Here is a 99,166-nt window from a genome sequence, read left to right on the forward strand (position 1 = left end):
TCCCACCGAGACCCTCCAGTCCGGCGCGGGCTGGACGCCCGTGCTGCGCACCAGGGTCGACCCCGCACGGGCCGTGCCCGGCATCGTCGCCTGCCGCGCGGGCGCCGGCCGCCTGCGCTGACCCGTCTCCAGGACCGGCCGGGGCGGTCCGCACCGCGGCCCCGAACGGGCCCGCCCGCCCCGGCCGAACCCCTCACGCCCCACACCGTGAAGGAGCACCCGCGCATGTCCCAGCACCCCCTGTCCCGGCGAGCACTCCTCGCCGCGGGCACCGCCGCCGCCCTCGCGCCCCTGCCCGCCCACGCCGCATCCCGCACACCGTCCGGCTTCTTCGGCCGCCACGGCTCACCTGCCGCCCGCCTCACCGCCGGCACCCTCTACGTCGACCCGCACGGCCGCGGCGACTTCACCTCCGTCCAGGCCGCCGTCACCGCCGCCACCGGCAGCGGACGGACCCTGGTCCTGGCGCCCGGCACCTACCGCGAGACCGTCTTCGTCGACCCCGCCCGCGCCGGGATGACCTGGATCGGCGCCTCCGAGAACCCCCGGGACGTCGTGATCGTGTACGACAACGCGGCCGGCACCCCCAAGCCCGGCGGCGGCTCCCACGGCACCACCGGATCGGCCACCACGACCGTGCAGGCCGCGGACTTCACCGCCCGCTGGATCACCTTCGCCAACGACTGGCTGCGGGCCGACCACCCCGGCGTCACCGGCACCCAGGCCGTCGCGATCAAGGTGCAGGGCGACCGCGGCGCCTTCGCGCACTGCCGATTCCTCGGCCACCAGGACACGCTGTACGCCGACTCGATGTCCCTCGCCGCCTTCGCCCGCCAGTACTACACCCACTGCTACGTGGAGGGCGACGTCGACTTCGTGTTCGGCCGGGCCACGGCGGTCTACGAGCACTGCCACTTCCGGACCCTGAACCGGACGGACCTGTCCGCCGCGCCCTACGGCTTCGTCCTCGCGCCCTCCACCGCCGTCGCCAACCCGTGCGGCTACCTCGTCGTGCGCAGCCGGGTCACCAGCGAGGCGCCCGACGCCCACTACAAACTGGCCCGCCCCTGGGTGCCCGGCTCCGACCCCACCGCCCGGCCGATGCTCACCGTGCGCGAGACGTGGCTCGGCCCGGGCATCGACGCCGCCGTGCCCTACACCGACATGTCGAGCGCCTACCCGTGGCAGCGGCAGCGCTTCGCCGAGTACCGCAACACCGGGCCCGGCGCGCGCGTCGGCGACCCCGCCGAGCGACCCCAACTCGGTTACGAGGAGGCCCGGTCGGCGACGCGAGAGGCCTACCTGGGCGACTGGACACCGTGGGAGCGGTGCTGAGCCGGGCGTGAGCCGCGCACGAGGAAACGCCCCCCACCGATCGGCGTCGGCGGGGGGCGCTTCGCGCGGCGGACCCGAGGGGGGCTCGGATCCGGCGGGCCGGCCGGGGGGCCGGCCGACGGTTCAGGGGGTCACTCGTACGACAGGTCCGAGGCCGTGTAGCGGCAGTTCGTGCCGTCGGGGCCGGTGCCCAGCTCCTTCGGCTCGGCGCCGGTGCTGTTGCCCTGGAAACGGGTGCAGGGCTTGATCTTCCTGCCGCTGTCGCCGTGGATACGCACCTTGCGCAGGGCCGCCGTGTCGCCGAAGTTGGCGTTGATGCCGACGATCGACTTGCCCGGCGCGGTCACGTCCACATCGTTGATGATCACCTGGCGGTTCCGGTACTGCGTCGTGCAGTTGCCGCAGGTGCGCACCAGCTTGCCGAAGTCCGACACCTGGAACCTGGTCACCACCAGCTTTCCGGCGCCGTTGAACTGGAACACCTTGTCGCCGGCGTGCCGCGCGCCGCCGCCGTGGACCGTGTAGACGGCCGACGCCGACTTGCCCTTGAAGGTGGCGGCGTCCTCGCCGACGTCCTCCCACCAGACGTTCTGGAGGGTGCAACTGCCCAGGCAGTGCACGCCGTCGGCGGCCGGGGCGCCGAGGACGACGTTCTTCAGTACGGCGCCGTCCGCGAGCTGGAAGACGGGGTCCTGGCCCTCGTCCTGGCCGCTGCCGCCGAGCGCGCCACTGCCGTAGAAGCGCTGGTTCCTGCCGTCGTAGGTGCCCGACACCTTGACGGTGCTCGTCACGGCCTTCTTGCCGGTGGGGGTCGGCCAGGTGGAGGCGGCGCCGGCGGAGGACAGCAGCGTCGTGGTGACGATCGCCGTCGCGGTGATGCCGAGCGCGGCGCCGCCGCCGACGACCGCGCGCCGTCGGGTGACACGGCGGCGGTGACGGACACGCTGTTCGGGTCGTGCTGTCATACCCATTCCTTGCGTGGGGAGCGGTTCCTTGCGCCTGGTGGTCGCCGCCGCGGAGGAAAGGGTTGCCGTGTCCGGGGATCTTTTTCCGGCCCGTGCCGGGAGAGGGCTACGAATTCCCTTCGGCCGTGGCCGCGTTGTCGCCCTGGGGCGCGAAGTCCCCTGTCACGGACAGGTCCTGGGAGCCGGAGCGGGCCGTCGCCGTGTAGCGGTCGTCCCCGGCGTCCCGGCCGCCGCGTTCGTGGTCGTACTGCCCGGCGAACACCCACCGGCCCGGCGGGACGGTACGCCCCTGCTTCAGGGTCCAGGTGTAGACGAGGAATCCGCCGCGCTCCCCGACGGTCAGGGTGAAGTCCTCCTCCGGCAGCGAGCGCCAGGCGCCGGTGTCGGACACCCCGCCGGTCCGGGCGACCTCCAGCCGTACGGTGAGCGCCGAGAGCTGCCGCGTCGTCCGCAGGGTGACGTTGCTCTGCGCCCAGAACTCGTTGCTGTGCGGGTCCACCGAGCCGTCCGACCACAGCGGTCCGTCCTCGACGCCGGGGTCCGCGGGACCGGCGGGAGCGGAGGACGGCGGTGCGGTGGCCGGGGCGGTGTCCGACGGGGACGCACCGGGGGACGCGGGCGGCTCGGCGGTGTCGTCCGTACGGCCCGGTGTCGGGTCCGCGGGGAAGGCGGACGCGCCGCCGGTGACGTCCGGGGACGGCGAGGGCGTCGCCGACCCGGCGACCGGGCGCTGCGGCGGGGCCGCCTCCTCCCGCACGGCCGAGGCCACCGCGTAGCCGCCGGCCGCCAGTACGCCCGCGACCGCGGCGGTGGCGCCCGCCACCCGCAGCCAGCCGAACACCGGCTGCCGCCGCGCCCGGTGGTCCTTGTGGTCCTGCCCGGCCATCCCGCGCTCGACCCTGGCCAGGATGTGCGCGCGGTCCGGCTGATGCGCCCCGGCCGCCTCGCGCAGCCGGGCGCGCAGCTCCTCGTGCCCGTCCCGCGTCATCGGTTCCCACCTCCGGCCTCGCGCGCCATCGCCGCGTGCAGCTGCCGCGCCGCCCCCTGCGGGCCCAGCAGCCGTTGCAGTTCGGCCATTCCCTTCGAGGTCTGGCTCTTCACCGTACCCACCGACACCCCGAGGGCCAGCGCGGTGTCCTTCTCGGACAGGTCGAAGGCGTGCCGCAGCACCACGCAGGCGCGCTTGCGGAAAGGGAGTCTGCGCAGCGCGGCCTGGACGTCCAGGGCGCCCGCCACATCGGGGTTCTCGGTCCGCTCCTCGCGCTGCGACCAGAACAGCGCGACGCGCCGCCGCTCGCGCACGGCGCCACGGATCCGGGTGCGGGCCAGGTTCGCCACCACCCCGCGTGCGTACGCCACCGGACGGTCGGCCGCGCGCACCCGGTCCCAGCGGTGCCACAGCGCGAGCAGCGCGTCCGCGGCCAGATCGTCGGCCGCGTCGGGCTCACCGGTCAACAGATGTGCGAGGCGCGCGAGTTCGGCGTAGTGCCGCTCGAAGAAGGCATGGAACTCCACGGAGGCGGCGTCGTCGACGACTGTCCCCACGGGCGGTCTCTCCTCGCTGTGGCTCCCCGGTCCTCGAACAGCCGTACGCCGGGCCGGGTTCGGAACTGTATCAGCGGCATGTGCGGGGTCTCGAACACTGTATGGAGGGCCGAACTTGATTCCGTTACACGGGGAAAACCTGCAACGGGTTCAACGGGGGAACAATCCAGCCAGCATCCGCACAGCGATCACCAGCGAGGAGTGTCGCCATGTCCGAGACAGACAAGGTCACCGACCGGCCAACAGCCGTACCACCGACGGCGAACGGGGTCGACCGGTTCTTCCGGATATCCGAGCGGGGGTCGACTTTCGGCCGGGAGATACGCGGCGGTTTCGCCACGTTCTTCACGATGGCCTACATCCTCGTGCTGAACCCGATCATCCTGGGCAGCGCCGAGGACAAGTACGGCGAGGCCCTCGACCCGGTCCAACTCACCACCGCCACCGCGCTGGTGGCCGCCGTGATGACCGTGATCATGGGTGTGGCGGGCAACCTCCCGCTCGCGCTCGCCGCGGGTCTCGGCCTCAACGCCGTCGTCGCCTTCCAGATCGCCCCGCTGATGAGCTGGGACGACGCGATGGGCCTGATCGTCCTCGAAGGCCTGCTGATCTGCGCGCTGGTGGTCACCGGGCTGCGCGAGGCCGTCATGCACGCGATCCCGCAGCCGCTGAAGCAGGCCATCAGCGTCGGCATCGGCCTGTTCATCGCGTTCATCGGCTTCGTCGACGCCGGGTTCGTCAGCCGCATACCCGACGCCGCCGACACCACCGTGCCTGTCCAGCTCGGCGGCACCGGCACGCTCACCGGCTGGCCGGTCCTCGTCTTCTGTCTCGGGGTGCTGCTGACCGTCGCGCTGCTGGCCCGCAAGGTGAAGGGCGCGATCCTCATCAGCATCGTGACCATGACCCTGGTCGCCATCGCCGTCAACTCCCTGGCCGACGTGGAGAGCTGGGGCCTGACCACCCCCGAGTGGCCCGACGACGTCGTCGGCACCCCGGACTTCGGGCTGCTCGGTCAGTTCAGTCTCTTCGGCGCCTTCGGCGAGCCCGGCGTGGGTGTCATCACCGTCGTCCTGCTGGTCTTCACCCTGATCCTGTCCGACTTCTTCGACACCATGGGCACGGTCGTCGGCATCAGCGCCGAGGCGGGCCTGCTCGACGAGGACGGCAAGGTGCCCCACCTCGGCCGGGTGCTGCTCATCGACGGCGCCGCGGCGGTGGCGGGCGGCGCCGCCTCGTCCTCCTCGGCCACGTCCTACATCGAGTCCGCGGCCGGCGTGGGCGAGGGCTCCCGCACCGGCTTCTCCAACCTCGTCACCGGCGGCCTGTTCGCCCTCGCCCTGCTGTTCACCCCGCTGCTGACGATCGTCCCGCTCCAGGCCGCCGCGCCCGCCCTGGTCGCCGTCGGCTTCCTGATGATGACCCAGGTCAAGCACATCGACTGGGACCGGTACGAGATCGCCGTCCCGGCCTTCCTCACCATCGCCGTGATGCCCTTCACCTACTCCATCACCAACGGCATCGGCGCCGGCTTCGTCGCCTACGTCGTCATCAAGACGGCCCTCGGCAGGGCGAAGGAGGTCCACTGGCTGATGTGGGGCGCCTCGGCGCTGTTCCTGGTGTACTTCGCGATCGACCCGGTGCGACAGCTGCTGCTCTGACCCGGGTGCGGCTGATCAGTCGTCCAGCGCGGCCTCCATCACGGCCTTGGCGACCGGCGCGGCCAGTCCGTTGCCGCTGACCTCGGAGCGGGCCGCGTCGGACTGCTCCACCACGACCGCCACGGCGACCTGCTTCCCGGTCGTGTCCGACTTCCCGTACGACGTGAACCAGGCGTACGGCGTCTTGGAGTTGTTCTCGCCGCGCTGGGCGGTGCCGGTCTTGCCGCCGACCGTGGCCCCGGACACCCGCGCGTTCGTGCCCGTGCCCTCCTCCACGACCGTCTCCATGGCGGACCGCAGCTGCTCGGCCGTGGAGGAGGAGACGATCCGCTCGGTGGAGACGTTGTCGTCGTAGTCCTCCAGCACGTCGCCGTTGCTGTCGGTGATGCGCGAGACCATGTGCGGCGAGACCAGCTCACCGCCGTTGGCGATGGCCGCGGACACCATGGCGATCTGCAGCGGCGTCGCGGTGACGTCGAACTGGCCGATGCCGGACAGCGCGGTCTGCGCCTCGTCCATGTCCTTCGGGTACACGCTCGGGTACGCGCGCACCGGCACGTCCTGCTCGGTGTCGTTGAACCCGAACTTCTCCGCCATCGCCCGGACCTTGTCCTGCCCGAGGTCGACGGCCATCTTGCCGAAGACGTTGTTGCAGGAGTACTGCAGGGCCGTCCGGATCGAGGCGTCCTCGCAGGGCGCCGACGGGTTCTCGTTGGTGAGCGTGCGGTCGGACTGCTCCAGCTCGTACGGGTCGGGGCTGACGGTCCCCTCGTCGACCGAGGAGTACAGCCCGTCCTCCAGGGCCGCCGCGGCGACCACCAGCTTGAAGGTCGAGCCGGGCGGCAGCGGCTGGCGCAGCGCGCGGTTGGTCAGCGGCTTGTCCGAGTCCTTCTGGAGCTCCTGCCACGCCGAGGTGTCGCCGGTGGCCAGTGCGCCGGGGTCGTACGACGGTGTGGAGACGACCGCGAGGATCCTCCCGGTCTCCGGGTCGACGGCGACGGCGGCGCCCTTCTTGTCGCCGAGGGCCTCGTAGGCCGCCCTCTGCACGCCCGGGTCGACGGTCGTGATCACGTCGCCGGGGTCGGCGCGCCTGCCCGTGACCGTGTCCAGGACGTTGTTCAGCCGGGTGTCCGTGCCGTCCAGCAGGTCCTGGTAGACGCCCTCCAGCTGGGTGGCGCCGTAGACCTGCGAGCTGTAGCCGGTCACGGCCGCGTACAGCTCGCCGTCGGTGTACGTGCGCTTGTATCTGAGGTCGCCGCCCGTCGTGCGCGCCGAGCCGGTGACGGCCTCGCCGCCCACGACGATGTCGCCGAGCGGCTCGCTGTACAGCGCGATCGCGTTCCGCCGGTTGTCCTTGTCGTCTGCCAGCGCCCGGCCCTCGTAGAACTGCACCCAGGTCGCCCTGAACAGCAGGGCCAGCACCAGCAGCAGTGTGAAGACGGACGCCCGCCTGATCGTCTTGTTCATCCCGGTCACAAGACGAGCGAAGGCGGCCGGATCGTTCCCTTCCGGTACTTTTCTCATCCGGCACTCATGTACGGGGTCAGGGCGACCTCAGGAACCCCGCCTCGTACGCGGTCCGGGTACTCCCCGGTCAGGCCTCCAGGACCAGGACGACCTCGTCGATCTCCTCGCCCCGCGCGTTCGCGAACCCCCGCTCCCGCCCGGTGACCCGGAACCCGCACTTCTCCAGCACCCGCAGCGAACCGGCGTTGTCCGCCGCCGCGCGGGCGTGCAGCGGGCGCTCGCCGACCTCGGCCAGCAGCGCCGCCAGCGCGGCCGTGGCGATGCCGCGCCCCCAGTAGTAGCGGTCGATCCAGTACGTCACCTCGCGCTCGCCGGGCGCGCCGTACACCGCCGCGTGACCGACGACGTCCCCGTCGGCGAGCACGGTCCGGTTCACGATGCCGTCCGTGGCGCGGATCCGCGCCCAATGCGCGTCGAACGCGTCCCGGTCGGCGGGGTCGGCCGCGGTGAAGGCGGCCATCAGCAGCGACTCGGGATCGTTCGACTGCCGGAAGAACACGGGCAGATCGCTGTCGTGGACCGCGCGCAGTACGACGTCCATGGGTCAGAGCCTCCGGGTCGCGAGGGTCAGCCGGTCGCGGGCGTCGAACAGGGCGTCCTTCACCATCTGCTCGTGCGCGGGGGTCAGCCGGGCCACCGGGACCGAGCAGCTGATCGCGTCCCGGGCCGGCGTGCGGTACGGGATGGCCACGCCGAAACAGCGCAGGCCCAGGGTGTTCTCCTCGCGGTCGACCGCGTAACCCTGCTCGCGGACCTGGTGCAGCTCCTCGATGAGCTGCTCCCGGTCGGTGATGGTGTGCTCGGTGAGCGCGGGCAGCGTCTCCGGCAGCAGCTTGCGCACCTGCTCGTCGGAGAACGTGCTCAGCAGCGCCTTGCCGAGCGAGGTCGAGTGCGCGGGCAGCCGGCGGCCGACCCGGGTGAAGGGGCGCAGATAGTGCTGCGACTGCCGGGTGGCGAGGTAGACGACGTTCGTGCCGTCCAGACGGGCGAGGTGGATGGTCTCCGTGGTGTCGTCCGAGAGCCGGTCCAGGGTCGGCCGCGCCACCGCGACGACCTCGTCGCCGTCGATGTAGGAGGTGCCGACGAGCAGGGCCCGCACGCCGATGCCGTAGCGCGTGCCGGTGGCGTCCGTCTCGACCCAGCCGAGCTCCACCAGGGTGCGCAGCAACATGTACAGGCTGGACTTGGGGTAGCCGACGGCCTCCTGGACCGCCGCGAGGGAGTGCATGCCGGGGCGTCCGGCGAAGTACTCCAGCAGTTCGACCGTCCGTACCGCGGACTTGACCTGCGCTCCGCCCCCCGTCTCTCCAGCCGACATCGCCCTTGACCCCTTCGTTCGACGGGAAATAGTCTCCGAAAGCCTATTCATCATCAGAGACGGCGTTCAGTATATCGAACGCGCTGGTGGATGACCCAGATACATGTGGAGGGATCCGCGGTGGCAGCAGCACCAGTCTGGAGTGTCGACCCCCGAACCGGGAAGCAGCGGGAACAGGTTGCGGTGGAGGCCACGGCCCAGGAGGTGGACGCCGCCGTCCGCGCCGCGCACGAGGCCCGCGGCGCGCTGGCCGACCGCACGGTCCGCGCCGCGTTCCTGCGCTCCGCCGCCGAGCGGCTGGGGGCGACCGAGGACCTGCTCGTCGAGGCCGCCGACGCCGAGACCGCGCTCGGGCCGGTCCGGCTCACCGGCGAACTCGCCCGCACCCGCTACCAGCTGAGGGCCTTCGCCGACATCGTCGACGAGGGCGCCTTCCTCGACGTGGTCATCAACCACCCGGACGACACCGCCACCCCGCCGATCCCGGACCTGCGCCGCTACAAGGTGCCGCTCGGAGTCGTCGCCGTCTACTCCGCCTCCAACTTCCCCTTCGCCTTCTCCGTCCCCGGCGGCGACACCGCGAGCGCGTTCGCCGCGGGCTGCCCGGTCGTCGTCAAGGCGCACCCCGACCATCCCGCGCTGTCCGAGCTGGTGGCCAAGGTGCTGCGCACCGCCGCGGCCGAGCACGGCATCCCGGCGGGCGTGCTCGGGCTGGTGCACGGGTTCGAGGCCGGAGTCGAGCTGATCCGGCACCCGCTGGTCACCGCGGCGGGCTTCACCGGGTCGGTCCGCGGAGGCCGCGCGCTGTTCGACGCGGCGGCCGCCCGGCCGGTGCCGATCCCGTTCCACGGAGAGCTGGGCTCCCTCAACCCGGTCCTGGTCACCGAGGCCGCCGCCGCCGAACGCGCCGAGGCCATCGGCACCGGCCTGGCGGGATCCATGACGCTGGGCGTCGGGCAGTTCTGTGTGAAGCCCGGCCTGGTGCTCGTGCCGGGCGGGGCGGCCGGTGACCGGCTGGTGAAGTCCCTCACCGACGCCGTCAGCGACACCGGGGCGGGGGTTCTGCTGGACCACCGCATGCGGGACAACTTCGTCGCCGGGGTCGCCGAGCGGGCCGAACTGCCCGAGGTGGACTCACCCGTGACGCCGGGGGCGGCCGGGGAGCACACCGTGAGCCCCGGCTTCCTGACGGTCCCCGCCGCCCGGCTGGCGAGCGAGGGGGACCACGACCTGCTGCTGGAGGAGTGCTTCGGCCCGGTCACCGTCGTCGCGCGCTACGAGGACGAGGACGAGGCGACGGGCGTCCTGTCCCGGCTGCCGGGCAACCTCACGGCGACCGTGCATCTGTCCGCGGAGGAGGCCGCGGGGGAGGGGCGCGGGGCCGCGCTGCTCGCGGAGCTGACGCCGCTGGCGGGGCGGGTGCTGGTCAACGGGTGGCCCACGGGGGTCGCCGTGGCGGCGGCCCAGCACCATGGGGGGCCGTACCCGGCGACGACCTCCACGTCGACCTCCGTGGGCGGGACGGCCGTCGAGCGGTGGCTGCGGCCGGTGGTGTACCAGGGAGCGCCCGCCGCGCTGCTTCCCGCGGAGCTGCGGGACGAGAACCCTCTGGGGGTGGCGCGGAGGGTGGACGGGCGGTTGGAGCGGTAGCACTCCGTTGGGTTGTGGGGGTGCGGGGTTCGGGGTGCCGGGTTGCGGGGGTGTGCCGGGTGCGGGTGCGTCGTGGCTTGTCGCGCAGTTCCCCGCGCCCCTGAAAGCCCCGTTGTGGCTTGTCGCGCAGTTCCCCGCGCCCCTGAAAGCCCCGTTGTGGCTTGTCGCGCAGTTCCCCGCGCCCCTGCAAGCCCCGTTGTGGCTTGTCGCGCAGTTCCCCGCGCCCCTGAAAGCCCGCGCTCCTGCAAGCCCGCGCCCCTGAAAGCCCGCGCTCCTGACGGGCCTTGGGGCCCTGGAGGGCGCCGTGGAGAATTCGGTCATGGATTTTTCTCTTCCCGAACTGCCCTTTCCTCTGCGCACTTATGGACCCGACGGGCACTGGTCGTACGAGGACGAGGTGCTCACCGGGTGGGCCGGGCCCCGGCAGGACCGGTTCGTGCCGCCGACCGACGAGGGGCTGGACCCGGCGTCCGACGCGCCGCGGCTGCTCGGGGCGCCCGAGGGCGACTTCCAGCTGATCGCGCGGGTCACGGTGGGCTTCAACTCCGCCTTCGACGCCGGGGTGCTGTACGCGCATGTCGGGGACCGGGCGTGGGCCAAACTGTGCCTGGAGTACTCGCCGGACGTGCCCACCGTGTGCACGGTCGTCACCCGGGGGCACTCCGACGACGCCAACTCCTTCACTGTGAACGGCAGTTCGGTGTGGCTGCGGATCAGCCGGACCGGGCGGGCGTTCGCCTTCCACGCCTCCCGGGACGGCGAACGGTGGACCTTTGTGCGGCTGTTCACCCTGGGCGGGGAGAAGGAGACCGGCGCGGCGCTGGTCGGATTCCTCGCGCAGGCGCCGCTCGGAGAGGGTTGTGTGGTGACGTACGACCACATCGAGTTCCGGCCGTACTGGCCCGCTGATCTGCGGGACGGCAGCTGAGCGGGGAACCCGGGTGGCCGAAAGCGCGTCCTGAGGGGCGTGATCAGTGAGCGAGTGACCGGGAGCCGGGTGATCCGGACCGTCGTGCGTGCCGAGGCGGAGACGGTCGCCGCGCTGCACGCGCGGGCCCGGGCGACGTACTACCCGGACGGCATCCCGGACGACGGCACCGACTGGGCGGCGTCCTGGCGGGACGCGATCGGGCGGACCGACGGGCAGGTGCTGTGCGTCGTGGAGGCGGGGCGGATCGTCGGCCTCGCCTCCTTCCGGACCGTACCGGGCGTGCCCGCGGACACCGTTGACCTGCGCCAGTTCCACGTGGACCCGGGCCACTGGCGGTCCGGGATCGGCAGCGCCCTGCACACGGCCTGCCGGGAGCAGTGGCGCGCCGACGGGCGGCGGACGGCCGTCCTGCGGGTGCACACGCACAACCTCCGCGCCCAGGCCTTCTACGCCCGCCACGGCTGGACCCCCGACCCGGACCGGCCGCGCGCGCCGGACGACCACCACCTCGATCTGCGGCTGGACGTCTCGGCCGAGCGTCGCGCCCGGGGGAATGGAACCGGCTGATTGAAGGTTCACGTACGGGAGCGGAGACAGTCTCCGTATCCGTACGACCCGAAGGAAACCGAGACACATGCGCGTCGAGATCTGGAGCGACATCGCCTGCCCCTGGTGCTACGTGGGCAAGGCCCGCTTCGAGAAGGCGCTGGAGGCCTTCCCGCACCGCGACCAGGTCGAGGTCGTGCACCGCTCCTTCGAGCTCGACCCCAGCCGCGCCAAGGCCGACGCCGGCCCGGTGATCCCGATGCTGGCCGCGAAGTACGGCCTCAGCGAGGACCAGGCCCAGGCCGCCGAGGACAACGTCGGCGCGCAGGCCCGTGCCGAGGGCCTGGAGTACCGCACCCGCGGCCGTGACCACGGCAACACCTTCGACATGCACCGCCTGCTGCATCTCGCCAAGGAGCACGGCCGCCAGGACGACCTGGTGCAGATCCTCTACCGGGCCAACTTCGCCGAGGAGCGGTCCGTCTTCACGGAGGGCGACGAGCGGCTGGTGGAGCTCGCCGTCGAGGCCGGGCTGGACGCCGGCCTGGCCCGCAAGGTGCTCGCCGACCCGGCCGCCTACGCCGACGAGGTCCGCGCCGACGAGCGCGAGGCCGCCGAGCTCGGCGCGAACGGCGTGCCCTTCTTCGTCCTCGACCGCAAGTACGGCGTCTCCGGCGCCCAGCCCGCCGAGCTGTTCACCCAGGCGCTGACCCAGGCCTGGGGCGAGCGCTCCCCGCTCACCCTGATCCAGGACGACTCCGCCGAGGCCTGCGGGCCCGACGGATGCGCGGTGCCGCAGGCCTGACAGCAGCGGGCGGGAAACCCGCCGGTCCGGAAACCCGCCGGTCCGGAAACCCGCCGGTCCGGAAACCAACGGATTCGGAAATCAACGGGTTCGGAAATCAACGGGTTCGGAAAACCGCAGGTCAGGGCGCATCCATAAGCGTTGCTTCGCAGAACCACGCAAACAATCGCAATGGACCGACAGGTCTCCACGATCCACAGTGGTCCCATGGAGACCTTCGAGAGCCTCGTCCGTGCCGAGTTCGCCCCGGAGAACACCTACCTCAACACCGCGAGCAACGGCCTGCTGCCGGCCCGCACCGTCACCGCCCTGCACGACGCGGTGCGGATGCGGGCCGAGGGCCGGCCGCTGGGCCCGCTCTACGAGGACGTGGAGGCCGTGCGCGCGTCCTTCGCCCGGCTGGCCGCGGTTCCCGTCGAGCGCGTGGCGACCGGCGGCTCGGTCGCCGAGTACGGCGGGCTGATCGCCGCCGCGCTGCCCGCCGGGGCCGAGGTGCTCACCGCGGAGGCCGACTTCGCCTCCCTGGTCAACCCGTTCCACATGCGCGGCGACCTCAAGGTGCGGGCCGTGCCGCTGGAGCGGCTCGCCGAGTCCGTCCGCCCGGAGACCACGCTCGTCGCGGTCAGTGCCGCCCAGTCCGCCGACGGCCGTGTCGCCGACCTGGGCGCGGTGCGCGAGGCGGCCCTCGCGCACGGGGCCCGCACCTATGTCGACGCCTCCCAGTCCGTCGGCTGGCTGCCGCTGGACGCCGGTGCGCACGACTACGTCGCCGCCGTCGGCTTCAAGTGGCTCCTCGGGCCGCACGGGGCCGCGTTCTGCACCGTGCCGGAGGACTTCGGCGGACTCACCCCGCTGCTCGCCGGCTGGGTCGCCGGTGAACTGCCCTGGGAGAGCTGCTACGGACCCGTCACCGAACTCGCCCGCTCCGCCCGGCGGTTCGACGTCAGCCCCGGCCTGTTCAGCTACGCCGGACTGCGCGCCTCCCTCGAACTGATCGAGGAACTCGGCATCGACGCCGTCCACGCCCATGACCTGGCCCTGGCCGACCGTTTCCGGGCCGGCCTCACCGCCCTCGGCCACGAGCCGCTGCCCTCGCCCGGCTCGGCGATCGTCTCCGTCCCCGGCCTCGGCCACCGCCAGCCCGGCCTCGACACGGCGGGCCTCCAGCTCTCCGACCGCGCGGGCAATCTCCGGGCGTCCTTCCACCTCTACAACACCGAGGCGGACGTGGACCGCCTGCTGGACGCGCTGTCCTGACGACAGAAGAGGGGCCCCACCGCACCCGGCAGGGCCCCTCACTCCTCACTCCTCCAACGGTCACCGCACCGGCATGAAATCCCGCGCCCCTATGTACTCAGGCCGCCGTATCGGAGCTGCGAACGGCTCCACCGCCTTGTTCTCCACGCTGTTGAACACGATGAAGACGTTGCTGCGCGGGAAGGGCGTGATGTTGTCGCCCGAGCCGTGCATGGCGTTGCAGTCGAACCAGGTCGCCGAACCGGCCCGGCCCGTGAACAGCCGGATGCCGTACGCGCTCGCCATGGCGGTCAGCGCCTCGTCGGACGGGGTGCCCGCGTCCTGCATCTGGAGGGACTTCTTGTAGTTGTCCTCGGGCGTGGCCCCGGCGCAGCCGAGGAACGTCCGGTGCGAGCCGGGCATGATCATCAGCCCGCCGTTGGTGGCGTAGTTCTCGGTCAGGGCGATCGAGACCGAGACGGTCCGCATGTTCGGCAGGCCGTCCTCGGCGTGCCAGGTCTCGAAGTCGGAGTGCCAGTAGAAGCCGCTGGCCCCGAAGCCGGGCTTGACGTTGATCCGCGACTGGTGGACGTAGACGTCGGAGCCGAGGATCTGCCGGGCCCGGCCGACCACCCGCTCGTCGCGCACCAGCGACGCGAACACCTCGCTGATCCGGTGCACCTCGAAGACCGAGCGGATCTCCTTGGAGCGCGGCTCCACGATCGAGCGCGCGTCCGCGCGGATCGCCGGGTCGGCCACCAGGCGCTCCAGCTCGGCGTGGTAGACCCCGACCTCGTCGTCGCCGATGAGCTGTTCACAGGCCAGGAAGCCGTCGCGCTCGTAGGCCTGGAGCTCGGCCGCCGTGACGGGGCCGGTAGTGCCGGGGCTGCCCCACACGACGGGGTCCTGACGTGGGACGGACACCTCGGTGGTGCCGCGGGTGGGGTACAGGTCGGTGACGGTGGTCATGCGGTCACACCTCCTCGGGTTCGGTGAGCAGGGGGTAGACGCCGTTCTCGTCGTGGTCCTCCCGGCCGGTGACGGGCGGGTTGAACACGCAGATGCAGCGGAAGTCCTGAAGGACACGCAGCGAGTGCCGCTCGTGCCCGTCCAGCAGGTACATGGTCCCGGGAGTGATCGAGTACGCCGTCCCGGTCTCGTGGTCGGTGAGTTCGGCGGCGCCCTCCACGCACACGACGGCCTCGACGTGGTTCGCGTACCACATCGACGTCTCCGTCCCGGCGTAGAGCACGGTCTCGTGCAGGGAGAAGCCGACCCTCTCCTTGGCGAGGACGATGCGTTTGCTCTCCCAGGTCCCGGACGCGGCCTTCACATGGCGGTCGGTTCCCTCGATGTCCTTGAACGAACGGACGATCACGGTGGTGCGGTCCCTCCTGCGTCAGACGGTGATGGCGGGTGCGGTCTCCCGGACGGCGCGGGCGAGCACCCGCAGACCCTCGTCCAGTTCGTCCGGGGTGATGGTCAGCGCGGGCAGCAGCTTGACGACCTCGCTCTCGGGCCCCGAGGTCTCGATCAGCAGCCCCAGTTCGAAGGCACGCCGGGCGACCCGCTCGGCGCGCGACTTGTCGTGGAACTCCAGGCCCCACACCAGGCCCCGGCCGCGGTACTCGCGTACGTCGGCGAGGTTCTCCTCGGTGATCTCGACGAGGGCCTGCTCGACCTGCTCGCCGCGGGTGCGGGTCTGCTTCTCCATGGCGGCGCCGTCGGCCCAGTAGCTCTCCAGCGCCGCGGTGGCGGTGACGAAGGCCGGGTTGTTGCCGCGGAAGGTGCCGTTGTGCTCGCCCGGTTCCCACACGTCCAGCTCCGGCTTGAACAGGCACAGCGACATGGGCAGGCCGTAGCCGCTGATGGACTTGGACACCGTGACGATGTCCGGCACGATGCCGGCCTCCTCGAAGGAGAAGAAGGCGCCCGTACGGCCGCAGCCCATCTGGATGTCGTCGACGATCAGCAGCATGTCCTGCCGCTCGCACAGCTCGGCCAGCGCCCGCAGCCACTCCGGGCGGGCGGCGTTGATGCCGCCCTCGCCCTGCACGGTCTCCACGATCACGGCGGCGGGCTTGTTCAGCCCGGACCCCTGGTCCTCCAGCAGCCGCTCGAACCAGAGGAAGTCGGGGACCGTGCCGTCGAAGTAGTTGTCGAACGGCATCGGCGTGCCGTGCACCAGCGGGATGCCGGCGCCCGCGCGCTTGAAGGCGTTGCCGGTCACGGCGAGCGAGCCCAGCGACATCCCGTGGAAGGCGTTGGTGAACGACACGATCGCCTCGCGCCCCTTCACCTTGCGGGCCAGCTTCAGCGCCGCCTCCACGGCGTTGGTGCCGGTCGGGCCCGGGAACATCACCTTGTACGGCAGGTCCCGCGGCCGCAGCACCAGATCCTGGAAGGTCTGCAGGAACGCGCGTTTGGCGGTGGTGGACATGTCCAGGCCGTGGGTGACGCCGTCGCGCTCCAGATAGTCGAGCAGCGCCCGTTTCAGCACGGGGTTGTTGTGCCCGTAGTTCAGCGAGCCCGCTCCGGCGAAGAAGTCCAGGTACGCGTGGCCGTCCTCGTCGTACATACGGCTGCCGCGCGCGCGGTCGAAGACGGTGGGCCAGCCGCGGCAGTAGCTGCGCACCTCGGACTCGAGGGTCTCGAAGACGCTGAGGTCGGGCTGGGTGATGGTCACGGCGAATCGCTCCTCAATGCGGCGGAAGGGTCAACGGGACTGCGGTGCGGCCAACGGGCCGATGCGGTACAGGACTTCGGGGTCGTGCGGGCCGTCCGGGAACTGCTCCCGGCCGAACAGCACCTCTCTCTCGACCCGGGCGCCGTGCCGCTCGGCGAACGAGGCGAACAGCCGCTCGGAGGCGGTGTTGCCCGGGGTGATGGTGGTCTCGACGCACAGGACGGCCCGCTCCTCGGCGACCCGCCCGGCCAGTGCGTCGAGCAGGCGCCCGGCGAGGCCCCGGCCCCGGTGCCCGGCGTCGACGGCCACCTGCCACACGAGCAGGGTCCCCGGCCGGTCCGGCCGCAGGTACCCGGTCACGAAGCCCACGGGCTCCCCGTCCGCGTCCCGCGCCACCGCCGACGTGGCGGCGAAGTCACGGCACCACAGCAGATAGCTGTACGACGAGTTCAGATCGAGGTTCCCGGATTCCTTCGCGAGCCGCCAGAGAGCGGCTCCGTCGGAAATGTCCGGGCGGTCGACAATCAGGTCTGTCAGGTCTGCGGGTGCGGTGGTCATGCGGATTGAATTTAGCGAGGCAAATTGAAAATTGCATCGCCGTTTGCCCTTGGGTGGCGCGACAGTTCGTGTTATCACGCGGGCGCGAGGGTTGGGGTGTTTTGGGGCGATATCCGGCCTGTGAAAAGGCGCATAACGGACTCAGTGTGGAGCGTGTCACACCCGTCACATGTTCACGGAATCTTGGCGTTTACGCCAATCGAAAGCGGGCAGGAGAATATGGGCGGCTAGGCTCGACGGAATTCTTTTGTTTGTTTGGAATTCGACCGGAGGGGAATTCCCGAACATGTGCCGAGAATCCCGCGCACCGCCCCCTGCTCACCGGGCCGCGGCGTCCAGGGCCGCGAGGCTCCGGCGGGCGGTCTCCACCGAGGCGTCGGCCCCGTAGTGGTTGACCCGGATCATCTCCGCGGCCAGGGCGCCCCCGCCCGCCGCCAGCGGCACCTCCGGATCGGCCGCCAGCGCGCGGGCGACCAGTTCGGCGGCGTGGCGCCCGTCCGTCACCCGCAGGGTCGTCGCCACCGGCGCCGCGTCCCGGACCTCGTGCACATACGGCTGCAGGCCGACCGTGGCCGCACCCTCCCGCACGGCCAGCGCGGCCGCCCGGTGCCGGGCCGTCACCGAGTCCAGCCCCTCCGCCTCGATCCGCTCCAGGCACGCCTCCAGCGCGAGCATCTCCAGCTGGGCGGGCGCGTGCGGCAGGGCCTTGCGGCCGGCGTCGACCCAGCGCTCCTTCCAGTCCAGCAGGGAGAGATAGGAGCGGCGGGGTGCACGGGGGTTCTCCGCCATACGGGCCCAGGCCCGCTCGCTCACCGACACCGCCGACACGCCGGCCGGTCCGCCCATCGCCTTCTGCGCCCCGATCACACACAGATCGACACCCCACGCGTCCGGCAGCACCGGCTCGGCCCCCACGGAGGCGACCGCGTCCAGGTAGAACAGCGCGCCCTGCTCGCGCACGACCTCGCCGATCTCCGCGACGGGGTTGGTGTTGCCGGTCGCGGCCTCGGCGTGCACCAGCGACACGAAGTCGATCTCCGGGTGCCGGGCGAAGGCCTCCCGCACCTGCGCGGCGGTCACGGCCGTGTGGAAGGGGACCGCGAGGTCGATCACCGTGGCCCCGCAGTCCCGCAGCCAGCCGCCGAAGGTCTGCCCGTAGGGCCCGGTGATCACGTTCAGCGCGGTCGTGTCCGGCCCGGCCGTGCCCCGGATCGCGCCCTCCAGCGGCAGCAGTGCCTCGCCCTGCATGATCACGACGTCCTGGCGGGTGTCGAGCAGCCGTGCCACCCGGTCCTCGATCGAGGCGAAGCGGGTGGCGCTCAGCGGGGCGAGGTCCAGGAAGGGGTGGGTCACGGCGTTGCTCTTTTCGCTACTGCTTACGGGAACGGCCCCGCGGGAGCGGTCTCCCGGGATCGGCCGCAAGGGAGCCTAATCGTTGCCACAGGCTCTCATCCGTGCGCGCCGCGCCCTGTTCACCGTCGACTTCTTAGGCCGGACGGCTCTCTGGCCAACGGATTGATTTGAGGACCTCAAACGTCTCCTTATAATCGGAACGCACAGTTCCCCCCTAGGAGGTCCTCCCGTGAACACCGTCATCGGCCGCCGGGCCCGCGCCCTGGCCGCCATCACCGCGACGGCCGGGCTGGTCCTCGTGGCCGGCTGCTCCTCCGACGACGACGGCGGCAGCGGTACGAAGACCGCCGCCGGTGGCGTCGAACTCGTCAAGGCCGGTCAGCTCACCACCTGCACCCATCTGCCCTATCCGCCCTTCCAGTCGGAGATCGACGGCAAGGTGCAGGGCTTCGACGTCGCCCTGATCGACCTCGTCGCCGAGGACCTCGGTGTGCAGCAGGAGATCCTCGACACCCCGTTCGAGAACTTCAAGACCGGTGCCTTCCTCAACTCCGGGGAGTGCGACCTGGCCGCGGCCGGCATGACCATCACCGACGAGCGCAAGAAGAACGTCGACTTCTCCGACCCCTACTTCGACGCCACCCAGGCGGTCCTCGTCGACAAGGAGAGCGGCATCTCCTCCTTCGCCGACCTCGACGGCAAGAAGGTCGGCACCCAGGCGCAGACCACCGGTGAGGACTACGCCAAGTCCAAGGGCCTCGACCCGGTCTCCTTCGAGTCCTCCGACGCCGTCCTCAACGGCCTGCGCACCGGCCAGGTCGACGCCGTGATCATCGACTACCCCGTCGTCCAGGGCTGGCTGAAGGACAAGGCCAACGCCGACGCCTTCACGGTCGCCGAGCAGCTCAACACCGGTGAGCAGTACGGCTTCACCGTGAAGAAGGGCAACACCGAGCTCCAGGCGGCCGTCAACAAGGCGCTCGCGGACGCCAAGGCCGACGGCACGTACAAGAAGCTCTACGAGCAGTGGATCGGCCCCTACGAAGAGTCCGCCGCCTCCCCGGCCGCGTCCTGATGGCCGACACGGACGTACAGCTCCAGCCGAGGAAGAAGGGCCTCACCCGGCGGCAGAAGCAGCGGCTGTCACGCGGCACCCAGTACGTGGTGTTCGTGGCGGCCCTGCTGGCCGTCGGGTTCTCGGCCGACTGGGACCGGCTGAAGAACCAGTTCGCCCAAGGCGACATCGCCCGGGAGATGTTCCCGGACGTCATCACCACGGCCCTGAAGAACACGGTTCTCTATACGCTGTCCGGCTTCGCCGTCGGCATCGTCCTCGGTCTGGTCGTCGCGCTGATGCGGCTGTCGCCGGTGCGGCCCTACCGCTGGGTCGCCGGCGTCTACATCGAGATCTTCCGCGGGCTGCCCGCCCTGCTGATCTTCGTCTTCATCGGCGTGGCCGTGCCGCTGGCCTTCCCGGGCACGCAGATCCCCGGCGGGACGTACGGCAAGGTCGCGCTCGCGCTAGGCCTGGTGGCGGGCGCGTACATGGCGGAGACCTTCCGCGCGGGCATCCAGGCCGTGCCCAAGGGGCAGATGGAGGCGGCCCGTTCGCTGGGCTTCTCGCCCGCGCGTGCCATGGTCTCGATCATCCTGCCGCAGGCCTTCCGGATCATCCTGCCGCCGCTGACGAACGAACTGGTCCTGCTGTTCAAGGACTCCTCGCTCGTGCTGTTCCTCGGTGTCACGCTGGAGGAGCGCGAGCTGACCAAGTACGGCCGCGACCTCGCCAGCACCACCGCCAACTCCACACCGATCCTCGTCGCCGGCCTGTGCTACCTGCTGGTCACGATCCCGCTCGGTTTCGTCGTACGCCGTATGGAGGCGAAGGCCCAGGAGGCCGTCAAGTGAGCCGACCCGAGATCGAGATCCGCGGCCTGCACAAGTCCTTCGGCACCAACGAGGTGCTGCGCGGCATCGACCTGGAGATCGGCCAGGGCGAGGTCGTCTGTGTCATCGGCCCCTCCGGCTCCGGCAAGTCCACGCTGCTGCGCTGTGTGAACCTGCTGGAGGAGCCCGGCAAGGGGCAGGTGTTCGTCGGCGGCACCGAGGTCACCGACCCGGACGTCGACATCGACGCCGTACGCCGCCGCATCGGCATGGTCTTCCAGCAGTTCAACCTCTTCCCGCACCTCACCGTGACCGAGAACCTCACCCTGCCGCAGCGCCGGGTGCTGCGGCGCGGCAAGGCGGAGGCCGAGAAGGTCGCCGCCGAGAACCTGGAGCGGGTCGGCCTCGCCGAGAAGGCCGGCGCCTACCCGTCCTCCCTCTCCGGCGGCCAGCAGCAGCGCGTCGCCATCGCCCGCTCGCTGGCCATGGGCCCCGAGGTGATGCTCTTCGACGAGCCGACCTCGGCACTCGACCCGGAGCTGGTCGGGGACGTGCTCGCGGTCATGCGGATGCTCGCCGACGAGGGCATGACCATGATGGTCGTCACCCATGAGATGACCTTCGCCCGCGAGGTCGCCGACCGGGTGGTCTTCATGGACGGCGGCGTCGTCGTCGAGGACGGCCGGCCCGAGGAGGTCATCACCCGCCCGCGCCACGAACGCACCCGGCACTTCCTGTCCCGCCTCCTGGACCCGGCGATGGCCGACGTCGAGGAGGGGACGGGCGACCAGGTGGGCAAGGACGACTGAGGCCTCACTATCGTGCGGTGCATGAGCGAACGCGCGGTGCTGCACGTGAAGGGCCGGATCCTGGTCGGCCCCGAAGAGGTCCGGGACGAACTGTGGGTCGTCGACGGGCGGATCTCCTACGACCGTCCCGTCGACGCCCGTGACGTACGCACGGTCGAGGGCTGGGCGCTGCCCGGCCTGGTCGACGCGCACTGCCATGTCGGCCTGGACTCGCACGGCGCGATCCCGCAGGACATGGCCGAGAAGCAGGCGCTGACCGACCGCGAGGCCGGCACCCTGCTGATCCGCGACGCCGGCTCGCCCTCCGACACCCGCTGGATCGACGACCGCGAGGACCTGCCGAAGATCATCCGGGCGGGCCGGCACATCGCCCGCACGCGCCGCTACATCCGCAACTACGCCTGGGAGATCGAGCCCGAGGATCTCGTCGCCTACGTCGCCCAGGAGGCCCGGCGCGGCGACGGCTGGGTCAAGCTGGTCGGCGACTGGATCGACCGCGACCTCGGCGACCTCTCCGCCTGCTGGCCCCGCGAGGCCGTCGAGGCGGGCATCGCGGAGGCCCACCGCCTGGGCGCCCGTGTGACGGCCCATTGCTTCGCCGAGGACTCCCTGAGGGACCTGGTGGAGGCGGGCATCGACTGCGTCGAGCACGCCACCGGCCTGACCGACGACCTGATCCCCCTCTTCGCCTCCCACGGGGTCGCCATCGTCCCGACGCTGGTCAACATCGCGACCTTCCCGGCGCTCGCCGACGGCGGCGAGAGCCGGTTCCCGCGCTGGTCGGCCCATATGCGCCGACTGCACGAACGCCGCTACGACACGGTCCGCAACGCCTACGACGCCGGTATCCCCGTCTACGTCGGCACCGACGCCGGGGGCACCCTCCCGCACGGTCTCGTCGCGGCCGAGGTCGCCGAGCTGGTCACCGCAGGCCTCCCGCCGGTCGACGCCCTCGCCGCCACGACCTGGGCGGCCCGCGCCTGGCTGGGCCGCCCAGGACTCACCGAGGGCGCCCCGGCCGACCTCGTCGTCTACGACACGGACCCCCGCGCGGACGTCCGCGCCCTGGCGGCCCCGCGCCGCATCGTCCTGAACGGCCGGGTGACAGGCTGACCCGGGACCCTCACTCCGGGGCCGGCTGATCGTTACCGGCCCCGGCGGGCCCTCGTTGTGCACCCCCGTCCGCGCGCCGCCCCGTCGGCCTGCGGATTCGCCACCGGGGCGCGTGAGGGTGAGGGCGGGGAACATCCGTGCCGTGGAAATCGAAAACGAGAACGGAAACCCCACGATGGAGTGAAGTGACGGAGGATCGCTGCCCGTTCACTCTCAGTGCGTAATCCTTTCGGGGTCCCAAGCAGTCTCCTCTGGGGGTCCCACGAAGTGAACGGCACCAACGTCCGCCTGCCCGCACGCAGATTCGCCGCCGCCGCGGCGGCCACGGCCCTGATCGCGGGTCCCGCCGCGCTGGCCGCCGCGGGTCCCGCCCACGCGACCCCCGACCAGGGCCGCGCGAGCGCCGTCGTCCTGCGCACCGGGCTCGACGTGGCCCTGCTCGACAAGACCGTGAACGTCCCGCTCGCGGTCTCCCTCAACGAGGTCCAGGCCCCGCGGAGCGCCGAGAAGACCGCCCTGACCGCGCAGCTCGACGGCGTCGACGGGGGCAAGCCCTTCAGTGTGCTCAGCGCGCGGGTCGCCGAGGCCGAGGCCACGGTCACCGACGACAAGGCCGAGGCCAGTACCCGCCTCGCCCAGGCCAGGCTGCACGTCCCCGGCCTGCCGCTGCTCTCGGTGATCGAGGTCGAGGAGGTCACGTCCAGCGCGGTCTGCGAGACCGGCGAGGCACCGGCCGCCGAGGCGAACGTCCTCGGCGCGGTCACGGTCCTCGGCAAGAAGGTCACCCTCACGGCGGGCGGCACGACCGACGTCCAGGTGCCCGGCGTCGGCGAGGTCAGGCTCGACCTGTCCCAGCGCGAGACGACCTCCCGCACGGCCGCCGCCACCGCCCTCGAACTCAAGGTCTCCATCAACCCGCTGAAGCTCAACGTCGCCGACGTCGAGGGCGTCCTCACCCTCGCCGAAGCCACCTGCGAGACCCCGCCGACCGCACCGACCGTCCAGAGCCCGGCGCCCTCCCCGGTCACCGAGGTCGAGCCCCAGGGCGCCCCGGAGGAGGCCAACCTCGCGGAGACCGGCGGCAGTTCCACGATGCCCTACGTGGCGGGCGGCGCGGTGGCCCTGCTCGCCCTGGGCGGCGGAGCGGTGGCCCTGGCCCGCCGCCGAAGCTGACGCCGCAGCCGCGGCCGACGGTGGTGGGCGCATCCGAACCCGCCCACCACCCGCCCGGCCGGGTCAGCGGGAGCGCGGCGACGCCGCCCACGGTCCGCCTTGCAGCCGCAGCCGGCCCCGCCCGCCCGGTGCCTCGCCCGTCGGCACTGCCACCGCCCGTCCGCCTTGCAGCCGCAGCCGGCCCCGCCCGCCCGGTGCCTCGCCCGTCGGCACTGCCACCGCCCGTCCGGCTTGCCGCCGCGGCTGGACTCGCCCGGCTGGTGCCTTGCCTGTCGGCGGGCTGATTCGGGTGGTGGGTCTGCGGTGGTGGCGCTCGCGGTTCGGTTTGCCGCAGCGGCGGGCCGCGCCCGTCCGGTGTCTCGCCTGTCGGCGGACCGTCGGCGCCGCCACTGCCCGTTCGGCTTGCCGCCGTGGCTGGACCCGCCTGTCTGGTGCTTCGCCTGTCGGCGGACCGTCGGTGCTGCCATCGCCCGTTCGGCTTGCCGCCGCGGCCGGCCCCGCCCGTCCGGTGCCTCGCCTCGCGGCCTGCCGATTCGGGTGGTGGGTGTCCGGCGGCGCCGCCCTCGGCTCGGTTTGGCGCCGCAGCGCCTGGGCCCGCCCGTCTCGTGCCTCGCCTCTCCGACGACCGATTCGGGTGGTGGGTGGGCGTAGGTCGGGGGTCCAGGGGGCGGAGCCCCCTGGGGGTCAGGCGAGGGTGGCCCGGAGGGCTTCGAGGAACCCGTTGACCGTCGCCCGGTCCCGGACCGCGACGCGGAGCCAGTCCGCGTCCAGGCCGGGGAAGGTGTCCCCACGGCGTACCGCGTAGCCGAGCTGACGCAGACGCCCTCGGACCCGCGCCGCGTCAGGCAGCCGGACCAGCACGAAGGGCCCCTCGGCCGGGCCGGCCACCCGTACCCCCGCCCCGGCCAGCGCCTCCAGCCCGGCCACCAGATGCGCCCGGTCCGCGGCGGCACGGTGCGCCGCGTGAGCCGCCTCCGCGAGAGCCCGGGGCGCCACACACGCCTCCGCCGCCGCGAGCGCGGGCGACGACACCGGCCACAGCGGCTGCGCCCGCTCCAGCTCACCGACGACCTCCGGCGCGGCCAGCACATAGCCGACCCGCAGCCCCGCCAGCCCCCACGTCTTCGTCAGCGACCGCAGCACCACCAGCCCCGGCACATCGGTCCGCCCGGCGAGCGCCTCCCGCTCACCGGGCACCGCGTCCAGGAACGCCTCGTCGACCACCAGGGTCCGGCCCGGCCGGGCCAACGCGGCGATCGCCGCGGCGGGATGCAGCACCGACGTGGGATTCGTCGGATTCCCGATCACCACCAGGTCCGCGCCCTCCGGCACCAGCCCGGCATCCAGCCGGAACCCGTCGGCCTCCCGCAGCAGCACCCGGTCCACCGTGTGCCCGGCGTCCCGCAGCGCGGCCTCCGGCTCGGTGAACTGCGGATGCACCACCACCGGCTGCCGCACCTTCAGCGCCCGCGCCAGCAGCACGAACGCCTCCGCCGCACCGGCCGTGAGCAGCACCCGCTCCGGCGGGAGCCCGTGCCGCGCCGCGACCGCCGCCCGCGCCGCCCGCCCGTCCGGGTAGGCCGCGAGGCCGGCCAGCGACCCGGCGATCACCTCCCGCAGCCAGGCGGGCGGAGTGTCCGCACGGACGTTCACGGCCAGGTCCACCAGCCCGCGGCCGTCGTCACGGACCTCCGCGTCCCCGTGGTGGCGCAGATCGTGCCCGCCGCCGTCCTCAGTGGGCATGCGCGTGCCCACCGTGGTGGTGATGCCCGTGCCCGTGCGGGTGGTCGCCGTCGTCGTCCGGGTGGAAGTGCGGCTGCTGCGGCATCCCCACCTTGTCCTCGAAGCCCGGCAGCGCGATCCGGTACACGCACGAGTCGCAGTTCATCCGCAGATCGCCCTTCAGGGCCTCCCGGTACCGCTCCATCACCAGATCCAGCAGCTCCGGCTCGGGCCCGATGACATCCGCCGAACGCACCTCGGCCTCCGGATGCCCGGCGGCCCACGCCGACGTCTGCTCCCGCACCCGGTCCGGCAGGATGCCCGTGAACAGGAAGTACGGCAGCACGACGATCCGCCGCGCCCCCAGCCTCACGCAACGGTCCAGCCCGCTCGGCACGTCCGGCGCCGCCAGCGACACGAACGCCGTCTCCACGCCCGCGAACCCGCGCCCCTCCCACAGCAGCCGCGCCGCCTTGTGCACCTCGGCGTTGGCGTCCGGGTCGGTCGAGCCGCGCCCCACCAGCAGCACGGTCACCTCGGCCCGGTCCCAGTCGCCGAGCACCTCCGCCAGCCGCCGCTCCAGCACGTTCAGCAGCGACGGGTGCGGTCCGAGCGGACGGCCGTAGGTGTACGAGATCCCGGGGTGCCGCTCCTTCTCACGGGCCAGCGCCGCCGGGATGTCGCCCTTGGCGTGCCCGGCGGACACCAGCATCAGCGGAACCGCCGCGAACCGCCGGACACCCCGCTCGACCAGCTCGGTCACCGCCTCGCCCAGCGGCGGCGGGGACAGCTCGATGAAGCCGCCCGCGACGGGCAGTTCGGGGTGGCGGCGGCCCAGCTCCCGTACGAAGGCGCGGAAGGCCTCCGCTCCGGCTTCGTCCCGGGTGCCGTGACCGGCGATCAACAGGGCGGGCGGCGTGGTCACAAGGTCTCCTCAGACGGTGGAACGGGGTGGTACAGAAGGGCGTTGAGCGCGGCCGAGGCCACCGCCGAACCGCCCTTCTCGGACACGTTGCTGACAGCGGGCAGCCCGCTCTCGCGCAACGCGGCCTTGGACTCGACCGCGCCGACGAACCCGACGGGCAGTCCGACGACCAGGGCCGGGGCGGCGTCCAGCGTCAGCAGCTCCTCCAGCGCGGTCGGCGCGTTGCCGATCACCCAGAGGGCCCCCGGGCCGACCTGCTCGTAGGCCAGCCGGATCGCGTGCGCGGAACGGGTCAGCCCCGGGCCCGCCACGGCGTCCCTCAGCCGGCAGACGGTCTCCCGGCGCGTGATGCCCGCCGCGACCATCTCCACGTCCACGACGACCGGCGCCCCCGAGTGCAGCGCCGCGTGCGCCTTCGCCAGCTCGCCCTCGTCCATGACGAGATCGTCCGCGTACTCCAGGTCGGCGGCGGAGTGGATCACCCGCTCCGTCACCGCCCGGGTCAGCGGCGACAGGTGCGAGGTGTCCAGCCGGGCCCGCAGCCGACGGTAGGACTCCACCTCGATCGGGTGGACGACACGGTTCACTGGGGCTCCTCCTGCCAGCGGTAGCCGCGCGGCGTCACCATGCGCCCCGCGATGTTCCGGGTCGCCGTGTTGCCCACGGTCACGACCGTCATCATGTCGACGGTCGCCGGGTCGAGCTCACCGAGCGAGGTCACCCGGCTCGACTCGTCCGGCCGCGAGGCGTTGCGCACGACACCCACCGGCGTGGCCGGCGCGCGGTGCTCGGCGAGGATGCCGAGCGCCTTCGGCAGCTGCCAGTCACGGCCGCGCGAGCGCGGGTTGTAGAAGGTGACCACGATGTCCGCCTCGGCCGCCGCCCGCACCCGCCGCTCGATGACCTCCCACGGCGTGTGCAGATCGGACAGGCTGATCGACACATGGTCGTGGCCCAGCGGCGCGCCCAGGATCGCCCCCGCCGCGAGCGCCGCGGTCACCCCGGGCACCCCCACCACGTCGATGTCGTCGGAGGCCTCGGCGAGCGCCGGGGACGCCATCGCGTACACGCCCGCGTCACCGCTGCCGATCAGCGCGACCGCCTGGCCCCTGCGGGCCTCGGCGACCGCCGTGCGCGCCCGCTCCTCCTCGGCGCCGAGCCCCGACTCCAGCACCCGGGTGCCCGGCCGCAGCAGATCGCGGATCTGGTCGACGTACTGGTCGAGCCCCACCAGCACCGAGGCCCGCCGCAGCTCCGCCTTCGCGCGCGGCGTCAGCAGGTCACGGGCACCCGGCCCGAGCCCCACCACCGCGAGCCGCCCGCGCCCCGGCCGCCGTACGACCGCGCAGGTCGCCATCGCCGGACTTGCCGCGGACTTCCGCTTCGGCACGAGGAGTTCACCTCCGCCGATCAGCGCGGCGGCCTCCGCCACCGACGGCGTGCCCACGGCGGCCAGCGGCGCGTCGGACGGGTTGGGCACCGCCACACCCGCCAGCGCGTCCGCCGGGTACGTCACCAGCGGCACACCGAGCCGCTCGGCGGCCAGGACGATGCCCGCCTCCTCCGACTTGGCGTCCACGGTGGCCAGTTCGGCGACGCTGCGCGAGGACAGTCCCGCCTCGCGCAGGGTCTCCTCGACGAGCCCCAGAACCTCCGCCACCGGCGCGCCCTTCGACGCGCCCACCCCCACGACCAGCGTCGGCGGGCGCAACAGCACCTCCCCGGCCGCCGGTTCACCCGCCCGGTCGGTCACCCGCACCCGGTACGCGCCGGAGTCCGCGAGCGGCAGCGGCGGCAACGGCCAGGCCACCTCCGCCTCCAGCGCGACCGGCTCCCCGTCCAGCAGCGCCCGCGTCACCCCGGCGACATCGCCCTCGAAGGGCAGACCGAGCGTGTCCAGACCCGGGATGCCGACCGCGTCCGTCGCCGTGGTCACCACCGGCACGGCCGCCAGCGACTCGCCCACCTCACGCGCGAGCTCGTTCGCGCCGCCGCCGTGCCCGCCGAGCAGCGCCACCGCGAACCGGCCGCCCTCGTCGACACACACCACACCGGGGTCGCTCGCCTTGTCGCCCAGCAGGGGCGCCACCAGCCGGACGACCGCGCCCGTGGCCAGGAAGCACACCAGCTGCTCGCACTCCCCGAACGCCCGCCGTACGGCGTCGGCGACCGGACCGTCGTACACCCGCGTCCGCTCCGGCCACGCGGCGGCCAGCCGGTCACGCGCCGCCGCCCCCGCCGCGGTGGCGGAAATGAGGCCGATCACTGGGCTACTCCTTCTCTACGGGCCGCGGGACGTACGCCCCACAGCAGGAAAACGGGATTGGCCGCCGCCAGCCGGGTCACCTCGCCCGGCAACGGCGCCAGACGGGACGACTGCAACAGCACCCCGTCACAGCCGAAACCGGCACCGGTGAGCGCGGCGCGCACCGCCGGCACCCGGTCGAGCGCCGCCATGGCGACCACCACCGTGCGCCGCGCCCGGCGCGCGCACGCGGTCACGATCGCGGGCAGCTCACTGCCGCCACCGCCCACGAACACGGCGTCGGGATCGTCCAGATCGGACAGCACGGTCGGCGCGGCCCCGTGCACCACCTGCACATCGACGCCGTGCGCGGCCGCGTTCGCACGCACCCGCTCCACACCGTCCGGGGTCTTCTCCACCGCGGTCACCGCCGCCCCGAGCCGCGCGCACTCCACGGCCACCGACCCCGAGCCCGCGCCGACGTCCCACACCAGGTCGCCCGGGCGCGGCCCCAGCCGGGCGAGCGCCAGCGCCCGCACCTCGAACTTGGTGATCATCGAGTCACGGTGCTCGAACTCGCCCTCGTCCAGCGCCCATCCGGCGGGCGGCACCGGCAGCCCGGCATGGGCGCGCACCGGGCCGAGCGAGCGCCGCTCGTCCAGGCTCAGGACGACACTGACCGCCGGACCCCAGTCCCGGGCCGCCGCCTCCGCGGGCGTGACCCGCTCCAGCCGCTCCTCCGGCGAGCCCAGCGCGGTCGCCACCACCAGCACCCGGTCGTACGACCGCAGCGCCGCGCCCAGTTCGGCGGGCCCGGCCCCCGGCCCGGTCAGCACCGCCACCTTCGGGTACGCCCGGCACATCTGCACGGCCGTACGCGGATCGCGCCCGTGCGCGCTGACCACCACGGCGTCCTCCCACGGCAGCCCCGCCCGCGCGAACGCGGCCGCCACCGAGGACACCCCCGGCCGCACGTCCAGCGTCTCCCGCCCGAACCGCTCGGCCAGCGCCCGTACGATCCCGAAGAAGCCGGGGTCGCCCGAGGCCAGCACGACGACGGGACGGTCCTTCGCGACGTACTCCCCGATCGTGTCCAGGGCCGGAGCCAGCGCGCCCAGCACGACCTGCTCCACGGTCCCGGGCAGCCGTACCGCCTCCAGATGCCGCCGCCCGCCCACGACGAGCTCGGCCCCGGTCAGGACGTCCTCGGGGACCGGCGCCCCGGTGCCCGTACCGACCACCGTGATCATGTGGAGGCACCCCGCTCGCGCAGCGCCCTGCGGGCCTCCGGGTCCGCCTTGCGATAGCCGTGGAAGTGGCCCGGGTGGTACAGGTGCGAGCGCGTGCCGTGCGCGTCCAGCGCCGGGCCCACCAGGAACAGGGTGTGCTTCCAGAGCTTGTGCTCCTTCACGGTCTCCTCCAGCGTGCCGATCGTGCAGCGCGCGATCAGCTCCTCCGGCCAGGTCGCCTGGTAGGCGACGACGACCGGGGTGCTCGTCGGATAGCCGCCCTCCAGCAGCTCCCGCACCAGCTGCCCGCTGCGGGCCGCCGACAGGAAGATCGCCATCGTGGTGCCGTGCTTGGCGAACTCACGGACCTCCTCGCCCGGCGGCATCGGCGTCTTGCCGCCGCCCAGCCGGGTCAGCACCACCGACTGCGCCACCTCGGGGATGGTCAGCTCGCGCCCGGCCAGCGCGGCCACCGCCGAGAACGCGGACACGCCCGGCACGATCTCGGTGGCGATACCGATCTCCTCGCACCGGTCGAGCTGCTCCTGCGTACCACCCCACAGGGCGGGGTCGCCCGAGTGGATACGGGCCACACGCAGGCCCTCCCCACGGGCACGCCGGTACACGTCGACGACGTCCTCCAGCGACATCTGGGCGGAGTCCAGGATCTGCGCGTCCTCGCGCGCGTGCTCGAGGACCTCCGCCTGCACCAGGCTCGCGGCCCAGATCACGACGTCGGCCTCGGCGATGGCGCGCGCGGCCCGGAACGTCAGCAGATCGGCGGCGCCGGGGCCGGCACCGACGAAGGTCACCTTGCCGGTGGGGGCTTCGGCCATGGGAATCGGTCCTCTCCTACGGTCCTGCGGGTTCTACTGCGGTTGCTGGTGGCGGATGTGCGCCGGCGCCGGTCCATCCGATAGCAAGGGGCCATGGCGGTCCTTGTCGCGCTCGGCGCGTTCCTGATGACGCTGGCCGGCGGCTGGACGGCGGGCCGGGTCACCGACCGCCGTCACCTGGTTCTCGGCCTGGCCGGCGGCCTGATGCTGGGCGTGGTCGGCCTCGACCTGCTGCCCGAGTCCCTGCGGGCCGCGGGCGACGAGGTGTTCGGCGTACCCGCCGCCCTGCTGCTGTTCGTGGCGGGTTTCCTGTTCGCCCATTCGGTGGAACGTCTGCTGGCCACCCGCAAGGCCGCCCACGGCGGAGCCGAGGACGGACACCGCACGCCCGAGGTGGGCCTGACGGCCGCCGCCGCGATGGTGCTGCACAGCGCGATGGACGGCGTGGCGATCGGCGCCGCCTTCCAGATCGGCGGCGGCATGGGCGCGTCCGTCGCCCTGGCGGTCGTCGCCCACGACTTCGCGGACGGCTTCAACACCTTCACCCTGACGACCCTGTACGGCAACGACCGCCGCAGAGCCGTGGCGATGCTCTTCGCGGACGCGGCCGCCCCGGTCGTGGGCGCCGCCTGCGCCGCGTTCGTGAGCATCCCGGAACCGGTCCTCGGCGGCTATCTCGGCTTCTTCGGCGGCGCGCTGCTCTATCTCGCCGCCGCCGAGATCCTGCCCGAGGCGCACCACACCCACCCGGCCCGCTCGACACTGCTGTGCACGGTCGCGGGCGCGGGCTTCATCTGGGTGGTGGTGGGCCTCGCCGAGTGACACGGCGCCCGGAGGGCGGGATCTCACAGCTTGCCGCCCCGCCCGCCGTCCCGCCGCGGGGGCGCGATCAGCGTCGACAGATAGGGCAGCGGCTCGTCACCGAGCCCGGCCGCCGGACGGACCGTCTCCTCCGGCAGCCCCAGCGAAGCACCCCACACGGCGTCCTCCAGCCGACCGCTCTCCCGCAGCGCCTCGGCGACCTCGGCGGCCTGCCGCCCGAACTTGTACGCGACGACCGTGCCGGGCCCGGCCAGCGCCTCCTTCAGCACCCGCGACCCCGCGGTCACCGGCACCAGCGTCAGCGGCTCGGTGCCCTCGGTCAGCACCGCGCCGGAACGGGACGCGAGGTCCTGCATCGCGGTGATCCCGGGCACCGTCTCCACCACGACCCCGGGCACCAGCTCCCCGATGGTCTGCGCGAGATACGTGAACGTCGAGTACACGTTCGGATCTCCGATCGTGGCGAACGCGACCGTCCCGTGCTCCCGCAGCAACTCGGCCACCCTGCCGCCCGCCGCGTCCCACGCGGCCTCCCGGCGCGCACGGTCGCTGCGCTCGTTCAGCGCGAAGACGACCCGCACGACGTCGTCCGCGGGCACGTAGTGCAGCACGGTGGCCTCGGCCCGGCCCGGCTCGCCGCCGTCCTTGCCGTCGGGCGCGGCCATCACCGGCACGACGACCACATCGGCGGCCCGCAGCGCGTTGACCCCCTTGACCGTCACCAGCTCCGGGTCGCCCGGGCCCACCCCGACTCCGATCAGCCTGCTCATGACGTCCGGCACCTCTCGACGAACCGACGGGCGACACCGGGCTCGGCGGCCCAGTGCGTATGCAGATAACTCGCGTGCACACCTTGTTGTACGAAACCTTCGACGCGCCGCTCAGGGGCGCGCACCCCCCAGGCGGGAGCCGCCCCGGCGCCCGGCTCGACAACCGTGCGATGGAATTCGTGCCCCCGCATCCGCGTCCCGGCACCCGCCAGCACACTGTCCGACACGGCCACGGCGTCCCGGTAGCCCAGAGTGAGCCGTTCGCTCATCCGCGCCGTGGCGTCGAGCACCCCGCACATGGGCCGCCCGTCCAGCTCCCGGCACAGATACAGCAGCCCGGCACACTCGGCCGCCACCGGCGCCCCGCCGAGAGCGAGCTCGGCGACGGCCTTCCGCAACGGCTCGTTGGCCGACAGCTCGGCGGCGTACACCTCCGGAAACCCGCCCCCGATCACCAGCCCCCGAGTCCCCTCCGGAAGCCCCTCGTCCCGCAACGGATCGAACACGACGACCTCGGCCCCGGCGGCAGCGAGCAACTCGGAGTGCTCGGCATAGGAAAACGTGAACGCGGCCCCACCGGCGACGGCAACCCGTAGCCCGTCCGGCGCTTGAGGACGAGGCCGTCCAGGCCGAAGCGCGGGTCCGGGGGCGGCAGCCCCCGGGGTCGGGACGGGAAGGGGCGGCGGGGGCGACGAAACCACAGCCTCAGCCACGTCGAACGCCGCAGCCGACAACGCCCCGGCACCGCGCGCCAGTGCGAGAAGCCCGTCCAGGTCGCACGAGCCGGCGACCTGCGCACCCATCGCCGCCACCGCCTCCACGGCGGCAGCCCCCCGCTCGGCAACCGGCACCAGCCCCAGATGCCGCGACGGCGTATCCACCTGAGGCGCCCGCCGCAACACCCCGAACACCGGCACCCCGACCGACTCCAACGCCTCCCGCAGCAACACCTCGTGCCGCTCGGAGCCGACCTTGTTCAGGATCACCCCCGCGACCCGCACCTCCGGATCCCAGGTCGTGAACCCGTGCACCAGGGCCGCCACCGACCGCGACTGCGACGACGCGTCCACGACCAGCACCACCGGCGCCCGCAGCAGCTTCGAGACCTGCGCGGTGGAGGCGAGCTCCCCCTCCCCGGCGGCCCCGTCGAACAGCCCCATCACACCCTCGACGACGGCGATGTCACACCCACGCGACCCGTGCAGGAACAACGGGGCGATCAGCCCGGCCCCGCACAGATACGCGTCGAGATTCCGCCCCACACGCCCGGTCGCGAGCGCGTGGTACCCGGGGTCGATGTAGTCCGGCCCGACCTTGTGCGGGGACACGGCGAGCCCCCGCGCGGCGAACGCGGCCATCAGCCCCGTGGCGACGGTGGTCTTGCCGCTGCCCGAGGAGGGCGCGGCGACGACCAGCCGAGGGACGGAAGAAGTCACCACTCGATGCCCTTCTGGCCCTTCTGCCCGACATCCATCGGGTGCTTGACCTTGGACATGTCGGTGACGAGATCGGCGAACTCCACCAGCTTCTCCGGCGCGTTCCGCCCCGTGATCACCACATGCTGGGTGCCGGGCCGCTCGCGCAGCACGGAGACCACCTCGTCGGTGTCGATCCACCCCCAGTGCATCGGGTACGCGAACTCGTCCAGCACGTACAGCCGGTACGTCTCGGCGGCCAGGTCCCGCTTGACCTGCTCCCAGCCCTCCCGGGCCTTCTCCTCGTTGTCCATCTGCGCGTCGCGCTGGACCCAGGACCAGCCCTCGCCCATCTTGTGCCAGTCGACGGACCCGCCCTCGCCGGAGGCGCCCAGCACCCGCAGCGCGTTCTCCTCGCCGACCTTCCACTTCGCCGACTTGACGAACTGGAACACCCCGATCGGCCACCCCTGGTTCCAGGCACGCAGCGCGAGCCCGAAAGCGGCCGTCGACTTCCCCTTCCCGACCCCGGTGTGCACGACGACCAGCGGCCGGTTGCGCCGCTGCCGGGTCGTCAGACCGTCGTCGGGCACCACACTCGGCTGTCCCTGAGGCATTACGCGGCCCTCCTCTGTACGTCCTTCACCAGTCCGGCGATGCTGTCCGCCCGCAGCTCGTCCAGCGTCACGGCGGTCCCGCCCAGCTCACCCGCGAGCTTCCCGGCGAGCCCGAGGCGCACCGGCCCGGACTCGCAGTCCACGACGACCGAGGCCACCTCGTCGGCCGCGAACAGCCCGGCCGCCCTCGAGGCCAGCAGCAGCGGCTCCGGCCCGCCCGTGGCCCGGCCGTCGGTCACCACGACCACCAGCGCCCGCCGCGCCGCGTCCCGCAGCCGCTCCACCCGCAGCACCTCGTGCGCCTTCAGCAGCCCGGCCGCCAGCGGCGTACGCCCACCGGTCGGCAGCGACTCCAGCCGCGCGGCGGCCGCGTCCACGGACGAGGTCGGCGGCAGCGCCACCTCGGCGGCCGCACCCCGGAAGGTCACCAGCCCCACCTTGTCCCGCCGCTGATAGGCGTCGAGCAGCAGCGACAGCACGGCACCCTTGACGGCACCCATCCGCTGCCGGGCGGCCATCGACCCGGAGGCGTCGACCACGAACAGCACGAGGTTGCCCTCGCGCCCCTCCCGGACCGCCTGCCGCAGATCGTCCCGCCGCACCACCAGACCCGGCCCCGACCGCCCGCGCGCCCGCTGATGCGGAGCCGCCGCCTGCACGGTCGCCGCGAGATGCAGCTTCGTCAGCGTCCCGCGCGGCCGCCGCGCACCGGTCGTGCGCCCGTGCTCGGTCCGCGCCCGCGACCGCCGCCCGGCGGCACCCTGGCCGATCCCGGGCACGCTCAGCACCCTCGTCCGGAACGGCTCGGCGGCCCGTACGGGCGACTGCTCGCCGGCCCCCGAGGCCTGCGGCTCACCGCCCTCCCCGGCCTCGGGCCGCGCGGCGGTGTCCCCGCCCTGCGGCCCGGACTCCGGAGACGGCTGCCCGCCACCCCCGCCACCGGGACCGTCCGGATCGGGGTCCTCGTCAGGAGACTCGCCGGAGAACTCCTCCAGCGTCTCGTCGAGCTTGTCCTCGTCGAGTCCCGGCGCGTCGAACGGATTACGGCGCCGACGGTGAGGCAGCGCGAGCAGAGCCGCCTGCCGCACATCCTCCGCGAGCACGTCGGTACGCCCCGCCCACGCGGCCAGCGCGGTGGCAGTACGCGCCATCACGATGTCGGCCCGCATTCCGTCCACCTCGAACGCGGCGCAGGTCGCCGCGATCTGCCGCAGCGCCGCGTCGCCCAGCCGCACCTGCGGCAGCAACTCCCGCGCCGCGACGATCCGCTGCCGTACGGCGGCCTCCTCGCCGGCCCAGCGCGCCGCGAAACCGGCCGGGTCGTCGTCGTACGCCAGCCGCCGCCGGACGACCTCCACCCGCTGGTCGGGCTCGCGCGAGGCGGCGACCTCGACGGTGAGCCCGAAGCGGTCGAGCAGCTGCGGCCGCAGCTCGCCCTCCTCCGGATTCATCGTGCCGACCAGCAGGAAGCGTGCCGCGTGCCGTACGGAGACACCCTCGCGCTCGACGTACGAGGCGCCCATCGCGGCGGCGTCCAGCAGCAGATCGACCAGGTGGTCGTGCAGCAGGTTGACCTCGTCGACGTAGAGGATGCCGCGGTGGGCGTCGGCCAGCAGGCCCGGCTCGAAAGCCTTCACGCCCTCGGCGAGCGCCCGCTCGATGTCGAGCGCGCCGACGAGCCGGTCCTCGGAGGCGCCGACGGGCAGTTCGACCATGCGCGCGGGCCGCCCGGTGCCGTTGCCCGCCTCGTGCGGCCCGTCCGGGCAGCCGGGGTCGGGCTTCGCCGGATCGCACGAGAAGCGGCACCCGGCGACGACCGGCACCTCGGGCAGCAGCGCCGAAAGCGCCCTCACGGCCGTGCTCTTGGCCGTGCCCTTCTCGCCGCGCACCAGCACCCCGCCGACCGCGGGCGACACGGCGTTCAGCAGCAGCGCGAGGCGCAGATCGTCCTGGCCGACGACGGCCGTGAACGGAAAGGGGGTGGTCACTGGTCGCCCTCCAGGTCGCCTTCCAGCTCCAGGTACGTGGCCCGCAGCCGCTCCAGGGTGTCCGCGTCCGGCTCCGCCCACAGACCGCGCTCGGCGGCCTCCAGGAGCCGTTCGGTGATGCCGCGCAGCGCCCAGGGGTTGGACTGCTTCATGAAGTCCCGGTTCTCCGGGTCGAAGACGTACTCGGCGGAGAGCTTCTCGTACATCCAGTCGTCGACCACGCCCGCCGTCGCGTCGTACCCGAAGAGGTAGTCCACGGTCGCGGCCATCTCGAAGGCGCCCTTGTAGCCGTGCCTGCGCATGGCCGCCATCCAGCGCGGGTTGACCACCCGGGCCCGGAAGACGCGGTGTGTCTCCTCGCCCAGCGTGCGGGTCTTCACCTGGTCCGGGGTGGCGGAGTCACCGACGTACGCCTCGGGGTTCGCCCCCGTCAGATGCCGCACCATCGCGACCATGCCGCCGTGGTACTGGAAGTAGTCGTCCGCGTCGACGAGATCGTGCTCCCTCGTGTCGACGTTCTTCGCCGCCACCGCGATGCGCCGGAACGCCGTCTCCATGTCGCCGCGTGCCGCCTGCCCGTTCAGCCCGCGGCCGTACGCGTACCCGCCCCAGACCGCGTACACCTCGGCGAGGTCCGCGTCGGAGCGCCAGTTGCGGGCGTCGATCAGCGGCAGCAGACCCGCGCCGTAGGCACCCGGCTTGGAGCCGAAGATCCGGGCGGTCGCGCGGCGGCGGTCGCCGTGCTCGGCCGTGTCCTCGTCGGCGTGGCCCTTCACGAAGTTCGCGTCGGCCGGTTCGTCCAGCTCGGCCACCGCCCGCACCGCGTCGTCGAGCAGCCCGACCACGTGCGGGAACGCGTCCCGGAAGAAGCCGGAGATACGGACCGTGACGTCGATACGGGGCCGGCCCAGCTCGGCGAGCGGGACGATCTCGAAGCCCGTGACCCGCCGAGACGCGTCGTCCCACACCGGGCGGCAGCCCAGCAGCGCCAGGATCTCGGCGATGTCGTCGCCCTGGGTGCGCATCGCGGAGGTGCCCCAGACCGTCAGGCCGACGGACTTCGGGTACTCCCCGTTGTCGGCCAGGTACCGCTGCACCAGAGAGTCCGCCAGCGACTGCCCGACCTCCCAGCTCAGCCGCGAGGGGATGGCCTTGGGGTCGACGGAGTAGAAGTTGCGGCCGGTCGGCAGGACGTTGACCAGACCGCGCGTGGGGGAGCCGGACGGGCCCGCCGGGACGTAACCGCCGTCCAGGGCCTTCAGGATGTGGCTGATCTCGTCCGTGGTGCGGGCGAGGCGCGGCACGACCTCGGTGCTCGCGAACTCCAGCACCGCGACGGCGTCGGGGAGTTCGGTGCCGAGGACCTCGCGCACCAGCTCCGGGCCGGCCTCGACCGCCCAGTCCCGCGCCTCCATGCCCTCGGCGATCCGCCGGCACAGCTGCTCCAGCAGGTCGATCGCGTCGGACGCGGTCCGCGCGGGGCCCTGGACCAGGTCCGTCAGCTCCACCGGCACCTTCACCGGGGCGCCCGGCTCGGCCAGCAGCTCCTTCTCGACCAGCCCGAAGTGGGCGGCCAGCGAGGCCCGCAGACCCGGCAGCGCGTTCGCCCTGCCGCCCCACACCTGCGAGGCCCGCAGCACGGCGAGCACGAGGTTCACCCGTGCCTCGCCGACCGGACCGCCTCCCAGGATGTGCAGACCGTCGCGGATCTGGACGTCCTTGATCTCGCAGAGGTAGCCGTCGATGTGCATGACGAACTCGTCGAAGTCGTCCTCGTCCGGCTGCTCGTCGACATGCAGGTCGTGGTGCAGCTCGGCGGCCTTCACCAGCGTCCAGATCTGCGCCCGCACGGCCGGGGCCTTCGTCGGGTCGAGATCGCTGACCAGGGCGTACTCGTCGAGGAGCTGCTCCAGCTTGGCGAGGTCGCCGTAGGTGTCGGCGCGTGCCATCGGCGGTACGAGGTGGTCGACGACGGTGGCGTGCCCGCGCCGCTTGGCCTGGGTGCCCTCACCGGGGTCGTTGACGATGAAGGGGTAGATCAGCGGCAGGTCGCCGAGCACGGCGTCCGGGGCGCAGCCGCCGCTCAGGCCGAGGCCCTTGCCGGGCAGCCACTCCATCGTGCCGTGCTTGCCCATGTGCACGATGGCGTCGGCGCCGAAGCTGTTGTCCAGCCAGCGGTAGGCCGCCATGTAGTGGTGCGAGGGCGGCATGTCGGGGTCGTGGTAGATCGCGATCGGGTTCTCGCCGAAGCCGCGCGGCGGCTGGATCATCACGACGACGTTCCCGAACCGGAGCGAGGCCAGCACGATGTCGTCCCCGTCGACGTAGAGGCTGCCGGGCGGCTCGCCCCACGCCTCCAGCATGGCGTCCCGAAGCGACGGGTCCAGCTTCTCGAACCAGGCCCGGTAGTCCGCCAGTGGCACTCGCGCGGGCGCGGCGGCGAGCTGTTCCTCGGTGAGCCATTCGACGTCGTGGCCACCGGCGTTGATGAGCCGGTGGATCAGCTCGTCGCCCTGGTCGGGGTGTCCCTCGACGACGTATCCGGCGTCGCGCAGCGCGTCCAGCACCCGTACCGCCGACGCGGGCGTGTCCAGGCCGACGGCGTTGCCGACGCGCGAGTGCTTCGTCGGGTACGCGGTGAAGACCAGTGCGAGCTTCTTCTCGGCGTTCGGCTTGTGCTTCAGCTCCGCGTGCCGTACGGCGATCCCGGCGACGCGCGCGGCCCGCTCCGGGTCGGCGACGTACACCGGGACCTCGTCGGGGCCCTGCTCCTTGAAGGAGAAGGGGACGGTGATCAGACGCCCGTCGAACTCAGGGATGGCCACCTGCATCGCCGCGTCCATCGGGGAGAGCGCGGCGTCCGACTCGTCCCACGCGGCGTGCGAGGAGGTCAGGCAGAGCCCTTGCAGCACGGGCACGTCGAGGTCGGCGAGGGCGCCGATGTCCCAGGCCTCCTCGTCGCCGCCCGCGGAGGCCTGCGAGGCGTGCGTGCCGCCCGCGGCGAGGACGGTGGCGACGAGGGCGTCGGCCCGCGCGAGGATCTCGTACAGCTCCGGGTCCGCCCCGCGCAGCGAACCGCAGTACACGGGAAGGGCGTTGGCGCCCCGTGCCTCGATCGCGTCGCAGAGGGTGTCCACGAAGGCGGTGTTGCCGCTCAGTTCGTGGGCGCGGTAGAAGAGCACGCCGACGGTCGGGCGGCCCTCGGTGCGGGCACGCTCGCCGTGGACGCCGTACTCGGGCATCTTCCGCGGCGCGGCGAACCCTTCACCGGTCAGCAGCACGGTGTCGGAGAGGAAGCGGGCCAGTTCGGTCAGGTTCTCCGGGCCGCCCTCGACGAGGTACTTGAGGGCCTCGGCGACCACACCGGCCGGGACGCTCGACTCGGCCATCAGCTCCGCGTCCGGCACGGTCTCGCCGCCGAGGAGCACGGTGGGGATGCCGGAGGCCTTCAGCGCGGCGAGCCCGTCCTCCCAGGCCCGCTTGCCGCCGAGCAGCCGTACGACGGCGATCCGCGCGCCCTCGATCAGTCCCGGCAGTTCCTGTGCGACGTCGACGCGGGTCGGGTTGCCGATCCGGTAGGGCGCGCCCGAGGCGCGGGCCGCCAGCAGATCCGTGTCGGCGGTCGACAACAACAACACTGTGCTCATGCGGGCGCTCCCGGTGGAATGAAAGGCAGTCCTTGCGGCGCGCCGGACTCGATGAGCCGCCACAGCGCGTCCGTGTCCGCGTGCTGTTCGATGAGGTCGCCGAGCCGGTCGAGCTGCTCCTCGCGCAGCGCGGCGAAGGATGTGTCGGGTGCGGGGACGAAGCGGCGGCCCGCGGCGGTGGCGACCTCGCGCAGGAAGGCGCGCCGGAAGCCGTCCGACTCCAGGGAGCCGTGCCAGTGCGTGCCCCAGACCGGGCCCACCCGGCAGCCGTCGAGGCTGTGCCCTTCGTCATCGGAGATGAACGGTGCGCCGCCGTGGACCTCGGCCACCCCGTGATGGATCTCGTAGCCCTCGACCGGCTCGCCGAGGGCTTCCCCCACCGGCCGGGTGAGGGTCTTCTCGCGGGCGAACCGCACCCGCACGGGCAGGATGCCGAGGCCCTCGACGTGCCCCTCGCGGCTCTCGACGTCGTCCTCGATGTGCTCGCCGAGGATCTGGAAGCCACCGCAGACGCCGAGGACGGGCCGGCCCTCCGAGGCCCTTCTCACCAGGGCGTCCGCGAGCCCCCGTTCGCGCAGCCAGCGCAGTGCCTTGACCGTGCCCCGGGTGCCGGGGACGACGACCAGGTCGGCGTCGGCCAGTTCCTCGGGCCGGTCCACGAAGCGCACCACGACGCCGGGTTCGGCGGCGAGCGCGTCCACGTCCGTGAAGTTGGACATCAGCGGGATCGCGCACACGGCGACCCGCAGTACGTCCTCGCCGACGGGCGCGGCCACGTGCGACTCCCGGACGGCACCGCGCAGGGAGACCCGCAGGCCGTCCTCCTCGTCGATGCCGAGCCCGTGCCGGAACGGCAGTACGCCGTACGTCCGCCGCCCGGTGAGGCCGTGCAGCATGTCGAGGCCGGGCTCCAGCAGGGAGACGTCCCCGCGGAACTTGTTGACGAGGAACCCGGCGACCAGTGCCTGGTCCTCGGGCGAGAGCAGCGCCACCGTCCCGAAGAAGGAGGCGAAGACGCCGCCGCGGTCGATGTCGCCGACGACGAGGACGGGGAGGCGCGCGTTGCGTGCGATCCCCATGTTCACGATGTCGGTCCGGCGCAGGTTGATCTCGGCCGGACTGCCCGCCCCCTCACAGATCACCGCGTCATACGTGCCCCGCAACTCGGCCAGACAGTCCAGTACGGTGCCGAGCAACTGCTCCTGGCGGCCGCCGTGGTAGCCGCGGGCGCTGAGTTCGCCGACCGGCTTGCCCATCAGTACGACCTGGCTGCTGCGGTCGCCGCCGGGCTTGAGCAGCACCGGGTTCATCTGCACGGTCGGTTCGACCCGGCAGGCCTGCGCCTGCATGGCCTGCGCCCGGCCGATCTCGGCGCCCTCCCGTGTCACGAACGAGTTGAGGGACATGTTCTGCGCCTTGAACGGCGCCACTTTCACGCCCTGGCGCACCAGCCACCGGCAGATACCGGCGGTGACGACGCTCTTGCCCGCGTCGGAGGTGGTGCCCGCGACGAGGAGACCCCCGCTCATCTCTTCCGCCCCTTCACAACCAGGCGCGCGGCGACTCCCACGCCGAGCGCGAGCCAGCCGACCCGGCGGGAGAGCCGTACCGCCCGGTCGATGTCGGTCGCGGCGACGGCCCGTCCCGTCGCCCCGTTGAGCACGGGCCGGTGCTCGACCCGGCCGCCGTAGGACAGGGTTCCGCCGAGCCGTACGCCGAGGGCGCCCGCGAAGGACGCCTCCACGGGGCCGGCGTTGGGGCTCGGGTGCTTCGCCGCGTCGGCCCGCCAGGCGCGTACGGCACCGCGCGGGTCGGGTCCCGCGGCGGCGGCGAGCACGGCGGTGAGCCGTGCGCCGGGCCAGCCCGCGAGGTCGTCCAGCCGGGCGGAGGCCCAGCCGTAGCGCAGATGGCGCGGTGACCGGTGGCCGACCATCGCGTCGAGGGTGTTGACCGCGCGGAAGCCGAGGAGTCCCGGTACTCCGCCGAGGGCGCCCCACACCAGCGCGCCCACGACCGCGTCGGAGGTGTTCTCGGCGACCGACTCCACGACCGCGCGGGCGATCTGGTCGGCGTCCAGTGCCTGCGGGTCGCGGCCGCACAGATGGGGCAGCCGGGCGCGCGCGGCCGCGAGGTCGCCCTGTTCCAGGGCCCGGCCGACGGCCCGTGCCTCGCGGGCGAGCGAGGTGCCGCCGACGACGGCCCAGGTGGCGGCGGCGGTCAGCGCGAAGGAGGCGGTGGGGGAGGGGCGTGCGGCACGGGTGGCGGCGGCGCCCAGGGCGACCGTGCCGCCGACGCACACGGCGGTGTGCAGGGTGCCCCAGCCGCGGTGGTCGCGCCACAGCAGCCGTTCCACGGCACCGGCGGCACGGCCGAACGCGGCGACCGGGTGCCCGCGGCGGGGATCGCCGAGCAGGAGGTCACCGAGGAGGCCGGCGGCGGCGCCGTACGCGTAAACGCGATCGGCACGCATCGGGCTCAGCCGGCCGCGGGGGCGGGCGGAGCAGGGGTGATGGACCGCGAACGGCAGCCGCGCATGGCGATATGTCCTCACTCAGGGTGTCCACGCCCTGGTTCGACGAGACCGGCGGTGAGAGTTCCTGGCTCCCGGGGATGACTACCCCGGTGACAGTGGCGGGACCGCGCCGGATTCGCACCGGCTTCCTCTTCTGCCGCCGTACATGGCTCGGGCAGTCCACCACGGCCCTCGAACACCCGTCAACTCACCGTTGACCTGCGAGGCTGGAGTGTGCCGAGGCCCACACCGCCGCCGTGGCGTGGCGCGCCCGGGGACCGGCTCGCGCGGAAATGCCCGCTGTCCGGGCGGCCTTCCGCGACCGGCCTTTGTGACGCTCCGTCACGACCGCCCGTGGTGTGCCGGGAGGCGACCTGGCGGTCGCGCGATGGCCGGTCGTACGGCGTGAATCGCGGGCCGGTGGCGGGCTTGGGGGGCGCATGCGTGAGGGGGCTGTCACGGACTTCTCGTCCGCGACAGCCCCCTCACGAGGCCCGGCGTCAGGTTCCGGGCGTCAGGCCATGATCAGGTAGATGCCGTAGCCGACGGCCGCCGCGCAGGCGGCGAAGCAGGCGTAGGCACCGGTCACGGCCAGTGCGGCGGTGCCGCCCTGCTCCTGCGCCCGTTCCTGGCGGGAGAGGCCGACGACACCGAGGGTGAACAGGCCCACGAGGGCCACGGTGACCACGAGGCTGACGCCGAACACGGAGCCGAGGGCCGCCCAGTCGATCTTCATGCTGCTGATTCCTTCGTACCGGGGTGGTCGGGGCTCAGGCCGTGGCCTGCGAGGCGGCCGGCTCGGCCGCGCCCGCCGGGGCGGCGGCGACGACCGGCGCGTCGACGGTGGTGGTGCCCGCGGGCGGCGGGGTGACCATGGCGATCGCGGTGGTGACCACGCCGGCCGGTTCCTCGGTGTCGTTCACGTTGGTGTGGTCGACGACCTCGCGGCGCGACAGCTTCCAGATGGCGGCGCTGGAGCCGACCAGGAAGACGGCCACGACCGCGGTGCCCCAGGGGCCGAAGCCGGTGACCCACTCGGCGAGCGCGCCGACCAGGGCGGCGGCCGGCAGGGTCAGGCCCCAGGCGACGAACATGCGGGTCGCGGTGGACCAGCGGACCACACCGCCCTTGCGGCCGAGGCCGGCGCCCATCACGGAGCCGGAGACCGAGTGCGTGGTGGAGAGCGAGAAGCCCAGGTGGGAGGAGGCCAGGATGACCGTCGCGGCGCTGGTCTGGGCGGCGAAGCCCTGCTGCGGCTGGAGGTCGGTCAGGCCCTTGCCCATGGTGCGGATGATGCGCCAGCCGCCGAGGTAGGTGCCGAGGGCGATGGCCAGGCCCGCCGAGAGGATGACCCACATGGGCGGGTCGGAGTCGGGGGCGAGGGAGCCGCCGGCGACCAGGGCGAGGGTGATGATGCCCATCGTCTTCTGGGCGTCGTTGGTGCCGTGGGCCAGCGAGACCAGGCCGGCGGAGGCGATCTGCCCCGCGCGGTAGCCCTTCGCCGAGGCCTTGCCGTCGGCCTTCTTGCCCATCACGTAGGTGAGCCGCGTGGCGAACATCGCCGCCAGGCCCGCGACCAGCGGGGCCGCGATCGCCGGGATGAGCACCTTGGTGACCAGCACGTCACCGTGCACGGCACCCACGCCCGCCGAGGCGATGGTCGCACCGATCAGGCCGCCCATCAGGGCGTGCGACGAGGACGACGGCAGACCGACGAGCCAGGTCAGCAGGTTCCAGAGGATCGCGCCGACCAGGGCGGCGAAGATGACCTCGGGACGGATGCCTGATTCGTCGACCAGACCCTTGGAGATCGTGTTGGCGACCTCCACGGAGAGAAAAGCACCCACAAGGTTGAGGACGGCGGACATGGCCACCGCGACCTTGGGCTTGAGCGCACCGGTCGAGATGGTGGTGGCCATCGCGTTGGCGGTGTCATGAAAACCGTTCGTGAAATCGAACGCAAGTGCGGTTACCACCACAATCGCGAGGATCAGTGAGAGGTTTTCCATTTACCCAGGCAATCGTTCGAAGGTCATTGGTCAGTCGAACGTACGTAACCCAGGTGAACGGCAGGTGAACTGGACAGGGCATCGGGGTGTCCGCAGATGGGAGCAAGGATTCCTGTATCGGGCGGTGCCGGGCGGCACCCCCGGGAACTCTGCCCTCGGGCACCCCGCGCGGCCCGTCGCAGGTGGTTCCCGGACCCCTCGGAGAGATCCTGGTCACCTGCCGCGGGACACCCCGCCGGCCGGGTCCGCCTGGCAGGATCACGGCATGGCTGAGCAGCGTCGGGAGCAGCGGGACACACAGGGCTCCGGGGGAGCGGAACCGGCCGGGGCGGGGCCGCGCGGGAGGGCGGTGCTCCCCGAGGAGGCCGAGGCCTGGACCGGCCTGGTGACGACGGCCCGCCGCACCGTCACCGACGGCCTCGTCGTCGGCACCTCCGGCAACGTCTCCGTCCGCGTCGGCGACACCGTGCTGGTCACACCGTCGGGCGTGCCGTACGACCGGCTCAGCCCGGACGACGTGACGGGGGTGGACCTGGACGGCGGGCAGGTGCTGGGGGACCTGGTCCCCACCAGCGAGCTGCCGATGCATCTCGCGGTCTACCGCACCACGGACGCCCGAGCGGTCGTCCACACCCACGCCGTGCACGCCACGGCCGTCTCCACCCTCGTCCCCGAGCTGCCCCTGATCCACTACATGGCCGCCGCCCTCGGCGGCCCCGTCCGCGTCGCCCCGTACGCGGCCTACGGCACCGCCGAACTGGCCGAGAACATGCTCCACGCCCTCACCGGCCGCACGGCCTGCCTCCTCGGCAACCACGGCACGATGGCCTACGGCGCCACCCTCGACCAGGCCTACGACCGCACCGCCCAGCTCGAGTGGATGTGCCGCCTCTGGCTCACCGCCTCCTCGGTCCCGGGCCTGACCCCGGCCCTGCTCACGGAGGAACAGGTGGCCGAGGTGGGGGAGCGGCTGAAGGGCTACGGCCAGCGGAAGCCGTGAGGTGGTGTTCGTATACGGAAACGGGCCCCCGGGACCGCCGCCGACGCCGGGCCGTGAACGCCCAGGCCGATTGCACGGCGAACCCTCCCCGTCTCCGCGCGACCCTCGAACGCCCCGTCACCCCGGCCGCCCGGCCCCCGCGCGACCCACGACCCCCCGTCACCCCGGCCCCCGCGCGCCCCACGAACGCCCCCGTCCACCGGCCGTCCGGCGCCCGCGCCACGATCTCCCCGCCCCCGCGCGCCCCACGAACGCCGCCGTCCACTGGCCGCCCGGCCCCCGCGCCACGACACTGAACCCGTGCGCACTGTCAAAGCGACGGCCGCTGCCGTCACCGTTGCCCTGGCAGCCGGCGCGGCCGGAGTCGCCGCCGGACGCCTCGCCAGCGACGCCGCGCTGAAGGCGCCGCCCGGCAGGCCGCTGCCCACCGAGCCCCGGCTCACCGTGCACGGCACGGCCGCCGGCCGCATCACCCTCACCCGGGACCTCGCCTCGCTGCGCCCCGGCACCTACGGACTGTCCGGGGACGGCAGCCACGCGGTCGTCGGCCCGGTCATGCGGGCGGCCGAGCACACCGCCGACACCGTGGTCCGCCGCCTCGAACGCGTCACGCACGGCACCTTCGAACCCGGCGACCACGTCTGGCTCACCCCGAACGTGCACATCGGCGACCCCCGCAGCGCCCTCGGCCTGGACCACGCCGACATCGACGTCCCCGGCGAACTGGGCTCGCTGCCCGCCTGGTTCGTGCCCGGCGCCCGCGACACCTGGGTCATCGCCGTGCACGGCCTGGGCACCACCCGCGAACTCTCGCTGAACGTCCTCGACTTCCTGCACCGCCTCCGCTTCTCCGTGCTGGCCCTCGCCTACCGCGGCGACCTCGGCGCCCCCCGCTCCCCGGACGGCCTGAACCACCTCGGCGAGACCGAGTGGCGCGACGTGGACGCGGCCATCCGCTACGCCGTGCGCTACGGCGCCCAGCGCGTCGTCCTGTACGGCTGGTCCACCGGCGCCGCCATGTGCCTGCACACGGCCGTGCGCTCCGCGGTCCGCGACAAGGTCACCGGACTGGTGCTGGACTCCCCGGTGCTCGACTGGCAGACCACCCTGCGCGCCCTCGCCGCGGCCCGCCATGTCCCCGCGCCCGTGCTTCCGCTGGCCGTTCGCGCCGCCCAGGGCCGCACCGGCCTGCACGGCGAGCCCGGCCGCGGTGCCGCCGAGGCCGACGGTCTCGCCGTGCCCGCCCTGATCTTCCACGGCCCCGGCGACACCGTGGCCCCCTGGCAGGTGTCCCGGCGCCTCGCCGACAGCCACCCCGGCCTGGTCTCCCTGACCACCGTCCCCGACGCCCCGCACAGCGCCATGTGGAACCCCGACCCGGCCGCCTACCAGGAGGCCATGCGCCGCTTCCTGACCCCGCTGATGTGATGCGCGCCACCGGTCGCGGCCGTTCCGTTTAACCCCGTACCACTGGCCTGTTCCCGCCTCTCCGACGCGCCCGGAACCCGGTGCGTTGGCCAGTCCCGTCGCCCGCCGTGACATTCCGTTTGGGTTTTCGGACCGTCAACCGGAAGACTGCACCCGTGACGTCCCGTATCCCGCGCGACTCCAGGCTTCGACTCGTCCGCCCACGACCCCTGGACGCCGTCCCACGAGCGACGGACCAGCGACGCCCGCGCCGCCCCGCTCCGCGCCCCCCGGAGGGCACCCCGGCCCCGTCGGAGCTGGCCAAAATGGCGCGCACCCAGCTGGCCGACGCGGCCCGCGTGGCCCGCTGGGCCGACGCCGCGCTGCGCCCCGGCCGGGCCCGCGCCGCAGACGGCAGGGCAACCCTGTCCGACGCGACCGCCGAACAGGCCGCGGCCGAACTCGGGCTGACCCCCGCTCAGGTCCGCGCCGACTGGGACACCGCCCGGCTCGCCGGCCTGATCGAGGTGCACGGCGACAGCGCCCGCCCCGGCTGGCGGCTGCGCGCCTGGAACCGCGACGACAGCGCCGTCCTGCGCGGCTGGGTCGCCCTCTTCGACGCCTGGTCGCTCGCCCACCCGGAACCCGCCGCGGGTGAGCCTGCCGCCGTCGCCGAGGTCGTCTCGGCCATGCCCCAGGTGCTCTCCTTCCTCCAGCTGTCCGCCGGGCCCGTCCCCGTCGCACAGCTCCTGGACCTGCTGGAGGCGAGGGTCACCGAACTGCGCACCGAGCGCTGCGAGATCCCCTACGGCCCCCGGCCCGAGCCCGTCGAACCCGACGAGCCGCCCCGGGCCGCCGACACGCCCCTCGCCCCCCTCCTGGACTGGGCCCTGCACGCCCTCGCCTCGGTCGGCGCCCTCACCTGCGGTGCCGGACAGGCCACCCTCACCCCGCTCGGCAGCTGGGCGGTCTGGGTCAAGCTGGAGCAGATCTGCGTGGCCGCGCAGAGCCCCGCCGGCAACATCGAGGCCTCCGCCGAGGACATGCTGCGCGGCTGCGCCCAGCTGCGGCCCAACGCCGCCCGCGCCGAGTACCGCGCCTGGCTCGCCGCCCGGCCCGTCGGCAGCGCCGTCACCGAGCTGATCGGCGCCGCCCGCGGCGAGGACGCCCTGCTGCGCGGCCTGGCCTTCGACGCGCTGCGCCTGGTCGGTGCGCCCGCCGAGCCCGACGTGCGCGCGGTGCTCGACGAGCCGACCCTGCGGCCGTACGCCCTGCTCTGGCTGGCCGAGCACGACGGCACCGACCCGGAGGACGCCTACGAGATCCTCACCCGGGAGGAGGCAACCTGGCTCTGGGTCGACACCGCCGCGGCCGTCGCCGACCACGGCGAGGCCCCGATGCTGGTGCGGCACCTGGAGTCCGCCGTGCAGGCGACGGTCCCCGCCCTGCTCGACGAGGTGCGCGCGGTCGGCCACCCCCGAACCGTGCAGGTCCTGGTCGCGCTCGCCGCGGCCCACCCCGACCCGGCCCTGGCCAAGGCCGTGCGCCGCGCGGCCTTCCAGGTGCACACCGGGGGAAGCTGAGGCGGCTCAGCCGGCTATCGCGGGCGTGTACGTGCCGAAGCTCCAGATGTTGCCCTCGGCGTCCCGGGCCATGTAGTCCCGCGAGCCGTAGTCCTGGTCCGTCGGGGGCATCAGGATCTCCACGCCGTGGTCCACGGCCCGCCGGTGGTGCGCGTCGACGTCGTCCACCACGACGTACACCCCGGCCGGGCCGGTGCCCTTCATCGCCGTGTCGAAGACGCCGCCGGTGCCCTTGGAGCCGACCATCACCGCGCCGTTGCCCTGGAGCAGCTCGGCGTGCAGCACCGAGCCGTCCTCGCTCTCGTACACCGACAGCTCCGAGAAGCCCAGGCCCTCGGTGAGCTGCCGGATCGCCGCCCTGGCGTCCGCGTACAGCACCGTCGGATAGATGCTCGGAGCGCCGCCGCCCGTGCCTGCCATGCCGATCACCTCTCGTCGGAAACGAACGTCGGAAACGAATCTTTGGGACCGAACCGGAAGAATCACCTGCCGCCAGTCTGGCAGCCACCACTGACAACGCCCCCACGCACGGCGTCCCGCGGCCGACGTCTGGCCGGAAGCCGCCTGCGCACCGGCCCCCTCGCCGCCGACGCCTCGGGTCCCCGTCCCCTACCGGAAGGTGTCGCACCGCGCCATGTCACCGCTGCGACAGCCCTCGTGGGACCACCCCGGGCGCTCCCGTGCCGACCCGTGCGTCCCACGGCCGGGGACAGCTGCGTCCCATGACCGGGAACAACGCCCGCGGCAGGGCGACCGGCCCCCGCAGGCCCCGCCGCCCCCGGCGTCCGTGAGGCCATCGTCACCGGCGACGGAGGGGAATCCGGTTGCATGAGCCCGTTAGACTGAATCCCATGGCCATTCTCCTCGCGCATTAGACAGCGGGAACGTCCTCGTCCGTCTGTCCCGCCAACCTTCCGCCCTGGAGTCTGTCCGTGATCTCCGCCTCCGGTATCGAGCTGCGCGCCGGTGCGCGCGTCCTCATCGAGAACGCCACCTTCCGTGTCGCCAAGGGCGACCGTATCGGCCTCGTCGGCCGCAACGGCGCAGGCAAGACCACCCTCACCAAGTGCCTCGCGGGCGAGGGCCAGCCCGCCGGCGGCGCCATCACCCGCTCCGGGGAGGTCGGCTATCTGCCGCAGGACCCCCGCACCGGTGACCTCGACGTACTGGCCCGCGACCGTGTCCTGTCCGCGCGCGGCCTCGACGTCCTGATCCGCAAGATGCGCGAGAACGAGCAGCGCATCGCCAACGGCCAGGGCGCCACCCGCGAGAAGGCGCTCAAGCAGTACGAGCGCCAGGAGACGGAGTTCCTCACCAAGGGCGGGTACTCCGCCGAGGCCGAGGCCGCCACCATCGCCGCCGCGCTCAACCTGCCCGACCGTGTGCTCGGCCAGCCCCTGCACACGCTCTCCGGCGGTCAGCGTCGCCGTATCGAGCTGGCCCGCATCCTGTTCTCCGACGCGGACACCCTGCTGCTCGACGAGCCAACGAACCACCTCGACGCCGACTCGATCGTCTGGCTGCGGGACTACCTCAAGACGTATCGCGGCGGCTTCATCGTGATCTCCCACGACGTCGACCTGGTCGAGACGGTCGTCAACAAGGTGTTCTACCTGGACGCCAACCGCGCCCAGATCGACGTCTACAACATGGGCTGGAAGCTGTACCAGCAGCAGCGCGAGGCCGACGAGAAGCGCCGCAGGCGCGAGCGGCAGAACGCCGAGAAGAAGGCCGCCGCCCTCAACGCCCAGGCCGACAAGATGCGTGCCAAGGCCACCAAGACGGTCGCCGCGCAGAACATGGCCCGTCGCGCCGAGAAGCTGCTCTCCGGACTCGAAGAGGTCCGGATGTCCGACAAGGTCGCCAAGCTCCGCTTCCCGGAGCCCGCGGCCTGCGGCAGGACCCCGCTGACCGCCGAGGGCCTGTCGAAGTCGTACGGCTCGCTGGAGATCTTCACCGACGTCGACCTGGCCATCGACAAGGGTTCCCGCGTGGTCATCCTGGGCCTGAACGGCGCAGGCAAGACGACCCTGCTGCGGCTGCTCGGCGGGGTCGAGCAGCCCGACACCGGCCAGGTCGTCCCCGGCCACGGTCTCAAGCTGGGCTACTACGCCCAGGAGCACGAGACCCTCGACCCGGACCGCACGGTCCTGGAGAACATGCGTTCGGCCGCGCCCGACATGGACCTGGTCGAGGTCCGCAAGGTGCTGGGCTCCTTCCTGTTCTCCGGCGACGACGTCGACAAGCCGGCCGGTGTGCTCTCCGGCGGCGAGAAGACCCGGCTGGCCCTGGCCACCCTGGTCGTCTCCTCGGCGAACGTCCTGCTGCTGGACGAGCCCACCAACAACCTCGACCCTGCCAGCCGCGAGGAGATCCTCGGCGCGCTGCGCACCTACAAGGGCGCCGTCGTGCTGGTCACCCACGACGAGGGAGCCGTCGAGGCGCTCCAGCCGGAGCGGATCATCCTGCTGCCGGACGGCGTGGAGGATCTGTGGGGTTCCGACTACGCGGACCTCGTCGCCCTCGCTTGATCGAACGCGTGATCCACTGGGTATGGATCATTCGGCCCATCGGTGATCCACCATCTGTGTGAGATCTCCTCGTACCGAGGTGTGTCCTACAACGATTTTCCGGCCGAGCCCTTGGTCATCAAGGGCTCGGCCACTCGCGTCACTGACCTGGTACTTCGCGGAGGAACTCATTCGGCGGTACATCCGCCGACTCGCGGAACCCTTGATTCCGTATGTGGGGACGCGCTCCTGTCGTCACATCCCTTCCGTACGGACCTTGCCGAATGGGTGGCCATGAAGCCCGGGAGGGGTGATCATGAGGGGACCAGAGCGCACTTCCCATGAGGAGGCACGGGTGGCCGAGACTCTGAAGAAGGGCAGCCGGGTGACCGGCGCCGCGCGCGACAAGCTCGCGGCAGACCTGAAGAAGAAGTACGACGCCGGTGCGAGCATCCGGGCGTTGGCCGAGGAGACCGGCCGCTCGTATGGCTTCGTGCACCGCATGCTCAGTGAGTCGGGCGTCACGCTCCGTGGGCGTGGCGGGGCGACCCGGGGCAAGAAGGCCGCTACGGCCTGACCGGTCGGGTGGCGCCGAAGGCGTGATGGTGGCCACCCGGTCGGTCAGACGGTCGACCGGGTGGTTACTGTGCAGTCACTTATGGATGCCGTTCTACGGCATCCTCCGCTGACCGCACCCATCGGAGGCGCCCCATGGCTTCGCTCGACCCGGTTCTCGACAAGGACGGCGTACGGCTCACCGTCGACGAGGCGATCGCCACGGTGACCCTGACCAACCCGGCCAAGCGCAACGCTCAGAGCCCCGCCATGTGGCGGACGCTCGCCCAGGTCGGGCGGTCACTGCCGGGCTCCGTCCGGGTGGTCGTGCTGCGCGGCGAGGGCAAGTCCTTCTCCGCCGGCCTCGACCGGCAGATGTTCACGCCCGAGGGCATCGAGGGCGAACCGTCCTTCATCGACCTCGCGCGCGGTGACGACTCCGTACTGGACGCTGCCATCGCCGAGTTCCAGGAGGGCTTCACCTGGTGGCGGCAGAGCGACATCGTGTCGATCGCCGCTGTCCAGGGCCATGCCATCGGGGCCGGTTTCCAGCTCGCCCTCGCCTGTGACCTGCGCGTTGTCGCCGACGACGTGCAGTTCGCCATGCGCGAGACCAGCCTGGGTCTGGTGCCCGACCTCACGGGTACGCATCCGCTGGTGTCGCTCGTGGGGTACGCCCGTGCGCTGGAGATCTGCGCGACGGGTCGCTTCGTGCTGGCCGAGGAGGCCGTGAACACGGGGCTGGCGAACCTCGCGGTTCCCGTGGCGCAGCTCGATGCCACGGTCGACGACCTCGCCGCCGCGCTGCTTGCCGCTCCGCGGGATGCGGTGGTGGAGACGAAGGCGTTGCTGCTCGGTGCGCAGGCGCGGACGTACGACGCGCAGCGGGCGGCGGAGCGGCAGGCGCAGGCGCGGCGGCTGCGGGATCTTGCCGGCCTGGGCGACTGACCTCCGGCGGTTCGGCGGTTCTGCTCCGAGGGGCGTTCTCTGGGGTGCTCGCGTGCGTGCCGTTCGTGGCTGGTCGCGCAGTTCCCCGCGCCCCTTGGGGGGTTGGGCGCGGCCCCTCTGAGGGGTGTCGGGTGCGCGTTGCGTGTGGCTGGTCGCGCAGTTCCCCGCGCCCCTATCAGGGCGGGTCAGTCCGTTGCTGTGACCACGATGGTCACCGTTGGGGTGTCCGGGAGGGTTGTGGTGACGGCTGTGCGGACCTCCTGGGTGACCTTCAGGGGCTGGTGGGGGGAGCGGACGGCCAGTTCCACCCGGATGTGGCGGCGGGGGAGCGACGGCGTCGGGGTGGGGCCGTCCTCGATGTGGACGGCCCGGCCCAGGCCGCCGAGGGTGCCGGTGAGGCGGGAGACGCCCGGGACGGAGAGCGCGGCGGCGGCCACGCGGGTCTCGTCGTCACCCGTCTGCGCCGGTTGAGGCGCGTTTTTCTCCGGTGCCTTCCCGCTGTCCCGGTCCCGCGGCTCCGGCTCCTCGTCCCACAGGCCCGTGACGTGCAGGTCGACCTCCGTCACGGTCAGCCCCACGCCGTCCGTCGCGGCGGCCGCCAGCGCCGTGCGCAGCCGGGAGGCCGTCATGGGCAGCGGCTCGGCGGCGTGTGCCGCGAAGTCGGCCGACAGACGCAGCGGACCGGGCGGCAGTGCGCTCGGCGGAGGCGGTACGGCCGGCGTCCCGCCGTTGTCCGGGTCGGACAACGCGATCCGCAGGGCGCCCAGCCGCACCCCGGGAACCCCGTCGGCGGCCCCGCGCAGCATCGTCTCCGCCGCGCTCTCCGCGATCCACGCCCCGTCCCGCGCCACGCCCAGGGGCAGGAGTCTGCCCAGACCGACCTGTTCGCGTACCGCGCGTGCCCACCGTTCCGCCGTCATTCCTCCAGCCTGCCGCATAAATGGCGCGTATCGGGGCATCCGCGCATACCGTGGGCGAGAGTACGACGACCGGAAAGGACGTACGGCGATGACCGACACCACGGACCGGAACCGGACGCAGAGCTCCGAGGGCGAGCTGGAGGCCCCGGTACAGACCCGTAAGGCCACCAGGCGCGGCGGCGGCGACCCCGCCGGGCGAGGGCGGACCACGATCGCCGACGGTGTGGTGGAGAAGATCGCCGGCATGGCCGCCCGCGATGTCGTCGGCGTCCACGCGATGGGCAGCGGCATCAGCCGCACCTTCGGCGCCGTGCGTGACCGTGTCCCCGGCAGCTCCAAGTCGGTGACCCGCGGGGTCAAGGCAGAGGTGGGCGAGGTGCAGACCGCGCTCGACCTGGAGATCGTCGTCGACTACGGCGTGTCCATCGCCGACGTCGCCCGGGACGTGCGCGAGAACGTCGTGGCGGCCGTGGAGCGGATGACCGGCCTGGAGGTCGTCGAGGTCAACATCGCCGTCAGCGACGTGAAGCTGCCGGACGAAGAGGACGAGGAGCCGGAGCCCCGGATCCAGTGACGCGCGGCGGGCCGGACGGCCGTGCCGCTGAGGGGAGCGCACCATGAGCATGGCCGTGGTCGGCATGATCGCGGGAATGGCGCTGGGCTTCGCCGGCTACTTCGGCGGCTTCGGTGCCTTCCTGCTCGTCGCCGCCCTGGGCGCGGTCGGGTTCGGTGTCGGCCGGTTCCTGGAGGGCGACTTCGAGCTCGGCGACTTCTTCCGCCCGCGTGACGAACGCAGGCGGTGACCCCCGTGAGCGAGGGGACGGGCGAGCCGGGCAGGCCGCTCGCCCCGGTGCCGCCGGCCGAGCGCGGGGCGACACGGATCGCCGACCGGGTCGTGGCGAAGGTCGCCGCGCAGGCCGCACGCGAGGCGCTCGGCACGCTGCCGCCCCAGGCGGCGGCTCCGCACGCCAATGTGGTCGTACGTCAGGCGCGCGTCCCCGCCGACGAGGGGCGGCACGCGGCGCACATCCGGGTCCATCTGGAGCTCGACTACCCGACCGACATCGGGGCCCGCTGCCGTTCGGTGCGTCGCCGTGTCGCCGAGCGGGTAGGCGCGCTGGTGGGAATGGACGTGCCCGAGGTCGCCGTCCAGGTGGAGCGGCTGCACCTCGCGCCCGGACACGGCGTGGCGAAGGGGAGGACGCGATGAGCGGACCCCAGCACGGCGAGGGGACCACCGGGCCCGTACCGGTCCTGGAGAAGCCGCCCGCGGGCCACGACGCCGGCCCGGCGCCCGCGCCGCGGCCGGACCCGAAGCGGGCCGCCCGACGTTTCTGGTCGGCCCGGCGTGTCCCGTCCGCCGTGGCCGCCCTGCTCCTGCTCGTCGTCGCGGGCTTCTTCCTCTACGACGTCGCCGCCGTGCGCGCGGGCCGCTCCGCCATGCAGTGGCGCGACGAACTGGCCGCTCAGCTCGCCGAACGGCCCCTGGACGACACCTGGGTCCTGGTCGGCGCGGGCGTCGCCGCGGCCCTGGGCCTGTGGCTGCTGGTCCTCGCCGTCACACCCGGGCTGCGCGGACTGCTGACCATGCGCCGCCCCGCCGCCGAGGTCCGCGCCGCCCTGGACCGGGCCGCGGCCGCGATGGTGCTGCGCGACCGTGCCATGGAGGTCTCGGGCGTGCAGTCGGTCCGGGTCCGGGCGGGCCGCCGCCGCGCCGACGTCCGCGTGGTCGCGCACTTCCGCCCGCTGGACGAGGTACGACAGGACCTGGACGCCGTACTCGACGAGGCGGTGCGCGCGCTGGGCCTGGCCCGGCCGCTCGCGCTGTCGCTGCGGGTGCGGCGGCCCGGACGGAAGGGGTGAGGGAGGAGTGCGGGGAAGGGTCAACAGGGTTCTGCTGGGCCTGATCGGCCTGGTCCTGCTCGTGCTCGGCGGCTCGGTCCTGGCCGTGGGTCTGGGCGCGCAGGCGCCCTCGTGGTGGATCCACGACTCACGGGACGACGTCCTGCTCGACGACTCCGAGCGCACCCAGTGGCGCGACGAGACCTGGTGGTGGCCGGTCGTCCTGGCCGTGCTCACCGTTCTCGTGGTGCTCGCCCTGTGGTGGCTGACCGCGGTCCTGCGGCGCCACCGGCTCGCCGAGGTCCTGGTCGACACGGGCGACGGCGCGGGCGCCATGCTGCGCGGCCGGGCCCTGCAGTCCGTGCTCACGGCCGAGGCGGCGGCCCTGGACGGCGTGGCCAGGGCCCATGTCCATCTGACGGGCGGCCGGACGGCCCCGCGCACCCGGATCCGCCTGCTGCTGGAACCCCAGGTGAACCCGTCGGCGGCCCTGGACCGGCTGACCGCCGAGGCCCTGACCCACGCCAAGGACTCGGCGGCCCTGGACAGCCTCCCCGCCGAGGTCCGCATGAAATCGGTCAAACACCGGGCGGAACGGGTCAGCTGAACACCCCTCGGCCACGCGGAGCCCGAGGCCCGACCCGGTCAGAAGCCGTGCCGCACCCCGCCGTCGACGGGGACCATGATCCCGGTCAGATAGGACGCCGCGGGGGACAGCAGGAACGCCGCGGTCCGGCCGAACTCCTCGGGCCGTCCGTAGCGCCGGAGCGGGATCCGCGACTCGTGGGCGGCCCGGGTCGCCTCGGGGTCGGCGGACAGCGCGTCCAGTTCCCGCACCCGGTCGGTGTCGATCCGGGCCGGAAGCAGCCCGACGACCCGGATGCCGCGCGGACCCAGCTCGTCCGACAGCGACTTCGCGAACCCGGCGAGGCCCGGCCGCAGTCCGTTGGAGATGGTCAGCCCCGGAATCGGCTCGTGCACCGAGCCGGACAGCACGAACCCGATCACGCCGCCGGCCTCCAGCTCGGCCGCGGCCGCCCGAGCGAGCCGGACCGCCCCGAGGAACACCGACTCGAACGCGGCCTGCCACTGCTCGTCGGTGTTGTCCGCGACGAAGCCCGGTGGCGGTCCGCCCACGCTGATCAGCACCCCGTCGAAGCCCCCGAAGTGCTCCCGCGCCGCACCGATCAGCTGCACCGCCGCCGCGGGGTCGGCGTTGTCGACGGCCACCCCGACGGCGTCCGGCCCCAGCTCCGCCGCCGCGGCACGGGCCCGCTCCTCGTCGCGCCCGGTGACGACGACCTTCGACCCGTCGGCGACCAGTTCGCGCGCGACCGCGTTGCCGAGTCCGCGCGTGGCTCCGGTGACGACGTACACCCGGTCCTTCAGTCCAAGATCCATGGCCCTATCCTGCCCCTTCGTTCCCGAACAGGGCGAGAGCGGCGTTCACCAGCCCGATATGACTGAACGCCTGCGGGAAATTGCCCAGCTGGCGCGCGCCCACCGGGTCGTACTCCTCCGCCAGCAGGCCCACGTCGTTGGTGAGAGCGACCAGACGCTCGAACAGCTCCCTGGCCTCGGCGCGACGGCCTGTCAGATGCAGTGCCTGCGCCAGCCAGAACGAGCAGGCCACGAACGAGCCCTCGTCGCCCGGCAGCCCGTCGACGGCCGACTCCCGCGTGCTGTAGCGGCGCAGGAAACCGTCTCGGCCCAGCTCGGCGCGCACCGCGTCGACCGTGCCGATCACCCGCGGATCGTCCGGCGGCAGGAACCCGACGTACGGGATGAGCAGCAGCGCGGCGTCCAGCTCGCGCGAGCCGTAGTACTGGGTGAAGGTGTTGCGCCCGGCGTCGTAGCCCTCGGCGCACACCTCGCGGTGCACCTCCTCGCGCATCGCGCGCCAGCCCTCCAGGTCGCCGGGCAGCTCCGGGTGCTCCTCCAGGGCGCGCACCGCGCGGTCGGCGGCCACCCACACCATCACCTTGGAGTGCACGAAGTGGCGCCGTCCGCCGCGCACTTCCCACAGGCCCTCGTCCGGCTGCCGCCAGTTTGCGCGCAGCCACTCGACGAGGGCGGCCTGCAGGGCCCAGCCGTGCGGTTCGTGCGACAGGCCCGCGCGCCGGGCGAGCGACATCGAGTCCATGACCTCGCCGTACACGTCGAGCTGGAGCTGGCGCACGGCGTCGTTGCCGACGCGGACGGGGGCGGAGCGGCCGTAGCCGGCCAGCCAGGGCACCTCGGTCTCGGGCAGCCGGCGTTCGCCCGCCACCCCGTACATGATCTGGAGGTCCGCCGGGTCGCCGGCGACCGCGCGCAGCAGCCAGTCGCGCCAGGCCGCCGCCTCCTCCAGATAGCCGACGGCCAGCAACGCGCCGAGGGTGAGGGTGGAGTCGCGCAGCCAGCAGAAGCGGTAGTCCCAGTTGCGTACGCCGCCCAGTTCCTCCGGCAGCGAGGTGGTTGCCGCGGCGACGACCCCGCCCGTCGGCCGGTAGGTGAGGGCCTTCAGGGTGATCAGGGAGCGTACGACCGCTTCGCGGTGCGGGCCGTTGTAGCGGCAGCGGCCGGACCAGGCCTGCCAGTCCGCGACGCTGGACTCCAGCGCGTCGAAGGGGTCGACCAGGGGCGGGCGCGGCTCGTGCGAGGGGTGCCAGGTCAGCACGAAGGCGACCTTCTGGCCCGCGGCGACGGTGAACTCGGCGTGCGTCGCGAAGTCCTCGCCCCAGGTGTGCACGTGGGGTTCGCTGCGCAGCCACACCGCGTCCGGGCCGGCCACGGCGATGCGATGGCCGTCGGCCTTGCGCATCCAGGGCACGATCGAGCCGTAGTCGAAGCGGATGCGCAGGGTGCTGCGCACGGTGACCCTGCCGCGCAGGCCCTCGACGACGCGGACGAGGTCGGGGGCGCGGTCGCGCTGCGGCATCAGGTCGGTGACCCGCACGGCGCCCTCGTCGGTCTCCCAGTCGGTGTCGAGCACCAGGGTGCCGGGCCGGTAGGCGCGGCGGGTGCAGAGGCCGGCGCCTCTGGGGGCGATGCGCCAGTGGCCGTTGTCCTCGTCGCCGAGCAGCCGGGCGAAGCAGGCGCCCGAGTCGAAGCGGGGCAGACAGAGCCAGTCCACGGAGCCGTCCCGGCCGACGAGCGCGGCGGTCTGTTCGTCCCCGATCAGCGCGTAGTCCTCGATGCGGTGCTGCACGGAGTGCGGGTTCCCGGGTGGCCGGGGAGGCAATCAGGGGAACATCCGGGCGGGTGACGCCGGGGGGGACAGACCACCGGCCCGGTGACGCCGGAGGCGGCCGGACGGGTGGGCCTTGCGACCCAGCCGATCCGTCGGAAGGAAGGAGGACCCTAGACGGTCGCCGGTTCCGCCGGGGCGTTCTCCTCGGTCGTCGCGGCCCGCCGCTCCTTCAGTTCGCGGCGTACCAGGACGATCCAGCCGACGGGCACGCCCGCGCAGAACAGCCACCACTGCACGGCGTACGCCATGTGCGGGCCGATGGCGTCGTGCTCGGGCGCGGGGATCGGCTCGGGGGAGTCGCCGCGCGGCTCGGGCGCGGTCAGCTCGATGTAGCCGCCGAGGACGGGGTCGCCGAGGCGGCGTTCGGACTGCTCGCTGCTGATCAGCATGACCTGGCGGTCGGGCAGGCCCTGGACGTCCTTGATGCCGCTGTCCGCGGTCGTCTCGTCGGGCATCAGCCGCCCGGTGACGGTGATCTCGGCCTTCGGCGGGGCCGGGATCGCCGGGAACTCCGTCTGGGCGCCGTCCGCCGGGATCCAGCCCCGGTTGACCAGCAGGACCTTGCCGTCGTCGAGGACGAAGGGCGTCAGGACATGGAAGCCGACCTTCTCGTCCACGTTGGTACGACGGCGTACGACGACCTCGCGCGCGGTGTCGAAGCGGCCGGTGGCCGTCACCCGGCGGAAGCGGTCGGCGTCGGTCACCTCGGCGCCCGGCGCGGTCAGCGACTCGGCGGGCACGGGCTTCGCGGCGAGCGAGTCGGCGATCACCTTGTTCAGCGCGACCCGGTGCTCATGGCGGTGCAGCTGCCAGAAACCCAGCTCGATCATCGTCGGGACGAGCGCGACGGCGACGAGGGTGAGAATCACCCACTGCCGGGACATCAGGAAGCGGAACACCCCACGACCGTACATCGCGGGCCGTGGGGTGCTGCCAGAGGGGTCCGTTCCGGGGCGGGGTCAGACCCGGTCGACGATGCCCACCCTCCCCTCCGCGCGGGCGCAGTGGGCGCCGCAGTACCAGTGGCCCTCGACCTCGACGCCCTGGCCGATGATCTGGACCCGGCAGTGCTCGCAGATGGGGGCCATGCGGTGGATCGCACAGGAGAAGCAGTCGAAGACGTGCACCGCCCCCTGGGCGTGCACCTCGAAGGTCATTCCGTAGTCATTGCCACATACTTCGCATCTCGCCATGCGCCACAGGGTGAGCGCTGGTGCCCGCGCGGGCGAGCGGGCGGTGGGCGAGTCGCCCGGCAATCACCCGTCCGTACGGCTGCCGCCCCAAGCCCGTCGAGCCGCGCGCCCCACCATCGCCGCGGCTCCGCGCCGGGGTTCCGCTAGCGCCCGGAGGCCCCTTCCGCCGCCGGCTCCACGTCCCGCAGCAGCTGCCCGAAGGCCGCCTCGTCGACCACCGGCGTGCCGTACTGGCGGGCCTTGGCGACCTTCGAGGTGCCGGCGTCGGGGTCGTTGGTCACCAGCAGGCTGGTGAGGCGGGAGACGCTGGTGGCGACATGCAGGCCCGCCTCGACCGCGCGGTCCTCCAGCAGTTCGCGTTCGACCGACGTGTCCCCCGAGAAGGCGACCCGCATGCCCTGTTTGAGGCGTTTGCCGTCTTCGTAGCGGCCGGGGTTGGGGTAGGGGCACGCCGGGCGCTTGCGCGAGGGACGCCAACTGGTGGGCCGGTAGCCGCCGTAGCCGCCCGGCTGCTGTCCGATGCGCGGCGTGGGACGGTCCGTCCACTCCGTCAGCGGGCGGCACTCCTGGAGCGGCAGCCGCACCAGGCCCGCCGCCGCGGCCCGCAGGCTCGGCCGGAACGCCTCGGCCAGCACGCGCGCGTCGTCCAGCGCGTGGTGCGCGCGCTGCTGCACGACGCCGAAGTGCGCGGCCAGCGACTCCAGCTTGTGGTTGGGCAGCGGCAGCCCCAGCTCCTTGGACAGCGCGATCGTGCACAGCCGTTGACGCACCGGCGCCTCGCTCCTCGCGCGCGCGTACTCCCTGGCGATCATCTGCCAGTCGAACACGGCGTTGTGCGCCACGAGGACCCGGTCCGCCAGCCGTGCCGCGAACTCCCCGGCGATGTCGGTGAACAGGGGCGCGCCCTCCAGCACCTCGCTCGTCAGACCGTGGATCCACACGGGGCCCGGATCGCGCTCCGGATTGACCAGCGTGTACCAGTGGTCCTCGACCTCGCCGCGCGCGTCCAGCCGGTAGACGGCCGCGGAGACTATCCGGTCGTCGCGGGCCAGCCCGGTGGTCTCCACGTCAACGACCGCGTATCCCCGGGGATACGCGGCCGGCCACGATGTGGGGGAGGACGCTGCGGTCGTACGGTCTTCGAGCATGGTCACTGAGGATACGGCCCGTGACTGACAGCGCCGTCTCCCAGGTGGCCTGCCGACACGGCCTGTTCGAATCCCATCGGCGGGGCCGCGCCCACGCGGGTCGGTGCGCCGCCCGCGTCCACGCGGCTGCCATCCTCCGGGTGTGACGCAACCGACGCACGACGAGGCCCACGGCGGCTCCCTGGGACAACGGCTCAACTGGCTGCGCGCGGCGGTGCTCGGGGCCAACGACGGCATCGTCTCCACGGCCGGACTCGTCGTCGGCGTGGCCGGCGCCACCGACAGCCGCGCCGCACTGCTCACCGCCGGTCTGTCCGGACTGCTCGCCGGCTCGATGTCGATGGCGGCGGGCGAGTACGTCTCGGTCTCCACCCAGCGCGACTCCGAGAAGGCGGCCCTCGCCGCGGAGAGGCGCGAACTGCGCGAGCAGCCCGAGGCCGAGCTCCAGGAACTGACCGACCTGCTCCACGATCGCGGCCTCTCCCGGGACGTGGCCCGGGAGGCCGCCGTGCAGCTGACCGAACGTGACGCCCTGCGCGCCCACGCGCGCGTGGAGCTCGGTATCGACCCGGACGACCTGACCAACCCCTGGCACGCGGCCTGGGCGAGCTTCCTCGCCTTCACGGCCGGAGCGCTGCTGCCGCTGTTCGCCATCGTCCTGCCGCCCGCCGACTGGCGGCTGACCGTCACCGTCCTGTCGGTCCTCGCCGCGCTGTGCTGCACCGGCTGGAGCAGCGCCCGCCTCGGCGAGGCGCCCCCGGGGCGCGCGGTGGCGCGCAACGTCGTGGGAGGCGCGCTGGCGATGGCCGTCACCTACGCGGCCGGGGCCCTGCTGGGCGCGGCGGGCGTGTGAGCCGGACGGCGGGGCCCTCGGCCTGTCGGGCCGTGGGCGGGGCCCTCGCCCGACCCGGCCCACCGGACCCTTACCCCTGGTAGAACTCCTGGGTAACAACCTCTGGCGGTGGCCCGGCCGTGGCCCTACCGTGCGCTCATGCCGAACCTGCCCGATGTCGTGCTCTGGTCGATCCCCGCCTTCGTGCTGCTCACCGTCGTCGAGATGGTCAGCGTCCGTATCCATCCGGACGAGGACGCGGCGGGCTACGACGCCAAGGACGCCGCGACCAGCGTCACGATGGGACTCGGCAGCCTCTTCTTCGACTTCCTGTGGAAGATCCCGGTCGTCGCCCTCTACACGGCGCTGTACGAACTCACCCCGCTGCGGGTGCCCGTGCTGTGGTGGACCGTGCCGCTGATGCTGCTCGCCCAGGACTTCTTCTACTACTGGTCCCACCGGGGCCATCACGTCATCAGGCTCCTTTGGGCCTGTCACGTCGTCCACCACTCCAGCCGCAAGTTCAACCTCACCACCGCGCTGCGCCAGCCCTGGACCTCCATGACGAGCTGGCCGTTCTACCTGCCGCTCATCGCGCTCGGCGTGCACCCGGCCGCACTGGCCTTCTGCTCCTCGGCGAACCTCGTCTACCAGTTCTGGATCCACACCGAGCGGATCGACAGGATGCCCCGCTGGTTCGAGTCCGCCCTCAACACGCCCTCCCACCACCGGGTCCACCACGCCTCCCAGGGCGGCTACCTGGACCGCAACTACGGCGGCATCCTCATCGTCTGGGACCGGCTGTTCGGTTCCTTCGCGGCCGAGACCGAACGCCCTGTGTACGGGCTGACGAAGAACATCAGCACCCACAACCCGCTGAGGGTCGCCACCCACGAGTACGTCTCCATCGCCAAGGACCTGAGGGCGGCGACCGGTTGGCGCGAGCGCGCCGGGCGCGTCCTGCGGGGCCCGGGCTGGCAGCCCACACCCGTGCCTGCCCACGTGCCCGAGACCGTTTCCGGGGCCGCCCCCGCCCAGGGCCAGGCCTCCGGTGAGTCGGTGACCGCGTGAGAGACCAGCGGGCCCGTCTCCTCCTCGCCGCCTTCGCTGCGGCGGCCCTCGTCGACCTCGGCTCCCTGGCGGCCGGCTTCGACTCCGGGCACGTCGTCGCCAAGCCGCTGCTGATACCGCTGCTCGCCGCCTGGGCCGCGCTGCTCGGCGCACCCCGGCTGCTGCTCGCCGCGCTGCTGTGCGGCTGGGGCGGCGACGTGCTGCTGATGGCCGACGCCGACGCCGCGTTCCTCGCCGGGATGGCGTTCTTCGCGGCGGGGCACGGCTGCTACATCGCCCTCTTCCGCCGTGCGGACACGAGCCGGGCGGACGCGAGCCCGGCGGACGCGAGCCCGGCAGGCACAGGTCCGGCAGGCACGGGCCAGGCAGGCGCGAGCCGGCCACGCGCTCGTGCCGTCCTCCTCGTCCGCCTCTACGCCGTTCCCCTCTACGCCGTCGTCCTCGTCGGCCTCGTCGTCGCGCTGTGGCCCGGTCTGCCGGCCGGTCTGCGGCTGCCCGTCGCCGGGTACAGCGCCCTGCTGACCGCGATGGCCTGCACGGCGGCGCTGCGGCTCGGCGTGGTCGCGGGCGTGGGCGGCGCGCTGTTCATGCTGTCGGACACCCTCATCGCGACCGCTCTCGCCGACTGGCCGCAGCCGCCCCACCCGGACGTCTGGATCATGCTCACCTACATCGCGGCCCAGTACCTGCTGGCCAGAGGCACCCTCGGCGCGCGTGCGACCGCGCCCACGGCGTACGGTGAAGTGCGCTCCGCCACCCTGTGAGCGCACCCCGCAGCCGAGCAGAAAGACCTTCGCCATGCGCGCGACCACCATCCACGCCCCTTACGACATGCGCGTGGAGGACGTGCCCGAGCCCGTGGTGCGGCAGCCCACCGACGCCGTCGTGCGGGTCCTGCGCGCGTGCATCTGCGGCAGCGACCTGTGGGCCTACCGCGGTGAGGCGGCCCGGCAGCCCGGGCAGCGGATCGGGCACGAGTTCCTCGGTGTGGTCGAGGAGACCGGCTCCGAGGTGACCGCTGTGCGCCGCGGCGACCTGGTCGTCGCGCCCTTCATGTGGTCCGACGGCACCTGCGACTACTGCCGCGAGGGCCTGACCACCTCCTGTGTGCACGGCGGCTTCTGGGGCTCGGTCGGCTTCGACGGCGGCCAGGGCGAGGCCGTGCGCGTGCCGCACGCCGACGGCACCCTCGTCGGGCTGCCCAAGGAGGCGGCCTCCGACGAGCACCTGCTGTCCGCGCTGCTGACCCTGTCGGACGTCATGGGCACCGGCCACCACGCCGCCCTCGGCGCGGGCGCCCGGCCCGGCGCCACCGTGGCGGTCGTCGGCGACGGCGCGGTCGGCCTGTGCGCGGTGCTCGCCGCCAAGCGGCTGGGCGCCGAGCGGATCATCGCCCTCGGCCGGCACCAGGTCCGTACCGACATCGCGCGCCGCTTCGGTGCCACCGATGTCGTCGCCGAGCGCGGCGAGGCCGCCGTGGAGGCCGTGCGCGAACTCACCCGCGGCCAGGGCGCGCACGCCGTCGTCGAGGCCGTGGGCACCGAGCAGTCGATGAGCACGGCGGTGAACATCACCCGCGACGGCGGCGCCATCGGCTTCGTCGGCGTGCCGCACGGAAGCGGCACCGGCCTGGACCTCGGCGTCATGTTCGACCGGAACATCGCCCTGCGCGGCGGTGTCGCCCCGGTCCGCGCCTACATCCCCGAGCTGCTGCCGGACATCCTGGCCGGCACCATCGACCCCTCGCCCGTCTTCGACATGACGGTCGGTCTGGAGGGCGTCCCCGACGGCTACAAGGCGATGGACGAGCGCACCGCCCTCAAGGTCCTGGTCACCACCTGACCCCCGGTCGGCCGGGCCGACGCCCCGCCCTCACCAGCGGATCGGCACCGGCAGCGCCGTGAGCAGCCCCGACACCGCGACCACCACGCCCAGCGCGACGACCTCCGCCCGCGCGGGGGAGCAGGCGGTCAGCGGGTCGGCCGCCCGGCGCAGCCGGAACCGCGCCCACAGAGCGAGGCCGGCGACGGCGGCCACGAGCAGCACCTTCGCCAGCAGGGTGCGCCCGTAGGCCGTCGTCGTCAGCTGCTCCAGAACCGTTTCCGCAGGCATCCGGCGCAGCGTGCTGAGCAGCCCGGTCGCGGTCACGCCGGCCAGCAGCAGCACGGCCACGCGCGCGTAGAGCCCCAGCACCGCGGCGCCCGCCGCCTCCCGCGCGCCCCACAGCCGCAGCAGCCGCAGCACGTATGCCAGCCCGCCCACCCACAGGGAGGCGCAGGTCAGATGGACGAGCGTCAGGGCCGAACCGGCCAGCGGAGAGTACTCGGTGACCGGGTGCGCGCGCAGCGCCTCCGCGACCACCACCGCGGCCAGCGGCCACACCTGCCGACCGGGCCGCCGCGACAGGGCGCACAGCCCTGCCACCGCGAACGCGTTGACCTCCAGCAGCGCCAGCTTGCCGTCCCGGGACGCGTACAGTCCGCCCACGTCGATGTCCGCCGGACCGCTCGGCACGAGGTTGCCGGTCGCCACCAGCGAGGCCAGTCCCAGGGCGGCCACGAACCCGGCCGCCGCCGCGAAGGGCGCGGCGCTGCGCGGCCGTACGGCCGGGGCGCCCGGCACCCGGCGGGCCAGCCGATCCACGAACAGCTCGCCCAGCGGCACGGCCAGCGCGGCGAACAGCACGGTGCGCAGCAGCCCGATGCCCCCGATGCCGGGGGCGGCGGCCTCACCGGTGCCGCGCAGCGCGGTGGCGGGCCCCAGCACCGGCACCAGCGCGCCCAGGGTCACCAGGACGAGCACGGCGACGGCCCGGCCCGTTCCGGTGCGCCGCTCGGGGCCGTTCGTGTCCGCCGTGTCGCCGGGGGGCCGTGTCAATGTCACCTCAGGATCTTCACCAGCCGTGGCGGGCCGGGCAAGTCAAGGGAAACATCCGGTGCGACGGCGCGGGGCCGGACGGGGAGATCCCGTCCGGCCCCGAGAGGGAGAAACCGTTCCCCTACTTCGTCACCGCGTCCAGCGCGTTGACGATGCCGAAGCCGTAGAAGCCGTTGTACTTCGGCCCGCCGACACAGGTCGCCTCCGGCGTACCGTCGCCGTCCTGGTCGTAGGGCGCGCCGCAGCCCGGGTTGTCCGCCTGCGCCTTGAGCATGGCCTGGAGGGCCATCGGGGTCGCCCACGGGTGCTTGGACTTCAGCAGCGCGGCGACGGCCGAGGCGTGCGGCGAGGCCATCGAGGTGCCCTGGAGGAAGCCGTACTCGCCGTTCGGCATGGTCGACAGGATGCGCCCGTTCTGTGACGGGGTGTCCGGGATCTGGTACTTCCGGTCACCTCCCGGCGCGGCCACGTCCACGACGCCCATACCGAAGGAGGAGTAGTACGACTTGAGGTTCTGCACACCGGTCGCGCTGACCGTGACGACGCCCGGCAGCTGGGTCGGCACGTCGTAGCAGGTGTGCGGGTCGATGGTGCGCTCGACCGGAGTGGTGTCGTTGGGGCTGGTGTTGTCCAGGATCGCGTCGGCGTCCAGGTCGTGGGCGGAGTTGCCCGCCGAGGCCAGGCTCAGCGTGCCCTTGCTCATGGCGTACTTCTGGGCCCGGTTGACCGCGTCGACGATGGCCTTCTGGTCCGGGTCGTCCATGCAGTTGTACAGCCACGGGTCGACGTAGTAGCTGTTGTTGGTGATCTCCACGCCGCGGTCGGCGGCGAACACGAACGCGCAGACCACGCTCTCCGCGTAGAAGAGGCCGCTGGCGCGGTCGGTGACGTTGATGGCCGACACCTTCACACCCGGCGCGACACCGGCGACGCCGACGCCGTTGCGCGCGGCGGCGATCTCACCGGCCACGTGCGTGCCGTGGTAGTCCTGCGGGGTGTACGGGCGCCACGCGCCCTCGCTGGTGTCCGCCACGCCGCCGTTGCAGTTGGCGGACTGCGAGCGGGAGAAGTTCGGGGCGAGGTCGGGGTGGGTGTCGTCGACGCCGGTGTCGATGACCGCGACCGTGACCTTCGAGCTGCCCGGGTTGATGGCGGCCGCCTTGTCGGCGCCTATCACGCGCAGGTCCCACTGGTCGGCCTCGAGCGGCTCGCTGCCCGGCGTCGCCGCGGCCTCGACCTTCTTGGCCTCGTCGGCGGTCAGGTAGTCGACAGCGCCCTCGTCGGTGGTGCCCGCGGGCGTCAGCGGCGCCGTACGCGTGGCGCCGGCCGACTGCACGCCGTGGGCCGTGCGTATCTGCTTGCCGAAGTCCGGGTTCGACGAGTGGACGACGATCACACCGATCTTGTCGTACGTGATCACGACGGAGCCGCCCGCCGCGGCGATCGCCTTCTTCACCGACTCGATGGTGCGGCGGTCCGACTTCGTGTTGACGACATAGGACAGCTGCGGGCCGTCCTGCGCCTGGACCACGGACTCCGCGGCCGGAGCCGCCGAGGCGGCGGCGGGCAGGAAGCCGAGCGAGGCGGTCAGCGACAACACGACGGGCACGGCCAGGGCGAGTCGGCGTCTGGAAGGCAGATGAGCCATGGGGTCTCCACATCATCCTGAAACGGAACCTGCCCGAGGCACAGGTCGCTCTCGGGCAGGTACATGACGGGGGTGGTGCAAGCCCGAAGCTATCCCCCGAACTCCGCGGCCATCAACGCTCTTGGGCCCGTCGCCCGAGGTACGAGGGTTTTCCCTCGGCCCGTCGGACGAGCACCCGCGTGGGGTCCCCCGGACGGCCGCGCGGAACCGACTTCTGAAAGACGGACACCGAGTTGAACCGCACCGTGCGCGGCGCCGTGACGTTGGGCAGGGCGCACGAGGACGTTCGTGCCCCTGCCGGATCGCCGCCGGGAGCACAACCGCCACCACCCGGCGAAGTGATCCACGTCACTGTGAGGTCAGAGCCGTCATGTCCGTCGTACCCGACCCGTCCCCCACCCCCGACCGTCCTCCGTCCCCCGTCACCACCGCCACTTCGCGAGGAGGCTCCGTGGCCACCGAGACACCGCCCGGCGCGAACACAGACCGCCGACTTCCCTCCGCCGAGGAGTTCGTCCAGGTGCAGCAGAGCGCGGAGTTCGGTGAACTGCGCCGCTCCTACCGCTCCTTCGCCTTCCCGCTCACCATCGCCTTCATCGCCTGGTACCTGCTGTACGTCCTGCTGTCGAACTACGCGGGCGGCTTCATGGGCACCAAGCTCTTCGGCAACGTCAACGTGGCCTTCGTGCTGGGCCTCGCACAGTTCGTCACCACGTTCCTCATCGCCTGGTGGTACTCGCGGCACGCCGCCGAGAAGCTCGACCCCAAGGCCGAGGCCATCAAGTCCCGGATGGAGGGCGGCGCATGAGCCCCGCGATCACCCTGGCCGCCAACGAGGCCAGCGAGCACCGGCCGCTGATCATCACCCTGTTCGGCCTGTTCGTGGTGGCCACCCTGGTCATCACCGTCTGGGCGGGCCGGCAGACCAAGGACGCCGCCGACTTCTACGCCGGCGGCCGCCAGTTCAGCGCCTTCCAGAACGGCCTCGCCGTCTCCGGCGACTACATGTCCGCCGCGTCCTTCCTCGGCATCGCCGGCGCCATCGCCCTCTTCGGCTACGACGGCTTCCTCTACTCCATCGGCTTCCTGGTCGCCTGGCTGGTGGCCCTGCTGCTGGTCGCCGAACCGCTGCGCAACTCCGGCCGCTACACCATGGGCGACGTCCTGGCGTACCGCATGCGCCAGCGCCCGGTGCGCACCGCGGCGGGCACCTCCACCATCGTCGTCTCGATCTTCTACCTGCTGGCCCAGATGGCGGGCGCGGGCGTCCTCGTCTCCCTGCTCCTCGGCATCACCTCCGACGCGGGCAAGATCCTGATCGTCGCCCTCGTCGGCGTCCTGATGATCGTCTACGTCTCCATCGGCGGGATGAAGGGCACCACCTGGGTCCAGATGGTGAAGGCCGTGCTGCTCATCGGCGGCACGCTCCTCATTACGTTCCTGGTGCTGCTGAAGTTCGACTTCAACATCTCCGATCTGCTCGGCTCCGCCGCCGAGAACAGCGGCAAGGGCGCCGCCTTCCTGGAGCCCGGCCTCCAGTACGGCGCCACCGGCACGTCCAAGCTGGACTTCATCTCCCTCGGCATCGCCCTGGTCCTCGGCACCGCGGGACTGCCGCACATCCTGATCCGCTTCTACACGGTGCCCAACGCCAAGGCCGCCCGGAAGTCCGTGAACTGGGCCATCGGCATCATCGGCGGCTTCTACCTGATGACCATCGCCCTCGGCTTCGGCGCCGCCGCGCTGATCTCCCAGGAAGAGATCATCGCCTCCAACCCGTCCGGCAACACCGCCGCCCCGCTGCTCGCCCTGCACCTCGGCGGCGTCGACTCGGCCTGGGGCGCGGTGCTGCTCGCCACCATCTCGGCGGTGGCCTTCGCGACGATCCTCGCCGTGGTCGCGGGCCTCACCCTGGCCTCGTCCTCGTCGTTCGCCCACGACATCTACGCGAACGTCATCAAGAAGGGCAACGCCACCGAGAAGCAGGAGGTCCGGGCGGCCCGCCTGGCCACCATCGGCATCGGCGCGGTCTCCATCCTCCTGGGCGCCCTCGCCCGCGACCTCAACGTGGCCGGCCTGGTCGCGCTGGCCTTCGCGGTCGCCGCCTCGGCGAACCTGCCGACCATCCTCTACAGCCTGTTCTGGAAGAGGTTCACCACCCAGGGCGCCCTGTGGTCGATCTACGGCGGCCTGATCGTCGCCGTCGGCCTGGTGCTGTTCTCGCCCGTCGTCTCCGGCGACCCGAAGGCGATGTTCCCCGACGTCGACTTCCACTGGTTCCCGCTGAAGAACCCGGGCATCATCTCCATCCCGTTCGGCTTCCTGATGGGCTGGCTCGGCACCGTCCTGTCCAAGGAGAAGGCGGACTCCGACAAGTACGCCGAACTCGAGGTCAGGTCCCTGACCGGCACCGGAGCGCACTGAGCGCACCCGCGCCGCGGCCGCGTCGTAGGACCCTACGACGCGGCCGCGTCCTGCCTGGTGGATCAGGGCGGTGTCGTTGTCGGTGCCGTCACGTAGGCTCACTGGTGACGGAAGACGTGCGAAGGCGGTACGGGAGGGGGCCACGTGCTCATCGACACCTTCGGCCGGGTGGCCACGGACCTCAGGGTCTCGCTCACCGACCGGTGCAACCTCCGGTGCACCTACTGCATGCCCGAGGAGGGCCTGCAGTGGCTTGCCAAGCCCGACCTGCTCACCGACGACGAGATCGTGCGCCTGATCGGCATCGCGGTACGGGATCTGGGCATCGAGGAGGTCCGGTTCACCGGCGGAGAGCCCCTGCTGCGTCCCGGCCTGGTCGGCATCGTCGAGCGCGTCGCCGCCCTGGACCCGCGTCCCCAGATGTCCCTGACCACCAACGGCATAGGTCTCCGGCGTACGGCGGCCGCCCTGAAGGCCGCGGGCCTGGACCGGGTCAACGTCTCCCTCGACACCCTGCGCCCCGACGTCTTCAAGACCCTCACCCGCCGTGACCGCCACAAGGACGTCCTCGAGGGTCTCCAGGCCGCCCGCGAGGCGGGCCTCACCCCGGTCAAGGTCAACACGGTCCTGATGCCCGGGCTGAACGACAACGAGGCTCCGGACCTCCTGGCCTGGGCCGTCGAGCACGACTACGAACTGCGCTTCATCGAGCAGATGCCCCTGGACGCCCAGCACGGCTGGAAGCGCGACGGCATGGTCACCGCCGGTGACATCCTGACCTCTCTGCGCACCCGCTTCGACCTCACCCCGGAGGGCTCCGCCGAGCGCGGCTCCGCCCCCGCGGAACGCTGGCTGGTCGACGGCGGCCCGCACCGCGTCGGCGTCATCGCCTCGGTGACCCGCCCCTTCTGTTCCGCCTGCGACCGCACCCGCCTCACCGCCGACGGCCAGGTCCGCACCTGCCTCTTCGCCACGGAGGAGACAGACCTGCGCGCCGCCCTGCGCTCGGACGCCCCCGACGAACAGATCGCCCAGATCTGGCGCCAGGCCATGTGGGGCAAAAAGGCAGGCGCAGGCCTGGACGACCCCACCTTCGTCCAACCCGACAGACCCATGTCAGCAATCGGCGGCTGACACGGCCTCGTGGCCGAGTTCCTCAGGGTCGCGGGAACCGGCGCGCGTCTCAGGGGCGCGGGGAACTGCGCGTTCTTTCAGGGGCGCGAGGAACTGCGCAATCTTTTAGGGGGCGCGGGGAACGGCGCAGTCTTTTAGGGGCGCGGGGAACTGCGCGAACAACCACAACCGACGGAACCCCGAAGAACGACCCGCACCCTACGGCGCAGCCTCTTCCCACTCCGTCAACAACACAACATCCTTCAAAAACCCCCGAACCCCCAGAAACTGCGACAGATGCTCACGATGCTCCTCGCACGCGAGCCACGTCTTCCGCCGCTCAGGCACATGCAGCTTGGGATTGTTCCACGCCAGCACCCACACCGCCGCGACCCGGCAACCCTTCGCCGAACAGATCGGAATGTCACTCACAGCTTCGTCTCACAACCGCAACGGAAAAGGCGACGCCGAGCAGCCACGGGGGGAGCTGCCCGGCGTCGGTCTGTCGCTCCGACGGGGGATGCGGAGCGCGTGTGCAGTATGTCATGGGTCACCCTTCGCGGGGCACCGGAACAACACGATTGCTTCAGGCCGTTCACAGTCGCCACACAGCCCCGCTCAGGCCCGATCGGTGGGCTCGTCGTCGTCCTGCCGAGGCGGCGTGATCATCGGCGGCGACGGTGTGCTGACGAACGTCGAGGGCAGCCCGGGCGCGTTCTCCCGCCCGGCGTTGGCGATCACCACCGCGATGTACGGCAGGACCAGCCCGAGGACCAGCGCCACGATCGCGACATGCCGCTCCACGTTCCACAGCACCGCGGCCAGGACCACCGACACCGTGCGCACGCTCATGGAGATGACGTACCGGCGCTGCCGGCCGCGGACGTCGTCCTGAAGTCCCTGCCGGGCTCCGGTGATCCGGAAAACCTGGGCGTCACCGCCGCTGTGCCGCATCCGCATCACTCTTCACCATCCGCCCGCATCGGATCCACCCGGCCCGTGCCCGCTCCGCTCCCGGCGGGACCCGGGTCCGGACAGACTCCACGTTACGCCGCGGCTGCGCCGCATTCGAGACCGGGTCACCCCACTGCCTGCACGAACGCGCCTCGCCTCCGGCCCGTACACCCGAGGCCGACATGCGACGTACTGACACCGCGCCCAGACTGAGGGCAGTGCTCACGAGGAGCCACAGGAGGAGGCGACCATGGGCTGGTTGTGGGCGATCATCGTGGGGTTCGTACTGGGACTGATCGCCAAGGCGGTCCTGCCCGGCAAACAGCACAGCCCGCTGTGGCTGACCACCATCTTCGGCATGCTCGGCGCGATCGCGGGCAACGCCATGGCCCGTGGCTTCGGAGTGGAGGAGACATCCGGCATCGACTGGACCCGCCACATCTTCCAGCTGATCGCCGCCATCATCATCGTCGCGGTAGGCGACATGGCCTACATGGCAACCTTCGGCAAACGCAAACAACAACGCGCCTGACCCCAAGAAGGCCCACGTTGGTCGGGGGCGCGAGGAACTGCGCAATCTTTTGGGGGGGCGCGGGGAACGGCGCAGTCTTTCAGGGGCGCGAGGAACTGCGAATCTCTTGGGGGCGCGGGGAACTGCGCAGTCTTTCAGGGGCGCGGGGAACTGCGCGACCAGCCACGACGTAGGGAAAAGACGAACGGAAAAGGGGCGCGGGGAACTGCGCGAAACGCCACCACGGGCGCCCAGCCACAAAACCCCGCACCCCACACCGCGAAGCGCTACGCCCCGGTCACCTCGACCGCGGCCAGATTCTTCTTGCCACGCCGCAACACCAGCCACCGCCCATGCAGCAGCTCCTCCCGCCCAGGCACCGCGTCCTCCGCCGCGACCTTGACGTTGTTCACGTACGCCCCGCCCTCCTTGACGGTCCGCCGCGCCGCGGACTTGCTCGGCGCGAGCCCCACCTCGGCGAACAGGTCGACGACGGCCCCCAGCTCGGACACCGTCGCGTGCGGCACCTCCGACAGCGCCGCGGCCAGCGTCTTCTCGTCGAGCTCGGCCAGCTCACCCTGCCCGAACAGCGCACGCGACGCGGCGACGACCGCCTCGGTCTGCCCGGCACCGTGCACCAGCGTGGTGAGCTCCTCGGCCAGCGCCCGCTGCGCGGCCCGCGCCTGTGGCCGCTCCTCGGTCGACCGCTCCAGCTCCTCGATCTCCTCCCGGGACCGGAAGCTGAAGATCCGCAGGAACTTCGACACGTCCCGGTCGTCGGCGTTGAGCCAGAACTGGTAGAAGGCGTACGGCGTCGTCATCTCCGGGTCGAGCCACACCGTGCCCGACTCGGTCTTGCCGAACTTCGTGCCGTCGGCCTTGGTGATCAGCGGCGTGGCCAGCGCGTGCACCGCCGCGTGCGGCTCGACCTTGTGGATCAGGTCGGCACCCGCCGTGAGGTTGCCCCACTGGTCGCTGCCACCGGTCTGGAGCGTGCAGCCGTGCCGCCGGTACAGCTCCAGGAAGTCCATGCCCTGAAGGATCTGGTAGCTGAACTCGGTGTAGCTGATGCCGGCGTCGGAGTTCAGCCGCCGGGCGACGGCCTCCTTCGCGATCATCTTGTTGACACGGAAGTGCTTGCCGACGTCCCGGAGGAACTCGATGGCCGACATGCCCTGGGTCCAGTCCAGGTTGTTGACCATGGTGGCGGCGTGCGGGCCCTCGAAGTCCAGGAACCGCTCGATCTGGCCGCGCAGCCGGGACACCCAGGCGGCCACCACCTCGGGGTCGTTCAGCGTGCGCTCCGCCGTCGGCTTCGGGTCGCCGATCAGACCCGTGGCGCCCCCGACCAGACCCAGCGGGCGGTTGCCCGCCTGCTGGATCCGGCGCATCGTCAGGATCTGCACGAGGTTGCCCAGGTGCAGGCTGGGCGCGGTCGGGTCGAAGCCGCAATAGAACGTGACGGGGCCGTCCGCGAACGCCTTGCGCAATGCGTCCTCGTCGGTGGAGAGGGCGATCAGCCCGCGCCACTTCAGCTCCTCGACGATGTCCGTCACGGTTCTCGTGTCTCCTCGGATGTTCCTCGGGCGGTCGAGCGACCACCACCCCCTGAGGTTATACGCCCTGGCTGACAGAGCTCATATTGAAATCGGGGACCCGCACCGGAGGCATCGCGGCCCGGGTGAACCAGTCGCTCCACTCCCGGGGCAGCGTGCGCTCGGTACGCCCGGCCTCGGTGATCCGGCCCAGCAGCCCGACCGGTGACTCGTTGAAGCGGAAGTTGTTCACCTCACCGGTCACCTCGCCGTTCTCCACGAGGTAGACACCGTCCCGGGTCAGACCGGTGAGCAGCAGCGACGCCGGGTCGACCTCGCGGATGTACCACAGACAGGTCAGCAGCAGCCCCCGCTCGGTGCTCGCGATCATCTCCTCCATCGAGCGGTCCTCGCCGCCGTCCAGGACGAGGTTGTCGACGGCCGGGGCGAGCGGCAGCCCGGTCAGGGAGGCGGTGAACCGGCTGGTGATCAGGTTCTTCAGCTCGCCTCCCGCCACCCACTCGGTGGGTGCGAGCGGCAGGCCGTTGTCGAACACCGACGCGTCACCGCCGGAGGAGTGCGCGAGCACGAACGGCAGCGATTCGAGACCGGGCTCGTTCGGGTCGCTGCGCAGGGTCAGCGGCAGATCGGTCAGCTTCTCGCCGATCCGGGTGCCGCCGCCCGGCTTGGAGAACACCGTTCGGCCCTCGGCGGCGTCCCGCCCTGACGCCGACCACATCTGGTAGATCAGCAGGTCCGCGACCGCGGTCGGCGGCAGCAGCGTCTCGTACCGGCCCGCCGGCAGCTCGATCCGCCGCTCCGCCCAGCCGAGCCGCACCGCGAGCTCCGCGTCCAGCGCCGCCGGGTCGACGTCCTTGAAATCGCGGGTGGAGCGGCCCGCCCAGGCCGAGCGGGTCCGGTCGGGCGACTTCGCGTTCAGCTCCAGCGTGCCGTTGGGCTGGTCGTGCCGCAGCCGCAGACCCGTGGACGTACCGACATAGCTGGTCGTCATCTCGTGGTTGGCGAAGCCGTACAGCTCGCGGCCGCCCGCCCGCGCGCGGGCGAAGGCCTCGCCGAGAGCGGGCGCGAAGTCGGCGAACACCGCCGAGGACGTCTCCTCCGGCGCGTCCGTGAAGTCGGGCGCCACGGCCACGCCGGTGACCAGCGGCTGCGCGTCCTCCGCGGGCGCGGCCCCGCGGGCGGCGGCCTCGGCGGCGCGCACCAGCGGCTCCAGCTCGTCCGCGGTCACCGCCGAACGCGACACCACACCGGAGGCGGTGCCCTCCTTGCCGTCCACGGTCGCGATCACGGTGAGCGTGCGCCCGCGCGTGACACCGTTCGTGGTCAGCGCGTTGCCCGCCCAGCGCAGATTGGCCGTCGACTGCTCGTCGGCGACGACCACGCACCCGTCCGCGCGGGACAGCTCCAGAGCCCGCTCGACGATCTCGTGCGGCTTGTTCGTACGAGCACTCATCGCCCGGCCTCCTGCGTCGTGTTCAGGCTGTGCTTGCCCGGGTGACGACCCCCGGACCCCCGGCAGATCCCGATGAACCCGCTCACTTGCCGGCCTCCTGCGTCGTGTTCAGAATGTTGACGCCCCGGAACAGGGCGGACGGGCAGCCGTGGGACACGGCGGCGACCTGGCCGGGCTGGGCCTTGCCGCAGTTGAAGGCGCCGCCCAGGACGTAGGTCTGCGGGCCGCCGACGGCCGTCATGGAGCCCCAGAAGTCCGTGGTGGTGGCCTGGTAGGCGACGTCCTTGAGCTGGCCGGTGATCCGGCCGTTCTCGATCCGGAAGAAGCGCTGGCCGGTGAACTGGAAGTTGTAGCGCTGCATGTCGATCGACCAGGACCGGTCCCCGACGACGTAGATGCCCCGGTCGACCCCGCCGATCAGGTCCTCGGTCGACAGCCCGGCCGGGTCCGGCCGCAGCGAGACGTTGGCCATGCGCTGCACCGGCACATGGCCGGGGGAGTCGGCGAAGGCGCACCCGTTGGACCGCCCGAGACCGGTCAGCTTCGCGATCCGGCGGTCCAGCTGGTAGCCGACCAGCGTGCCGTCCTTCACCAGGTCCCAGGACTGCGACCGGACCCCCTCGTCGTCGTAGCCGATGGTCGCCAGACCGTGCTCGGCGGTGCGGTCGCCGGTGACGTTCATCAGGTCCGAGCCGTAGCGCAGCTTGCCGAGCTGGTCGAAGGTGGCGAAGGAGGTGCCGGCGTACGCGGCCTCGTAGCCGAGCGCCCGGTCCAGCTCGGTGGCGTGCCCGATGGACTCGTGGATGGTCAGCCACAGATTGGACGGGTCCACGACCAGGTCGTACAGCCCCGCCTCCACGCTCGGCGCGCGCATCTTCTCGGCGAGCAGCTCGGGGATCTGCTCCAGTTCCCCGTCCCAGTCCCAGCCGGTGCCGGTCAGATACTCCCAGCCGCGTCCGACCGGCGGCGCGATGGTGCGCATGGAGTCGAACTCTCCGCTGGACTCGTCCACCGACACCGCGTTGAGCTGCGGGTGCAGCCGGACGCGCTGCTGGGTGGTCACCGTCCCGGCCGTATCGGCGTAGAACTTGTTCTCGTGCACGGTGAGCAGCGAGGCGTCGACATGGTCGACCCCCTGCGCGGCCAGCAGCCGGTTGCTCCACTCCGCCAGCAGCGCCGACTTCTCCTCGTCGGGCACCGTGAACGGGTCGATCTCGTACGACGACACCCAGGTCTTCTCGGAGTGCACCGGCTCGTCGGCCAGCTCCACCCGCTCGTCCGACCCGGCCGCCCTGATCACCTGCGCGGACAGCTTGGCCATCGCCACCGCCTGCGCCGCGACCCGCGCCGCCGCGTCCATCGTCAGGTCGACACCCGAGGCGAACCCCCAGGTCCCGCCGTGCACGACCCGCACCGCGTATCCCAGGTCGGTGACGTCCGAGGTGCCGGCCGGCTTGGCGTCCCTCAGCCGCCAGGACGCGCTGCGCACCCGCTCGAACCGGAAATCTGCGTGCTCGGCACCCAGGGCACGCGCGCGTGCGAGCGCGGCGTCTGCCAGAGCGCGTAGAGGGAGTGCCGTGAACGACTCGTCAATGCTATGAGGCACCGGCGTCTCTTTCTGTCGGATCGGTAGGGAAGCAGCGGAGGCGTCTCCGATCATGGCGCCCATCCCGCGTGCGGACCACATGTTTCGGGCCTGAGTCGGCCGGAATCTGTAGAGACCCGACAGACCGGCCCCCGCGCCACTGTGGATGCCCGAATGCCCGCGGCGGCGAGACGCCAGATAGGTTTTCGGTGAAGCCGCCTGTCATCCAGGTGTTCGGGCGGGCAGGACCGCTATCGAAAGGGTGATCCGTTGAGCCGCTCGGTTCTCGTCACCGGAGGCAACCGGGGCATCGGCCTCGCCATCGCCCGCGCATTCGCCGACGCCGGCGACAAGGTCGCCATCACGTACCGCTCGGGTGAGCCGCCGGCCGCCCTGACGGAATTGGGCTGCCTCGCCGTCAAGTGCGACATCACCGATCCCGAGCAGGTGGAGCAGGCCTACAAGGAGATCGAGGACAGCCACGGTCCCGTCGAGGTGCTCGTCGCCAACGCCGGCGTCACCAAGGACCAGCTGCTGATGCGCATGTCCGAGGAGGACTTCACCTCGGTCGTCGACACCAACCTCACCGGCACCTTCCGGGTCGTCAAGCGCGCCAACCGTGGCATGCTCCGCGCCAAGAAGGGCCGCGTGGTCCTGATCTCGTCCGTCGTCGGACTGCTCGGCTCCGCCGGGCAGGCGAACTACGCCGCCTCCAAGGCCGGCCTGGTCGGCTTCGCGCGTTCCCTGGCCCGTGAGCTGGGCTCGCGCAACATCACTTTCAACGTCGTCGCGCCCGGCTTCGTCGACACCGACATGACCAAGGTGCTCACCGACGAGCAGCGCGCGAACATCGTGTCGCAGGTCCCGCTCGGCCGTTACGCGCAGCCGGACGAGATCGCCGCGGCAGTGCGGTTCCTCGCCTCCGACGACGCCTCGTACATCACTGGAGCCGTCATCCCCGTTGACGGCGGACTGGGAATGGGTCACTGATCACCATGAGCGGAATTCTCGAGGGCAAGCGCGTCCTGATCTCCGGTGTGCTGATGGAGTCCTCCATCGCCTTCCACGCCGCCAAGCTGGCCCAGGAGCAGGGTGCCGAGATCATCCTGACCGCGTTCCCGCGGCCCACGCTGACCGAGCGCATCGCCAAGAAGCTCCCCAAGCCCACCAAGGTCATCGAGCTCGACGTCACCAACGACGAGCACCTGGGCCGCCTGGCCGACCTGGTCGGCGAGGAGCTCGGCGGCCTCGACGGCGTCGTGCACTCCATCGGCTTCGCCCCGCAGGACGCCCTCGGCGGCAACTTCCTCAACACGCCGTTCGAGTCGGTCGCCACGGCCATGCACGTCTCGGCGTACTCCCTGAAGTCGCTGACCATGGCCTGCCTGCCGCTGATGCAGAACGGCGGCTCGGTCGTCGGCCTCACCTTCGACGCGCAGTTCGCGTGGCCGCAGTACGACTGGATGGGCCCGGCCAAGGCCGCCCTGGAGGCCACCAGCCGCTACATCGCCCGTGACCTGGGCAAGCAGAACATCCGCTGCAACCTGATCTCCGCGGGTCCGCTCGGCTCCATGGCCGCCAAGTCCATCCCGGGCTTCGGCGAGCTGGCCTCCGTGTGGGACACCCGCTCCCCGCTGGAGTGGGACCTGAAGGACCCCGACCCGGCCGGCCGCGGCATCGTCGCGCTGCTGAGCGACTGGTTCCCGAAGACCACGGGCGAGATCATCCACGTCGACGGCGGTCTGCACGCCATCGGCGCCTGACCTCCGGTTCCACGCTCCCGACGCCCCGTTCTCCGCCTCGTGCGGGGAGCGGGGCGTCCCCCGTTCGGCCCATCCGGCCGGGCGCCGAGAGGGGACGGCTGGGCAGTCTGGACGAAGCGTTCACCGCGTGATTCCCCTCCCCAGCCCGGTCGAGGAGGTCCCCCTTGTGCGCCTGTCCAGAAGCCTGGCCCCAGTGACCCTCGCCCTCGCTCTCGCCTTCTGCGCCCCGTACGAGGCGTCGCCCCACGCGCGCGTGGCCGAGGAGAGTCCGTCGTCGCCTTTCGAGGCCGAGTGCCGTACCGACGTCAGCGGTTCCCATGTGGTGGCTCACTGCCACAACCCGTACCCGGGCGTCGACCGGGTACGGCTGCACATCGAGTGCGACCGCTGGTGGGATCTCGACACCGACAGCACGCCCGTCGACGCGGGCCCGGCGGTGACCGTACGGCTCACCGGCCGGTGCTGGAAGGAGGTGCGCTCGGCGTGGATCAGCCATCAGCGGGGCTGAGCCGGGCGGGGGGGGGCGCGGCCCCGCCCGCCCCGCCCCCGCGGCTTCCTCCGGCGGCCCTGCTTCCTCAGGTGGCCCGGCTGCCTACGGCGGTCGGCTCAGTCCTGGACGCCGGTGGCTTCCGTGAGCGGGCGGCAGCCGAGCGGGTAGCTCTCCGCCTCCGCGGCGGCCGTCTCCGCGTCCCCCGCGCGGATCGCGTCCATCAGCCGGGTGTGGTCCATGTACGTCTCCGGCGTCAGCTCCTCGCCCACGTCGTCGCGCAGCCAGTCCCGCAGCACCTCGCCGAGGTCGGCGTACATCGCCGTCATGACGTCGTTGTGCGAGGCCGCCACGACGGCCAGGTGGAAGGTCGCGTCCGCGGTGACGAAGGCTTCCTTGTCCCCGGACTCCCACGCCTCCTCACGGCGCCGCAGCAGCGTCTCCAGCTGCTTCAGGTCGCGCTCGGTGCGCCGCTCGGCGGCCCGCTTCGCCGCGCTCGACTCCAGCGTGGCCCGCAGTTCGGCGATGTGCCGGGGGTCGGCGCCGGCGAAGCGGCGGTGCATGACCCCGGCCAGCTCGCTGGTGGCCGCCACGTAGGTGCCCGAACCCTGGCGGATGTCCAGCAGACCGTTGTGCGCGAGCGCCCGCACGGCCTCGCGGACGGTGTTGCGGGCCACCCCGAGCTGCTCGACCAGCTCGGGTTCGGTGGGGATACGTGAGCCGACCGGCCACTCGCCCGAGGTGATCTGGTGGCGCAGCGCGGCGATGACCTGCTCGGACAGGGCCGAGCGGCGGGGATGGCTCAGGGGCATGACTCACCTTCGCACGTCCATGGCGGCCGAGGGCCGTTCAAGGGTGGACAACCAATCATCCCATGATTCTATGATGGGTGACATGGCTGCCGAGGAGACACGCGCGAAGACCGCCCCACGGGCCCCCGCCGGAACCCCGACGGCGTCGTCCGCCGCGGTGGCGGGCGGGTCGGCGTCCACGCGCGCGTGGACGGGACGGCTCCTTGTCGTCGCCGTCGTGCTGGCCGCGCTGAACCTCCGCCCCGCCATCACCAGCCTCGGCGCGCTGATGGAGGAGGTCCGCGAGGGGCTCGGCATGAGCGGCGGCATGGCCGGTCTGCTCACCTCGGTGCCGCCGCTTTGCTTCGCGGTCTTCGGCATCACCGCGCCGCGCCTGGCCCGCCGCTTCGGTCCGGGCGCGGTCGTGTGCGCCGGCATGGCCGCCATCGCCACGGGCCTGCTCGTGAGGCCGTACGTCAGCAGTACGCCGCTCTTCCTGGCCGCCAGCGCGCTCGCGCTCATGGGTATCGCGGTCAGCAACGTCCTCATGCCGGTCATCGTCAAGCGCTGGTTCCCGGACCGGGTCGGCTCCATGACCGGCCTGTACTCCATGGCCCTGGCCATGGGCACCTCCGTGGCCGCCGCCACGACCGTGCCGCTGACCGACGCGCTGGGCGGCAGCTGGCAGACCGGCCTCGCGGTGTGGGCGGGGCCGGCGGTGGCGGCCGTGGTGCCGTGGCTTCCGTTCGTACGGGGCCGGGGTGCGGGGCGGGGCGAGGGCGCCGCCTCCGCGGAGGCGGCCGCCGGAGCCGGGGCGGCCTCCACGCGCGCGGAGCGGCAGCCCGCGGCCCTGCGTATCACCCGCAGCCGCACCGCCTGGGCGCTCGCCGTGTTCTTCGGCCTCCAGGCCACCGCCGCCTACATCACGATGGGCTGGATGGCACAGATCTTCCGCGACGCCGGGGTGGCCGCCTCCAGCGCCGGTCTGCTGCTGGCCGTGACCATGGTGATGGGCGTGCCGCTCGCCTTCGTCATCCCGCGCCTGGCCACCCGGTTGCCCCACCAGGGCCCGATGGTCCTCGCGCTGGGCCTGTGCGGGCTCGCCGGGTACGCGGGCCTGTACTTCGCCCCGGCCGTCGGCGCCTGGGCGTGGGCGATGCTGATCGGCATCTCCAACTGCGCCTTCCCGCTCGCCCTGACCATGGTCGGCATGCGTGCCCGCACCGGGGCGGGCGTGGCCCAGCTCTCCGCCTTCGCCCAGAGCACCGGCTACCTGATCTCCATCCCCGGCCCGCTCCTGGTCGGTGTCCTCTACCAGCACACCGGCGGCTGGGGCGTCCCCCTCGCCCTCATGGCCGCCCTGATGCTGCCGCAGATGGCGATCGGATTCCTCGCAGGCCGCGACCGCACAGTGGAAGACGAGACGACACCCCAACCCACACCAACGCCCTGAACGCAGCCCCAAGGAACGCGAGGACCTGCGCAGTCCTGAGGCACCCGGGGAACGACGCAGCCCCAAGGAGCGCGGGGAACTGCGCAATCTTGGAGCACGGGGAACAGCGCAGTCCTGAGGCACCCGGCGAACGACGCAGCCCCAAGGGGCGCGAGGAACTGCGCATTCTTGGGGCGCGGGGAACTGCGCAATCTTGAGGGGCGCGGGGAACTGCGCGAAAGTCGGCCGACGAGCCCCAGCCCCCGCCACCCCCGGTGGGCCCCGCATGACCCCGAGGCCCCCGCCGCCGCGGGCAGGTGCGAGACTTGCCCACATGCCAGTGCTCGACCCGAACCCCCAGAACGGCCAGAAGAAGATGCTGATCGTCTTCGGCTCCTTCTTCGCCATCTTCGTCGTCATCGCCGTCATCGCCTCCATCGCCGCCCCCTGATCCGGCACCGCCCCGACGCAGGGGGTGGGGCTAACCCCCCTGTCCCCTAGGGGGTGAGGGTCAGGGTCAAGTGGGTGGATCACCGGATGGGCCCGAGCCCCCACGGCCCGTAGCTTCGAGGTGTGGCCGCGGAATGCGGCCCGCGAACCACTCGAAGACCTGCGGAGGCACCCATGTCGGCCACCCTGCACACGCGGCCCCGCCCGGCGACCTCGGGCGCCGGCACCAGGCTGCCCTGGTGGGCCCTCGCCCTGCCCGTCCTGGCCTTCGTCACGCTGTTCGCGCTGATACTGAACCCCTCCGAGGCCCACGCGGCGTCCGGCGACGACCCCGCGATAGCCCAGCTCGTCGAGCGTGCGCAGCAGCTGTTCGACCTTGGACGATGACCCCGGCCCAGGTCAGTGCCGAAAGGGGTCGGCGCTGGTCACGGCCCTGATGAGGGCGCCTTCCAACTCCCTGCGCCTTGTGGCGTCTTTCATGCGAAGCTGGGACGCATGAGCGTCGCAGAACCCCGCAGGATCGTCCTCTTCCGCCACGCCAAGGCCGACTGGCCGCAGGTGAACGACCATGACCGGCCGCTCGCCGAGCGGGGCCGCATGGACGCCGCAGAGGCCGGACGGAGGCTCGCCGACACCGGCATCCCCTTCGACCTGGCCCTGTGCTCCACCGCGGCCCGGACCCGCGAGACCTGGAAGCTCGCGGTCCACGAGCTCCCGCACCGCCCGCGGACCGTCTACGAGGAGCGGGTCTACGAGGCCTCTCCCGGTGACCTGATCGCCGTGCTCAACGAGACCCCCGACGACGCACGCCACCTCGTGCTGATCGGCCACAACCCGGGTGTCCACGGCCTCGCCGAGATCCTGTCCGGCGATTCCGAGGGCGACAGCGCCGTACGGATGAACCGCCGCGGCTTCCCCACCGCCGCATACGCGGTGCTGACCTTCAGCGGACCCTGGAAGAGCCTGGAGCCCGGCGTCGGCACCCTGGTCGACTACTGGGCGCCCACCGACTGAGCGGCCCGCACACGGAAGAGGCCCGGCGCCGCGAGGGCACCGGGTCCTTCACCCGTGGGTCCGGGCGCGCTGTGACGCCGGGGGCGGTCCGCAGAAGGGGCAGGCGACCCGCTCACTCCACCGCGTGGGTGTCCGCCGCCTCGACCTCTTCGCGGGTGATGCCGAGCAGATACAGGACGGCGTCGAGGAACGGCACGTTCACCGCCGTGTGGGCCGCCTCCCGGACCACGGGCTTGGCGTTGAAGGCGACCCCGAGTCCGGCCGCGTTGAGCATGTCCAGGTCGTTGGCGCCGTCGCCGATCGCCACGGTCTGCGACAGTGGCACCCCGGCCTCCGCCGCGAACCGGCGCAGCAGCCGTGCCTTGCCCGCGCGGTCCACGATCTCGCCGGTGACCCTGCCGGTGAGCCGGCCGTCGACGATCTCCAGGGTGTTGGCCTGGGCGAAGTCCAGCCCCAGCCGCTCCTTGAGGTCGTCGGTCACCTGGGTGAAGCCGCCGGAGACGACGCCCACCTGGTAGCCGAGCCGCTTCAGGGTGCGGATCAGGGTGCGCGCGCCGGGAGTCAGCCGCACCTCGGCGCGCACCTTGTCCACGACGGAGGCGTCGAGCCCCGCCAGGAGCTCCACGCGCGCGTGGAGCGACTGCTCGAAGTCCAGCTCGCCGCGCATCGCGGCCGCCGTCACCTCGGCGACCTTGTCCTCGCACCCGGCGTGGGCGGCGAAGAGCTCGATCACCTCGTCCTGGATGAGCGTGGAGTCGACGTCCATGACGACCAGCCGCTGGGCGCGGCGGTGCAGCCCCGCCGCGACGACCGCGACATCGACACCGAGCGCCGCGGCGTCGGTCACCAACGCGGTGCGCAGCGGCTCGGTCTCCACACCGGAGACCGCGAACTCCACGGCGGTCACGGGGTACTTGGCGAGCCGGAAGATACGGTCGATGTTCGCACCGACGTTGGTGATCTTCGCGGCGATGGCGGCGGTCGCCTCCGCGGTCAGCGGGTGTCCCAGCACGGTCACCAGGGACCGGCCGAGCCCGCGCGGCCGGTTGTCGCCGATGCCGGAGATGATCTCCGCCTGCATCTTCATCGACTCGGCCCAGCTGTGCACGGTCGCCCGCAGGTCGCCCTCCGTGCCGCGCGGCGGCTCGGTGACGAGTGCGCACAGCACGATCCGGCCACGGGTGACGACCTGCTCGATGTCGACCACGTCGACCGAGTAGGCGGCGAGGGTGTCGAAGAGTCCGGCCGTGATGCCCGGCCTGTCCTTGCCGAAAATCTTGACAAGGAGGGTGGGGACGTCAGAGGTCTGCGAAGCACTCATGGTGTTCCCACCGTATCCGGCACCCAGTGCCGTACGCCCGGCAGGTCCGCCTGGCGGACAGGGAACTCTGCGTGTCCACCCGATGGCGCGCTCCGGACGCCGAGACGGCGGCCCCGTTACCGACGCAGCTCACCGGTGTGGCGGGGGCGGCTGCGAGACGGCGCCCCCGTTGCCGACGCGGCTCAGGTGACCTCCTCGGCGCGGGTCACCGCCGTCCCCCGGGCGGCCGTGGTGTGCCGGGCGGTGGTGGTGGCCCTTCCTCGGGTGAGGTCGGCGGCCGTCGGCCGGGATGGGTGCCTCGGCCCGGTGACCGTGGGGGCGGTGGTTCGACGGGCCCGCGCATGGTCGGCGCGCCGTAGAGGTCGGCGGACGGGGAGTCCGAAGCCGCGCCGAGCCGGTCGCCGGCCGATCCGCCGTCCGGGGGACCGGGCTCGCCGACACCCCCGCTCCCGGCCTCCGGCCAGACCACCGCCCCCGGCGGCAGGGCGTCCTCCGGCTCCCGCACACCCTCGGGCAGCCGCAGGTACGGGTTGGTGTGCGGATTCGGCGGGCGGTACGGGGCTCCGAGCGTGTACGGACCCGACGACCCCGGCGAGCCCGGCAGGGCACCCGAGGACGCCGCGTCACCCAGTGCCAGCGGAGCGACCCGCCGCCCGGCCGCCCCGCACACCCATGCCAGCAGCGCTCCGGCGGCCCCCGCGCCCGCACCCCACACCGCGCCGAGCAGCAGGGCCACCCCGGGCCGTGCCTCCAGCCGCACCCCGGAGCCGAACGCGTCGACCCCCAGCACGGACAGTGAGGCGTCCACGGACACCTCCACCAGCCACGCCAGCAACGGCAGAGCCACCGCGGTCACCGCCCCCAGCCGCAGCGCGCACACCCCGGCGAAACGCAGAGCACCGCCCTCACGCGCCCCCGCGGAGCCCCGTACCCCACCAGAGGCGAAAGCCTCACCGGACACCGGCGTCCGTGCCGCCGTCAGCACCCCCGCCAGCAGCATCGCCACCACGGCGGCCACGCCCAGCAGCCATACCCGCTCGTCCAGTTCGGCCAGCCGCGGCAGCGTCACCGCGCGGTCGGAGCCGGCGAGGAGGTCGTCGAGCGGGTGCGGCAGGAAGCCGGCCAGCGGGCCCGTGGCCTCCCCGACGAACGGCACGAAGAGCCCGACCGGCAGTCCCAGCCACACCCCGTTGGGCGCGCCGAGCAGCGCCGCGCCCACGATGCGCCGGGGATGGTCGTCGCCGAACGCCGCCCACCCGGCGGCGGCCCACCCCGCGGCCACGGCCAGCACCAGCACGCCCACCAGGGCGGAGACGGCCGGCCGGACCACCCGGTGCAGGGCGTGCAGCCGGGCCGGCAGGGGAGTGCGGCGTGAGGCCAGCAGGGCGACGAGCAGCACGCACACGACCCAGAGGGCGCCGTTCACCAGCGTGGGCGAGGTGTCGACGGTGAACCCGACGGCCGCCTCCGCGTCGACCAGGTCGCCCACCCGGTCCGGCAGCAGCCCGCCGATGTCCCCGATTCCACCGATGTCCCCGATGTCACCGAGTCCCGGGATCTCCAGGCCGCCCGAGCCCCCGGAGCCGCCCGTGCCGGGCAGCCCGTCCAGTCCCAGGGCGCCGCCGTCGATCGTGACCACATCGTGGCCCGCCCAGGCCAGCCCGCCCAGCATCGCCACGAACAGGGCGACCACCGCGCCCGCGCGGGCCAGCAGTTCGGCCGGTGGGACGACAACTCCGGCCGCCCGCAGGGACCGTAGGAAGAACCACGACAGCAGCAGCGCACCGACCAGTCCCACGCCCAGTGGCGCGATCTCGATGGCCGTGGTGGCCTGGGCGCTCTCGAGCCCGAAAGCGGACACATCGCCGGACGGGGTCACCTCCCCACCCGCCCCGAGCGCCACGACCGCCGCGGTCATCGCCCCCAGTTCGCCCGCCGAGTCCGCCCCCAGCAGATGCAGCCCCAGCGCGGCGGTGCCCGCCATGCCGATCAACGCCCAGCTCACGGCGGCGATCGCGGCCAGCAGGACGTCGATCCAGGGCACTCCCGCGTGCGACCGCGCGGTTCCGGCATTCATGGCAGACCCCCCGATCCGCGAAGCGGCGCGCATGCCGCGCATGTCCCCCTCGCGTGGATTACCACTCTCCGCGCAGGTTTCAACCCCCGTCAACGACAAAGCCTCGGTGCGCCGGTGCGCGGCTTCCCCAGGCCCGACTTTCGGTCAGGGGGCCCCTACTGAAATAGTTCCCCCCGATGTTCGACATCCCTAGACTCCCTGCGACGGGGGTAACTCGGGGGACAACTCAGTGGGGCATGGAGTGCCGGAACTCGTACTGGAAACAAACGGACGGACCTGGACGCTGGATCCGTCCCGGTCCTACACGCTCGGACGCGATCCGCAGGGAGACGTCGTGTTCGACGACGCCAGGGTCTCCTGGCGGCACGCCACGGTCAGCTTCAACGGCCGCAGTTGGGTCGTGGAGGACCACGGCAGCACCAACGGCACGTTCGTGCAGGGGCAGCGGATCCATCAGCTGGAGATCGGTCCGGGCACCGCGCTGCACCTGGGCAACGCGACCGACGGACCGAAGGTCGGCCTGAGCGGCGCGACGGCCGGCGTGACCACGCCGCAGGCGCAGCCGCAGCAGCCGTACGCCGCCCAGGGCGCGGGCCCCGGCTGGGCCCAGGCGCCCCAGCAGCCGGCGCCGCAGGCGAACCCGCAGGCCGGCTGGCAGCAGCCGCCCGCCGGGAACAACATCCCGCAGCAGCAGGGCGGGCCCGCCGCGGGCCCGGGGGCGCCGGTCTACGGCGACCGCAGCCCGACCACGTTCCACCAGTTCTCGCTCGGCCGTGTGATGCGCATCGGCCGTTCGCTGGAGAACGACCTGGTCGTGTCGGACCTCCAGGTCTCCCGTCACCACGCGGAGTTCCACTCCACGCCCGACGGCCGCATGGAGATCCGCGACCTCGGCTCGCACAACGGCACGTACGTCAACGGTCAGCCGATCGCCAAGGGCGGCACCACGCTGCTCGGCCCGGCCGACATCGTCGGCGTCGGCCACTCGACGTTCCGTATCGTCGGCGACCGCCTCGAGGAGTTCGTCGACACCGGTGAGGTGTCCTTCTCCGCCCGCCACCTGACCGTCACGGTCGACGGCGGCAAGCAGATCCTGCGGGACGTCTCCTTCGGTGTCCCGGAGAAGTCGCTGATCGCGGTCATCGGCCCGTCCGGCTCCGGCAAGTCCACCCTGCTCAAGGCGCTCACCGGCTACCGGCCCGCCAACCAGGGCGAGGTGCTCTACGACAACCGGAACCTCTACAAGCAGTTCGCCGAACTGCGCCAGCGCATCGGTCTGGTCCCGCAGGACGACATCCTGCACAAGGAACTGACCGTCAAGAAGGCCCTCAAGTACGCCGCCAAGCTGCGCTTCCCCGCCGACACCACGGCGTCCGAGCGCGAGGCCCGTATCGACGAGGTGCTGCGCGAGCTCAAGCTCGACATCCACAAGGACAAGAAGGTCACCTCCCTGTCCGGCGGCCAGCGCAAGCGCGTCTCGGTCGCCCTGGAGCTGCTGACCAAGCCGTCGCTGATCTTCCTGGACGAGCCCACCTCGGGCCTCGACCCGGGCATGGACCGCGATGTCATGCAGCTGCTGCGCGGGCTCGCCGACGACGGCCGTACGGTCCTCGTCGTCACGCACTCCGTGGCCGAGCTGGCGATCTGCGACAAGCTCCTCGTGATGGCGCCCGGCGGCTCGGTCGCCTACTTCGGTCCGCCGGAGGAGGCGCTGAACTTCTTCGGCTACGACACCTGGGCCGATGTGTTCTCCGCGTTCGAGAACTACCGCGACTACGACTGGGCGGGCCGCTGGAAGGGCTCGCAGCACTACCAGATGTACGCCGCGGACATCGACGCCGTCGCCCCGCAGGCCGTACCGATGCCGGCGCTGCAGGCGATGAAGCCGCCGAAGCCGCAGGGCTGGATGTCGCAGTTCGTCACGCTGGTGCGCCGCTACACCTCGGTGATCGTCTCCGACAAGGGCTTCCTCGCCCTCATGGTGATCCTGCCGGCCGTCCTGGGCGCGGTGAGCCTGCTCATCGACCCCGACCGCGGCCTGCTGCCGAACCCGCCCAACCAGGCGGGCCGGGTCATCCCCAACGGCACGGCCACCACGGTGCTGCTGATCCTCGCCGTCGGCGCCTGTTTCGCGGGCGCGGCGAACTCGGTCCGTGAGCTGATCAAGGAACGGGTGATCTACGAGCGGGAGCGCGCGACCGGCCTGTCCCGCTCGGCTTACCTGATGTCGAAGGTGTTCGTGCTCGGCATGATCACCGTGTTCCAGGGCCTGCTGGTGGGTGTCATCGGCTTCTCCACCCGTGAGATCCCCGAGGAGGGCCTCGTCCTCGGCAGCGCCACCATGATCGAGCTGTCGGTGCCGATCATGGCCCTGGGCTTCACCTCGATGATGTTCGGCCTGATCATCTCCTCGCTGGTGAAGACCGCCGAGAAGACCATGCCGCTGCTGGTCATGTTCGCGATCATCCAGGTCGTCTTCACCGGCTGCCTCTTCGCCCTGAACGGCACGGTCGGCGTCAACCAGTTCTCGTACCTGATGCCGTCGCGCTGGGCGGTGGCCGCCGCGGGCGCCACGCTGGACTTCAACAAGATCAGCCCGCCCGAGGAGGGCGCCGGCACCGACCCGCTGTGGGAGCACACCGTCGGCGCCTGGGGCATGGACATGGCCGCCCTGCTCGTCCTCGGCGTGATCTGCGGCTTCTTCGTGGCCCGCTTCCTGCGCCGCCACGAGCCCGAGGTCATGCGCAAGTAGCAGGGTCCGGTAGGACCCCGAAGGGCGGCACCCCGTCAGGAGGGTGCCGCCCTTCGGCGTCTACGGGTACAGAGGTCCGCGCCAGGCCTCAGTACGCGCTGTTGACGTTGTCGATCGAGCCGTACCGGTCGGCCGCGTAGTTGGCGGCCGCGGTGAGGTTGGCGACCGGGTCGTACTGGCTCCAGGCGGTGCCGGGGACGTGGTACGCGTCGAAGGTCGGCTTGATGATCTGGAGCAGACCGATCGACGGGACACCGTTCTGGGCGTTGATGTCCCAGTTGTTGATCGCGTTCGGGTTGCCCGAGGACTCCCGCATGATGTTGCGGTGCAGACCGTTGTAGGTGCCCGGGATGCCCTTGTCGTGCATGATGTCCAGCGCCTCGCTGATCCAGCCGTGCAGGTTGTTGCCGTAGGACTTCTTGACGACCTTCTGGACCTGCGGGCGGGCCGTGGACCGGCTCGCGGCCTTCTTCGCGGCGCGCTCCTTGGCGGCCTTCGCCGCGGCCTTCTCGGCGGCTGCCTTCGCGGCCGCCTTGCGCTTGGCCTCGGCAGCGGCCTTCTGCTTCGCCTCGGCGGCGGCCTTCTTCTGCGCGGCGGCCTTCTCGGCGGCCTTCTGCTGGGCCTCGATGGCCTCGACCTTCACGGAAGCGGCGGCGAGCCGGTCGGTGAGGGACGCCCTGACCTCGGTCGTCTTCGCCGCTTCGTACGCCACGGGCGCCGCGGGGGCCTCGGCCGTGGTGGTGTCCGCGTTGGCGGGCACCACGGAGAAGGCGAGGGCGGCGGCACCGAGGGCGGAGACACCGGCGAGCGCGAGCTTGTGGGACTTGGCGAGCGCGCGGCCGCGGCCGGTATTCAGGGAATGCTTGGGCATGACTGATGGACCTCTTCGTTAGCGCGGAGGTCGCTCGTGTCCGGCGGGGAAACCGTTTCGTCCGGCGGGGACGCGGTTGCTTCCCACACGGATCGCCGCGGACCGTGAGACCCGCGGCGCTGAGCGACGGGTGCCATTCTTAGCGGCCGCAAAACGGCCAGGCAAAGGTGTGACCTACGATCCCCGATAGTGGACCCGGGAGGGGCAAATCAGGACAGAGTGGAGCGTCTTTCCCGTTGGGGCCGGGCGAGCTTGTCTCCTATGCCCCTTCGTACGTGACCTGGGCCCTATGCGGCGCTTCACATCGCGGGCGCGACTTCCTCACCTGGAGTTGCCTCAGCAACGCTCTGTGTGAGTGGCCTCCTCCGTGAGGAGGAGCCGGGCGACGCCCAACTCGTGCCACGGGCGGCGCCCGCGCGGAACCTCGTCGTCCGCGCGGCCGACCACGGCCCGCGCCGCCCGCCCCGGACACGGGCGGCGAGCGGGCGCGGCCCTCCGGCGTAGGTCGGCCGCCCTAGGACGGCAGGCCCAGACCGGAGCCGTCACCGGTCGGATCCGCACTGTCACACCCCGCCGGTACCGTGAGGACATGAGTCAAGGTCCCCGGTCCGGCCTCGCCGCGGTCAGCGCCGCGCTGCTCGCCATGAGCAGGCATCTGGAGGTGCGCGACGTCCTCAAGACGATCGTCGCCTCCGCCCGCGAGCTGCTCGACGCGCGCTACGCCGCACTGGGCGTCCCCGACGACCACGGCGGCTTCGCCCAGTTCGTCGTCGACGGCATCAGCGAGGAGCAGTGGAAGGCCATCGGCCCGCTGCCCCGCCAGCACGGCATCCTCGCGGCGATGCTGCACCAGGCCAGGCCCGAGCGCCTCGCCGACGTCCGCAAGGATCCCCGCTTCGAGGGCTGGCCCGCCGCGCACCCCGAGCTCTCGGACTTCCTCGGCCTGCCCATCCGCGACGGCGACGAGATCATCGGCGCGCTCTTCCTCGCCAACAAACTGCATCCCGTGGAGGGGCACCTCCCGGGCGCGAAGCCCGACGGCGGCTGTGGCTTCACCGAGGAGGACGAGGAACTCCTCGCGATCCTCGCCCAGCACGCCGCCATCGCCCTCACCAACGCCCGCCTGTACGAGCGCAGCCGTGAGCTGACCATTGCCGAGGAGCGCTCCCGCCTCGCCCACGAGCTGCACGACGCCGTCAGCCAGAAGCTGTTCTCCCTGCGCCTGACCGCCCAGGCCGCCGCCACCCTCGTCGACCGCGACCCCGCCCGCGCCAAGGGCGAGCTCCAGCAGGTGGCCGCCCTGGCCGCCGAGGCCACCAACGAACTGCGCGCCGCCGTCGTCGAGCTGCGCCCCGCCGCCCTGGACGAGGACGGCCTCGTCGCCACCCTGCGCAACCAGGCCAAGGTCCTGGACCGCGCCCACCACGCGCGCGTGACATTCGCCAGCCACGGCGTACGGGCCCTGCCCGCCGCCCAGGAGGAGGCCGTGCTGCGCGTGGCCCAGGAGGCCCTGCACAACGCGCTGCGGCACTCGGGCGCCGAGCACGTCGGCATCACCCTCGACCGGCGCGGCGGCGGCGCCGTCCTGCGCGTCACGGACGACGGCAGCGGCTTCGACCCGCGGACGGTGCGGCAGGCCGGCCGCCATCTCGGCCTGGTCTCCATGCGGGACCGCGCGAGCGGCGTCGGCGGCGGCCTGTCGGTGGAATCGGTGCCCGGCAAGGGCACCACGGTCGAGATGGAGGTCCCCGGTGGCTGACGCAATCAAGGTGCTGCTCGTAGACGATCACCAGGTGGTCCGCCGAGGTCTGCGCACCTTTCTGGAGGTGCAGGACGACATCGAGGTCGTGGGCGAGGCCGCCGACGGCGAGGAGGGCGTCGCCCGTGCCGAGGAGCTGCGGCCCGACGTGGTCCTCATGGACGTGAAGATGCCGGGCATGGACGGGGTCGAGGCGCTGCGCCGGCTGCGTGAGCTGGACAACCCCGCGCGCGTGCTGATCGTCACCAGCTTCACCGAGCAGCGCACGGTGGTCCCGGCCCTGCGCGCGGGCGCCGCCGGGTACGTGTACAAGGACGTCGACCCCGACGCCCTGGCCGGTGCCATCCGCTCCGTCCACGCGGGCCACATCCTGCTCCAGCCAGAGGTTGCCGACGCGCTGCTGTCCCAGGAGGAGGCCAACTCCGGCCAGGGGAGAGGCGGCTCGCTCACCGACCGGGAGCGGGAGGTACTGGGCCTGATAGCGGACGGCCGCTCCAACCGGGAGATCGCGCGGGCCCTCGTGCTGTCGGAGAAGACGGTCAAGACCCATGTCTCGAACATCCTCATGAAGCTCGACCTGGCGGACCGTACGCAGGCGGCGCTGTGGGCGGTGCGTCACGGAATGGCGGGCTGACGACCGGTTCCCGGGCGGACGTGCGCCTTCCGGACGGCAATTCGGAAGGTTCCCTTCCGGGCTGAGATTCATACCGTCGTGGGAATGTCACCCGGATGGCGCATCCTCCGGGCGGCTCCGGCGTTCTCCAGTCCGTACTGCGGCGACTGCCGCGGTGATCACCAGGAGGGCTTGAGAAGTGATGAACCTGAAGAAGGCAGCGGCCGTGACGATGGTGGCCGGTGGTCTGGTGGCCGCCGGAGCCGGGATGGCCTCCGCCACCGACGCGCACGCCCACGGCAAGGCCGAGCACTCTCCGGGTGTCCTCTCGGGCAACCTCGTCCAGGCCCCGGTGCACGTCCCCGTCAACGTGGTCGGCAACAGCGTGAACGTCGTGGGCCTGCTCAACCCGGCGTTCGGCAACGCGGGCGTCAACAACTGACCCCCACCGCCTGACCAGGGCCCCTCCCGCCACGACCGACGAGAGGGGCCCTCAACCACCCCGCCCTCCCCAGCCGCAGGCGTCCGCCGCCCGGTCGCGCAGTTCCCCGCGCCCCCAAGTACCCCAGCCGCGGACATGCGTGCCACCAGCCGCGGGCATGCGTGCCGCCAGGGGCGGCACGGGTGGGCGCGGCGGCACCTCGCACCGCCGAGTGGCGCACCGCCCCGGTCCTCAGCCGTAACGGGGCCGCACGCCATAAGCACCGGCGCGCGCACCGCCCCGCCTTGATCCGCAACGCGAGCGGCACGCCACACGCGCCGGGTCGCGCAACCCCCCCCGGCCTCAACGACAACGCAGGCGGCACGCCACAAAGGCAGGGCCGCGCGAACGCCCCCGCCGGACGATCACCGCTCCCGCTCCTCCACATACGCGTTGTACGCGGCCACCTGAGCCCGCCGCCCCGTCCGCTCGACCGGCCGCAACGCGGCCCCCCGCGCGGCCATCTCGGACGCGCTCACCGCACCCCCGTGCCCGTTCTCGTACGCGAGCGACACCAGCAACCCCACCCGCTGCGCCAGCTCCAGCACCCGCACCGCCCGAGGCGGATACCCGGGCGCCAACACCTCCCGCCCCCGCTCTGCCCGAGCCCGGTACGCGTCGAGCGCCGCCGCGGCCACCGGCCCCGACGCGGCGACATCCAGCCGCGTCAACACCTCCGTAGCCTCCCGCAGGGCCTCCGCCAGCTCCCGCTCCGCCTCGGCCAGCGACGGCACATCGGCCGGCGGAGCCTCCCGCACGGCCAGACAGTGCCATGTCACCTCGACATGCACATCACCCGCGGGCCCGGCCTCGTACACCTCCGGCACGAGCCCCAGCGCCGCCCCGTGGCACACGACGGCCTCCTCCGCCTCCAACGCCCGCGCGTTGAACTCCGGCGGCCCGCTCAGCCCCAGCGGATGCCCGGGCGCGGGCAGCGCCACCCGCAGCCCGGTCACCCCCAGACCCCGCAGACGCCCCAGCGCGAGCGTCAGCCCGACGGGCGCCGATTCGCCCGGCAACCCCTCCACCCGGTGCACGGCATCCCCGCCAACGATCGCCAGCACGGCGTCATCCGGCGAGACAAGTCCGGCAAGAAGGGCATTTCCCCAAGCGGCAAGGCGACCAGAGCGCGGTTCCGAAAGCATGCCCCCACCCTAAGGAACGCCCAAGCACCGGACCGATGGAACAGCCCGGCCGACCAGTGGCGTAGATTTCCTTGAGGGCTGCGCCCATCGCGCGGCGGACCGAGCCCACAGGCGAACGCGACAGCCGAGACCGGCCACACTGCAAGGGGAGACAACGCGCTCATGAGCGATGTTCTGGAGCTTCAGGACGTATCCGTGGTCCGCGAGGGCCGGGCTCTGGTGGACCAGGTCTCCTGGTCGGTGAAGGAGGGCGAGCGCTGGGTCATCCTCGGCCCCAACGGCGCCGGCAAGACCACCCTCCTCAATGTCGCGTCCAGCTACCTCTACCCCAGCAAGGGCACCGCCACCATCCTCGGCGAGACCCTCGGCAAGCCCGGCACCGACGTCTTCGAGCTGCGCCCCCGCATCGGTGTGGCCGGCATCGCCATGGCCGACAAGCTCCCCAAGCGCCAGAGCGTCCTGGAGACCGTCCTCACCGCCGCGTACGGCATGACCGCCACCTGGCAGGAGGACTACGACGAGGTCGACGAGCAGCGCGCCCGCGCCTTCCTCGACCGCCTCGGTATGAGCGACTACCTGGAGCGGAAGTTCGGCACCCTCTCCGAGGGCGAGCGCAAGCGCACCCTCATCGCCCGCGCCCTGATGACCGACCCCGAGCTGCTCCTCCTCGACGAGCCCGCCGCCGGCCTCGACCTCGGCGGCCGTGAGGACCTCGTCCGCCGCCTCGGCCGTCTGGCCCGCGACCCGATCGCCCCCTCCATGATCATGGTCACGCACCACGTCGAGGAGATCGCCCCCGGCTTCACCCACGTCCTGATGATCCGTCAGGGCAAGGTCCTCGCCGCGGGTCCGCTGGAGCTGGAGCTCACCTCCCGCAACCTTTCCCTCTGCTTCGGCCTCCCGCTCGTCGTCGAGCAGGTCGGCGACCGCTGGACCGCCCAGGGCCTGCCGCTGTCCTGACCGTCAACAGGCCCACGGGACAATACCGTTCACACCCCATCGCGCCCTGTCGGCGACCGGAGCGCGGACCTACCATGACCATGTGAACGACATCGATGCCTGGGTGTGGTGGCTGATCGGCGCGGCCGCGCTCGGAATACCGCTAGTCATCACCGCCATGCCGGAACTCGGCATGCTCGCGGTGGGTGCTGTCGCCGCGGCCGTCGTGGCCGGTTCCGGCGGCGGCGTCGTCCTTCAGGTCCTCGCCTTCGTGGTCGTCTCGGTCGCGCTCATCGCGGTCGTACGGCCCATCGCGAACCGGCACCGCGACCAACGCCCCCAACTCGTCACCGGGGTGGAGGCGCTGAAGGGCCGACAGGCCGTCGTCCTGGAACGCGTGGACGCCTCCGGCGGCCGGATCAAGCTGGCCGGCGAGGTCTGGTCGGCCCGGGCCCTCGACACCGACCGCGCCTTCGAGATCGGCGCGGAGGTCGACGTGGTGGACATCGAAGGAGCCACGGCGATCGTCATGTGACCTTGTCAGCCATGGTGTGGCGCAACTGGACCGAACGCCCCACGGGGCAGGCGACGTTCTGTCAGACTCGACCAGCAAGATCTTCGACAAACATAAGATCTGCCCAAAGCGCCGCGGCGGAGAGAGGCACGGGGAACATCGATGGAACCGATCATCATCGTCCTGGTCATTCTGGTGGTGTTGGTCTTCATCGCCCTGATCAAGACGATCCAGGTCATCCCACAGGCCAGCGCCGCCATCGTCGAGCGCTTCGGCCGTTACACGCGCACGCTGAACGCGGGCCTCAACATCGTCGTCCCGTTCATCGACACCATCCGCAACCGCATCGACCTGCGTGAACAGGTCGTCCCGTTCCCGCCGCAGCCGGTGATCACCCAGGACAACCTGGTCGTCAACATCGACACGGTCATCTACTACCAGGTCACCGACGCCCGCGCCGCGACGTACGAGGTCGCCAGCTACATCCAGGCGATCGAGCAGCTCACCGTCACCACGCTGCGGAACATCATCGGCGGCATGGACCTCGAGCGCACCCTGACCTCCCGCGAGGAGATCAACGCGGCCCTGCGCGGCGTCCTCGACGAGGCCACCGGCAAGTGGGGCATCCGTGTCAACCGCGTCGAGCTCAAGGCCATCGAGCCGCCCACCTCCATCCAGGACTCGATGGAGAAGCAGATGCGCGCCGACCGCGACAAGCGCGCCGCGATCCTCCAGGCCGAGGGTGTCCGCCAGTCGGAGATCCTGCGCGCCGAGGGTGAGAAGCAGTCCCAGATCCTGCGCGCCGAGGGCGAGGCGAAGGCCGCCGCCCTGCGCGCCGAGGGCGAGGCCCAGGCCGTCCGTACGGTCTTCGAGGCCATCCACGCCGGCGACCCCGACCAGAAGCTCCTCAGCTACCAGTACCTCCAGATGCTCCCCAAGATCGCCGAGGGCGACGCCAACAAGCTCTGGATCGTCCCCAGCGAGATCGGCGACGCCCTCAAGGGCCTCTCCGGAGCCATGGGCAACTTCGGCGCCCAGATCCCCACTCCCACCAACGGGGCAGCAGCAGAGCGCACCGAAAAGCCCAAGATCGACTGACAGAGCCCGAAAAACGCGCAGTTCCCCAACACCCAAAGGGGCGCGGGGAACCGCGCAACAGTCCTTACGGCCACCCTTCCTTGGGGCGCGGGGAACTGTGCGAAGGTCTCACGACCAACCCGTGGCCAAGAACCGCCCCAGGCCTCGACCAACCCTCTTGGGGGCGCGGGGAACTGCGCGACAAGCCACGGACCAACCCGCACCCGCCCCGCAGCAGAGGCCCCCGGCCCCTCGCAACAGAGGCCCCGGCCCCCGGATCAGGCCGCGTCCAGCGCCAACCACTCAGGCAGCGCCGCAAAATCCTCCGCCCCCAGAGCAAGCAGCATCGCATCCTGCGGAGTCGGCTCGAACGGCTCCCGCAGCAACGGCATCCCCGCCTGCTCAGGCGTCCGGTCCGCCTTCCGGTGATTGTCCTCCGCACAAGAGGCCACCGTGTTCAGCCACGTGTCCTGACCACCCTGAGCCCTCGGCACCACGTGGTCCACGGTCGTAGCCCTGCGCCCGCAGTACGCGCACCTGTGCCGGTCCCTGACCAGCACACCCCTCCGAGACCACGGAGCTTGTCTTCGGAACGGCACCCGTACGTACCTGCACAGCCTGATCACCCGGGGCGCGGGTATGTCGACCGCGACTCCTCGCATACGCAGCTCGGGGTGGGCCTGCTCGACGACGGCCTTGTCCTGGAGCACCAGAACGACGGCGCGGTTCAACGTCACCGTCGACAGCGGCTCGAAGCTCGCGTTGAGTACCAGCGTGTCCCGCATACCAGCCCACCTCCCGTGTGCACCGGCCCACCCCCTGGCGGGCTGGGAACAACTCTGGCCGGGCACGCCGAGATGGACAACGCAATATCTGCTGCTCCACGAGGGCTGAGCCTCGTACACCCCCGGCAACAAAAATGCCCGCCCCTGATCACTTCCATGACCAGAGGCGGGCAAACGTTCAATGAACGTCAGCCTTCGGCAGGCACTTCGTACTCACCGACGAGCTGTGCACGCGCGATCGCGTGGAACCGCAGATTGAAACCGACGACGGCCGGCGAGGCATCCGCGTCCGGACCGAGTTTCTCCTGGTCGACGGCGTACACCGTGAACACGTACCGGTGCGGCCCGTCCCCGGGCGGCGGCGCGGCACCACCGAAGTCCCTCGTGCCGTAGTCGTTGCGCACCTGGACGGCTTCCTGCGGCAGCCCCTCGAACTTCCCGCTGCCCGCACCCGCCGGCAGCTCCGTCACGGAGGCCGGGATGTCGAACACGGACCAGTGCCAGAACCCGCTGCCCGTCGGCGCGTCGGGGTCGTAACACGTGACGGCGAAACTCTTCGTCTCCGGCGGGAAACCCTCCCACCGCAGCTGCGGCGACGTGTTGCCGGCCGCGTGAACCTGAGCGTCCTTGAGGGTCGCGCCCTCCTCGACGTCCTCGCTCGTGACCGTGAAGGACGGCACGGGCGGATGGAAGTCATGGGGGAGCGGCCGCCTCTTGAGCTCGGTCACCTCGGTACCTCCTGATCGGTTCCTTCAGTCGGACCGAGCCTAGAACCAGTTGCGCTTGCTGCCGACCTCGGACAGCCACTGGTTGAGGTACGCCGCCCAGTCCGTCCCCTGGTAGTCGTTCAGACCGACCTGGAACGAGCGGAAGGTGTCGCTGCCCTCGCTGAACAGACCCGGCTTCTTGTCCATCTCCAGCACCACGTCCATCGCCTGCGCGTCGGCGACGAAGCTCAGCTCGACCTGGTTCAGCCCGCGGTACTGCTGCGGCGGGAGGAACTCGATCTCCTGGTAGAAGGGCAGCTTCTGGCGCGTGCCGCGGATGTGACCGCGCTCCATGTCCGCGCTCTTGAAGCGGAAGCCGAGCTGGATGAAGGCGTCCAGGATCGCCTTCTGCGCGGGCAGGGGGTGCACGTTGATCGGGTCCAGGTCACCCGAGTCCACCGCGCGCGCGATCGCCAGCTCGGTGGTGACACCGATGTGCATGCCGCGCAGCGACTGACCGTCGATCGTGGTGACCGGCGTCTCCCACGGGATCTCCAGCCCGAACGGCACCGCGTGCACGGCACCGGCCTGGAGCTCGAAGGCACCGCCCAGCGACAGCTTGGTGAACTCGATGTTCTGCTTGTACTCCTGGTCCTGGCCCTCGACCTCGACCTGCGCCTGGAGCCCGACGGAGAGCCCCTCGATCTGCTGGTTGACGGAGCCGCCCTGAATGCGGACCTCGCCCTGGACGACACCACCCGGCACCACGTTGACCTCGGTCAGCACCGTCTCCACCGACGCACCGCCGGCTCCGAGGCTCGCGAGCAGCTTCTTGAACGCCATGACTCTCCTTGTAAGACGAGTGGACCCTTGATCCCCTTGACACTGAAAACGCGCACCGGCCGTGGCCGGTTCCGCCTCCTCACCCTGGCAAGCCGGAAGCCCCCTGACCACCCCGCCGCACAGACCCGCCTGGACTACTCTCGGACGGCGTGATCGCGCCCACCGACCGTACGCCCCTGCCCCGGGACTTCTTCGACCGCCCTGTCCTCGACGTCGCCCCGGACCTCCTGGGCCGCGTCCTCGTACGTTCCACCCCGGACGGCCCGATCCACCTCCGTCTTACAGAGGTGGAGGCGTACGACGGCCAGAACGACCCGGGCTCCCACGCCTACCGCGGCCGCACCCCCCGCAACAGCGTGATGTTCGGACCGCCCGGACATGTGTACGTCTACTTCACCTACGGCATGTGGCACTGCATGAACCTCGTCTGCGGTCCTGAAGGCAGGGCGAGCGCCGTGCTGCTCCGAGCGGGCGAGATTCTCGAAGGCACCGAGCTGGCCCGCACCCGCCGGCTCTCGGCCCGCAACGACAGGGAACTCGCCAAAGGCCCGGCCCGACTCGCCACCGCCCTGGACGTGGACCGCACCCTCGACGGCACCGACGCCTGCACACCCGGGGCCACACCTCTGCGCATGCTCCCCGGCACCCCTGTCATCCGTGACCAGGTACGCCACGGCCCCCGCACCGGAGTCTCCGGCGACGGCGCCGTCCATCCCTGGCGCTTCTGGATCGCCGACGACCCGACCGTCAGTCCCTATCGCGCCCATGTGCCTCGCCGGCGCCGAGCTTGACTCGCCCCTACGAGGTGCGTAATGTAGCCCGAGCCGCTTGAACCGGGTACGGCATTCGCCAGCAGCCGGAAGCGGCCAAACCACTACCTACGACATCCCCTCGGCGGGACGTTTTCGGCATGCCCGCATGCCCGAATTCGAACTCGCGGGACTCGATTATGAGTCGGTCAGGGAATGAGCTAACGTAGTGAATGTCGAAAGGCCGCCGGGCGAAAACCCGAAAGCCAACGACAAATCCCGCTGACAGGGAATCGGGTCGGAAAAAGATCTGATAGAGTCGGAAACGCAAGACCGAAGGGAAGCGCCCGGAGGAAAGCCCGAGAGGGTGAGTACAAAGGAAGCGTCCGTTCCTTGAGA

96 protein-coding genes and 1 riboswitch (1 of these 97 cut by a window edge) are annotated in these 99,166 nt (G+C 72.2%); of the genes, 48 read left to right on the forward strand and 48 right to left on the reverse strand.

The window, feature by feature from the left end; all coding sequences use genetic code 11:
• Both ACZ6SQ_RS26760 and ACZ6SQ_RS26765 read left to right on the forward strand, forming a co-directional pair.
• Window positions 1–121, forward strand: the 3' portion of a protein-coding gene (locus ACZ6SQ_RS26760; protein WP_469566344.1) for a pectate lyase family protein. Its footprint begins 1,166 nt before the window's first position; the window shows 121 of its 1,287 coding nt (coding positions 1,167–1,287); its start codon lies beyond the left edge, outside the window; its stop codon occupies window positions 119–121.
• Between the two features lie 104 nt (window positions 122–225).
• A complete protein-coding gene (locus tag ACZ6SQ_RS26765; protein WP_469566346.1) occupies window positions 226–1,335 on the forward strand; it encodes a pectinesterase family protein in 1,110 nt (369 codons plus the stop codon).
• A 131-nt stretch (window positions 1,336–1,466) separates the two neighbouring features.
• On the opposite strand, the gene ACZ6SQ_RS26770 is transcribed toward ACZ6SQ_RS26765, so the two are convergent.
• The 3 genes from ACZ6SQ_RS26770 to ACZ6SQ_RS26780 form a co-directional block, all read right to left on the reverse strand.
• Window positions 1,467–2,300 carry a pectate lyase gene (locus ACZ6SQ_RS26770; protein WP_469566348.1) on the reverse strand — a complete coding sequence of 278 codons (834 nt, stop codon included), beginning with the start codon at window positions 2,298–2,300 and terminating at the stop codon, window positions 1,467–1,469.
• A 106-nt stretch (window positions 2,301–2,406) separates the two neighbouring features.
• Window positions 2,407–3,288 (reverse strand): hypothetical protein, encoded by an 882-nt coding sequence (locus tag ACZ6SQ_RS26775; protein ID WP_469566349.1) that lies wholly within the window; start codon window positions 3,286–3,288, stop codon window positions 2,407–2,409.
• Window positions 3,285–3,845 (reverse strand): SigE family RNA polymerase sigma factor, encoded by a 561-nt coding sequence (locus ACZ6SQ_RS26780; RefSeq protein WP_469566351.1) that lies wholly within the window; start codon window positions 3,843–3,845, stop codon window positions 3,285–3,287. The genes ACZ6SQ_RS26775 and ACZ6SQ_RS26780 overlap by 4 nt, the downstream gene beginning before the upstream one ends.
• A gap of 209 nt (window positions 3,846–4,054) precedes the next feature.
• On the opposite strand from ACZ6SQ_RS26780, the gene ACZ6SQ_RS26785 reads away from it, so the two are divergent.
• Window positions 4,055–5,506: an NCS2 family permease gene (locus ACZ6SQ_RS26785; protein WP_469566353.1), complete on the forward strand. Its 1,452-nt coding sequence runs from the start codon at window positions 4,055–4,057 to the stop codon at window positions 5,504–5,506.
• 15 nt (window positions 5,507–5,521) lie between these two features.
• Here ACZ6SQ_RS26785 and ACZ6SQ_RS26790 read toward each other — a convergent pair whose 3' ends face one another.
• The 3 genes from ACZ6SQ_RS26790 to ACZ6SQ_RS26800 form a co-directional block, all read right to left on the reverse strand.
• The gene (locus ACZ6SQ_RS26790) at window positions 5,522–6,973 is read right to left on the reverse strand and encodes a peptidoglycan D,D-transpeptidase FtsI family protein (protein ID WP_469566355.1); all 1,452 of its coding nucleotides are present in this window, start codon (window positions 6,971–6,973) and stop codon (window positions 5,522–5,524) included.
• Between the two features lie 127 nt (window positions 6,974–7,100).
• Window positions 7,101–7,574 carry a GNAT family N-acetyltransferase gene (locus tag ACZ6SQ_RS26795; RefSeq protein WP_469566357.1) on the reverse strand — a complete coding sequence of 158 codons (474 nt, stop codon included), beginning with the start codon at window positions 7,572–7,574 and terminating at the stop codon, window positions 7,101–7,103.
• Window positions 7,575–7,577: 3 nt separating this feature from the next.
• Complete coding sequence (locus tag ACZ6SQ_RS26800; RefSeq protein WP_386379410.1) at window positions 7,578–8,351, reverse strand: IclR family transcriptional regulator; 774 nt, start codon at window positions 8,349–8,351, stop codon at window positions 7,578–7,580.
• 120 nt (window positions 8,352–8,471) lie between these two features.
• Here ACZ6SQ_RS26800 and ACZ6SQ_RS26805 point away from each other — a divergent pair, with 120 nt between their 5' ends.
• From ACZ6SQ_RS26805 to ACZ6SQ_RS26825, 5 genes are all read left to right on the forward strand, one after another.
• Entirely contained in the window at window positions 8,472–10,001 is a 1,530-nt protein-coding gene (locus ACZ6SQ_RS26805) for an aldehyde dehydrogenase (NADP(+)) (protein ID WP_469566360.1), read from the forward strand.
• A gap of 319 nt (window positions 10,002–10,320) precedes the next feature.
• A complete protein-coding gene (locus ACZ6SQ_RS26810; protein ID WP_469566362.1) occupies window positions 10,321–10,929 on the forward strand; it encodes a DUF1349 domain-containing protein in 609 nt (202 codons plus the stop codon).
• Window positions 10,930–10,968: 39 nt separating this feature from the next.
• On the forward strand, window positions 10,969–11,499 hold the full coding sequence (locus tag ACZ6SQ_RS26815; RefSeq protein WP_469566364.1) for a GNAT family N-acetyltransferase: 531 nt from the start codon (window positions 10,969–10,971) through the stop codon (window positions 11,497–11,499).
• A gap of 67 nt (window positions 11,500–11,566) precedes the next feature.
• Entirely contained in the window at window positions 11,567–12,283 is a 717-nt protein-coding gene (locus ACZ6SQ_RS26820; protein WP_469566366.1) for a DsbA family oxidoreductase, read from the forward strand.
• Between the two features lie 207 nt (window positions 12,284–12,490).
• A complete protein-coding gene (locus ACZ6SQ_RS26825) occupies window positions 12,491–13,540 on the forward strand; it encodes an aminotransferase class V-fold PLP-dependent enzyme (protein WP_469566368.1) in 1,050 nt (349 codons plus the stop codon).
• A gap of 60 nt (window positions 13,541–13,600) precedes the next feature.
• Here ACZ6SQ_RS26825 and thpD read toward each other — a convergent pair whose 3' ends face one another.
• From thpD to ACZ6SQ_RS26850, 5 genes are all read right to left on the reverse strand, one after another.
• Window positions 13,601–14,488 carry an ectoine hydroxylase gene (gene thpD / locus ACZ6SQ_RS26830; protein WP_469566371.1) on the reverse strand — a complete coding sequence of 296 codons (888 nt, stop codon included), beginning with the start codon at window positions 14,486–14,488 and terminating at the stop codon, window positions 13,601–13,603.
• 4 nt (window positions 14,489–14,492) lie between these two features.
• Entirely contained in the window at window positions 14,493–14,897 is a 405-nt protein-coding gene (locus tag ACZ6SQ_RS26835) for an ectoine synthase (protein ID WP_469566373.1), read from the reverse strand.
• A gap of 21 nt (window positions 14,898–14,918) precedes the next feature.
• Entirely contained in the window at window positions 14,919–16,205 is a 1,287-nt protein-coding gene (gene ectB / locus ACZ6SQ_RS26840; RefSeq protein ID WP_469566375.1) for a diaminobutyrate--2-oxoglutarate transaminase, read from the reverse strand.
• Between the two features lie 30 nt (window positions 16,206–16,235).
• Window positions 16,236–16,763, reverse strand: coding sequence for a diaminobutyrate acetyltransferase (ectA, locus tag ACZ6SQ_RS26845; RefSeq protein ID WP_469566378.1), 528 nt, complete (start codon window positions 16,761–16,763; stop codon window positions 16,236–16,238).
• A 318-nt stretch (window positions 16,764–17,081) separates the two neighbouring features.
• Window positions 17,082–18,116, reverse strand: a complete 1,035-nt coding sequence (locus tag ACZ6SQ_RS26850) for a pyridoxal-phosphate-dependent aminotransferase family protein (protein ID WP_469566380.1) — start codon at window positions 18,114–18,116, stop codon at window positions 17,082–17,084.
• Between the two features lie 229 nt (window positions 18,117–18,345).
• Here ACZ6SQ_RS26850 and ACZ6SQ_RS26855 point away from each other — a divergent pair, with 229 nt between their 5' ends.
• The 5 genes from ACZ6SQ_RS26855 (at window position 18,346) to ACZ6SQ_RS26875 (ending at window position 23,098) form a co-directional block, all read left to right on the forward strand.
• Complete coding sequence (locus tag ACZ6SQ_RS26855; protein WP_469566383.1) at window positions 18,346–19,191, forward strand: basic amino acid ABC transporter substrate-binding protein; 846 nt, start codon at window positions 18,346–18,348, stop codon at window positions 19,189–19,191.
• A complete protein-coding gene (locus tag ACZ6SQ_RS26860; RefSeq protein ID WP_386379422.1) occupies window positions 19,191–20,024 on the forward strand; it encodes an amino acid ABC transporter permease in 834 nt (277 codons plus the stop codon). The genes ACZ6SQ_RS26855 and ACZ6SQ_RS26860 overlap by 1 nt, the downstream gene beginning before the upstream one ends.
• The gene (locus ACZ6SQ_RS26865; RefSeq protein WP_469566385.1) at window positions 20,021–20,812 is read left to right on the forward strand and encodes an amino acid ABC transporter ATP-binding protein; all 792 of its coding nucleotides are present in this window, start codon (window positions 20,021–20,023) and stop codon (window positions 20,810–20,812) included. The genes ACZ6SQ_RS26860 and ACZ6SQ_RS26865 overlap by 4 nt, the downstream gene beginning before the upstream one ends.
• 21 nt (window positions 20,813–20,833) lie before the next feature.
• Complete coding sequence (locus tag ACZ6SQ_RS26870; RefSeq protein ID WP_469566387.1) at window positions 20,834–21,925, forward strand: amidohydrolase family protein; 1,092 nt, start codon at window positions 20,834–20,836, stop codon at window positions 21,923–21,925.
• Window positions 21,926–22,192: 267 nt separating this feature from the next.
• Window positions 22,193–23,098: an SCO1860 family LAETG-anchored protein gene (locus ACZ6SQ_RS26875; RefSeq protein ID WP_469566390.1), complete on the forward strand. Its 906-nt coding sequence runs from the start codon at window positions 22,193–22,195 to the stop codon at window positions 23,096–23,098.
• 684 nt (window positions 23,099–23,782) lie between these two features.
• Here the strand turns inward: ACZ6SQ_RS26875 and cobC are convergent.
• Genes cobC through cobM form a run of 6 tightly spaced genes read right to left on the reverse strand, consistent with a single transcriptional unit; the run spans window position 23,783 to window position 30,055 of the window.
• Window positions 23,783–24,841: an Rv2231c family pyridoxal phosphate-dependent protein CobC gene (cobC, locus tag ACZ6SQ_RS26880; protein WP_469566392.1), complete on the reverse strand. Its 1,059-nt coding sequence runs from the start codon at window positions 24,839–24,841 to the stop codon at window positions 23,783–23,785.
• Window positions 24,831–25,745, reverse strand: coding sequence for a sirohydrochlorin chelatase (locus ACZ6SQ_RS26885; RefSeq protein WP_469566394.1), 915 nt, complete (start codon window positions 25,743–25,745; stop codon window positions 24,831–24,833). Before ACZ6SQ_RS26885 ends, cobC begins: the two co-directional genes overlap by 11 nt.
• A complete protein-coding gene (locus tag ACZ6SQ_RS26890) occupies window positions 25,742–26,332 on the reverse strand; it encodes a precorrin-8X methylmutase (protein WP_469566396.1) in 591 nt (196 codons plus the stop codon). The genes ACZ6SQ_RS26885 and ACZ6SQ_RS26890 overlap by 4 nt, the downstream gene beginning before the upstream one ends.
• A complete protein-coding gene (gene cobJ, locus ACZ6SQ_RS26895) occupies window positions 26,329–28,011 on the reverse strand; it encodes a precorrin-3B C(17)-methyltransferase (protein WP_469566398.1) in 1,683 nt (560 codons plus the stop codon). Before cobJ ends, ACZ6SQ_RS26890 begins: the two co-directional genes overlap by 4 nt.
• Window positions 28,008–29,240, reverse strand: a complete 1,233-nt coding sequence (gene cbiE, locus ACZ6SQ_RS26900; RefSeq protein ID WP_469566400.1) for a precorrin-6y C5,15-methyltransferase (decarboxylating) subunit CbiE — start codon at window positions 29,238–29,240, stop codon at window positions 28,008–28,010. The genes cobJ and cbiE overlap by 4 nt, the downstream gene beginning before the upstream one ends.
• Entirely contained in the window at window positions 29,237–30,055 is an 819-nt protein-coding gene (cobM, locus tag ACZ6SQ_RS26905; RefSeq protein WP_469566401.1) for a precorrin-4 C(11)-methyltransferase, read from the reverse strand. The genes cbiE and cobM overlap by 4 nt, the downstream gene beginning before the upstream one ends.
• A gap of 93 nt (window positions 30,056–30,148) precedes the next feature.
• Here cobM and ACZ6SQ_RS26910 point away from each other — a divergent pair, with 93 nt between their 5' ends.
• Entirely contained in the window at window positions 30,149–30,877 is a 729-nt protein-coding gene (locus ACZ6SQ_RS26910) for a ZIP family metal transporter (RefSeq protein ID WP_469566403.1), read from the forward strand.
• A gap of 23 nt (window positions 30,878–30,900) precedes the next feature.
• Here the strand turns inward: ACZ6SQ_RS26910 and cobI are convergent, their stop codons facing one another.
• The 9 genes from cobI to ACZ6SQ_RS26955 all read right to left on the reverse strand — a co-directional run bounded on the left by cobI (window position 30,901) and on the right by ACZ6SQ_RS26955 (window position 43,835).
• On the reverse strand, window positions 30,901–31,647 hold the full coding sequence (gene cobI / locus ACZ6SQ_RS26915; protein WP_469566406.1) for a precorrin-2 C(20)-methyltransferase: 747 nt from the start codon (window positions 31,645–31,647) through the stop codon (window positions 30,901–30,903).
• On the reverse strand, window positions 31,644–33,083 hold the full coding sequence (locus ACZ6SQ_RS26920) for a cobyrinate a,c-diamide synthase (RefSeq protein ID WP_469566407.1): 1,440 nt from the start codon (window positions 33,081–33,083) through the stop codon (window positions 31,644–31,646). The genes cobI and ACZ6SQ_RS26920 overlap by 4 nt, the downstream gene beginning before the upstream one ends.
• A complete protein-coding gene (cobO, locus tag ACZ6SQ_RS26925) occupies window positions 33,080–33,679 on the reverse strand; it encodes a cob(I)yrinic acid a,c-diamide adenosyltransferase (protein ID WP_469566409.1) in 600 nt (199 codons plus the stop codon). The genes ACZ6SQ_RS26920 and cobO overlap by 4 nt, the downstream gene beginning before the upstream one ends.
• The gene (locus ACZ6SQ_RS26930) at window positions 33,679–35,667 is read right to left on the reverse strand and encodes a putative cobaltochelatase (protein ID WP_469566411.1); all 1,989 of its coding nucleotides are present in this window, start codon (window positions 35,665–35,667) and stop codon (window positions 33,679–33,681) included. The genes cobO and ACZ6SQ_RS26930 overlap by 1 nt, the downstream gene beginning before the upstream one ends.
• Window positions 35,664–39,314: a cobaltochelatase subunit CobN gene (gene cobN, locus ACZ6SQ_RS26935; protein WP_469566413.1), complete on the reverse strand. Its 3,651-nt coding sequence runs from the start codon at window positions 39,312–39,314 to the stop codon at window positions 35,664–35,666. Before cobN ends, ACZ6SQ_RS26930 begins: the two co-directional genes overlap by 4 nt.
• A complete protein-coding gene (locus ACZ6SQ_RS26940; protein ID WP_469566415.1) occupies window positions 39,311–40,843 on the reverse strand; it encodes a cobyric acid synthase in 1,533 nt (510 codons plus the stop codon). Before ACZ6SQ_RS26940 ends, cobN begins: the two co-directional genes overlap by 4 nt.
• Complete coding sequence (locus ACZ6SQ_RS26945) at window positions 40,840–41,784, reverse strand: cobalamin biosynthesis protein (protein WP_469566417.1); 945 nt, start codon at window positions 41,782–41,784, stop codon at window positions 40,840–40,842. The genes ACZ6SQ_RS26940 and ACZ6SQ_RS26945 overlap by 4 nt, the downstream gene beginning before the upstream one ends.
• Before the next feature lie 102 nt (window positions 41,785–41,886).
• Window positions 41,887–42,026: riboswitch (cobalamin riboswitch) on the reverse strand.
• Between the two features lie 314 nt (window positions 42,027–42,340).
• Window positions 42,341–42,562, reverse strand: coding sequence for a hypothetical protein (locus ACZ6SQ_RS26950; protein ID WP_386379440.1), 222 nt, complete (start codon window positions 42,560–42,562; stop codon window positions 42,341–42,343).
• A 34-nt stretch (window positions 42,563–42,596) separates the two neighbouring features.
• Window positions 42,597–43,835 (reverse strand): inorganic phosphate transporter, encoded by a 1,239-nt coding sequence (locus ACZ6SQ_RS26955; RefSeq protein WP_469566420.1) that lies wholly within the window; start codon window positions 43,833–43,835, stop codon window positions 42,597–42,599.
• A gap of 265 nt (window positions 43,836–44,100) precedes the next feature.
• Here ACZ6SQ_RS26955 and ACZ6SQ_RS26960 point away from each other — a divergent pair, with 265 nt between their 5' ends.
• The 3 genes from ACZ6SQ_RS26960 (at window position 44,101) to ACZ6SQ_RS26970 (ending at window position 47,825) form a co-directional block, all read left to right on the forward strand.
• Window positions 44,101–44,835 (forward strand): class II aldolase/adducin family protein, encoded by a 735-nt coding sequence (locus tag ACZ6SQ_RS26960; RefSeq protein ID WP_469566422.1) that lies wholly within the window; start codon window positions 44,101–44,103, stop codon window positions 44,833–44,835.
• Window positions 44,836–45,135: 300 nt separating this feature from the next.
• Window positions 45,136–46,263 carry an alpha/beta hydrolase family protein gene (locus tag ACZ6SQ_RS26965; protein WP_469566424.1) on the forward strand — a complete coding sequence of 376 codons (1,128 nt, stop codon included), beginning with the start codon at window positions 45,136–45,138 and terminating at the stop codon, window positions 46,261–46,263.
• Between the two features lie 155 nt (window positions 46,264–46,418).
• On the forward strand, window positions 46,419–47,825 hold the full coding sequence (locus ACZ6SQ_RS26970; protein WP_469566426.1) for a hypothetical protein: 1,407 nt from the start codon (window positions 46,419–46,421) through the stop codon (window positions 47,823–47,825).
• Window positions 47,826–47,831: 6 nt separating this feature from the next.
• Here ACZ6SQ_RS26970 and ACZ6SQ_RS26975 read toward each other — a convergent pair whose 3' ends face one another.
• Entirely contained in the window at window positions 47,832–48,245 is a 414-nt protein-coding gene (locus ACZ6SQ_RS26975; protein ID WP_469566428.1) for a VOC family protein, read from the reverse strand.
• A gap of 512 nt (window positions 48,246–48,757) precedes the next feature.
• Here ACZ6SQ_RS26975 and abc-f point away from each other — a divergent pair.
• The 3 genes from abc-f (at window position 48,758) to ACZ6SQ_RS26990 (ending at window position 51,838) form a co-directional block, all read left to right on the forward strand.
• Entirely contained in the window at window positions 48,758–50,356 is a 1,599-nt protein-coding gene (gene abc-f, locus ACZ6SQ_RS26980) for a ribosomal protection-like ABC-F family protein (protein ID WP_386379446.1), read from the forward strand.
• 334 nt (window positions 50,357–50,690) lie between these two features.
• Entirely contained in the window at window positions 50,691–50,912 is a 222-nt protein-coding gene (locus tag ACZ6SQ_RS26985; RefSeq protein ID WP_053759592.1) for a helix-turn-helix domain-containing protein, read from the forward strand.
• Between the two features lie 134 nt (window positions 50,913–51,046).
• A complete protein-coding gene (locus ACZ6SQ_RS26990) occupies window positions 51,047–51,838 on the forward strand; it encodes an enoyl-CoA hydratase/isomerase family protein (RefSeq protein WP_469566431.1) in 792 nt (263 codons plus the stop codon).
• 185 nt (window positions 51,839–52,023) lie between these two features.
• Here the strand turns inward: ACZ6SQ_RS26990 and ACZ6SQ_RS26995 are convergent, their stop codons facing one another.
• A complete protein-coding gene (locus tag ACZ6SQ_RS26995) occupies window positions 52,024–52,758 on the reverse strand; it encodes a nucleopolyhedrovirus P10 family protein (protein WP_469566433.1) in 735 nt (244 codons plus the stop codon).
• 88 nt (window positions 52,759–52,846) lie between these two features.
• On the opposite strand from ACZ6SQ_RS26995, the gene ACZ6SQ_RS27000 reads away from it, so the two are divergent.
• The 5 genes from ACZ6SQ_RS27000 to amaP are packed head-to-tail and all read left to right on the forward strand — an operon-like array spanning window position 52,847 to window position 55,207.
• Window positions 52,847–53,332, forward strand: coding sequence for an Asp23/Gls24 family envelope stress response protein (locus ACZ6SQ_RS27000; RefSeq protein WP_469566435.1), 486 nt, complete (start codon window positions 52,847–52,849; stop codon window positions 53,330–53,332).
• Between the two features lie 43 nt (window positions 53,333–53,375).
• Entirely contained in the window at window positions 53,376–53,561 is a 186-nt protein-coding gene (locus ACZ6SQ_RS27005) for a hypothetical protein (protein ID WP_389335476.1), read from the forward strand.
• Window positions 53,558–53,968: an Asp23/Gls24 family envelope stress response protein gene (locus tag ACZ6SQ_RS27010; RefSeq protein WP_469566436.1), complete on the forward strand. Its 411-nt coding sequence runs from the start codon at window positions 53,558–53,560 to the stop codon at window positions 53,966–53,968. The genes ACZ6SQ_RS27005 and ACZ6SQ_RS27010 overlap by 4 nt, the downstream gene beginning before the upstream one ends.
• The gene (locus ACZ6SQ_RS27015; protein WP_469566438.1) at window positions 53,965–54,621 is read left to right on the forward strand and encodes a DUF6286 domain-containing protein; all 657 of its coding nucleotides are present in this window, start codon (window positions 53,965–53,967) and stop codon (window positions 54,619–54,621) included. Before ACZ6SQ_RS27010 ends, ACZ6SQ_RS27015 begins: the two co-directional genes overlap by 4 nt.
• Window positions 54,622–54,628: 7 nt before the next feature.
• Window positions 54,629–55,207 (forward strand): alkaline shock response membrane anchor protein AmaP, encoded by a 579-nt coding sequence (gene amaP / locus ACZ6SQ_RS27020; RefSeq protein ID WP_469566440.1) that lies wholly within the window; start codon window positions 54,629–54,631, stop codon window positions 55,205–55,207.
• A 38-nt stretch (window positions 55,208–55,245) separates the two neighbouring features.
• On the opposite strand, the gene ACZ6SQ_RS27025 is transcribed toward amaP, so the two are convergent.
• From ACZ6SQ_RS27025 to ACZ6SQ_RS27045, 5 genes are all read right to left on the reverse strand, one after another.
• Complete coding sequence (locus ACZ6SQ_RS27025; protein ID WP_469566442.1) at window positions 55,246–56,001, reverse strand: SDR family oxidoreductase; 756 nt, start codon at window positions 55,999–56,001, stop codon at window positions 55,246–55,248.
• A 4-nt stretch (window positions 56,002–56,005) separates the two neighbouring features.
• Window positions 56,006–57,790 (reverse strand): glycoside hydrolase family 15 protein, encoded by a 1,785-nt coding sequence (locus tag ACZ6SQ_RS27030; RefSeq protein WP_469566444.1) that lies wholly within the window; start codon window positions 57,788–57,790, stop codon window positions 56,006–56,008.
• Window positions 57,791–57,942: 152 nt separating this feature from the next.
• Window positions 57,943–58,731: an SURF1 family cytochrome oxidase biogenesis protein gene (locus ACZ6SQ_RS27035; RefSeq protein WP_469566446.1), complete on the reverse strand. Its 789-nt coding sequence runs from the start codon at window positions 58,729–58,731 to the stop codon at window positions 57,943–57,945.
• A gap of 60 nt (window positions 58,732–58,791) precedes the next feature.
• Window positions 58,792–59,025 (reverse strand): hypothetical protein, encoded by a 234-nt coding sequence (locus tag ACZ6SQ_RS27040; RefSeq protein ID WP_307041597.1) that lies wholly within the window; start codon window positions 59,023–59,025, stop codon window positions 58,792–58,794.
• A gap of 143 nt (window positions 59,026–59,168) precedes the next feature.
• Window positions 59,169–60,173: a DEDDh family exonuclease gene (locus ACZ6SQ_RS27045; RefSeq protein WP_469566448.1), complete on the reverse strand. Its 1,005-nt coding sequence runs from the start codon at window positions 60,171–60,173 to the stop codon at window positions 59,169–59,171.
• A 142-nt stretch (window positions 60,174–60,315) separates the two neighbouring features.
• Between ACZ6SQ_RS27045 and ACZ6SQ_RS27050 the strand changes: the two genes are divergently transcribed.
• The 4 genes from ACZ6SQ_RS27050 (at window position 60,316) to ACZ6SQ_RS27065 (ending at window position 63,918) form a co-directional block, all read left to right on the forward strand.
• Window positions 60,316–61,026 carry a VIT1/CCC1 transporter family protein gene (locus ACZ6SQ_RS27050; RefSeq protein WP_469566450.1) on the forward strand — a complete coding sequence of 237 codons (711 nt, stop codon included), beginning with the start codon at window positions 60,316–60,318 and terminating at the stop codon, window positions 61,024–61,026.
• Between the two features lie 138 nt (window positions 61,027–61,164).
• The gene (locus ACZ6SQ_RS27055; RefSeq protein WP_469566452.1) at window positions 61,165–62,076 is read left to right on the forward strand and encodes a sterol desaturase family protein; all 912 of its coding nucleotides are present in this window, start codon (window positions 61,165–61,167) and stop codon (window positions 62,074–62,076) included.
• Window positions 62,073–62,840 (forward strand): lysoplasmalogenase family protein, encoded by a 768-nt coding sequence (locus ACZ6SQ_RS27060; protein ID WP_469566454.1) that lies wholly within the window; start codon window positions 62,073–62,075, stop codon window positions 62,838–62,840. Before ACZ6SQ_RS27055 ends, ACZ6SQ_RS27060 begins: the two co-directional genes overlap by 4 nt.
• Window positions 62,841–62,874: 34 nt before the next feature.
• On the forward strand, window positions 62,875–63,918 hold the full coding sequence (locus ACZ6SQ_RS27065) for a zinc-dependent alcohol dehydrogenase family protein (RefSeq protein WP_469566456.1): 1,044 nt from the start codon (window positions 62,875–62,877) through the stop codon (window positions 63,916–63,918).
• A gap of 30 nt (window positions 63,919–63,948) precedes the next feature.
• On the opposite strand, the gene ACZ6SQ_RS27070 is transcribed toward ACZ6SQ_RS27065, so the two are convergent.
• Together ACZ6SQ_RS27070 and ACZ6SQ_RS27075 are read right to left on the reverse strand one after the other, a co-directional pair.
• A complete protein-coding gene (locus ACZ6SQ_RS27070; protein WP_469566458.1) occupies window positions 63,949–64,959 on the reverse strand; it encodes a CopD family protein in 1,011 nt (336 codons plus the stop codon).
• Between the two features lie 115 nt (window positions 64,960–65,074).
• The gene (locus tag ACZ6SQ_RS27075; protein WP_469566460.1) at window positions 65,075–66,601 is read right to left on the reverse strand and encodes a S8 family peptidase; all 1,527 of its coding nucleotides are present in this window, start codon (window positions 66,599–66,601) and stop codon (window positions 65,075–65,077) included.
• Window positions 66,602–67,052: 451 nt separating this feature from the next.
• Here ACZ6SQ_RS27075 and ACZ6SQ_RS27080 point away from each other — a divergent pair, with 451 nt between their 5' ends.
• The 3 genes from ACZ6SQ_RS27080 to moaA all read left to right on the forward strand — a co-directional run bounded on the left by ACZ6SQ_RS27080 (window position 67,053) and on the right by moaA (window position 70,159).
• Complete coding sequence (locus ACZ6SQ_RS27080; protein WP_386379464.1) at window positions 67,053–67,409, forward strand: DUF485 domain-containing protein; 357 nt, start codon at window positions 67,053–67,055, stop codon at window positions 67,407–67,409.
• A complete protein-coding gene (locus ACZ6SQ_RS27085; protein WP_469566463.1) occupies window positions 67,406–69,025 on the forward strand; it encodes a solute symporter family protein in 1,620 nt (539 codons plus the stop codon). The genes ACZ6SQ_RS27080 and ACZ6SQ_RS27085 overlap by 4 nt, the downstream gene beginning before the upstream one ends.
• A 144-nt stretch (window positions 69,026–69,169) precedes the next feature.
• Complete coding sequence (gene moaA, locus ACZ6SQ_RS27090; protein ID WP_469566465.1) at window positions 69,170–70,159, forward strand: GTP 3',8-cyclase MoaA; 990 nt, start codon at window positions 69,170–69,172, stop codon at window positions 70,157–70,159.
• Between the two features lie 198 nt (window positions 70,160–70,357).
• On the opposite strand, the gene ACZ6SQ_RS27095 is transcribed toward moaA, so the two are convergent.
• Both ACZ6SQ_RS27095 and ACZ6SQ_RS27100 read right to left on the reverse strand, forming a co-directional pair.
• Window positions 70,358–70,570 (reverse strand): hypothetical protein, encoded by a 213-nt coding sequence (locus ACZ6SQ_RS27095; RefSeq protein ID WP_386379467.1) that lies wholly within the window; start codon window positions 70,568–70,570, stop codon window positions 70,358–70,360.
• Window positions 70,571–70,756: 186 nt separating this feature from the next.
• Window positions 70,757–71,098, reverse strand: a complete 342-nt coding sequence (locus ACZ6SQ_RS27100) for a DUF3099 domain-containing protein (RefSeq protein WP_469566467.1) — start codon at window positions 71,096–71,098, stop codon at window positions 70,757–70,759.
• Window positions 71,099–71,342: 244 nt separating this feature from the next.
• Here ACZ6SQ_RS27100 and ACZ6SQ_RS27105 point away from each other — a divergent pair, with 244 nt between their 5' ends.
• Entirely contained in the window at window positions 71,343–71,624 is a 282-nt protein-coding gene (locus ACZ6SQ_RS27105) for a GlsB/YeaQ/YmgE family stress response membrane protein (RefSeq protein ID WP_386379469.1), read from the forward strand.
• A 266-nt stretch (window positions 71,625–71,890) separates the two neighbouring features.
• On the opposite strand, the gene tyrS is transcribed toward ACZ6SQ_RS27105, so the two are convergent.
• The 3 genes from tyrS to ACZ6SQ_RS27120 form a co-directional block, all read right to left on the reverse strand.
• Window positions 71,891–73,159 carry a tyrosine--tRNA ligase gene (tyrS, locus tag ACZ6SQ_RS27110; protein ID WP_469566470.1) on the reverse strand — a complete coding sequence of 423 codons (1,269 nt, stop codon included), beginning with the start codon at window positions 73,157–73,159 and terminating at the stop codon, window positions 71,891–71,893.
• A 58-nt stretch (window positions 73,160–73,217) separates the two neighbouring features.
• The gene (locus tag ACZ6SQ_RS27115; RefSeq protein WP_469566472.1) at window positions 73,218–74,612 is read right to left on the reverse strand and encodes a metallopeptidase TldD-related protein; all 1,395 of its coding nucleotides are present in this window, start codon (window positions 74,610–74,612) and stop codon (window positions 73,218–73,220) included.
• A gap of 82 nt (window positions 74,613–74,694) precedes the next feature.
• A complete protein-coding gene (locus ACZ6SQ_RS27120) occupies window positions 74,695–76,218 on the reverse strand; it encodes a TldD/PmbA family protein (protein WP_386379472.1) in 1,524 nt (507 codons plus the stop codon).
• Between the two features lie 249 nt (window positions 76,219–76,467).
• Here ACZ6SQ_RS27120 and fabG point away from each other — a divergent pair, with 249 nt between their 5' ends.
• The 3 genes from fabG to ACZ6SQ_RS27135 all read left to right on the forward strand — a co-directional run bounded on the left by fabG (window position 76,468) and on the right by ACZ6SQ_RS27135 (window position 78,468).
• Window positions 76,468–77,187, forward strand: coding sequence for a 3-oxoacyl-[acyl-carrier-protein] reductase (gene fabG / locus ACZ6SQ_RS27125; RefSeq protein ID WP_386379473.1), 720 nt, complete (start codon window positions 76,468–76,470; stop codon window positions 77,185–77,187).
• A 5-nt stretch (window positions 77,188–77,192) separates the two neighbouring features.
• Window positions 77,193–77,960, forward strand: coding sequence for an enoyl-ACP reductase FabI (gene fabI / locus ACZ6SQ_RS27130; RefSeq protein WP_386379474.1), 768 nt, complete (start codon window positions 77,193–77,195; stop codon window positions 77,958–77,960).
• 166 nt (window positions 77,961–78,126) lie between these two features.
• Window positions 78,127–78,468 carry a hypothetical protein gene (locus ACZ6SQ_RS27135; RefSeq protein ID WP_469566475.1) on the forward strand — a complete coding sequence of 114 codons (342 nt, stop codon included), beginning with the start codon at window positions 78,127–78,129 and terminating at the stop codon, window positions 78,466–78,468.
• 98 nt (window positions 78,469–78,566) lie between these two features.
• On the opposite strand, the gene ACZ6SQ_RS27140 is transcribed toward ACZ6SQ_RS27135, so the two are convergent.
• Complete coding sequence (locus ACZ6SQ_RS27140) at window positions 78,567–79,259, reverse strand: FadR/GntR family transcriptional regulator (protein WP_469566476.1); 693 nt, start codon at window positions 79,257–79,259, stop codon at window positions 78,567–78,569.
• 70 nt (window positions 79,260–79,329) lie between these two features.
• Here ACZ6SQ_RS27140 and ACZ6SQ_RS27145 point away from each other — a divergent pair, with 70 nt between their 5' ends.
• The 4 genes from ACZ6SQ_RS27145 to ACZ6SQ_RS27160 all read left to right on the forward strand — a co-directional run bounded on the left by ACZ6SQ_RS27145 (window position 79,330) and on the right by ACZ6SQ_RS27160 (window position 82,134).
• Window positions 79,330–80,691, forward strand: coding sequence for a CynX/NimT family MFS transporter (locus tag ACZ6SQ_RS27145; protein ID WP_469566478.1), 1,362 nt, complete (start codon window positions 79,330–79,332; stop codon window positions 80,689–80,691).
• 313 nt (window positions 80,692–81,004) lie between these two features.
• Entirely contained in the window at window positions 81,005–81,121 is a 117-nt protein-coding gene (locus ACZ6SQ_RS27150) for an SGM_5486 family transporter-associated protein (RefSeq protein ID WP_386379478.1), read from the forward strand.
• Between the two features lie 173 nt (window positions 81,122–81,294).
• Window positions 81,295–81,507: a hypothetical protein gene (locus ACZ6SQ_RS27155; RefSeq protein ID WP_386379479.1), complete on the forward strand. Its 213-nt coding sequence runs from the start codon at window positions 81,295–81,297 to the stop codon at window positions 81,505–81,507.
• A 108-nt stretch (window positions 81,508–81,615) separates the two neighbouring features.
• Window positions 81,616–82,134, forward strand: coding sequence for a SixA phosphatase family protein (locus ACZ6SQ_RS27160; protein ID WP_389335550.1), 519 nt, complete (start codon window positions 81,616–81,618; stop codon window positions 82,132–82,134).
• Window positions 82,135–82,246: 112 nt separating this feature from the next.
• Here the strand turns inward: ACZ6SQ_RS27160 and serB are convergent, their stop codons facing one another.
• Window positions 82,247–83,455, reverse strand: coding sequence for a phosphoserine phosphatase SerB (gene serB / locus ACZ6SQ_RS27165; protein WP_469566480.1), 1,209 nt, complete (start codon window positions 83,453–83,455; stop codon window positions 82,247–82,249).
• Between the two features lie 205 nt (window positions 83,456–83,660).
• Window positions 83,661–85,532, reverse strand: coding sequence for a streptophobe family protein (locus ACZ6SQ_RS27170; protein WP_469566482.1), 1,872 nt, complete (start codon window positions 85,530–85,532; stop codon window positions 83,661–83,663).
• Window positions 85,533–85,773: 241 nt separating this feature from the next.
• Between ACZ6SQ_RS27170 and ACZ6SQ_RS27175 the strand changes: the two genes are divergently transcribed.
• Window positions 85,774–88,284 carry an ABC transporter ATP-binding protein/permease gene (locus ACZ6SQ_RS27175; protein WP_469566484.1) on the forward strand — a complete coding sequence of 837 codons (2,511 nt, stop codon included), beginning with the start codon at window positions 85,774–85,776 and terminating at the stop codon, window positions 88,282–88,284.
• An 88-nt stretch (window positions 88,285–88,372) separates the two neighbouring features.
• Here the strand turns inward: ACZ6SQ_RS27175 and ACZ6SQ_RS27180 are convergent, their stop codons facing one another.
• Window positions 88,373–89,155 carry a transglycosylase SLT domain-containing protein gene (locus ACZ6SQ_RS27180; RefSeq protein WP_469566486.1) on the reverse strand — a complete coding sequence of 261 codons (783 nt, stop codon included), beginning with the start codon at window positions 89,153–89,155 and terminating at the stop codon, window positions 88,373–88,375.
• Window positions 89,156–89,744: 589 nt separating this feature from the next.
• On the opposite strand from ACZ6SQ_RS27180, the gene ACZ6SQ_RS27185 reads away from it, so the two are divergent.
• The 3 genes from ACZ6SQ_RS27185 (at window position 89,745) to ACZ6SQ_RS27195 (ending at window position 91,969) form a co-directional block, all read left to right on the forward strand.
• Window positions 89,745–90,914 carry a GAF domain-containing sensor histidine kinase gene (locus tag ACZ6SQ_RS27185; RefSeq protein WP_469566488.1) on the forward strand — a complete coding sequence of 390 codons (1,170 nt, stop codon included), beginning with the start codon at window positions 89,745–89,747 and terminating at the stop codon, window positions 90,912–90,914.
• Window positions 90,907–91,548 carry a response regulator gene (locus ACZ6SQ_RS27190; protein ID WP_386379486.1) on the forward strand — a complete coding sequence of 214 codons (642 nt, stop codon included), beginning with the start codon at window positions 90,907–90,909 and terminating at the stop codon, window positions 91,546–91,548. The genes ACZ6SQ_RS27185 and ACZ6SQ_RS27190 overlap by 8 nt, the downstream gene beginning before the upstream one ends.
• A gap of 178 nt (window positions 91,549–91,726) precedes the next feature.
• A complete protein-coding gene (locus tag ACZ6SQ_RS27195; RefSeq protein ID WP_386379487.1) occupies window positions 91,727–91,969 on the forward strand; it encodes a chaplin in 243 nt (80 codons plus the stop codon).
• Between the two features lie 404 nt (window positions 91,970–92,373).
• Here ACZ6SQ_RS27195 and ACZ6SQ_RS27200 read toward each other — a convergent pair whose 3' ends face one another.
• Window positions 92,374–93,153 (reverse strand): hypothetical protein, encoded by a 780-nt coding sequence (locus tag ACZ6SQ_RS27200; protein WP_386379488.1) that lies wholly within the window; start codon window positions 93,151–93,153, stop codon window positions 92,374–92,376.
• Window positions 93,154–93,315: 162 nt separating this feature from the next.
• Between ACZ6SQ_RS27200 and ACZ6SQ_RS27205 the strand changes: the two genes are divergently transcribed.
• The 3 genes from ACZ6SQ_RS27205 (at window position 93,316) to ACZ6SQ_RS27215 (ending at window position 95,704) form a co-directional block, all read left to right on the forward strand.
• On the forward strand, window positions 93,316–94,113 hold the full coding sequence (locus ACZ6SQ_RS27205; protein WP_386379489.1) for an ABC transporter ATP-binding protein: 798 nt from the start codon (window positions 93,316–93,318) through the stop codon (window positions 94,111–94,113).
• An 82-nt stretch (window positions 94,114–94,195) separates the two neighbouring features.
• Window positions 94,196–94,627: an NfeD family protein gene (locus tag ACZ6SQ_RS27210; protein ID WP_386379490.1), complete on the forward strand. Its 432-nt coding sequence runs from the start codon at window positions 94,196–94,198 to the stop codon at window positions 94,625–94,627.
• 141 nt (window positions 94,628–94,768) lie between these two features.
• Complete coding sequence (locus ACZ6SQ_RS27215) at window positions 94,769–95,704, forward strand: SPFH domain-containing protein (protein ID WP_386379491.1); 936 nt, start codon at window positions 94,769–94,771, stop codon at window positions 95,702–95,704.
• Between the two features lie 257 nt (window positions 95,705–95,961).
• Here the strand turns inward: ACZ6SQ_RS27215 and ACZ6SQ_RS27220 are convergent, their stop codons facing one another.
• The 3 genes from ACZ6SQ_RS27220 to ACZ6SQ_RS27230 form a co-directional block, all read right to left on the reverse strand.
• Window positions 95,962–96,468 carry an HNH endonuclease gene (locus tag ACZ6SQ_RS27220; RefSeq protein ID WP_386379492.1) on the reverse strand — a complete coding sequence of 169 codons (507 nt, stop codon included), beginning with the start codon at window positions 96,466–96,468 and terminating at the stop codon, window positions 95,962–95,964.
• Between the two features lie 188 nt (window positions 96,469–96,656).
• Window positions 96,657–97,196 (reverse strand): YbhB/YbcL family Raf kinase inhibitor-like protein, encoded by a 540-nt coding sequence (locus tag ACZ6SQ_RS27225; RefSeq protein ID WP_469566493.1) that lies wholly within the window; start codon window positions 97,194–97,196, stop codon window positions 96,657–96,659.
• A gap of 39 nt (window positions 97,197–97,235) precedes the next feature.
• Window positions 97,236–98,018 carry a sporulation protein gene (locus tag ACZ6SQ_RS27230; protein ID WP_469566495.1) on the reverse strand — a complete coding sequence of 261 codons (783 nt, stop codon included), beginning with the start codon at window positions 98,016–98,018 and terminating at the stop codon, window positions 97,236–97,238.
• Between the two features lie 149 nt (window positions 98,019–98,167).
• Between ACZ6SQ_RS27230 and ACZ6SQ_RS27235 the strand changes: the two genes are divergently transcribed.
• Window positions 98,168–98,809, forward strand: a complete 642-nt coding sequence (locus ACZ6SQ_RS27235) for a DNA-3-methyladenine glycosylase (protein ID WP_469566497.1) — start codon at window positions 98,168–98,170, stop codon at window positions 98,807–98,809.
• The last annotated feature ends 357 nt before the right edge of the window (window positions 98,810–99,166 follow it).

Source organism: Streptomyces sp. NPDC048600, from assembly GCF_055587025.1.

Excerpts from the sequence above, each read along its gene's own strand:
- ACZ6SQ_RS26765 (WP_469566346.1), top strand. The coding sequence starts at position 226 with ATGTCCCAGCACCCCCTGTCCCGGCGAGCACTCCTCGCCGCGGGCACC.
- ACZ6SQ_RS26770 (WP_469566348.1), bottom strand. The coding sequence starts at position 2,300 with ATGACAGCACGACCCGAACAGCGTGTCCGTCACCGCCGCCGTGTCACC.
- ACZ6SQ_RS26775 (WP_469566349.1), bottom strand. The coding sequence starts at position 3,288 with ATGACGCGGGACGGGCACGAGGAGCTGCGCGCCCGGCTGCGCGAGGCG.
- ACZ6SQ_RS26785 (WP_469566353.1), top strand. The coding sequence starts at position 4,055 with ATGTCCGAGACAGACAAGGTCACCGACCGGCCAACAGCCGTACCACCG.
- ACZ6SQ_RS26790 (WP_469566355.1), bottom strand. The coding sequence starts at position 6,973 with ATGAACAAGACGATCAGGCGGGCGTCCGTCTTCACACTGCTGCTGGTG.
- ACZ6SQ_RS26795 (WP_469566357.1), bottom strand. The coding sequence starts at position 7,574 with ATGGACGTCGTACTGCGCGCGGTCCACGACAGCGATCTGCCCGTGTTC.
- ACZ6SQ_RS26800 (WP_386379410.1), bottom strand. The coding sequence starts at position 8,351 with ATGTCGGCTGGAGAGACGGGGGGCGGAGCGCAGGTCAAGTCCGCGGTA.
- ACZ6SQ_RS26810 (WP_469566362.1), top strand. The coding sequence starts at position 10,321 with ATGGATTTTTCTCTTCCCGAACTGCCCTTTCCTCTGCGCACTTATGGA.
- ACZ6SQ_RS26820 (WP_469566366.1), top strand. The coding sequence starts at position 11,567 with ATGCGCGTCGAGATCTGGAGCGACATCGCCTGCCCCTGGTGCTACGTG.
- ACZ6SQ_RS26825 (WP_469566368.1), top strand. The coding sequence starts at position 12,491 with ATGGAGACCTTCGAGAGCCTCGTCCGTGCCGAGTTCGCCCCGGAGAAC.
- thpD (WP_469566371.1), bottom strand. The coding sequence starts at position 14,488 with ATGACCACCGTCACCGACCTGTACCCCACCCGCGGCACCACCGAGGTG.
- ectA (WP_469566378.1), bottom strand. The coding sequence starts at position 16,763 with ATGACCACCGCACCCGCAGACCTGACAGACCTGATTGTCGACCGCCCG.
- ACZ6SQ_RS26860 (WP_386379422.1), top strand. The coding sequence starts at position 19,191 with ATGGCCGACACGGACGTACAGCTCCAGCCGAGGAAGAAGGGCCTCACC.
- ACZ6SQ_RS26870 (WP_469566387.1), top strand. The coding sequence starts at position 20,834 with ATGAGCGAACGCGCGGTGCTGCACGTGAAGGGCCGGATCCTGGTCGGC.
- cobC (WP_469566392.1), bottom strand. The coding sequence starts at position 24,841 with ATGCCCACTGAGGACGGCGGCGGGCACGATCTGCGCCACCACGGGGAC.
- cbiE (WP_469566400.1), bottom strand. The coding sequence starts at position 29,240 with ATGATCACGGTGGTCGGTACGGGCACCGGGGCGCCGGTCCCCGAGGAC.
- cobM (WP_469566401.1), bottom strand. The coding sequence starts at position 30,055 with ATGGCCGAAGCCCCCACCGGCAAGGTGACCTTCGTCGGTGCCGGCCCC.
- ACZ6SQ_RS26910 (WP_469566403.1), top strand. The coding sequence starts at position 30,149 with ATGGCGGTCCTTGTCGCGCTCGGCGCGTTCCTGATGACGCTGGCCGGC.
- cobI (WP_469566406.1), bottom strand. The coding sequence starts at position 31,647 with ATGAGCAGGCTGATCGGAGTCGGGGTGGGCCCGGGCGACCCGGAGCTG.
- cobO (WP_469566409.1), bottom strand. The coding sequence starts at position 33,679 with ATGCCTCAGGGACAGCCGAGTGTGGTGCCCGACGACGGTCTGACGACC.
- cobN (WP_469566413.1), bottom strand. The coding sequence starts at position 39,314 with ATGAGCACAGTGTTGTTGTTGTCGACCGCCGACACGGATCTGCTGGCG.
- ACZ6SQ_RS26940 (WP_469566415.1), bottom strand. The coding sequence starts at position 40,843 with ATGAGCGGGGGTCTCCTCGTCGCGGGCACCACCTCCGACGCGGGCAAG.
- ACZ6SQ_RS26945 (WP_469566417.1), bottom strand. The coding sequence starts at position 41,784 with ATGCGTGCCGATCGCGTTTACGCGTACGGCGCCGCCGCCGGCCTCCTC.
- ACZ6SQ_RS26950 (WP_386379440.1), bottom strand. The coding sequence starts at position 42,562 with ATGAAGATCGACTGGGCGGCCCTCGGCTCCGTGTTCGGCGTCAGCCTC.
- ACZ6SQ_RS26955 (WP_469566420.1), bottom strand. The coding sequence starts at position 43,835 with ATGGAAAACCTCTCACTGATCCTCGCGATTGTGGTGGTAACCGCACTT.
- ACZ6SQ_RS26960 (WP_469566422.1), top strand. The coding sequence starts at position 44,101 with ATGGCTGAGCAGCGTCGGGAGCAGCGGGACACACAGGGCTCCGGGGGA.
- ACZ6SQ_RS26975 (WP_469566428.1), bottom strand. The coding sequence starts at position 48,245 with ATGGCAGGCACGGGCGGCGGCGCTCCGAGCATCTATCCGACGGTGCTG.
- ACZ6SQ_RS26990 (WP_469566431.1), top strand. The coding sequence starts at position 51,047 with ATGGCTTCGCTCGACCCGGTTCTCGACAAGGACGGCGTACGGCTCACC.
- ACZ6SQ_RS26995 (WP_469566433.1), bottom strand. The coding sequence starts at position 52,758 with ATGACGGCGGAACGGTGGGCACGCGCGGTACGCGAACAGGTCGGTCTG.
- ACZ6SQ_RS27000 (WP_469566435.1), top strand. The coding sequence starts at position 52,847 with ATGACCGACACCACGGACCGGAACCGGACGCAGAGCTCCGAGGGCGAG.
- ACZ6SQ_RS27005 (WP_389335476.1), top strand. The coding sequence starts at position 53,376 with ATGAGCATGGCCGTGGTCGGCATGATCGCGGGAATGGCGCTGGGCTTC.
- ACZ6SQ_RS27015 (WP_469566438.1), top strand. The coding sequence starts at position 53,965 with ATGAGCGGACCCCAGCACGGCGAGGGGACCACCGGGCCCGTACCGGTC.
- ACZ6SQ_RS27025 (WP_469566442.1), bottom strand. The coding sequence starts at position 56,001 with ATGGATCTTGGACTGAAGGACCGGGTGTACGTCGTCACCGGAGCCACG.
- ACZ6SQ_RS27040 (WP_307041597.1), bottom strand. The coding sequence starts at position 59,025 with ATGGCGAGATGCGAAGTATGTGGCAATGACTACGGAATGACCTTCGAG.
- ACZ6SQ_RS27045 (WP_469566448.1), bottom strand. The coding sequence starts at position 60,173 with ATGCTCGAAGACCGTACGACCGCAGCGTCCTCCCCCACATCGTGGCCG.
- ACZ6SQ_RS27055 (WP_469566452.1), top strand. The coding sequence starts at position 61,165 with ATGCCGAACCTGCCCGATGTCGTGCTCTGGTCGATCCCCGCCTTCGTG.
- ACZ6SQ_RS27065 (WP_469566456.1), top strand. The coding sequence starts at position 62,875 with ATGCGCGCGACCACCATCCACGCCCCTTACGACATGCGCGTGGAGGAC.
- ACZ6SQ_RS27075 (WP_469566460.1), bottom strand. The coding sequence starts at position 66,601 with ATGGCTCATCTGCCTTCCAGACGCCGACTCGCCCTGGCCGTGCCCGTC.
- ACZ6SQ_RS27085 (WP_469566463.1), top strand. The coding sequence starts at position 67,406 with ATGAGCCCCGCGATCACCCTGGCCGCCAACGAGGCCAGCGAGCACCGG.
- ACZ6SQ_RS27100 (WP_469566467.1), bottom strand. The coding sequence starts at position 71,098 with ATGCGGATGCGGCACAGCGGCGGTGACGCCCAGGTTTTCCGGATCACC.
- ACZ6SQ_RS27105 (WP_386379469.1), top strand. The coding sequence starts at position 71,343 with ATGGGCTGGTTGTGGGCGATCATCGTGGGGTTCGTACTGGGACTGATC.
- ACZ6SQ_RS27115 (WP_469566472.1), bottom strand. The coding sequence starts at position 74,612 with ATGAGTGCTCGTACGAACAAGCCGCACGAGATCGTCGAGCGGGCTCTG.
- fabI (WP_386379474.1), top strand. The coding sequence starts at position 77,193 with ATGAGCGGAATTCTCGAGGGCAAGCGCGTCCTGATCTCCGGTGTGCTG.
- ACZ6SQ_RS27140 (WP_469566476.1), bottom strand. The coding sequence starts at position 79,259 with ATGCCCCTGAGCCATCCCCGCCGCTCGGCCCTGTCCGAGCAGGTCATC.
- ACZ6SQ_RS27145 (WP_469566478.1), top strand. The coding sequence starts at position 79,330 with ATGATGGGTGACATGGCTGCCGAGGAGACACGCGCGAAGACCGCCCCA.
- ACZ6SQ_RS27150 (WP_386379478.1), top strand. The coding sequence starts at position 81,005 with ATGCCAGTGCTCGACCCGAACCCCCAGAACGGCCAGAAGAAGATGCTG.
- ACZ6SQ_RS27155 (WP_386379479.1), top strand. The coding sequence starts at position 81,295 with ATGTCGGCCACCCTGCACACGCGGCCCCGCCCGGCGACCTCGGGCGCC.
- ACZ6SQ_RS27160 (WP_389335550.1), top strand. The coding sequence starts at position 81,616 with ATGAGCGTCGCAGAACCCCGCAGGATCGTCCTCTTCCGCCACGCCAAG.
- serB (WP_469566480.1), bottom strand. The coding sequence starts at position 83,455 with ATGAGTGCTTCGCAGACCTCTGACGTCCCCACCCTCCTTGTCAAGATT.
- ACZ6SQ_RS27170 (WP_469566482.1), bottom strand. The coding sequence starts at position 85,532 with ATGAATGCCGGAACCGCGCGGTCGCACGCGGGAGTGCCCTGGATCGAC.
- ACZ6SQ_RS27180 (WP_469566486.1), bottom strand. The coding sequence starts at position 89,155 with ATGCCCAAGCATTCCCTGAATACCGGCCGCGGCCGCGCGCTCGCCAAG.
- ACZ6SQ_RS27185 (WP_469566488.1), top strand. The coding sequence starts at position 89,745 with ATGAGTCAAGGTCCCCGGTCCGGCCTCGCCGCGGTCAGCGCCGCGCTG.
- ACZ6SQ_RS27200 (WP_386379488.1), bottom strand. The coding sequence starts at position 93,153 with ATGCTTTCGGAACCGCGCTCTGGTCGCCTTGCCGCTTGGGGAAATGCC.
- ACZ6SQ_RS27205 (WP_386379489.1), top strand. The coding sequence starts at position 93,316 with ATGAGCGATGTTCTGGAGCTTCAGGACGTATCCGTGGTCCGCGAGGGC.
- ACZ6SQ_RS27215 (WP_386379491.1), top strand. The coding sequence starts at position 94,769 with ATGGAACCGATCATCATCGTCCTGGTCATTCTGGTGGTGTTGGTCTTC.
- ACZ6SQ_RS27220 (WP_386379492.1), bottom strand. The coding sequence starts at position 96,468 with ATGCGGGACACGCTGGTACTCAACGCGAGCTTCGAGCCGCTGTCGACG.
- ACZ6SQ_RS27230 (WP_469566495.1), bottom strand. The coding sequence starts at position 98,018 with ATGGCGTTCAAGAAGCTGCTCGCGAGCCTCGGAGCCGGCGGTGCGTCG.